This is a genomic window from Vreelandella olivaria (genome assembly GCF_023507745.1).
In the GTDB taxonomy this organism is placed as follows: Bacteria; Pseudomonadota; Gammaproteobacteria; order Pseudomonadales; family Halomonadaceae; genus Vreelandella; species Vreelandella olivaria_A.
On record NZ_JALPZO010000144.1, the window covers coordinates 57,672 to 171,733 of the forward strand.

Below are 114,062 nucleotides of genomic sequence, written 5' to 3' on the forward strand. Positions count from 1 at the left end.
CTTCCCTGCCTATCAGGTAGTACGTTACTCCATCGCCAATATTATGGCTGGCAACAGTGTGCTGTTGAAGCATGCCGAAAATGTAACCGGCAGCGGTCTTCTACTAGAGAAGATTTACCGTGAAGCGGGCCTGCCAGAAAATGTGTTCCGTACGCTGGTCATTTCCCACGATGTTTCTGATGAAGTGATTGCCCATAAGGCGGTACGCGGCGTAACGCTCACCGGTAGCGATGGCGCTGGACGCAAAGTGGCAGCCAAAGCGGCTGAACACCTCAAGAAAACCGTGCTGGAGCTTGGCTCAAATGATGCCTATCTGGTCCTGGATGATGCGGACCTGGACGTGGCTGTCGACACCTGTGTGCAGGGCCGGATATTCAACGGTGGACAAACCTGTGTTGCGGCCAAACGTTTTGTGGTTACCGACGCCAACTATGATGCCTTTAAAGAGCGCTTTGTAGAGAAGATGAAAGCATTGAAGGTAGGCGACCCCACCGCCAGCGACACCGACCTTGGCCCTATGGCACGTATTGACCTGCGCGATGACCTGCACGACCAGGTAGAAAAAAGCGTCAGCAAAGGTGCCACCATCCTGTGTGGAGGCAAAAAGCCCGAAGGTAAAGGCGCCTTTTATCCGGTCACCGTGCTGGATAATGTGACGCCAGGCCAGCCCGCCTATGATGATGAGCTGTTTGGCCCGGTAGCCGCCTTGATTCGTGCCAAGGATGATGAAGATGCCATGCGTATCGCTAACGACAGCCGTTACGGCCTGGGTGGCGGCATTATCTCCCAGGATGTAAAACGCGCCACCGAGCTTGCCAGCAAATATTTTGATACCGGCATGGTGTTTATCAATGGCTTCGGCGTTGCCACACCGGAGATGCCCTTTGGCGGTGTCAAAGATTCCGGCTACGGGCGCGAGCATGGCGGTTTCGGCATGCACGAGTTCGTCAATGCCAAATCGGTGATTGTTGTTCAGGAGTAAGGCAGCCCATCGCGCTGGTAGTTAGTAAAGCGCCACAAGCATTGCTTGTGGCGCTTTTTTATAACCATGAATGAGGTCAAACGGATGCTCGACGGCTCCAGAGGTTGATAACCACCACGATAACCAGCCAGGTCACCAGCGCAGCAACGACATCATCCAACACGATGCCCAGCCCACCGGGCACCGACTCCACCCACGGAATAGGCGGTGGTTTTAAACTGTCAAATAACCGGTATACACCAAACGCCAATGCCATTACCAAGGGATGGCGGGCAGCCTTAAGGCCTATCACCGCCAGCGGAAATGCCACGTACTCATCCGCGACAATGCTGCCGTGATCAGCCCCTCCAAACTGCAACGAAGCGTAGTGGCAAACCGGCACGGCAACGATCAGCAGTACGGCCATTATCGCGCCCTGCTGACCTAACGGCCGACCCAGCAGCCACCATGCCAGTGGTAAGCCCAATAACGAGCCAAAGGTGCCGGGTGCAACCGGCATTAGCCCCAAGCCAAAGCCAATTGCAACCCAGTAATTAACCGTCTCCAGCATTAACCCACCTGCTGCATCAGCGGGTGTATCATCTTGCTTGCGTTCATCCGTGTACTCCCTGGTAATAAATCGCGGCAAACACCGTCAGCAATAACGGTAATTGACATGATTGGGTACAGGCGCGGTCTGTCATAGCGATATAAACGCCCCTTTTACCGCTACCGAACTACCGTGACGACCGGTGTGCACCTCAATACGGACAGGCATTTGCTCTTTGAGCTCGCTGACATGGGAAATGATCCCGATCATACGCCCACCCATTTGCAGTTCGCTCAGCATGGCGATGGCTTGCTCCAACGCATCCTGATCCAGACTGCCAAAGCCTTCATCAATAAATAGCGTATCCAACTGAATACCGCCTGCGTAGGCTTGTACGACATCTGAAAGCCCCAGTGCCAGCGCCAGTGCTGCCATAAATGACTCGCCACCGGAAAGTGTGGCGACCGAACGGCTCTTGCCGGTGTAGGTATCCGCGACATCCAGTTCTAACCCGGAGGCTTTATTACCTTTTGAGGGATCCTCCCGGCGCACCAGTTGGTAGCGCCCCCGGCTCATGCGCACTAAACGTTCGGAGGCCTGAATCAATACGTCATCTAACAGCACCCCCAGAACAAACCGCTGCAAACTAATCCGGTTGCCCGTTCGCCCATTAGCCACCTCGCTCAGCGTTCCCCATAGCTTGTACTGCTCCTCCAGGGCTGCCTCTACGGTACGTGCATCCACCAAGCGCTGTTGCGTTGTCTTTAGCTGCTCGAAACGCGCCGCAAGGCGCTGGTACGTATGGCGACTCTCCTCCTCTTGCGCCTTGGCTGCTTCCACCTGATTGTTTAGCCTGGCAACATCGGGGGACGTTTTACCCGCCAGCAATGGTTCGCTGGCTTCGAGCTGCCCTTCCAGCTTTGCGAGTTCCCGCTGAAAGTGCGCGACGAGTTCGCTTAGACGCTGCTGCTCTGGTGCGTCGAGGCGGGCAGCGGCAAACGCCTTCTCATCGCTAAATGGGCTGATGTGTAGCGCTGCCTGCCACTCATTTTTAGCGGTTTCCAGGGCGCGCTCCGCATCTGCCTGGCGCTGAGTTGCCCCGGTTAGTGTGGTGTGCGCTTGGGTAAACGCCGTTTGGGCGGCCTGCGCCTGGGCCTGAGCGGTTTGCCACGCCTGCTCCCGGGTCTCTATCTCGCCTTTCACACTGGCAAGCGAGGCATTAAGTTCTTCCAGCGATGTGGACGCGCCTAGCTGCTGTCTCAGTTGCAGACACTGCTCACCCAGGTGGTTTGCCTGCTGCGCCAGCCGCTGGGCGTTCTGCTGTGCATTCACCCACGTTTGGCGGGCGCGATCATGGGCATCCCGCGCTTGCTGCACTTCCTCTTGAGTGACCAATGCCTGGGTGGGCACTGCAGGGGATGGGTGCTCGCTGCTGCCACATACCGGACAGGGATGGCCGCTCTCCAACCGCTGAGCGAGTAGGGCCGCCTGGCTTCGGTGCCAGCGCACTTCCTGCTCAATGGCGCGCTGTTCCCGCTGCATCGCGACTTGCTGCTGTTGTTCTACCGCGTCTAGCGCCTGGGCCACCTGCTGGGCAAGCGTGTGGTGCTGACTTGCCAACCTGGCAAGCTCCCGGCACCTGGCGGTGGAATGCTCCAGCGCATAGGCGTGACGCTGTAAAGTGGGTAGTTCAGCGTGCCGGACATTGGCCTCATCCAGCACTGACTGAGCCTGCTGATGAGCCACTTGCCGGGGTGCAATAGCCTGCTCAGCAACTCGGCGCTCGTGCTGGGCCGTACGGGCACTTTTCTGGGCGCTTTGCAGCGTATAGAACGGTGTTGCCAGAGGCTGGGTTTGTTCGTGCTGGCGAAGCCGCTCCTGAGCTTGATATACCGCTGACTGCTGCTCCAGCAGTGCGGCTTTTGCACTGACTAACGCGGCGTGCTGCTCAAACTGGCGAGCAAGCACTGCCCCCGCCTGGGCAGTGGCCACGGCCTGTTCCCGCTGTTCGCTAGCCGTGGCCAGGGCACGTTTGGCAGCTTGATAGTCGGGGGCTAACGCCGCCAGCGCGGTGTTCAGGGCAGCCTCACTCTCCACGTCACTGGCCGCCAGTATTCCCTGCACTCGCTGACGGTGGTCATTCACCTCGCGCACAATCTGTTTCGCCTGGTTGAGCAATTGCTCTTCAATACGCTGAAAAATTTGGGTTTGAAACAGCTGGGAAAAAATTTTCTCACGCTCTTTTGACTCAGCTAACAACAGTTCGCGAAACTTACCCTGGGGCAGCACCATTACCTGGCGAAATTGATTGGCATCCAGCCCGATCAGGGTTTGCAGTTCGGCAGTGGCATCGTTGACCTTGCGCGCCACCAGGCACTGTCCTTCCTCCCCTTCCGGGGTTAGCCGCCACACCTGTGCTTCAGCATTTTGGGTAGTCGTGCCTTCTCCCCGGGCTTTGGGACACTCCTGCTGGGGCACCCTACGCACACGGTAAACCACATCACGCAGGCGAAAATCGAGGATGACTTCGGTGAGCTGGCTCGCCTCTGACTGGTCGCAGCGCATTTGCCCGGCATCACGCTCGTTGCCTGTAGTCTGGCCGTAAAGGGCAAAACAGATAGCATCTAAAATAGAACTTTTACCTGCACCGGTGGGGCCGTTGATCAAAAACAGCGGGCTTTTCCCTAAAGCGGTAAAATCAATCGTTTCGCGTCCGGAGAAGGGGCCAAAAGCCTGCATGGTCAAGATGAGCGGTGTCATAACTGGTCTTGGTCCCGACTTGGTTGATCACGGCTGAGGCAAGTTATCAGCTCACGCATGGCCTGGATCTGCTCTTCGCTCATTTCCTCACCACTGGCCTGGGCATAAAAATCACTGAACATATCCAGGGCACTAAACTGTAGCCGTTCTCGATTGAGCCTCTGCTGACCGCGGGCTTCCAGCATGCCGGGCTTTTCCAGGTGCAGCACGTTGGAATACACCTCACGCAGTTTGCCCATTGGGTCAAGTATGGCGTGGCGATCAGTTAACCTCACCAACAGGTAGTCGTCCGCATTCGCGTCTATTCTGCCCTGGGTGATCAGTGCCTTCAGTTCCCCCTCTAACACCCGCACCTCACGGCTGGGTAGCAAAGGAATTTGCTCGATATGGGTGACACCACGTTCGTCTATATCAACGAGCGTGACGCTTTTACGCTGGCTGGCTTCTGAAAAGCTGTACTTGAGCAGTGAACCGCTGTAGCGAATATGCTGCCCCCCACGGTATTGCGGGCCATGCAGGTGACCAAGGGCGACATAATCGAAATGCTGCATTGGCTCCCAGGAGACACTTTCAACACCACCCAGGGTCAGCGGGCGCTCGGAATCCGAAGCGAGCCCCCCATCCACAAAACAGTGGCTCATCAACACCGTGGGGCGGCCAGCATGGCGCCGGGCAGTGATGCGCTCAACCAGATAGCGGTGAGCGCTATCAAAATCGCGCACGTCTACTGCAAACTGACTGCGAACGTGCTCAGGGTCGGCATAGGGAATGCCAAACACATCCAGCTCAACGCCGCCTATGGATAACGTGACAGCTTGGTCGCAGGCCGTCAGATCGGAAAGAATATGTAACCCCGCCTGGCGCAAATGGCGCGCGCCAAAACCCAGTCGTTCCGCACCATCATGGTTACCGGAAATCATGATCACCGGTAAGCCACGCTGTTCACACAGTTCGCCCAATACCTCATCCAGTAATGTTACCGCAGCGGCAGAAGGCACCGAACGGTCGTAGATGTCGCCCGCAACCAGTACCGCATCAACGGCCTCGGTATCGATAATCCTGATCAATTGATTAAGAGCATCGCGCTGGTCATCCAATAGCGACAGGTTATGAAACAGCCGCCCCAGATGCCAGTCGGCGGTATGCAATAAGCGCATAACAAGCTCGCAGCAGAATATGAAGCACCATCATAGCAAGCAGATGAGAGAAAAAACCCCCATCTTTCGATGAGGGCTGGTATAGCAGAGTTCGGTCTTATCAGTTCCTGAAAACGTCAGGATACGTTGTCAGATCGACACCCCATAACATCGGCAACAGGAAGTAGACGGCGGCTGAAATCAGGAACCAGGCAATCAGGTTCAGGCCAAAGCCGTTACGCACCATTTCCATAATAGTGATTTTTCCGGTCGCGAAGATAATGGCATTGGGCGGTGTGCCCACAGGCAGCATAAACGCACAGTTAGCTGCCATGGCGGCAGGTACCATCAGTACAAATGGATGAATATCCAACGCCAGCGCCAGCGAGGCCAGCACAGGCAGAATCATGGTCGCAGTAGCGGTATTGGAGGTGATTTCAGTCAGGAACAGCACCATGCCTGTTGCCAGCACCATGACCAGAATGAAGTTCACACCATCCAGGACCCGCATCTGCTCACCGATCCAGTTGGCAAGTCCGGAAGAACCAAAACCGGCAGCAATCGCCAGACCACCACCGAACAGCAGCAGAATACCCCACGGAACATCACGGGCGACTTTCCAGTCGAGCAAGCAGCCCCCCTTGCTGGGGGCAGGAATCAAAAACAGCAGGATCGCGGCCGTGATAGCAATCATGGTGTCATCGATACCACGGATATTAATAATCTGCCCCTGCCACAGGAATGTACGGGTAATCCAGAAGAAAGCCGCTAGCAGGAAGACCCATAAAACGGCCTTCTCTTCGAAGGAGATCTTACCTAGCGCCTCTTTCTCTTTGTTGATAAGCGCTTTACCACCAGGGAGCTTGCTGAACTTGATCGGGTAGATAAGTCGCGTCAGCATCAACCAGCCGATAAACAGCAGTACGATCACAACAGGGAAAGCAAACATCATCCAGCCAGCAAATGATATTTCGATTCCGAACAGCTCATTGACAATAGCCGCCAGGATAATGTTGGGAGGCGTACCAATCAGAGTGCCCAGCCCGCCGATTGTACCGCCGTAACCTACCCCAAAGATCAGCGCCTTACTGAACTTATCGATATCTGCACTGTGATCTTCCGTCCCTTTACTCAGCTCCTGAGTGACCTGATAAACGATTGCCGTGCCAATGGGCAGCATCATCATCACCGCGGCGGTGTTGGACACCCACATGGAGAGGAAACCGGTGGCCGCCATAAAGCCAAACACGATACTGTTAATACTGGTACCCAGTATCGCAATGATATTGAGCGCGATGCGTTTATGCAGATCCCATTTTTCCATGGCCAGGGCAATCATAAACCCACCCAGGAACAGGAAAATAATCGGGTTGCCATATGCAGCCGTTACTGCACTACCACTCATCGCCCCGGTAAGAGGCAGCAGTATGATAGGTAACAATGAGGCGGCCGGGATAGGAATCGCCTCGGTAATCCACCAAACCGCTACCCACAGCGTTGTGGCAAGGACCATACGGCCTTCAAAGCTCAAGTCAGCCGGATAGAAAAACAACACCACCAGTGCGAATAATAGCGGGCCTAATATCAAACCCACCTTTTGTGCGGTTGTATAAGCGGGTGGGCGGGGCGGCTCTTCGCCCGAGCTGCCCTGCTTTTTGGCAGCAGATTTTGATGGGGGAAGCGTTCCTCCCGTCGTGGGCAGCGCGCACATCAATAAATTTTTGACTTGATAGTGGGAAGCCCAAAGCTGATCCCACACAGTCATCATGGCAGTTCTGCGCATTGTAGAAACACCGCTCGCAGTCAGATGGACGGAAGACCACTCCACTTCACTATGGAGAGCCCTATCACTTGTTTAAACCAGCCTCACTGGTTTTTGTGGTGCCCTTTATTCACTGTAAGGCGTCATTAGTCCAGCGAATTGGCTATAATTACAACCAAAGTCTAACCACTTTGGTCTTAGTCATTAGCCATCACTAAACATGGCAACACATGCAAGCCCCCAAAGCGATGCCGGTGGGTTTCCCGATATCAGCCTGGATGTCGCTTTCCATGCTACTGTGGCACTGGTTTTTGCCCTGGCTAATGCCCAACAAAGTGCATTAACAGCAGAATTTCCTTTATCTGCCAGAAACCCTGTTTGCCGTGGCTTTTCTTTCGCACCACAACAACCACACGGATTTGGCGAAGCTACTGAACTCTGCGCAAGACAAAGAGAACTAGAACACGGTAGTGTGGCGGCCAAAACGGAATAGTATGCTAAGGATGATAAGACGTGGACTCCGACGCTCTGCTCAAGAAAAACCGCTTACTTGCCGCACTACCTGATGCGGTAAAGGGGCAACTCCTGCCGTTATTGGAGCCCTATTTTTTGCCGTTAGGTCACGTTCTATCCGAACCAGATACCTCCCCCACCTACGTTTTTTTTCCGGTTGATGCAATTATTTCACTGCTATATGTAACTGAAAACGGCTCATCAACGGAGATAGCGGTTGTAGGTAATGAGGGCCTGATAGGCATTGCTGTTTTTATGGGCGGCGAGAGCACAACCAATCGCGCCATCGTGCAAAGTGCCGGGCACGCACTACGCTTGCCAGCCGCCGCCTTAAGAGAGGAGTTCAAATCCCACGGCGAGCTATGCCACTTATTACTACGCTACACCCAGGCGCTGATTACACAGATGTCGCAAACCGCTGTTTGCAACCGCCACCACTCTATTGATCAGCAACTGTGCCGCTGGCTTCTTCTTTCACTGGATCGTTTACCCGGTAATCAACTGATCATGACGCAGGAGCTGATCGCCAATATGCTCGGCGTGCGTCGTGAAGGTGTTACGGAAGCGGCGGGAAAGCTGCACAAGCTGGGGGTTATTGAGTACCGCAGAGGCCATATTACCGTGCTCGATAGAGCGCAGCTGGAGCAACTGAGCTGCGAGTGTTATGCCGTGGTCAAAAAAGAGTGTGACCGTTTGCTGCCCTACCCCAGCCACTCCTCTGACTACAGGATCTAACATCACGCGTAGCTATTTATGCACGCAATGTGCGTTAGCGAACCGACAAAGACACTCATTGAGCACATCGTCCTGGCAGGCAGCATCGTTTTTGCAAATAGCTCTTTGCAGTTAAACCAGGATGGTCACCGTGACTCTTTTTTTCCAAACGCCCTTTTTCCATCGTGCGCGCCAGCACCATGCCTCTGTGGCGCTTTGGAACTCCACTGCACCCGTGCGAGAGGAGCTATTCAGTACAGAACGGCTTGAACAGCATGCGGGTAGTCTGGCACGGGCACAGACAGTCACCGAAACGCCTCCCAAAGTAGTGCCGCTAACCCAGCGACTTGACGAGAATGCCAATGTACTGCTTTCCGCTTACCAGGCCTGTGCCGCTACCCTGGCAGACGGACGGGATATCGTCCCTGCTGCTGCCTGGCTACTGGACAACTACCACCTTATCGAAGCGCAAATCCGTGAAATTCGTGGCAACTTACCTCCCGGCTATTATCGCCAGTTACCGAAACTGGCAGAGGGACCTTTTACGGGCTATCCACGCGTGTTTGGTATTGCCTGGGCTTTTGTCGCACATACCGACAGCCATCTTGAGCTTGACAATCTACGCACCTTTATTAGTGCCTATCAATGTGAACAACCACTGACGATTGGCGAATTGTGGGCCGTAGCGATTACGTTGCGTATCGTGCTTATCGAAAACCTGCGCCGCCTTGCTGACCAGATCATAGAGGAACAAACCTCACGAGATGAAGCAGATGCACTGGCCGCAAAGTGGATTGCACGTGAACGCCACTTTCCCGAACGCAGCGCCTTTAAAAACGGGTCTTACGAAAATTCAGTCCACCACAGCTCGGCGGAGGTTCATCAAGCTGTTGATGATTTCCCTTCTTTTACTTTTCAAAAAATTCCGCTTTCGACTTCCTTTACAGCGCAATTAGCCAAACGGTTACGCGGTGTTAACCCCCGCACAAGCCCACTGGCCTGCTGGCTTTATGAGCAGCTTAATAGCCAGGGCGAATCCATTGATGATGTCGTGCACAGCGCCCAACAGCGCCAAGGCGCAGCTAGCGTTACCATGCGTAATATCATCACCAGTATGCGCTTTATTTCCAGTACCGACTGGGCTGAACTGCTCGAAAGTGTCAGCCTGGTTGATGCCAAACTGAGCCAACATAGCGACTTTGCGCACTACGACTTTTCAACCCGAAACCAATACCGCAGCGCGGTGGAAGAGCTGGCCCGTGGCTCAACGTACACTGAACTGGACGTTACAGATCACGCACTGCAAGCCTGCAGAGAAGCGTTGATAACAGCCGACGATGCTGTGGAAGCAGCACGGGTTGGTGACCCAGGTTATTTCTTAATAGCGGATGGGCGGGCCACCCTGGAGAAGCGCCTCGGCTTTCACCCTCCCTTACGCCGACGGTTGCGGAAGCTTCTGCTACATAACGGTATCCCCGGTTATATCACCCTGCTGACAGTGACAACCATTTGCCTAATCGTCTTGGCAGGCTGGTTGCTGTGGCTATCCAGCACGTCGGCAACAGTCTCTCCTCTGTGGCTGCTGCTCTTGGCTGGCCTGAGCATATTGCCGCTGGTGGAAGTGGCGACCTTAATTGTTAACCGTATGGTCATTCATAGTATCGGTGCCCAACCACTGCCCAGCCTGGATCTTTCGGAAGGTATTCCCCCCTCACTACGCACGCTGGTGGCAATACCGACGCTATTGACCAGCAAGACCGATTTACAGGAACAGCTTGATCTCCTTGAGGTGCACTTTCTCAGTAGCGGTGACGGTGCCGTCAGTTATGCCCTGTTAACAGACGGCATTGATGCACCCCAGGCAGAAGTAGCAGAAGAGGCTGCGTTATTAAGCGCCGCTGAGACGCGTATCCAACAGTTAAACGAGCGCTATAGCACACCCGGTTACGAAAAACGTTTTTTTTGGCTGCATCGCAAACGCATATTTAATCAACGCGAGCAGTGCTGGATGGGGTGGGAGAGAAAACGTGGCAAGCTTCACGAACTCAACAGGCTGTTACGGGGCGCAACAGACACTACCTTTATAAATCCACCAGCACTGCCGAACGACGTGCGCTATGTGATCACGCTAGACGCCGACACACGTCTGCCGAGAGGTGCCGCCAGTAAGCTGGTGGGCAAACTCGCCCACCCATTAAATCAGCCGCGCCTGGATCCACTACAACGCCGCGTGGTGGAAGGCTATGCCATTCTCCAGCCTCGGGTTACTCCGTCGCTACCCATGGCTGGCAACGGCTCCACTTACCAGCGGCTGTGCTCTGCCCCAGGTGGTATTGAGTCCTATGCCGCCGCCATGTCAGACCTTTACCAGGATCTGGTCGGCGAAGGCTCGTACGCGGGCAAAGGTATTTACCATATCGATGCCTTTGAAGCATCACTTGCAGGCCGCATCCCCGACAACAGCATGCTTAGCCACGATATGTTTGAGGGTGTGTTTGCCCGCGCTGGTCTTGCCTCAGATATCGAGGTTATTGAGGACTTTCCCAACCGCTATGACGTGGTTGCCAAGCGGCAGCACCGCTGGGTTAGGGGCGACTGGCAGTTGCTCCCATGGCTGTTTAAAGCGCCCTTGCCGTTGGCAGGACGTTTGAAAATTCTCGGTAATCTGCGGCGTTCGCTGCTGCCACCGTTATTGCTGGCCTGCCTTGCGGTAAGCTGGCAGCTCCCCTTCATGATGGCCACCGTCAGTACACTGATGCTTATTCTGATCATAAGCGTCCCGGTACTGCTACCTCTTTGTACAACGTTGATACCGCTACGATCAGGCGTGAACCTACGCCACCATTTCCAACAGTGGCTGGAAGAACTACGGCTGGGAGGGAAGCAAACGCTGCTCCAGCTCATATTTCTTCCTGACGTGGCGTGGCGCATGCTAAATGCAATTGCCTGCACCCTCGTACGCGTTTACATAACGCGTCGTCACCTGCTGGAGTGGACCTCAGCAGCCCAGACAATGAAATACCCCCACCTGAGCGCCGCGGGGTTTTACCAACACATGGCACCCGGTACGGCTCTCGGATCAGCAGTGGCACTCAGTGCCTTGTGGTTTAACAGCAGCGTCTGGATCATCGTTTTACCTGTTGCGCTGCTTTGGCTAATAGCCCCAGGGCTAGCCTCCTGGCTAAGTAGTGCTAATAGCGCCGTTAACCAGCCGCAACCAGGCACAGATGTCGCACTTGAACTGCGGCTTATCGCACGTAGCACCTGGCGCTATTTCGAAACCTTTGTTAACACCGCTAATAACCAGCTCCCCCCCGACAATTTCCAGGAAGCCCCACAGCCGGTCACCGCCCAACGTACCTCCCCCACCAATATGGGACTTTATCTACTGGCAACAGTGGCCGCCCGTGACTTCGGCTGGATAGGCAACCAGGATGCCCTCAAGCGCTTAGAAGAAACACTGGCCGTTATGCAGTCGCTGCCACGTTACCGTGGCCACTTTTTCAACTGGTATGCAACCGCCGATCTGCGCCCGTTAGACCCCAGGTATGTATCCACGGTTGATAGCGGCAACCTGGCGGGGCATCTTATTACTATCGCCAATGCCTGTGAAACATGGCAGGAAACGGCGACGTTACCTACCCCTCATCAGGGGGTAGCAGATACCCTTGCCCTGGCTCACGAAGCACTGGCACGCAGCTCTTTTTCTACACCAGAATTTAGCCAACCGGACATTACTCAACTCAGAGAGCAGCTTGAAAAAATTGATGCCCTATTAAGCAACAATAAGACGACGCCTGTACGCCTTGATGCCCTACTCCCGCTGACGAAACAAGCGCAAGAGATCGCGTATGAGTTGCTCCAAGCCCATCACGATACTGATAGTGAGACACTGCTTTTTTGGGTAAACGCCGCACATAAAGCGGTATCCCAGCATAGCGAGGATCAGACTCAGGAAGCCATGGCAGCCAACACCCAATCGGATCGGCTGCAACAACTGGCCGATAAAGCCAGGCGCCTGGCGCTCAATATGGATTTCGCGTTTCTACTCAACCCTGAGCGGCAGTTGCTATCAATAGGTTATTCGTTGGATGACTATCAACTGGATAGCAGTTGCTATGACCTGCTGGCTTCAGAGGCACGGCTGGCCAGCCTATTCGCGATTGCCAAAGGCGATGTACCCACCCGCCACTGGTTTCGCCTCGGCCGTGCGGCAACACCGCTAACCCGTGGCGCGGCGTTGATCTCCTGGTCAGGCTCAATGTTTGAGTACCTGATGCCATCGCTGGTGATGCGAGCACCTGCTGGCAGCCTGCTTGAGCAAACCAACCGATTGGTCGTTAAACGCCAACAAGCGTATGCCGCGCAATTCTCGGCACCGTGGGGCATTTCAGAATCGGGGTACAACGCCCGCGACATTGAGCACACCTATCAATACTCTAATTTTGGCGTACCTGGGTTAGGCCTTAAACGCGGACTCTCAGCAGATTTGGTGGTGGCTCCTTATGCCACCGGGTTAGCGACGATGATTGACCCGGCAGGTGCCTGCAAAAATTATCGACGCCTGGCCGAAATGGGGGTTCTTGGACGCTATGGTTTTTATGAAGCACTCGACCTTACCCGCTCGCGGCTACCCGCAGGAGAAGAGGGTGTCGTCGTGCGCAGCTATATGGCGCATCACCAGGGCATGACGATTGTCGCCATTGCCAATACGCTGCACCGTGGACAAATGCGCGCGCGCTTTCACCGTGAACCCATGATTCAGGCTAGCGAGCTATTGCTGCAGGAGCGGATTCCCCGCGACGTGGCGATTGCTTACCCACGCGCTGAAGAGGTGAAATCAACCGCCAGCCAAATCACTAACGAAGCGCAGGCAGTACGCCGCGTTCCCACCGCTATCAGTGGACCGCCAGTCACTCACCTGCTCTCCAACGGCAACTACTCCGTCATGCTGACCGCAACCGGTGGTGGTTATAGCCAGTGGAATAATATTGCGCTGACCCGCTGGCAGCCTGATACAACCCGCAATCACTGGGGCAGTATTATCTTTCTTCGCGATACCCGGCACCCAGGCATCTGGACCGCGATGGGTCAAACAGCCGAACCCCACAACAGTGCTAACGATAAATCGAACCATGTGCTGTTTGCCGAAGATTATGCCCGTTACACTCATCGACACGATGATATTACCAGCCACCTGGACATACTGGTTTCTGGTGAGGACGACGGTGAGGTTCGTCTGCTATCACTGACCAACAGCGGACGGCATACCAGCGATATTGATGTGACCTCCTACGCAGAGCTAGTACTGACCACACCCGCCGCCGACAATGCGCACCCCTGCTTTGCCAAAATGTTCGTGGTGACCGAGTACCTTCCTGAGTTCAACGTTTTGGTAGCCACCCGCCGCCAGCGCGACCCCAGCGAGGCACCGGTGTGGGTCGCACACTTTGCCGTTGTGGAAGGGGAAACCGTAGGAGAGCAGCAGTACGAAACCGATCGTGAACAGTTTATCGGTCGGGGGCGCAGCATTTTTCAAGCAGCAGCGCTGGCCGAAGGCCACCGCTTAACCGGTGCTGTAGGCAGTGTCATTGATCCTGTTTTTGCGTTGCGTTGTTGCCTGCGGATAACGCCTGGTAGCGTTGCCCGTATCGCTTACTGGACCGTGGTTGCCGACTCACGCGAGGCGCTGATGGACTTGATCGATAAACATCACGACCACAGCGCCTTCGAACGCGCCAAAATGCTTGCATGGACCCAAGCTCAGGTACAACTGCGCCACTTGGGCACCCAGCCAGACGAAGCTGCTGACTTTCAGCGTCTGGCTGCCCCCCTGCTCTACCCGGACGCACGCTTTCAAGCCTCCCCAGCCGCCATTCAGCGTGGTGCAGGCCCCCAATCGCTGCTGTGGCAACACGGCATATCCGGCGACTTACCCATTGTATTGCTACGTATCGAGTCGATTGAGGACATAGCGCAGTTACAGCAACTACTGCGTGCGCATGAATATTGGCGCATGAAACGCCTGGAAGTGGATATCGTTGTTATTAATGAACGCTCCTCTTCCTATGTTCAGGATCTTCAACAGGCAATTGAGACCACAATACTCAGCAGCCAGGCCAGGCCTCGCCTCCATAATGGTCACAGCCAGGGAGCAGTGTTTGCCTTGCGTGCCGACCTGACAAGTGTAACGTCCCGGTCTCAGTTGCAATCAATCGCACGGATAACACTCATCGCACAACGTGGCGCGATTGCTGACCAATTGTCGATTACACTACCGGTCAAACAGGCCCCCGGCCCTATCTCATACACCAAGCGCTCACTGCCTAAACAGCCCATTGATGACAACGCCCTGCCCCCCTCTATCACGCCCTCAGCGCTTGAGTTTTATAACGGCCTGGGAGGATTTGCAAAGCAAGGGCGGGAGTATGTCACACTGCTTGATGCTCACCGGACAACCCCCGCTCCGTGGATCAATATCATTGCTAATCAACGCTTTGGCTGCCAGGTGTCCGCTGAAGGGGCAGGCTATATTTGGGCGGATAACAGTCGAGAAAATCAATTAACCCCGTGGTCTAATGACCCCGTGATAGACCCCAGTGGGGATGCGCTTTATATCCGCGATGAAGAGACGCTGGCACTTTACACGGCCACCGCCAGCCCGGTACGCGACGCAGGCGGCTATGTGGCCCGCCATGGGTTTGGCTACAGCCAGTTTGAACACAGCGTCGACGGCCTGGGTTTGGAGTTGCTGCATTTTGTTCCGCTGGACGCCCCACTACGCATCTCGCGCTTAAGGGTGACCAACCACTCCGGCCGGGCACGGAAGCTTTCCGTAACCGCCTATGCCGAGTGGGTACTTGGCACTTCGCGTAGTGCATCAGCCCCTTTCCTTATTTCCTCCCAGGATGCGGCCAGTGGCGCCCTACTGGTCAACAACCCATGGAATGCCGCTTTCCCAGGACAGGTGGCCTTTCTTGATATCGGCGAGTCCCCCGCCAACTGGACTGCCAACCGCAGTGAATTTATCGGCTACGGAAAAAGTCTGGCAGAACCAGCCGGGCTACGCAGTAAACACCCTCTTTCTGGTGCATTAGGAGCTGGACTGGACCCTTGCGCGGCACTACAACGCGGCCTCTTATTGGACAGCGGCGAAACAGCCGATATCGTCGTGCTGCTGGGGCAGGGCCACTCAGTGGATGAAGTACAAGAACTGATTGCACGCTTTCGTCACGTGGATATCGATACAGAGCTTGCCAGTCTTCATCAACACTGGGAAACCCAGCTCAATGCCATACAGGTCAACACGCCTGACCGTGCCATGAATATCATGCTGAACGGCTGGCTGCTGTACCAAACCATCGCCTGCCGTCTAACAGCACGCTCTGCCTTCTATCAAGCCAGCGGCGCTTATGGTTTCCGCGACCAGTTACAGGATGGCATGGCACTGACATTTAGCAGCCCCGAAACCACTCGCCGACATTTGCTGCGGGCGGCGTCACGCCAGTTCCCCGAAGGCGATGTACAACACTGGTGGTTACCTCACTCCGGGCAAGGTGTGCGATCACGTATTTCGGATGACCGGGTTTGGTTAGCCTATGCCTGCGCTCGATATATTGAAACAACCCTTGATAATAGCGTGCTTGACGAACAAGTGAGTTTTCTTAATGGCACAGCACTGTCCCCACATGAACATGAGCATTTTTTCCAGCCTACGGTTACCCAGGAAACCGCCTCGCTGTTTGAGCACTGTGCTCGCGCCCTGGATATCTCCCTGGCCCAGTTGGGCGAACATGGCTTACCACTGATGGGTAGCGGGGACTGGAATGATGGCATGAACCGCGTCGGAGCGGGAGGCAAAGGCGAGAGCGTGTGGCTAGGCTGGTTACTGGTGAAAACCCTGGAGCTCTTTACCCCTTTTGCAGCACAGCGCGAGGCGCAAACACCTCATTTACCCGAGCATGAACGCCGGGCCACCCGCTGGCATCACCAGGCTGACGCCCTGCGTACTGCCTTGGATCATAGCGCCTGGGATGGCCAGTGGTACCGCCGGGCCACCTATGACGATGGCACCTGGCTTGGCAGCCAGGACAGCGATGCCTGCCAGATTGACTCCATTGCCCAGTCTTGGGCGGTACTTTCCGGTGCAGGCGACCCTGAGCGTGCCACACTCGCGATGGCTTCCTTTGAGCGTGAGCTCGTTCGGCGCGAGCAGCAACTGGCACTGCTGTTCTGGCCCCCCTTTGACCACCCCGAACGTGACCCAGGCTATATCAGTGGCTACCCACCCGGCATGCGAGAAAACGGAGGCCAGTATAGCCATGCAGCAATGTGGGCGATGCTGGCGTTTGCAAAGCTTGGTGATGGTGATAAGGCGCACCAGCTCTTTGCCCTGCTTAATCCCATCAATCATGCACGCACAACAGAGGAAGCTGCCCGCTATCGTGTAGAACCCTACGTCGTGGCAGCCGACGTTTACTCTGTTGCTCCACACGCTGGCCGCGGGGGCTGGACATGGTATACCGGTGCCGCTGGCTGGATGTACCAGGCCGGTATGGAAGGAATACTTGGCATTCATCGCCAGGGCGACTGGCTGGTACTTGCTCCTTGCCTACCCACCGACTGGCCTGCATTTAGTGCCACCGTCACCCTGGCAAAAACGCGCTACCACATTAGGGTGGTCAACGCGCAAGCCCCCACGGCACCGCACACTGAGGGCGTTGTCGCAAAGCTTGATGGCGAATATCTCACCAGTACAAACACAAGTATGCCGCTTCGGGTACCGCTGGATAGCCAACACCACCAGCTCGATGTGTTTTTACCACAGCGACCCGTCGCTACCGCCCATTCATGACATCCCGGTTAACATTCTGTATAGCTTTTATGAATTTTTTTCATTCAGTTGGATGACACGTCAAGCGCTGGATCAACGATACATAAATAAGCATAAAGCAGCCGAATAATCGTTTTTCTGAGGGGAGCACCAGCGTGCTCCCTCAGTTCCAGGAGACACGATGATCCGGCAGCACCGCCGTACAGGCGACATACCAGAAGAACATAAAAAACCCATATATAACAATAAAGTATTATCCAAAAAAAACCGAACAATCTAAATTATTTATACTCGCACCGGTATCGCTCGTTATGTGTTGCCTAGCTACTCTTGCTTATCACACTACCTTTGCATGCCCACTTGATATTGCAGCCACCAGCAACAAAAACCCCTGCCCTTGAGCGGTTTTTTTCACCAAAAGTGAAATAAAACCAGCAGGTGAATTTACCATTGCTTCTCACAAAACCATGGTTTACTCTCTAATGGTACAAGACAGGTATAAATAAATTCGTCTTTATATATACTGGCATTCACAAGGAGTGATGGCATGCAACATAACCAACTGGCAGATATTTCCCAAGCGGGCCTCCAACTGGCTATCCAGGAAATCAAGGATGAAATGTTTGATACCCCAGAGTGTGATTACACCATTGCCAAACTGCTTAGCCATTGCGGCCAGTTCAGAGCAGCAGAGCGCCACATTGATGAAATGCTGCTGAAATGGGGCTCCTCCCCGGATGTGCTGGCATTAACCGAAAAAGGCTATGCTGACATTGCCATGCTGAGCACCACGGCTAACGCATCAGCTCTCCCGCGACAGCATGTTACCCCAGCAGCGGTTGCCTAAAGCATTAAAGAAACAAAACGTCTGTATGGCGCCCTGGGGGCGCCACTGCTGGCGTCACCCACCTGAAAACACCCATTAGCTTTTTGCCAGCTTGAACAGATCAGCCAGGCGCTGACGCTCATGCTCTTCATAAAAGCTTGGATCGGTGAAGAGATCCGGCTGGGTATCATCAAAGGCCATCTCCAGGACTTCTGAACTACTTTGAATCATCGGCTCAAAATGTGCCGTATGGGTACGCAGAGCTGTCACACGGCCTCGGCGATAAATAGCATACCCGCCCAGCAGCACAAAAACAGTCGCAATATACAACGGTAATCCATGCCCTCCCACCACGCTCATCAATGAACCGGCCAATACAGGGGCTATGGCGCAACCTGCTCCGTGCATCACCAATAAATCAGCCGAGCCTGACACAATTTCATCCGGATGCAGTTGGTCTACCAACTGCGCAACCGCCAACGGGTAGAGCGAGAAAGCCAACCCACCCCAGAGGAAGTACAACCCCAATAACACGTGCTGGTTGGGCGCCAACGGCTGGACGGCAGCACAAAGCGCCGCAAGCAGCACCACCCATGTCATAACTCTCGGACGATCATGTTGATCAGAAAAACGCCCTATCGGGATCTGCAATAAGGCGCCGCCAACAATCGCCACACTCATGACCAATCCCACACCGGCGGTGTCAAAACCGAGTTGGGTGGCATAAATCGGTGTCATCGACCAAAAAGCCCCCATGGCTAACCCCGACAACGCAGCAGATGCAACCGCCAGCGGAGCAAACCCCAATAGTGAGCGTAAACTGCTCTTTGGGCGGTCTGGCATTTTAGGCTGGGCACGCCGGGTCATCGTAATCGGTAACAATGCCCAACAGATAAGTATCGCGATTAACACAAAAAGCAGGTGCCCCTCAAGCGATGCAAGACGCAGCAATTGCTGTGCAGCGGCCAGCGCCCCCAGGTTAACAACCATATAAACCGCAAATATCCTGGCCCGCTCGTGGCTCGCAGCCTGGCTGTTCAACCAGCTTTCAATCACGGTCACCAGGGTAATAAAAGAGAGGCCGTACACAACTCTCAGTGGCAGCCATACCCAGGGGTTAATAAACACAAGATGTAAAAGCACGACCGATGCACAAATAGCACCACAAAACCCGAAGGTGCGGATATGGCCCATCCGCCTGATCAACCGCCTGCTCACCCAGGTGCCACAAATAAACCCAACGAAATACCCCGACATCACCATACCCAGGACGGCGCTGGAAAACCCTTCGCTTGTCCCTCGCAGGGTCAGCAATGTATTGAGTAATCCATTACCCAGCAGTAACAGCGCAACGCTCCAGAGTACTGAACGCACTGGTTTCAGCATCATCAGTGAATGCATTACCTCTCCTCGCGACAAAGTTCCATTGTGCTAACCACTAGGCAATGCATAAAGCGCGCCAAGAGTGGAGCCTTAAGCAAAGCAGTTGACAGGCTAACGTTCCTTATATAGAACGTTCTATATAAGGAACACTGAGACACCGTAATGGATGAGCTTTCACTCAATACCTTGGGCCAACATCTCCAAACGCTTCGCCAGGAGCGTGGCTGGTCACTTTCACAGCTGGCTAATGCAGCCGGTATTGCCAAATCCAACCTGTGCCGTCTTGAGCAAGGTAACGGCAACCCGACGCTGGATACCATTTGGCGGCTGGCAGTGCAGCTCAATGTACCTTTTGGCACCTTGGTGGCGCCGATTAGCGTGCCGCTGGGAGAAGACGGTGTACAGGTGCAATTGATCGACCAGGGCAAAGACACCCCACAGGTGGATGCCTATTGGATGCGTTGCGCACCGCATACCCTACGCCATGCCGAAGCTCATACACCGGGCACTCAGGAGTCGCTCACGCTCATCAGCGGATGGCTGGAGGCAGGCATAGAAGGCGCTACCACGCCACTTAAGCCCGGAGAGACCATTACGTTCCCTGCTGATAAGCCACACCTTTACCGAACCAGTGCACAAGAGGCCACCATGCTCTTGACCATTACCTATAATAAACAAGGCAATACGCCATGAGACAGCTTGCCAGCCACACCCCCATCCGAGCCACATTGAAAGGGGTTAAAGAGGCGATTCCGTTGCTGGGAGGGTATATCCCTGTTTCTCTCTCGTTTGGCCTGGTGGCCATGCAGGCGGGCTTTACCACCTGGGAGGCCACTGCTATTTCAGCGCTGGTTTATGCTGGCGCATCACAGTTTCTGTTTGTCGGTATGGTGGCTGCTGGCGCGCCTCTATGGCTAGTGGTGGTAATGACGCTGCTCATCAATGTTCGTCATGTTGTTTATGGCCCTAATTTAGCGGCTTTGCTACCACGCAGCCGTCATTGGCCCTGGCTAATGCATGGCTTGACCGACCAGGTGTTTGCCCTGGCACTTACCCGGCTGCCACAATTGACAGCACCTGAGCGGTTTGGCTGGTTTGTAGGGGCATCGCTACTGGCGTGGGGAGTGTGGGTAGCAGGTACCGTGGTTGGCGCAACGGCGGGTGAAGCATTCACCGCCCGCTGGCCGCTGCTCGGCGAGATCATGCCCTTCGCGTTGCCTGCACTGTTTCTTACCATGGTCGCACCACGCTTCACCGATAAACGCTGGTCGGCGGCTCTGGGTTGCACCATTATCTCTGCCTTACTGTTTACCCTATATGGCTGGAGCAACGTAGCCATTCCGCTGGGGGCCGCCTGTGGTGCGCTCTGCTTCTATATGGTGAAGTTTCAAGCTCAGGGGAGTCATGCATGAGCCATGCATTGTGGTTAGCCGTTGTAGCTTCTGCTCTGGGCACGCTGTTGATGCGTGTTGTGCCATTCCTATGGATGCAGCGCCGCCTTAATAGTGACACGGGGCTCAGCAACATGCCCCAATGGCTGGGGATTCTGGGCCCAATGATGATCGCCGCCGTACTGGGGGTATCGATTGTCCCCGTTAATCCAAACACTATCTCCTGGCTTGCAACGGCTATCGGGTTAGTCGTCACACTGCTGGTATGGTGGCGCGTGCGCTCACTAGGCTGGCCTGTGGCCGCAGGGGTTTGCATATATGGCGTGGTGCAGATCAGTGTGGCATTGCTGTAACAGACAGAGTGCCCGGTAATAATCACTGCACATTGATCATTACCGGGTACTTTCCTTACCTGCATTAAAAATGATAACGATTTGCATTACATATTTTGCCGTGTAATCATTCCCGCCTTTATTAAGTCTCAACTAGCCATACTCTGTTATAGGCAAACGCCTTTGCTCCCTGCTAAGTGAGTGCCCATGCCAAATGCTACTGCCTACGGTGGAAAGGTGCTGATCAGTGTGCTGTTAGGTACCTTTACCGTCAGCCTTAACAACAGCGCCCTCAACCTTGCCGTAGCCGAATTGATGGTAACGTTTAACGCCAGCGCCACCCACGTAAGTCTGGTGGTAACGATGTTTATGATTGCCATGGGGATGACCATGCCCCTGACCGGCTATTTGGCTGGTCGGTTTGGCCGCAAGCATATTTATCTGCTCGGACTATGGGGCTTTTTGGCAGGCTCTGGGCTGGGCGCCATGGCCCAGAGCCTCAATGGGATTATTTTCGCCCGGGGGCTTCAGGGTGTGGCGGCAGGATTGATGATCCCGCTATCGTTATCGCTGATTTTTTCTGCCTATCCCAGCGAACAACGGGGACGCGCCAGTGGCGTATGGGGCTTTGCCGTGATGATTGCGCCAGCAATCGGCCCCACCGTAGGAGGGCTACTGCTGGAAATTAGCCACTGGCGGGCACTGTTTTTAATGAATATGCCGTTTGCCCTGTTGGGCCTACTGTGCGGCTATCGTTATCTCTTGGCAGAATCCCACCACCCACAGCGTCCGTTTGATCTGGCTGGCTTTAGCCTTATCACCATTGGCATGGGTGCCGTGCTGTTTTCCCTCAGTTGGGTGGAATCACTCACCGACCTATTGCGTTATCAGGCCCTGGTGCCGCTTACCCTTGGAGTTCTGGCCCTGCTACTGTTTGTACGGGTTGAACGGCACCATGCCACACCCCTCCTCGACCTTTCTCTGTTTAGTCATGCCAGCTTTCGTCTCAGCGTCATACTGGCTTGCCTGCAATCTATTATCCTGTTCGGCTGTATCTTATTAGTACCGCTTTGGATGCAGAATACGCTGGGCTTCCGCCCTCTGACCACGGGCCTGGTTTTTCTCGCTACCGCCCTGGCCGCCGCCGCCTGCTCACCGATAGCAGGCCGCCTGATTGACCGCTATCCACCCCAGTGGTGTATCAGCGTAGGGCTTATCGCCACGGTTATCAGCTTAATTGGGCTGGGCACACTAACGGCGGCCACACCGGTCTGGATAATTGCCACCTGGATGGGACTACGCGGTATGGGTATGGGGTGCGCCTACCTGCCGTCAACCACGGTGGGTATGAAAGACCTTCCTGAACAGAGTGTTGCCCAGGCGTCAGCCATGAATAATATGTCCCGCCGACTGTTATCATCACTGGGTATCGTTGCACTCTCTATCTATTACGACATCACGGTAAACGCAGCGCTCAGCCAGGGAGTGTCTTATACAGAGGCCAGTGCCGCGACCCTTCACATGGCCTTTTTTGCCCTGGCTGCCATTGCCCTGCTCTGCCTTCCACTGGCATGGCAGCTTGGGCGCGCGGTTGAAAAACAGGATACCAGCTCATCAGGTACGACACATTCTGGGGTAGCCCAAACGCATTCGCTGCATACCGCGCCCGCAAGGAGAGCAGAATGAAGACTCGCACTCTGTTCTCAGGCATTAGCTGGCTCTCCCCCCTGCCCCAGCAATTAGTGGTGGCAGCCATCGCCTTCCTGGCAACAGGCTCATTCGGTCTGGCCCAGGGTGGAGCAACCACCACAGACGCGAACTCCACGCCACAACGTATTGTTACGCTTTACCAGGGGGCCACCGATAGTGCAGTTGCCCTTGGCCTTACCCCGGTAGGCGTGGTCGATTCATGGTTAGAGAAACCCATGTACCACTATTTGCGCGACGCCCTGACAGAGGTCGAGCACGTTGGACTGGAAACTCAACCCAACCTTGAGAAAATTGCCTGGCTTAGACCCAACCTGGTGGTGGCAACTGATTTCCGACATGAGCGTATACAGCCGTTATTGACGGCCATTGCACCGACCGTATCGGCCACTAACGTTTTCGACTTCAAACAGACGCTTTCCATGGTGGCCAATGCCACAGGCCAGGAGGAAGAAGCCACGGCGTTGCTGCAACGCTGGGATGCCCGAGTCGGCGATTTTCGGCAGCAAATAGCCCTTGAGCTAGGCGATGCCTGGCCGCAAAAAGTCGCCGTGATACGCTTTAAAAGCGATCATGTGCGCATCTATTCCGGTGGATTTTCAGGCTACATTCTGGATGAGCTGGGCTTTGAGCAGCCTGCCACACTGCAAACTCACGGCTGGGGAATGAAGCTAACCAGCACCGAAAATATTCCCATCCTGGATGCCGATGTGATTTTTGTGCTGCTTGAGCCAGACCCCGCGATTGTCGATAACTACCAGCGCTGGTCCTCTCATCCTTTGTGGCAGCAGTTGGAAGCTGTTAAGAGCCAGCGGGTTTTCGAGGTTAACCCCGTTAACTGGATGATGGGCGGCGGCATATTAGCGGCCAATGCAATGCTGGATGATCTCTATAACCACTATGGTCTCTATAACCACCATGGCCTCTATAACCACCAGCATAACGCCACGCCGCTTCTGGTAACCCATGAGACTTGCCTTCCCGGCCTTTCAGACAGCCGTGCAGACATCCAGGGGGAGCAAGCAGGATGCTAAACAGCAGCGCCACCAAAAGTATTGGGTTACTTATTGGGGCAGTGGCCATGCTGAGTGCGTTCTTAGTGAGCGTTATGTCAGGCACGTCTGACATTGCCTGGTCAACTTTATGGGCAGCACTGCACCGCTATGACCCCGGCAAAGTCGCCCATATCATTTTGTTTACGGAGCGCTTGCCCCGAGCAGTGGTTGCCGCCTTGGTGGGCGCCAGCCTGGCCATTGCGGGAGCGCTGATGCAAACCATTACGCGTAACCCGTTGGCCTCGCCAGGCATTTTAGGCATTAACGCAGGTGCGATGTTTTTTGTCGTGGTCGCCGTCTCTGTGTTGCCACTGCATACTCCCGCCCACTATGTATGGGCCGCACTGTTGGGCGCCTTAGTGGCCGCTCTGCTGGTGATGCTGCTCAGCAGAGGCCGACATGGGGAACTATCGCCTTTACGCGTTGTGCTGGCGGGCGTGGCGGTGACCGCCATGTTTGTTTCCTTCAGCCAGGGGCTGCTGATTATTGATCAGCCAAGTTTTGAAAGCGTTCTCTACTGGCTGGCGGGCTCGGTTTCCGGGCGAGACCTCTCCCTGGTCATGCCGTTACTGCCGCTGTTTGGCGGAGCACTGTTACTCTGCACCCTGCTGGTGCGCCATGCCAATGCCCTGTTGCTGGGCGACGATATGGCAACAGGGCTGGGGCTTTCGGCCACCACCATCAAACTACTGCTTGGGCTAACAGTGATTGTACTGGCAGGCAGCTCTGTGGCCCTGGCAGGCATGATCGGCTTTATAGGCCTTATCGTTCCCCATATGGCACGGGGGCTGTTTGGTATCGATCACCGTTGGCTGCTGCCTGCCTGTGCCCTACTGGGGGCCTGCCTGCTGTTACTGGCGGATATTGCATCGCGCTTTTTAATGCCCCCCCAGGAGATCCCGGTGGGGGTGATGACGGCTCTGATTGGCACGCCTTTCTTTATTTATCTGGCACGACGCAAAATGGCAGGCCAATGAAACAGCACGCGACACTCGCTCTCTCCCCTACCGCCAAGCCCCAGAGCGCCCACCTGCTGCCCAGGCTGATGGTATTGGGCCTGCTTCTCCTGGTGAGTGCTGGCCTGTCGCTTAGCCTGGGGAGTTTTCCCACCTCTCCCATGAATGTGGTGCATGCGCTTGTTGCACCGCGAAGTAGCGATATTGCGTTTATTATTTGGGAGCTTCGCCTGCCCCGTATTGTGCTGGCAATACTCGTTGGCGCTGCGCTGGCGATGGCAGGCGCCATTTTACAGGGCATTGTGCGCAACCCGCTGGCCTCTCCGGATGTGATCGGTATTACCAGCGGGGCAGCCCTGGCGGCAGTACTGTTTTTAGCACTGCTAAGCAGCACCTTGAGTCTCCACTGGCTGCCCTTCGCCGCCATGCTGGGGGCGCTGGTCTCCGCACTGCTGGTCTTCAGTCTGGCCTGGAAAAACGGACTCAATCCATCACGTATGGTGCTGGTGGGCATTGGTCTGGCAGCGGCCATGGGGGCAGGCACCACGCTATTGATTGTACTTAGCGACGACTCTGCTGCCATGTCGGCCTATGTATGGCTCACCGGTAGCCTCTATGCCGCTCAATGGGGCGATGTACGGGGGCTACTGCCGTGGCTGCTGGTAGCGTCCCCTGTTTGCCTGATCTTCGCCCGCCATGCGGATGTGATGTCGCTGGGCGACAACGTTGCTGAAGGACTGGGGGTGGCTATTATGCGTAGCCGAGTGAGCCTGCTGGCCTGTAGCGTGGCACTGGCAGGCGCTGCCGTGGCCTATGCGGGAGCACTCAGTTTTGTAGGCTTAATTGCCCCTCATCTGGCGGCCAAACTGGTAGGCCGCAATATGGCGCGGCTGGTTCCCGCGTCAGCGTTGGTGGGGGCATTGATTGTGCTGAATGCCGACCTGTTGGGTCGGGTGGCCTTTTTACCCAAAGACCTGCCCGCGGGTATTTTCGTGGCGGGGATAGGCGCACCGTTCTTTGTTTATCTGCTACACAGAACCCGCTACCAGCGCCCTTAGCTTTTAACCAGAGAAGCTCTCATTCGAATACCAGTGGAGGAACCCGGGAGGTCCATATGTTCCATATCCAACCACGCAAGGAAAGCATTACCCCCCAGCAACAGCAGCGGTTTGAACGGATTGCCACCTCGACCCTGGGACACTTTACCGATTTCGGCGCTATCTCTACCCTTATGCCTATCCAACGCCCTGTTCGGCTATTGGGCACTGCCTTAACAGTTAGCATTCCCCATGTGGATGGCAGCATTATCCGTGAGGCACTAAAAATGGCCTGCCCTGGCGATGTGCTGGTGATTGATGTCGGCGGTGATCACCAGCGTGCCTGCTGGGGGGAGTTCAGGGCCTATGCGGCCTTACGCAAACAGCTGGCGGGCGTTATCACCAATGGCGCCATCACCGACTGGGAACACCTGTCTCAGCTAAAGCTGCCGACGTTTGCCCGCGGCACTAGCCCGTTAACCACCAGGGCGCTGGAGCTGGAAGGCGAGATCAATATGCCAGTCACTATCGAGGGAAGTGTCATCACGCCAGGCGACCTGATCATAGGCGATGACGATGGGCTATTTGTGGTTCCCCCTCACCGTGCCGATGCCCTGGCCAATGCAGCGGAGACCAAACAAGCGCAGGAGGCGGAAAAACGCAATGCGCTAAGAACGGAGCATCCTGACTGGTTCTGCTGACCCCCCCGCTTGCCTAAAGCCGCCCGGCACTGGCGGGCGGCTTGCGCTTATCAGTTTGCCGTTAACGCCTCCCCTGCTGTGTCCTTCGCCAGAGCACTTACCCGCACGAAAGGATTACAGGTTGAACTGGTGCCGAATGGCATACTTCCTGGCCCACCCGCACGCTCGATAATCGGCGCAATCAGGCGTTTATAGGGCCATTGTTCCTGCTCAAACAGCTGCTTCATCAGCATGTCACGATCATGGTGATCGAACGGAACCACTTCTATTTGCGCTTTCAGGCGGGCGGCCAACTGCTGCCAAAGGCCATGAGCAGGCACCCCGAAGTGCTCTGCCAGAGTATCGATAATAGCCCGCAGGTTGACCTGTATGGCCAGGGTTTGCAGCCAGAACAGCAGTGCCTCAAGACTATCGTGGTACAGGGTATTGGAGTGGCCCTGCTTAATGCGGTAGCACGGGTCCTGCATACCATGCTGCTCCAGCCGTTCAACACAGATACGCAATGAATCATGATCCCGAAGCAGCAGCCCATGGCACTGGCCGGACTTAAAGACCAACACCGCATTCTGCCCATGCACCTCTGCCAGCATACCCAACCGGAACATACGCAGATTGATAGCAAAGAAGCAGTCGCACAGCTCACCAAACAGCGCCGTCACTGACGCAGGGCCAGCCGCCATACCACGCTGGGCTAACCAGTCATCGAAGACATGGTGCTCGCCCCCTGGCAGTGGCGTACCCAGCGTGGCCATAGGCACCAGGCGTACGGCGGCATCTTCCAGTAAGTCTGCGGGATAACTGCGCACCATTGCCGATAGATGGCGTGGCGCTTCATCAAACAGCGTCGCCCCTGCTGGCATATAGGCCCACCACTTGCCCTCGTCGCAAAGGTAGAGCCCTTCGGCAAGCCGGGCATCCAGCGCTTTGGCGTTATGCAGCAAACGGGCGCTGAGGTCGCCATTGATCATTTTGACGGCGGGCAGGTAGCGGGAGGCTCCCAGGGAATGAATCGCCATCGGCAGCTTCAGAAAGTGCGGACTTGCCACTGTAGGCGCCAGTGAGCGCAGCGAAGAAGTGGCAAGCCATGGCTCTGTGACCGCTGCCAGCGAGACACAATTACCTGCCTCAAAGGCCTCTTGTAACCAGTGAGGCAGCGCATGTTCATGCTGCCAGGGGTGAACGGGAATTGCCGTATGGGTACGTGCCAGCCCTCGCTCGTCCATCTCCTGTTCCAGGGCCTTGACGCTGGCCTCACTGGCAAGCCATCGCACCGGCATGGGCGTCTCTTCACCAACACCCGCGCCCGAGATCAGGCAGCTTGTATTGATCGCGACCCAATGCAGCACAATAGGCGCATTAAACTCCGCCATATAGGCATGGTACTCGGTCTCACTTAGCCCCTGCTTGGCTTTTGCAGTTGGGTGATAAGGTCGGTCGAGCAGTGATGCCCACTGCTCCATCACCGTGAAGTGCTCGGCAGTAGAACGCGTTAGCAATGCCTCTGTGTCAACCTGATGGGCGACAGAGCTGGCTGCCTGCCAGAGACTGTCTGAAAGCGCGTTAAGAAACACCTTTTGGCCCTGGGTAAGGGAAGATTCATCGCTGGTATTGCTAGAAGTACCCGCAGCAAAGAGGCGACGGGCGAAGTCCTCAGGCTCCAGGCTGTGCCACTGATCATCAGTGTGGTTGAACAACACCACTGGCGTTTTCGGCACTTTCTCCCACGCCTGGGTAATACCGGGCTGAAGCAATATGGCAATACTCCGGGCCTGCTCTTGGGGCCAATGCCATATACGCTTTGCAGAATCGTTGTAGTCACTATCAATGGGGAATAACCGAGCAAAGGGGAATAACCGAGTAAACCGGTCATCTGCTTCCGTGGTGGGTATCCACTCGGAGTCAAGATTATCCAACAGACCTTCAACCAGGCACCCATCTACCAAAGACTGCATGATCTGCTGTTGCGAATAAAGCTGGGCGTTAACAGGTTTCATGATCACAAACTCCAAAAAAGTATCAGGCACTTGTAAAAAACTTCATCAATGCGAACCAGCCCTGGCCTCATGAAGGCTCTTTTGCAGGGCGCGGAACGCAATCCCCCTCTCATCACCCAGCATGAAGGTATGCACACCGTGGGCCTGCCATCGCCCCTTGGCATCGGGTTGGCGTAGAAAGGCACAGTAGGGAATGCGGTGCTCACGGGTGGTGCGCTGAATATGCTCCAGCGCCTGAATAACGTCCGGGTGTGTGGTCTGCCAGGTAACGCCCAGGGATTGGGAGAGGTCTGCCGCCCCTTCCAACACCATATCGAGCCCAGGCACGCCACAAATCGCCTCTATCTGCTCGACACCCCGGCGGCTTTCAATCATGGCGACGACCATAACTTCTTTATTCGCCTGCACCACATACTCCGCCAATGAGGACTTGCCAAATCCGCCTGGGCGCCCGGCATTGACACTTCGCTGCCCCTCCGGCGCATATTTGCAGGCGGCAACAGCACTAGCCAGCGTATCCGGCACTTCCACATTGGGCAGGACGATGCCCTGAGCGCCGCCATCCAACAGCCGCAGCATGGCTTTGGGATCGGCATCCGCCACGCGTACCAGCGGTGTTAACGCGTAGCTCTCGGCGGTGCGAATCATGTGCTCAATGGTTTCAGGGTTGATCAGCACGTGTTCGGTATCGATAACCACAAAGTCAAAGCCAGCTTCTCCAATCAACTCAATCGAGGCTGCCGTGGGCATGGACGCCATCACGCCATAGACCTCCTTTCCTTCAACAAGCGCACGCTTTAACCGGTTGGGTCTTAACATACGGCTTCCCTCCTGAGTGCATAGACCGCCAGAGGGTTAGGCACTCTTTTGACCTGGGGTTGCTCATCCCCGAAGAGACGGCGACGGGTCAGTGCTTCCACCTCCCACTCCGGTGCAAATACATCGAAACAGCGATATCGCTCAGCATGCTGCGGGTTCGCCCGCTGGTACTGTGTAACCACCTCTGCCGTGATGGACCAGAAGCGCGACTCCTCCAGGCCAAAATGGCGGTGCAGAAAAATGGCTATTTCGCCTAACGCAATAAAGAAAAAGGCATCGCAGGAGTAATCGCGTACCGCTGCCAAATCGTCTGTAACGATAAAGGAGTTGCGATTGAGCGCCGCGTGGCGCGGTGGTACTGGTTCCAGTTGGGGTGCCAGCTCAGGACGTGCCAGATGAGAGGCGCTAAAGCGCACACCGTCATGAAAATCCTTTAGGGCCACACGGGTGGGCCAGCCATCACGATGAATAACCACAATGTTCTGGCCATGTGACTCCATTCCCACGCCTTCGGCAAACAGCATGTGGATAACTGGCAGCGTGGCCACGTGGATAAGTTGCTGAGTCCAGGCTTCCAGCCCATAGTGCTCTATCCAGGGGGTGATAAAGGGAGCCAAAGGCTCTCCCTGCGGGGTGCGGACAAACTGGCTTAACCCATTGAACGGTACGGCCTGTTCTCCATCGCGCAGGAAACCGCTGATATTTTGCCGCCAGATAGCGCCGACCTTGCCATATACGTCAGCATAGCGGGCGGCGGGAAAGGCACGCTCATCCAGGGCGACACCCGCCACTTCCCCCAGCAGTACAAAGCCTGCTGATAGTGCGGTTTCATCCGTGCTGACAAGCCGCTGAAGCCATTGGGTAATAATCGGCCCGTTGGTGACGGTGTGGCGAGCCAGAATGCGCGTGCTGGAGGTGTTGGTGATACTCATCGCCAACTTAAGGTAGGGTTTGTTGCTCTCTACAGGAGCAAGGGTGCGAATCGACTGCTGCGGGGTATAAACCGCCTCGCCCTCCCCCAGAAACGCAATCTCGCCACTGGCAAGTTCAGGATACAGCACATCAACCAGGGCATTTTCCCACTGCCATGGATGCACCGGCATCAGTACCACCTCATCACGCCTGCACTGCTGCTGCGCGAGATAGTCATCCAGGCGAGCCAATACCTTCGGCCCGGCATCCTTGACCGCCCTTTCGGCGCACGTTTCCCCTTCCACAGCACTGGCATGAGCCAACCGGCGAGGCACCGCCAACCACACGACCTGGAGAGGTTGGGCAAACTCCGGCCCGTAACGCTGATTATCCTGTAAAGAGAAGCCCAGCCGTGACTTATAACAGGGGTGATAGCTATGGGCATCGGTGAAGTAGTGCTCCAGCGCATCCGCCCCCAGCTTTTGAGGTGATGCGGAGTAACTGGCCGTATAAGTAGAAGATTGTGTGTCCTTGATCAGTGTCTGAACCAACTCATTGACAAAGCCGGGTTGAATCGCCACATCTCCCATCGCTTCTTTAAGATCGGTGATAAAACGTCGCAAACTCACTGGCTCAGGTGCACCCTGTGAACGGTTGACCTGCAAGGTGGAGTGATCAAGACGAATCAGTTGAAAACTGTGGCATAACCAGCCATCTACCTGATAACAGCGACTCCCCAGCGTTAAAGAAAAGCGCGATGCCCCGGCCAGCCAGGCCGTTGGGTCCGGCTCTACGGTATAGCGCAGCACATCCTCGTAAAGCAGCGTTTGCAGCAATTGGCCGACAACACGCTGCTCAATCCGGGCATGGTGGCGCCAACTATCAATCGACGCGAAAGGCGTAGGGCCAGTGTCGGAAGCCTCCTCCATAGTGGTCTGACCAACGAAGAGTTGTTTAGGCCGGGGGTGGCAGAGGAAGTCGGCATGGGAGATGTTGTAGCCATAGGCGCCCGCCAGCGGCAGCACCAGTAAATCCCCCACGGCCACACCGCGTAGCATCTGATGACGGCTCAACACATCCTTGGGTGTGCATAACTGCCCGACGACCGTCCAGGGCTGGCTCTCGCCTTTGCTCGCCCGCTGCGGATCTTGGGGTAAATGCATTACCGGGTGGTCATGCCCCTGGGCAGCAGGCAGGCGGAACTGGTGCGTTCCCCCTCGACAGACAAGAAACCCTTCCCCATGGCTAACCTTGGCATCAAGAACCTCGATGACGTAATAGCCACAAAAAGCCGAGAGATAACGCCCAATCTCAAAGCGCACCAGCGGTGGTTCAGGCATGGCATCCAGCTGCTGACCCAACGCCTGACAGAGGCGGGCCCAATCAAACTGTTGCCAGGGCTGAAGGTAATTCACACCAATCCCGCCCCCCACATTGAGCTGTGCAAGCTGTTCAGGATAACGGGCCAATGCGCGCCATTGGGGCCAGCGCTCCAGATAAAAGGCTAATAACTGCTGATGGCGCTGTTCGTTTTTTTGATGCGACATGGCATGAATATGGAAGCCAACCAATTTGAGGTTTGGCGCGTCATCGACCGCAGTAACAGCTGCTGCCAACCGCGCTTCATCAATACCAAACGGTGTTGCGGTACCCGCCATCCTCAAACGGCTGGAAAACGCTTCAGGCAGCATGGGATTAATGCGCAACAGTACGGGCTGGATATGACCTAACGCCGCCGCCACCGACTGCAAACGGGCAATTTCGCCCAGGCTTTCAACATGGAAAGCCTCCACGCCCTGAAGCATGGCGTGGCGCATATCTGAATCAAGCTTGCCAGGCCCGGAAAGTACCCAGGGCCGCGGTGTTGCGCTGTGACAGGCACGCTCAATTTCTCCACCGGAGGATAGCTCCAGGCCATCTACGATGGGTGCCAGCGTATCGACAATGGCGGCTTCACTGTTCGCCTTGATCGCGTAGAACAGCTCTACCCCTGGAGGTAGCGCTTCCTTCATCGCCCGGCCATGGGCCTCCAGGGCTGGTAGGTCATAGAAAAACGCCGCCATGGGATCGCTGCATTGCTGGCGATGCTGCTCAATCGCCGCAAGGATATGCTCAGGTAATGCGGTATGCTCAGCCATAGGCCACCTCCCGCCCCATGACGCGGGTGGCCTGCCAGGGGTTGGGCAATAGCACATACTGGGCCTGCCGGTCCGCCTGGGCCATCAGCCGCAACTTAAAGTTGGTCTTGCAGGGAAGATCACCGCCCTGCAGTAATTCATCCAGCTCTGGCGCTGGCACCGCCAGTAGAAGCCGTACCCGATGTAGCTCATCCAGCGTGTCTTGCCACAGCGCATCTGCCATGCCAGGACGCTGCCAACTCAATGCCAGAATCGCCTCAGCGATATGGTTGACGAACAGGCAATAAGCAATACGGTTCCAGCCTTGCTTGCGGCTATAAGTCATGGAAGCTTTCACGCGGGGGTGCAGTGTTTCGCCAGCCAACCACTCTATTCCCTTATCGCTGGTCAGCTTGACCCCTTCGAAGTCTCGCAGCAGCATCTGCCGGGGAGTGCCTTCGTCATGGATCAGGACACAATTCTGTAAATGCGGCTCCATCACGATGCCATGCCGGAAGAAAAGCCCCATAACCGGCGCCAGCAGTGTGCGCAGATACGCCTTAAACCACGCTCTGACCTTGCTCTGGGTAGGAAGGGTGTTGCGATCAGTTGAGCGATTACCTTCAATAAAAGCGAGCACCATCGGCGCCAGCGCTGCATCCCGGGCAAACAATGTCGCACTCAACAAACAGGCTTGTGGAGAAAAACGCTGACAGAAGTTTTCGCGCAGAATTACCCCTGTCTGCTCCCGGAACCAGCGTTGCTGTTCATCATTCCCATCCACGGGTGCCCAATGCACCGTGGCTGGCTCCTGGGCCACGCAGAAGGCATCCAGCACCAACTCCTTTGTGTGAAGCAGTTGATGCATGATGCGGTCAATCACCAGCGTACTTTCAAGCTCGTACCATGCGTTTTTACGCACACAGTTGGTGATGCGTACATTCAGCGACCCCTTAAGGAACCAGGGATGCCCCTCGATATACCAGGTACGCATGGAAGCCGTAGGTGCTGCCTGCCAACCGCTCTGCCCCAGATCTCCAATCACGCCGCCTCGTATTAGGGCGGCTACACAAGAGTCCTGCTTGAATAGGTCGGCCTGCACCGGATGCATACTGAGTACAATACGTTCATCATTTTCTGCACTGCGTTGATCCGCCACATGCGCCAGCACATCCTTCTCATCCAGCCGGTTAGCCTGGACCTTTAGCCCATCCACAGGGAAGGAAAACTGATATAAGGCGGTGGTAGCGCAAAATTCCGGCGCGTATGCGGGCTTATCCTGCAGCAGGTGGGCAGGCCACTGCCTGGCCTTTGGGGTGGGGTGATTGGGATGCCCGAACCATAACCCCTGCTCGCTACTGGGATAGTCTGTTAGCGGCTGAAGCCGGGGTAGCTCAGTAGCGTGGGCGACGATGGACGTCATCACTTCATGACTTTGTACTACCTGATCACGCAGTTCCTGATTAAGCGTACCCTCAAGCCACTCACAATGCTCCAATAAGGTGGTTATCAAGGAGGATAATTCGGGTACTTGCCAGCGGGAGCCCCCTGCCTCTCTTATATAGGTATCAGAGAGGTAGTAATAGTTTCCCAACGCCGATTGGCGGTCTACCATCACCAACAGGGAGAGTGACGTCGACCAGCTGATCTGTAGAGGCACCCCATTAAGGTGCTCCGGTAGCCCTTTTCGGCAGACCGGCCATCGGTGGGACATGGCCTCTTGGGGAATTGCCACTTCCTTGATGATGCAGTTCAGCAGCGCATGCATAGACGCATGTCGGCTGATCTCGCCAGGTAAACGAGAGTAGCGTGCGTAGCTCATATGGCCTCCGCAAAAATGTCGTCCATTTAAGTCCCACACGCCCAGTGGCATGTGAGTCCGTGCGTCCCTGGCTAGTCACTTTGCGAAGTTGTTATAAAAAGCTGTTATATGATGTTGTTATGAAATGGCGTGTTGGTCGTATTCGTTAAGCGGGTGAGAGCAACCGCTTCCAGCGGATGCTCTCGGTTGCCGCCTGTGATGGCGTGGATAAGCCGCGGCGGTTAGAAATCCAGACGATAACCCAGTGTTAAGGTACGGCCACGTCCGGCAAAGTAGCGCTCGTCATTCACCAGTGCGCTTTGCGAGTAGTAAGTAACGTACTGCTCGTCCAGCAGGTTGGATACCCCCACATTGACACGCCCCACAGGCAGTTGATAACCCACAGCAGCATCCATTAGCAGGTAGCCGTCAAACTCACGGTCTGCTTCATCGAAGGTTTCATCGAAGGCGTAATTAGCCTGGACAAAGGTGGAGAGGTTATCGGTCCAATTCGCTGACCAGCTAGCCGTTAGACGATCGGGCGATACATCCAGCCCTGAAAGCTTGGCATCCAAATTGCCATCATCGTTGCTATCGTAGCGGCCTTCCATGCGCGAGTAAGCTAAACGCCCTGAGTGCTGATCAGAAAACTGATAGTCTACTGATGCCTCGAAGCCTTTAATTTCAGTCTCCTGGCGCTGCATGTAGAACACATCATCCACCTCTGTCAGGCGACTGCCGAAATCAGAAGACGACACGTAATAGCTCAACTCAGCCGCGAGGCGGCCATTCTCAAAGCGTACGCCGGTCTCGATATTATCGGTAACAATTGGACTAAGGTTTTCGATATTATCAACCGACTGCCCTGGGGTATTGATCCCCCTTAACGCACGCCCCACATCAGGAATAGAAAAACCTTCAGCGTAATTGGCGAACAGGCTCCAGTGTTGGACTGGCTTCCACACCACCCCGAAGTTATAAAGCGTTTCATTGAAACTGGGATCACCACCTTCAACAGAAACGCCGTTATTAGCCGCAACAGTTTGATAGCTATCAATACTCAGCTTGGCGTACTCATAACGGGCACCGGCGGAAAGGAGCAGAGAATCCACTGGCCGCAAATCAACCTGTAAGAAAGGTGACAGATCGGTGTATTCGGTGGGCGGCACATAAGTACGGTCAGTTTGATAGAGATACTGCTCTGTTTCATCAAAAAGGGTATCGAAGCCCAAGGTCAGCTTCAAACGCTCATCCCAGAGGTCATCTTTCGTCAGCGAGACCTTGGTACCAAACTTGCTGGTAGCTGCCATGGTCTGGTCATAGAAAGTACCCACAGGTGCAATGGCAGGGTCCTGGAAAGTAGCGGAATTAGTAGCCCCGAACAGCGCTTCGTAGTCCTGGTAATACACCTGGGCACTCAGATGCATACCGGCAAGATCGTAGTGGTCGTAACTTAAGCCGGTTGTCCACACCCGATTATAGGGTGCATCCCCTTCCGGGGTGCCGCGTTCAGAAGTGGTCACCACGCCGTTGGCGCGATCCCCCGTTACGCTGACGTAGTTATTATGCCCCTCAATATTGTAATGGTTGAGGGTAAATTGCAGGCGCTGATTATCATCGAACCAATACGCCAGCTTACCGAGAATATCGAACGAGCGAGAATCCATCAGGTCGCCCTGGGTGTTATCCACTCCGACCGGGTCGCCATTGCCATCCAGGAATAACCCTTGATCCTCAAGGCTTGCTGAAAACAGATAATCGACGTTGCCGCTATTGCCACTTACCCCATAGTTGGTTCGGTAGCTGATCGTATCGCTATTCAGCTCACTGGTAGGAGTGGTGATCTGGGCTTCAACATATTGATTTAATGACCCAGGCTCTGGACGTTTAGTAATCAGGTTAATGACACCGCCCGCCGCCCCTACGCCATTAGTGGCGTTGGCCCCCTGGATAACTTCAATCTGTTCCACCATGGAAAAATCAATGACATGCGCTTCCCTGCCAGTAGGACGCAACGGGTTAGACTGGGGAATGCCATCAATCAATATCAGCGGTGTCCGTCCGCGCAGGGTTTCACCACTCCCGCTCATTTTCTGGCGGCTAGGGGAATAGGAAGGCAACAGATTACTTAATATTTGCGAAGAGTCGCTGGTCAACTGCAACTGTTGATTAATCTCTTCCTCGGTAATGATGCGCACTGTTTGAGGAGAGTCTTCCTTGGTGGTGTTGGTTCTTGATGCGGTGACCACCATGGTCTGCTCGGAATTTTCACGGTTATTCTGTGTCTCCTCGGACACTGCTTCCTGCCCATAAGCCTGGCTGGCAGCCACCAAACCGGCCAACGTCACTGTTGGCCAAAACACCTGGCGTTTCATAGAGCGCATCTTCTGTTTATCCCCTTCGTGCTGAGTGAGTGATCCCTTGAAAACGTAACGCATACACAAATGATAATGATTGCATTATGCATATAAGTTTCTTAAGGTCCACCATAAAGGAACGAACTGTTCGATATAATGAAATTGCTTAATCGTCCAAGCCCCCATGCCATCTGCTATCTGCCCCATCACTACACATTGAAAATGAGAATATTTTGGCTTAGGGTGCTGTCTGTTTATCCTCAGTGAGCCAGCCGATGCCACACACAACCGTTCAACCTCCCCGCCTTAAGGGTGAAGCATTACATGCTGGCTATGAGTCCCGGCTGGTGTTGGATGGCGTGGATATCGCGGTGGAGGAAGGCAAACTCACGGTGCTGTTGGGCCCAAACGGCAGCGGTAAATCGACGCTGCTGAAAACCCTTGCCCGCACACTGACACCGCACACAGGGCACGTTTACCTGGATGGCAAGGATATCCACCGCAGCAATACCCGAGAGGTGGCGCAGCGTTTGGGCATTCTTCCCCAGGGACCGGTGGCACCAGAAGGCTTGAGCGTAAAACAGCTGGTGAGCATGGGCCGCTTTCCCCATCAGCGGCTATGGCACAAGGATGCCAAGCGGGATGCAAACGCTATTCGTGAAGCAATGGCATACGCCAATGTCAGCGAGTTTGCTGAACGCAGTGTGGATGCACTCTCCGGCGGCCAGCGCCAGCGCTGTTGGATTGCCATGGTACTGGCCCAGCAAACCGATCTGATTCTACTGGATGAACCCACCACCTTTCTTGACCTTAAAGTACAGGTGGATTTACTGGAGCTGCTCTCCAACCTGGCCCACGAGCATGGCCGCACCCTGCTGCTGGTGCTGCATGACCTGAATCTGGCGGCCGCCTATGCAGACCATCTGGTAATGATGCGCGATGGACGTATTGTCACTGGCGGCACGCCCAAGGATGTCTTTACCGCTGATACGCTTAAGCGGGTTTTCAACCTGGATGCCCATGTGATTAATGACCCTATCAGCGGTAGCCCGGTGTGTGTACCGCTAAAAAGCACCACATCCAAGCATCAACCCACGGCTCCTTATAAAGCTCCCGTAGCGCTATGAACCACTCTTTCTGTGCTGATCTCAGCCTCGAACAGGATGATCCGCTGGCGGGCAGCGCCGCCCACCTCGAACGTAACCTGTTAATAAGCTGGCCCCGGGCCAAATGGCTACGCACCATGCGCCACGCTAGCGATATGAGCGATACGCTAAAACAAACCCTGGACAGCATTGCGGGCAACGGACGACGAATCAACCTGATTCACCGCCAGCAACAAGACGCCACGCAGCACCAGATATTTTTGATGCCGGAAAAGCGCTGCTTCAGCGTACCGCGCGAACAGTTAGTGGTCTTTCTCACCGCTTGGCAAAACGATAGCCCGCTAGACCGGTGGGAACAGAGCCTACTGGAGCATGATCTGGTGCTTTGCTGTACCCACGGCAAGAAAGATAAATGCTGCGCCAAATACGGTTATCAAACCTACAAGGCACTGACCAAAACCGTGGCGGAACACCAGCTACCCTTTGACGTTTGGGAAAGCAGCCACCTGGGCGGCTGCCGCCTCGCCGCCAGCCTGATTCTACTTCCCCATGTGCGCAAATATGGGCGCATCACCCCGGCGCAAGTGCTCCCCTTTCTACACAGTGAAGCCCGCAATGAGCGCTATCTACCCTGCTACCGGGGCGACTCACAGCTCACCCCCGCCCAACAGTGCAGCCAGTTAGCCGCCCTAAATCATCTAAGCAACAGTGGATACCAGCCCCAGCTAACATTGATTGAAGATAAAGGTAATGAGCAGGAACGCCTTATTCGCTGGCAGTGGCAACTTGGCCAGACCCATGGGCAACTAAACGTGCGCTGCCACGCCACCACTATCATGCGCGTGGATAGCTGTTCGGACCTTGAGCAAGGGCCTACAGAAAGTGTTGTTTGGAGGGTGAGGGAAATAAGCACATAACAGCTAGCGTTAGCATATTGTCTTATTGTACGTCCCATTTAGTAAGCTTTAGTAAGCATGTGTCTAATAATAACCAGAATACTCCGCTTTTACCGGGAGCGACCATACTCACCATTCTTACAGCGTTAACTATCAGACCCTGAACTGTTTGGCAATCCAATTAACAGCAACAAAACAAGCTATAAGTGGGTTGCTTAATTAACAAGAAACCTTGAGCGGCTTACACAAACCACCAGCGCCAACAAGCTGCACAGGCCATGCCAATTGCAATTGATGCCAGCGGGCTTCTCAAAACAATAGCTACTGTTCCAGCTGCAAACGCCGCGAGCCGTACACCACCATCACCATGCACAATGATAGGCACAATGACCGCAATAAGTACTGAGTTCGACATGGCATCAACAAACCGCCTGACTTGGGGCCCAAGCGGCACGCGTAACATTATTAACAGCCCTAGCACTCGCGACCCATAAGCAATCGCCGCCATTATGATGATGGCTAATAACGACTGCAACACTGGAGATGAGTTCATAAGACTCTCACCCTAAACCAACGCTCTGGCAACAATATGGCTACCATACCCCCCGTTACAGCGCCCACTATGACATGCAAATAAGGTGGCAACCACCAGTACGCCATTAGGGCACTGGTCGACGCAGCTAACCAAGGTAGAATCATAACTGCACGAGGATTTCCACTCACAACGATCATTAACAGAAAACACAGCATTATCACGTCAAGACCGAAGCGCCCAGGATCAGTAATACCTTCTCCAAATGCTAACCCTATAATGGTACCCACTACCCAGGCACTCCATAGCACAACTCCACCGCCAAGGAGAATACCTAAATTTCTCTCGCCACGTTGATACTCACCCAGTGCCATTGCCCAGTTAGAGTCAGTCAAAAAAACCACCATTGCGAGTTGCTGTCGTTTAGGTAATGGCTGTAACCAAGGATAAAGTGCGGCACTCATCAACATATGGCGAGTATGAATCGCCAGAGTGGTGACAGCCAGTGCAAATAGCGGTAAAGGGGAATGCCACATCTCAAGAGCAGCAAACTGCGATGGAGCAGCGAACACAAAGGAGCTCATTAGTATCGCTTCCCAGTCATTTACCCCCTGATGCACAGCGGCAACACCAAACGCCAAACCAAACGCTACGGTAAACGCTGCCAGAGGCAGCATCATTCGAATTCCTCTCCAAGTACCTCGGATAGTCAGTTGAGTTGGATTTTCCTTTGCTCTCATCAGATTGCATCTCCCAGTGCAGTATCTTAATAAAAAAACAAACAGACCTGCTTGTTTTTTTATTTACTAAAGTCTAGATTGAATCATGTGCACTCGCCATCCAGTGACGTGCCAACACTAGCGAAGCAAGACAATAGCAAAAAACAGCTGATTAAATCGGCCTGGGAAACTACATGAAACTCGCTCGTAATACACTAATACTAGCTGTGGCGGCTTCAGCATTGTCTGCTTTTGCCTCCTCGGCACAAGCCACAACATCATTTATTGCCAATTCGTTCTACGATCAACAGCACCCCCACTCCCGCTACGGTTACATAGAGTGGGCGGAAATAGTCAAAGAACTCTCGAATGGCGAACTACAGCCCGAAGTTTATACCGGAACTGTGCTGCTGGCACCACGCGCTAACCTGCAGGGCATTCAGGATAATATTGTGCAAGTTGCTCACCATGCGGCGATCTACACACCTTCGGAAATGCCGGTTGCAAATGCCGTTCAAGAGCTCGGCTTCAACTATGACGATCCATTGGTTGGAATACTGGCAGTGACAGATTTCAGCCTTAATAACCCGATCCAGCTTGCAGAGTGGGAAGAGCTAGATATTGTTTATCTTGGTGCTTACAACACGCCTTCGTATGTGTTGTTTTGCCGTGAACCTGTTCGCAATCTCCAAGAACTGCGTGGTAAGCGCATCCGCACCGCTGGATCTACTGTTTCCGCGTGGGTAGAGCAGGCTGGTGGTACACCGGTCAATGTTCCTTCGAGTGAGATGTATAGTGGTCTTGATCGTGGGTCGTTAGATTGTGCTTCTAATGCAGCAAACGACCTGATCGACCGCTCTTTATGGGAAGTCGCCGAGCACACCACACTTCTGCCAACCGGCATGTATTGGTCTGGTCCACAATGGGGCTTTAATTCTGATTTTTGGGCCAGCCTGAGCAGTGAACAGCGCGATGTCTTCAAGGAAGCGACTGCCAAAGCAATGACACGTATGATCGTTCAATTCCTTGGTGCATCTGAAGCCGCATTGGAAGAAGCAGCGTCTCACGGTAACAACATCTATGAGCCTGAAGAGGATTTAATGGCTTCTGTGGATGCTTTTCGTAACGCAGCCCTGGCTAATGTCTACGATAAAGCTCGCGATGAGTATGGCGTTGAAGATCCAGAAGCCCTGATTAACGATTTCATCGCAATATATGAAAAGTGGGAGACCTTAGTCAGTCAAGTTGACCGCGAAGATGAAGAGGCTTTAGCCAACATGGCGCTGGAAGAAATTTTTAATAAGCTTCCAGAAAATTACGGCATTTATTAACTCCGTAATACCTATGCCGCCTCAATGAGGCGGCAATGGCCAAAAATAGGGGTTCACTATAATGAAGCGACAAAACCAGGAAGAGCGCTCTCGTCAAACTCAGGCACGAGTAACTCAAGCGACTCTAGAATGTATTCTTGAAAAAGGGATTCGTGCCACCTCTACCGTGGACATTGCGCGTCAGGCCGGTGTTTCCCGGGGTGCATTGGTTCATCATTATCCCTCTAAGACACTATTGATGCAGGCAGCCCTTGAAGACTTGCTGAGCCGAGAAGTTGAAAGCGTAAGGCACATGGCCGCGCAAGTTAAAGCGGGTGAACTGAATTTTGACAGCTTATTAAAAGCACTGCATGAGCACTTCAAGGGTGACTTGTACATGGTGACGCTCGAATATCTCACTAATGCACGTACTGACCCTGACATAATGAAAGTACTGGTACCACTTGCAGCGAGGTTCAATGACTCGTTGGAGCAGATTTGGGAGCAGTTAGTCGCCAGTTCTGAGCACACTTCCCATCAGAATCGCGTCGCCTTAAATGCTACGTTATGCATGATGCGAGGCATGGGGGCGCAAAGCATCTGGCGTGACGACCCTGAACTATACCACGATATGCTGCTGTTCTGGAAAGAGACGCTTTTAAAGCTAGGTTTTCCTACCGCGGATTCGAAGAAAGGTGAGCTAGTATGATCACCGACAACCTCGAACCTCTGAGTCAATGGGTTGCCAAAATCACCCTAGTGCTTGCAACGTTATTTCTAGTGCTTATGGCACTGCATGTCACTCTCGATGTTGGGCTCCGTTACCTATTCGGGAAGTCGTTTACTGGCACTCTAGAGTTTGTTTCTTTTTACTATATGGTTGCTGTGGTCTTTCTGCCACTCGCCTATGTTGAGCTACAACATGAACATATCAGCGTGGATGTGCTGGTTGGAAGGCTTCCCTCTATTGCCCAGCTAATGCTTTATTTGTTCGCAGGAACACTCGGCCTCATTTATTTCGGCATGCTCGGCTACCAGAGTTATCTCGATGCAGTACGCGCCACGGTTCGAATGGAAACTGCCATGGCCAATTTCACCTTCTATTTGTGGCCCAGTCGCTGGGCGTTACCAGCTGGCTTTGCGGCTATGTGCATGGCTATCCTCGCCAACATGATTAAGGCGCTGCAACAACGCCAAGCCCTGTAGGAGCTTCCTAATGACTAATATCGAGATAGGCGTGGCAGGCATTGCCATCGCCTTGGCCCTGATTGCCCTGCGGGTGCCAATCGGCATTGCACTTGGTTTGGTGTCGATCATAGGTATAAGTGAGATGACAAGTATGCGTGTGGCCTGGGGGATGATTTCCGCGACTCCCTTTGACTTTGCAGGCACTTGGGAGCTGACGGCCGCACCTATGTTTCTGTTTATGGGCTATCTGTGTACCACCACCAATATGACCCAAGGCCTATTCCATGCTATGCGTCTTTACTTAGCCAGACTTCCGGGCGGCCTTGCTGTTTCCAGTGTCATGGCCTCGGCTTTCTTTGCTGCAGCCTCTGGCTCTAGTGTGGCCACATCGGCGGCTATGTCGCGAATCGCCGTCCCCGAAATGCTCAAGCACAACTACGACAAGGGATTGGCCACAGGTACTGTCGCAGCATCCGGCACACTGGGTTCACTGATTCCTCCTAGTGTGCTGCTGGTTCTCTATGGAGTGTACGCGCAGGTATCTGTGGGCCAGCTGTTCATGGCAGGATTCATTCCCGGCATGCTATCGGCGCTTCTTTACATCATTATGATTATGGTACGAACCAAGCTTAACCCTAGTCTAGCTGGCCATACCGAAGTACGTACCAGTTGGGACGAAAAGTGGGATGCACTTAAGAATATCTGGCCATTACCATTACTGATCGGCTCCGTGCTTGGCGGAATCTTTCTCGGTATTTTCTCGCCTACTGAAGCCGGGGCAGTAGGTACAACCATTGCGGCGCTGATCGCTTGTACCCGTCGTACACTGACCTTTTCCGCGCTTAGGGAAGCACTAATTCGCACTGCAGTGAGCACAGCTAGCATCTTTATTATTTTAATTGGTTCGTTATTCTTTACTCGCTTTTTAGCCATGAGTGGCGTGCCTGCCGCTTTTTCCGAGTTAATTCTCGGTGTTAGCACCGAGACATGGTGGATAATTCTCGCTGCAGCCCTGATTTATTTGGCATTGGGAATGTTCATCGACTCCATTGGTTTATTGCTACTAACACTGCCGTTAATTCTTCCATTAGTACATGGTGCAGACCTCAACTTAATATGGTTCGGCATTATCGTCGTTAAGCTACTTGAAGTGGGTTTGGTTACTCCACCGATTGGACTCAATGTATATGTCATAAAAGGCTCGCTTGGCAATAGCGTAACCCTGTCTGAGGTATTCAAGGGCGTAAGCTGGTTCATCGTCATGGATATTATTGCTCTGTTATTAATTGTGCTGATTCCAGCACTTTCACTATATCTTCCACAAAAAATGTTTTAACGCCATACTCACAAGGAATACTTATGTCAACGATACGCTTTATCAACGCCAACGTCATCGATACTCGAAACGGCAAGGTACTCGCTAATCAGCAGGTTCGTATTCAAGATGCTCGTATTATTGCTATTAGCGACTCTCCACTAGGAGGAAGTGACGATCAAGTTATTGATATAAAAAACCACTTTCTAATGCCTGGTTTGGTTGATTCACATGTCCACGTTACGGCAATTACACCAAATTTTGCACTGCTCGAAACACTTTCTCCTTTTTATGTCGGTGCTAAATCTAGCGAGCTCCTTGAAGCCATGTTAATGCGGGGATTTACTACCGTACGCGATGCCGGTGGCGCAGATTATGGCCTTGCCAGGGCAGTGGATGAAGGAGCCTTGATTGGGCCGCGTATTATGTACGCAGGGAATGCGCTATCCCAGACAGGTGGACATGCCGATATGCGTGGACCTGGACAGCAAACTTTTGAAGGTTGCTTCTGTTGTGCTGGATTGGGACGTGTTTGCGATGGTGTTAGCGAAGTGCGCCGAGCAGCGCGAGACGAAATTAGAAAGGGAGCTACGCAGATCAAGATTATGGCATCAGGGGGCGTTTCCTCACCTACTGATCGCATAGATAGTACCCAGTTCTCTATTGAAGAAATTGATGCCATTGTAGAAGAAGCCACCGCTGCCAATATTCATACTATGGCACATGCCTATACAGCACGCGCTATCAACCGGCTACTCCCTAGAGGAGTAAAGACCATTGAGCATGGAAATTTAATGGATGATGAAAGTTGCCGGCTGTTCCTTAAACATGACGCCTACCTTACCCCTACCCTGTGTACCTATGATGCCTTGGCGAAGGAGGGTGTAGAAGCCGGAATGGCGGAGCACCTGCAACGCAAAGTTTATGATGTACTTGATGCTGGTGGTAAAGCGTTAGAAATGGCTCAACGTCACGGGGTCAAAATGCTATATGGCTCCGACTTACTTGGACGAATGCAACGTCATCAGCTTAACGAATTTCATCTACGCAAAGATGTGGTGCCGACTGACGAACTAATTCGTTCAGCGACTAGCCATGCCGCTGATGCTTATGGGCATACAGGTGACTTTGGTGAGATTATTCCAGGCGCTAGGGGGGATGTTATTGTGCTCAAAGACAATCCTTTAGATAACATCAACGCACTTACTCAACCTGATGAACAACTTATGCTTATAATGAAAGGAGGAGTTTTTTACAAAAATATTTTATAGGAATCCCAACTAGCAGCCTCCTTTCAATGAAACTAGAATGCCTAGCCCATATACATATAGTGGCTAGGCACTTGACTCAAAGCCTCTATTCACAACACCGAACTTTAGCTAGTTAGAAACCCTCTACTACCGACATTTTAAAACACTACCACAACACATGGTTTATATGAGAATTAATTGAGTCAAGGTGGTTTTTCTACCTCCTTTCTATCACCAGCATCAACGAAGTAATACAATATATGCTTATATAACTAAGCTGCCCTTTGATGTTTGGGAAAGCAGCTACCGGTGCAACTCACCGCCCAGCAGTGCGGTCAGTTAGCCGCCCTCAATCATCTAGGCAACAATGGATACCAGCCCCAGCTAACATTGCTGGAAGATAAGGGTAATGAGCAGGAGCGCCTTATTCGCTGGCAGTGGCAACTTGGCCAGCCCCACGGACAGCTAGTCGCTGGTGTAAGCTAATGAACACTATCCCCTCTTGCAGATGACAGTTAAAGTAAGTGTTAAGGTTACTCTTTCAGGTTGAGGCAAAAAGATATGCTAATCGGTGAACTGGCTGATCGTACCGGCCTCGCTCCTTCACGTATTCGTTTCTACGAACGCATCGGTCTGCTGAAAACAGTGAAGCGCCAACCCAACGGCTATCGCCACTATCCACCCGAAGCGCTTATGGTACTAAACCTGATCACCACTGCTCAGCAGGCTGGTTTCAGCCTTGATGAGCTTCGCACACTCTTACCTGCTGATTTGGCTGATTGGGATCATGGCTCGTTGCTAAAGGTGCTTCAGCAAAAGATCTTCGATATTGAAGAAATGCAGGAAAAACTTGCCCAAAGCAAAGCACAGCTACAGCAAGTGCTAACAGAGATAGAGGCAAAACCTGGCGATATGGACTGCGCAACCAACGCTAAACGCGTCTTATCGCAATTTGGATTAGAAAAAGGCTAACGTTCACCGTTTCGAATTATCTAAACCCTGTTAGCATGCAACCGCACTATGAAGCAACACGCGTGCTATAGGGGGCACCTTTTAGGCTTACAACAAAGCCACTATTTTCCTCGCCGCCAAGGAGCCCTACCACTCCCCAGTGTCAGCGCCAGAGCAAAGTTCGCAAACTTACCAAAAGGGGCACGCAGCAGGCTTATCAGACTCCAACGCCGCTGTACAAACACCCCTTTAGCGTGACTCAAGGCACGGAAGCCCTCAATACCATGATAGGCCCCCATCCCGCTGGGCCCTACTCCCCCAAACGGCAAGTCCTAATGTCGATCGCTGATGATGGACGTGTAGTCCTGGCTGGTCGGCCCCTGGGGATAAAAGCGGGATACCGACGCGGAGTACTCAGCAATAAACCTCTCCAGATCATCCTCGTGAACCAACACATAGTCCGGTGCTACACAGGTCTGCCCGCTATTCGACAGTTTACCGAACACGATACTATCCATATTTCGCGGGGTTATATCTGGCCCTGGCCGATAATCACAGGGCTCTTACCACCCAATTCGAGCGTTACTGGTACCAGATTCTCGCTAGCCGCCTTCATGACCTTGCGGCCTACCTGTGTGCTTCCGGTAAAGAAAAGGTGATCGAACGGCAGGCGACTAAACGCAGCCCCCACCTCCGGCCCCCAAGCACTACCGAGACTACGTCTCTCGGGAACGTTTTAGCCATCATCCGACTTATCACATCGCTGGTTTTAAGCGTCAACTCGGAGGGCTTGAGCATGGCACGATAGCCAGCCGCTTATGGACAGCTCGCCACCTATGTAGTAACATACCTATATAGATAATTCATGTAGGAGGTGTCGCCATGACCATCACGACCCTATCCAGTCGAGAGCTTAACCAGGACGTTACCCGGGCAAAGAAGGCGGCCAAGAGTGGCCCGGTGTTCATCACGGATCGCGGCAAGCCTGCTCATGTGCTGTTGAGCATCAAGGAGTACCAGCGGCTTACAAAGCAACGTCGCAACATTGCTGATTCTCTGGCTATGCCGGACATTGCGGACATCGAGTTTGAACCGCCGCGTGTGACCATCGGCACTCAGCCGGCTGATTTCTCATGATGTTCGTTCTCGACACCAACGTAGTGTCCGAACTGCGAAAGGTTCGAGCTGGCAAAGCTGATCCAAACGTTGCGGCATGGACTGAAAACGTTGATGCCACCGAGCTTTTTGTGTCCGCCATCACCATCATGGAGCTGGAACTTGGCGTGTTGTCGATTGAGCGCAAGGACGCCACCCAAGGGGCCGTGCTGCGCTCGTGGCTGGAGCAACACGTACTGCCGGAGTTCTCAGGGCGAACATTGCCAGTTGATACAGCCGTGGCGCAACGCTGCGCCCGGCTGCACGTCCCCGACAAGCGGGGCGAGCGTGACGCGCTCATCGCGGCAACAGCCCTTATGCATGGCATGACGGTAGTTACTCGCAATGTGGCCGATTTCGAGCCTACAGGAGTGACTATCCTCAATCCGTGGGAGGCGTAGACGTGTCGAGCAAGTTCCTTCCGTCGGTTGATAACCCAACCAAAGTATCGATGGCGGTGTGTAAGCGCGCGCAGTTTTTGCGCGAAAACGGCATCAATACTTACCCGGGCGCGGTCAGCAATGTTCTTTTCGAAGCTCGGCGTAAGGCACAGTCATGTTTAACACCGAAGATAGTTGATAGCTGCAGCCGGTTCGACAGGAATGAGGTAAAATCATGGTGACAACGAGCGCGCTTGAGTGTCACCATTTCTTTTATGTGCGATTGGTGACTCGGTGCAGCTGGCCAGGTCGCCATAGGTTCAGTACAGTTCCAGTGTTTCTGGCTGTATCTTTGGGACAATTTCGCGGTAGATGGTGGGCCCAGTAGGACTTGAACCTACGACCAAGGGATTATGAGTCCCCTGCTCTAACCAACTGAGCTATAGGCCCGAAAAGCGTGCATATAATAGCGAATGTGTCGCTGCTAGGCTACCCCCATGCACGCTATCTTAGTATCGTTACGGCACTTTTTTCACTCTTCAGGGTCTGGTGGTGAGTCCTTTATGCGGAGACGCACTGTGAAAGCATTCATTGCTCTTTTCCCACTGTTATTGGTAGTGCCGGTGGCACACGCGGACTGGCAGCTAGACCCAAGCCAGTCGCTGGTACGTGCGTCGATTACCCAACTGGATGGTGCAACACCGCAAACCCATCACCACCAGGTGAGTAACCTACAGGGTGATATTTCGCCTGATGGCACGCTGCGCTTGCCGTTGCGCTTAAGCCAAACAGACCTACTAGACCGTTTTAGCGAACTGCCGCCTTGGGTAGGGCTGCTGACGAATACCACTCTGGTGACATTGGTGGCACAAATGCCGCCAGAGCGTTTGGATGGCCTTGATATAGGTGAATCCATAGTGGAGACGCTGACTTTCCGGGTGCAAACTGATGCCATTAACCAGCAGGAGACAGTGCCACTGCGCTTCACCCGCGAGGGCCTAAACGAAGTGCGTGTTACCCATGCAGAGCCCATGGCACTGGATGGCAAGGCGCTAATGCAGAACAGCACGGTGCGTACCGTGCTGTCGATGCTGGGCTATCAAGAGATTGACGAACATGTACCCGTCACTCTCAATGCTCTATTGGTTAACCGTTAGCGCTACCTTGGCCGCTAGCACCTCTTAACGAGTCAGGACTTCCACATCCCCAGCCTGGGCTTCGCCGGTTTGTACCCGCCATTGGGCTGCATAATGTCCGTTGGCGGCCAGCAAGCACTGGGTAAGTCCAGTACGCCATAGACACCGATGTTCAAGGTGCTGCCCTCATGCCGCCTACAGTAAAGGTGGCTAAACAGCCCGTCAGAATGGCCATTCGAATCACCGGTAGAAACGCCGAGCTTACTTTGTAGCCCTTGGCATAAGCAGCCTTACCAGGGCATGAAAACTGTGTGTCGAAAAAGCCACATTGGTTCCTTAAAGGATTGTCAGGGAGTGTCCAATCTCACGATTATGGCGGGTACGCAGCAGGTTACGCCTCACGCGGGCTGGGCTGCACGCCGAACATTGGCAAGCAACGGGCTGCCGGTATCGGGGTCGGTCAGCAGTGTGCACTCGACCTGATAGAGTTCACGCACCAGATCAGGCGTAACCACCTGAGCAGGAGCCCCCTCGGCAATGATCTGGCCTTCACGCATCGCAATCAAGTGATCTGCGTAGCGGCAGGCACTGGCAAGGTCATGCAGCACCATCACCACCGTACGGCCATAAGCAGCCAGATGGCGCACCAGTTCAAAGACTTCTATTTGATGCCCTAAATCCAGCGCTGAGGTGGGTTCATCCAACAGCAGAAGCGGTGTTTCCTGGGCGATGGTCATGGCAATCCAGGCCCGTTGGCGCTGCCCACCGGAAAGGGCATCCAGCGGGCGATCCGCCAGAGTTTCCAGCCCGGCGGCTGCCAGTGCATGCTGCACTACTTTTTGATCTTCCGCTGACCACTGCCGTAACCACCCCTGATGTGGCTGGCGGCCAAAACGGATCAGCTCTGTCACGGTCAACCCTTCCGGGGCAACCGCTTCCTGTGGCAATAGCGCCAACTGGGTTGCCAGCTTGCGCGAGGGTAAGCGCTGGATATCCTCGCCGCTAAGTAAAACGGCGCCACTCTCCGGCTTATGCAAACGGGCCAGCCCGGACAACAGTGTAGACTTGCCACAGCCATTGGGCCCCACAATGGCAGTCACCTGCCCACTGGGTAAAACGATATCAAGCGCTTCGATAACCCGCCGTGTCCCGTAGCTCATCCCCAGGCTTTGCGTTTCCAGGGTGGGTGAGAACATAGTCTGAGTCATGCGAGGCTCCGTTGTGGGCGCATTAAAATCCAGAGTAGCCAGGGGCCACCCACGACTGCGGTGACGATTCCCACCGGAATTTCGATGGGGGCGAGTAGTGTACGACCAGCCAAATCCGCTAATACCATCACCAGAGCACCTGCCAGTGTTGCAGCCACGATGGGGATATGGCGTGAAGTCGATAGCGCTCTGGCAATTTCAGGGCCAATCAACCCCACCATGCCCACCGGGCCTGCGACCGCCACTGCCAGGGCAGTCAAGGTGACCGACAATAACAGCACCTGGAAACGGCGTGACTTAACACTCACCCCCAGGCCTGCTGCCGTAGCATCTTTAAAGCGCAGTACAGCCAGAGAGCGGGCAAATGCCAAGGCAGCCAGAAACCCCATGACCAGCCCGATACCCAATATCTGTACTGCCCCGGAAGGACGGGCATTGAGCGACCCCACTGTCCAGGGATAGGCCGCATTGGCGGTATCAATAGGTACCCGCGCCAGCATCAATTGTGTCATAGCACCGAAAACAGCGCCCACACCAATCCCTGCAATGATAAAGCGATACCCCTGCGTGCCACTTCCGGCAGCAAGTCCAAACGTCAGCACCGCCGCGGTTATACCGCCACTGAGCGCCATCACAGGTGGCGCCAGCGAGAACCCCACACCGATAACCGAGGCCACAGCGAAAGCCGTTGCCCCATTGTCGATGCCGATAATCCCTGGCGTTGCCAGCCGGTTACGCGCCAGGGTTTGCATCAGAATTCCTGCCAGAGCAAACGCAGCCCCCGTAAAGCAGGCAGCTGCCAGCCTGGGCAGCCTTAACTCCTGCACCATAAAAGAGGTCATCATATCGCCGTTCCCCAGCATGGCCTGGATAACATCCAGGGGGGACAGGGTCACACTGCCAAAACTGAGATAAGCAAGGCAGGCGAAACAGAGCACCAATCCTAACCCCATATTAACAGTCAGCGCACGGCGCTCCACCAGTATGCTGTATGGCTGCCCGGACCACTGCCAGGCAAAGCGCCAATAGCCTGTTGGAGCTTCCACCGGCACCGCCCCTGCTGAAGAGGCCTGGCGTATGCTGCGTTCACTCATCAGTGTCACAGGAAAAAATCTCATGGGATTGAACTTCATTGCATACTCACAACATGGGCAGCCTGCGTGCACGCACCACGGCAATCAGCACCGGCGCACCACATAAAGCCGTTAATACGCCAAGCGGTAATTCAGACGGAGCAACCACAACACGGGAGACGATATCGGCGGCCAGCACAATCAATGGGCCGATAGGCAGGCAAAACAGCAAGGTACGGCGAATGTCAGAACCAGCAAAAGCACGCGCAACAAACGGAACCACCAGGCCTACAAAAGCGATGGGGCCGGCAATGGCCGTGGCAGCCCCTACCAACATGGCGACACACAGCACGACCAGTGCCCGGATCAACTGGGGATGATGCCCCAACCCTGTAGCCATCCGCTCCCCCAACGCCAGCGCGGCAAGAGGCCGGGCAATCAGTGCCACCAATAGCCCAGACACCACAAGGCTTGGCAACACGGAAAGCAGGTCATCCAACCGTCTTCCCGCCAGGCTTCCTACCACCCAGAAGCGAATCTCATCAGCAGCGCGCTGATCGTAGAGCAGAATCAGTGATGTCATTGAGCCAAGCAGACCGGAAAAAGCAGCCCCCGCCAGCACTAAGCGAACCGGATCATTGCCCACACCGCGCAAACGGGCAACGCTTAACACACACAGGCAACCTACCAGTGCTCCTACCTGGGCAACCGAAATACGCAAGGTTGCGGCGCTTCCCCCCAGCACCAATGCCAGGGCGATGGCAAAGGCCGCACCAGCGCTAACCCCCAGCAATCCCGGTTCGGCAAGGGGGTTACGTGCCACAGCCTGTAGCAGTGCGCCCGCCACCCCCAATGCCAACCCAACGGCAATACCAATCAAGGTACGCGGGGCACGCAGCTCCCAAACAACAAAACGGGCATCACTATCACCCGTCCCACTCAATACTTCCAGCGCGCGTAATGGCCCAACGCTGCCAGCGCCTATCAATAAACTAACGAGACTCACCGCCACAAGGGCGGTGAGCAATAATATTAAGGCTGTTCTTTGATCCAGCCGTTGGGCCAGTTTGAGAACCTTCACGGCAACAGCGCTTCCTCGATATCGTCCAGAATCGCCTGGGCTGCCAGTGGCCCATTAGCGCTGGACCATAACTGACCATCCACGGGCACAACCTGATCATTCTGAACCACATTCAATCGGGCGAAGGCGTTACTCTGTCTGGCGGCATCCAATGCTGCCTGCCCATCTTCATTAAGCGTGGCCAGGAATAGCCAGTCGGCATCCACCAGGGAAAGGTTCTCCAGGCTAAGTACATCACTGTGCCCGGCATCCTCCGGCACAAGACCATCATCCTGAATATCCAGGCCAACCTGGGCAAGCATACCGGTTGAGAACAGCTTCTCTGACATGACCATCGGCCCTGCTGGCATCCAGCGCACCAGGAAGGCAGAACCACCTACGCCAGCCTCTTCCAAGGTCTGTGCCAGTTCAGAAGCACGCTGCTCTACCGCGGTAATAGCATCATCCACTTCCACCTCGCGGTTCAACGCCTGACCAAATAGCCGTGCTTCATCTTTCCAGTTGTCAGGCGCCATGCCCTGTACTGACGGCGCCACCGTGGGAGCAATGCGCGATAACAGTTGGTACTGCTCGGCAGTCAGATTTGGTGCCGCCAGAATCAAGTCAGGCTGCAAACGCAGGACGGCTTCAATATTGATTTCCCGTACGACACCCACAATCTCCAGTGAGGAGGTGTCCGTATGCTCACCGATATAAGTAGCCACACCGGAACCGCCACGGGTTGTCACTGCGCCAAGCGGGGTAATGCCCGCAGCAAGAGAAGCGTCCAGTGCACCTTCGTAAAGCGTCACCACGCGTGTAGGGGTACCTTCAACCTCCACCTCACCGAAGGCCGTCTCCAGTACACGGGCCTGGGCCTGATTGATCATCAAACCACCCAGTAGCACCCCAGCCAGACCAAACCGCCGTATGCTTCTTAACATTGAGAGACCCTTTGAAATTACAATTGACATAATAGTAACGATTCTCAAAAGCAAACGCACATGCATTCCACAGAATCTTACGTTCGATCATCTGCAACCTTATGAAAAATTGCAGGTTGTCAAAATCGCAACACCATGTTCCGTAGTAACGGCTCGCACTTGTGAACTTTTCTCAATAAAATCCATCGCCGACATGATAATCAATATCATTAGAAAATAGCTATCGTCATCAAGGGGATCTCCATGCCGCGTTTCAGTCGCCACGCCTTAGCCAGCGCCATCACACTTGCTGTTGCTTCCACCGGAGTTCAGGCCCAGGAGAGCAGCGCTCTTAGTGATCTGGTCGTGACGGCTTCAGGCTATGAGCAATCACTCAGAAATGCTCCCGCCAGCATCTCCGTTATTACCCGTGAGGAGTTGGAGCAGAAACAGTTCACCAATGTCGCTGAAGCGATTTCCGACGTACCTGGCGTCGATGTTCGCTCTGGGACAGGTAAAACCGGCGGGCTGAATATCTCAATTCGAGGTATGCCCAGCAGCTATACCCTGATTCTAATTGATGGGCGGCGCCAAAACACATCCGGTGACGTCACCCCTAATGGCTTTGGTGAAACATCCACCAGTTTTATGCCACCTCTTTCAGCCATTGAGCGCATCGAAGTTATCCGAGGCCCCATGTCAACACTATATGGCTCAGATGCCATGGGCGGGGTAATCAACATTATTACCCGCCGTGTAGGCGACGAGTGGGCGGGTTCCGTTACGGTTGAAAATTCGTTCCACCAGAATCGGGATGAGGGTAACACCTCCGCCATCAACCTTTATACGTCGGGCCCTCTGGTCGAAGACACCATTGGCCTACAGCTACGTGGCCGCCTGTTTGACCGCGATAATTCCGAACGCATGATCGAGAATAGCTCTGGGCGCGACCCGCGCCCTACTGAGGCACGCATTTACTCCATTGGCGGACGCCTGAACGTAACGCCAGATGCAACCAACGAATTCTGGCTGGATATGGAGCGTTCACGCCAAACTTACGATAACAGCGATGGGCGCCTCGGTAATCTGGACGGCTCAAATCCAAATAATCCAGATCAAGTTTACGGCTACGAAGACGAGTTACGCTTCAACCGCGATCAGATTGCCATTGGCCACACTGGGCGCTTTGAAGCCGGCACATGGGAAAGCAGTATCAGCCACAATGAGACAGAAACCCTGGGACGCACCCTTCCTGCTGGCGACGCCCCTGACTATGGTTATGTAGCAGAAGGTGGCGAACCACGCCTTCTTGAAAACCGTGACATTGTTGTCGACAGTAAGTTTGTCGCCCCTATTGGAGATCATATGGTCACCATCGGCGGCCAATATATCGATGCCAGACTGGAAGATGGTACCGCGGGTAACGAAAGCTTTGAGCAGAATAGTTGGGCAGCTTTCGTTGAAGATGAATGGTTGCTGCGTGATGACCTAGCGCTGACACTGGGCGGCCGTTATGAGAACCACGACGCCTTTGGGGGCCACTTCAGCCCTCGCGGCTATCTGGTGTGGAACACAAACGACAGCTGGACACTGAAAGGTGGTATTAGCCAGGGTTATAAAACACCAACACTGAATCAGTTGCACGATGGTATTAATGGCTTCGGTGCCCAGGGCGCGACCGTTAACATCGGTACTCCCGACCTGGAGCCAGAAAAAAGCACCAACTACGAAATTGGCGCGATCTATGACAATCTGGACGGCTTCTCTGCCGGTGCCACCGTCTTCTTCACGCAGTTCCGTGACCGTATTGCTGATGCCGATGATATCCCCAACTGTCAATTTATCGACAGTGATGGCAATACTCCCAATGCAGGGCTTGCCAACTGCCTAAGCGTGGGTAACTTTACCCAGCAGGAAAGTTTTGGTCAGTTAACCAATATTGATCGTGCTGAGACGCGCGGCATAGAGCTGACAGCCAATTACCAAATCGCACCAGCATGGCATATCAGTGGCGGTTACACCTTTACTGACTCTGAAATTACGTCTGGTGACAACGAGGGGATGATTCTAACCAACACCCCGAAACATAAGCTCACCGCCGACCTGACCTGGGCCATTAATGATCGCTGGAGCACCACGCTGGAAGGTGAGTACTACTCTTCCCGTGAACGCTTCTCTGCTGGGCTGCCCACCACTGGCGAAACACTCTCACTGTATGAGCAGTTGGGTAACAAGCTGGATAGTTATGAGCTATTCAACCTGCGTAGCACCTACCGCTTCTCTGATAGTGTTCGCTTAACGGGCACCATCTATAACCTGCTGGACAAGGACTTCACCGCCTACGATACCTTCGAACATAATGGAGATACGTACGCAGCCTACCGCTATACCCAAACCGGCCGTTCGACTGAAGGTGTTGCACTCGACGGGCGCAGTTTCTGGTTATCAGCCACCTATGAGTTTTAACCAGCTCTCGCTATAAGGTTCTTTTTACTGTTTCAATGCTGACTTATTGCCCCGGCAACGCCGGGGCTTTTTTATAGATACTTGACGAGCATCACTCCGCTGGCGTGCAAGCATGTCACAATACACCCATCAACCTGGAAGTGTGGCTGCACACGGTACCCAGAGAAAGACGATAGAGCGCTGCCTTACACGTAACACAAATGCCTATTATTTTCATTAGCGCATAATAGATGGCACAATATAGCCACCACCTTTGCCCAATGGGCCCACACCATGTATGATTTTGATGAACTTGCAGCGTTTGCCGATGTAATGGCAACTGGCAGCCTAACCCGTAGTGCACAAAAGCTGGGGCTTGCAAAATCGACGCTTAGCCGACGTATCAGCCAGCTTGAGGCAAGGCTGGAGCAGCCGTTACTGAGACGCCAGGCAAACCGTCTGATACCCACGGAAGCGGGTTTACTGTTTCATACCTACTGCACCGAACTGCTGGCGATGGCCGCCCATAGCCAAGAGGCACTGGCTGAGTTGCAGCAGGAAATCAGTGGGAAAGTCACCCTTGAAGTGCATGGGGCACTTGCCCGGGGCTGGATGGCAAGCGTGGTGGACGCATTTTTAAACCGCCACCCCAAGATTGAGCTAACGCTGTATACCCGAGAAACACCACCCACAAAAATGCATAGTAATAGTGTGCATATATGGCTTGGCGCCACCCATGAGTGTGGTTTGAATCAAGAACGACTGGGGCACTTAACACGGGGCCTCTATGCCAGTCCACACTATTTATCAAAAGCAGGTCCTCTGGATCACCCCAGCCAGTTGCACCAGCACGCCTGGATTGATCTGCTGGATACGGCATCATCAGGCCTGCCACTACGCCATCCAAAGCATGAGGAGTATGTCTTTAGCCCGCCCCACTCAAGGCTCAGAGTCGATTTAACTCTACTCCATATTGATGCCATCGCTTATGGTCAGGGTATCGGCCTACTCCCCCACTGGCTGGTAGAAAGACGCGAGCACCACCACCCTGGTGAACTGATTAACTGTTTACCCGGCTGGGAGCCAGCGCCCCTTCCTATCACCATGCTCTATGCCTATGGTCATCAGTCGCGCAGGGTGAACGCACTGCTGAATTTTTTGCGTGAACAGGTACCTTCACAATGGCAAGGCGTTGCCACACTGGTATAACCCCCTCGCAAACCCCATCGCCGATTCACCTTGCCAGTTAACCGCTGCATTACCGACAATAGGCAGCTTGAGATTGCCAAGGAACAAGAATGCTTGCCGAACTGTTTGCCGTGATGGCCCCTGTTCTCGCCGGTGCAGGGCTGGGCTTTCTATGGGTTCGATTAGGGCACCCCTACCCTGTCGATTTTGTTACCCGTCTGGTTTTTAACATTGGAACTCCGTCGCTGGTACTGGCGTCTTTATCGGGCGCTGATATCGATGCCTCTACCTTCGGCCGCACCATGCTGGCTACTTCTCTGGTTATTCTCACCATGGGAGCCACCACATTTATTGTTGCCAGGCTGTTGCGTCGCCCCTGGCGGGTGCTTCTGGCTCCAATGATGTATCCCAATACCGGCAATATGGGCCTGCCGGTAGTGCTTTACGCCTTTGGCAGTGCCGGTTTTGCCTATGGGATTACTATAATGGTCACCGTTTCACTGTTTCAGTTCACGCTGGGTGCAGCACTTAGCAGTAAAGGTAACCCTCTTATAACACTGGTAAAAACCCCCACAGTGTATGCCATTCTCATTGCTATGGGGCTACTGCTAACCAATACTTCCCTCCCGCCCTGGCTGGCCAATACAGTGGACCTCATGTCCGGCTTTACCGTACCGCTAATGCTGATCACACTCGGGGTTTCTCTGGCCAGTATCCAGGTAACGAGCCTGCGTTCAGGGTTGGGCTTCAGCCTTGTGCGCATACCACTTGCAGCGGCCACTGCCTGGTTGATTGCCGAGTGGATAGGATTACCCCCCTTGGCCCAAAGCATTCTGGTCGTTCAAATGTGTATGCCCGTGGCGGTAATCAACTATTTATTTGCCCAGCGGGCCCAGCGCGACCCAGGCTATGTTGCCAGCCTGGTGTTTTGCTCTACCTTGCTTGCGCTCTTTTACCTGCCCGTGCTTTTAGCAATGCTAATATAACCTTAGCAAGGGAACCCCTACCGAGGAGCAGAGTCACTGCTAGACTAATGACGATCTTACCGTGGGCAACAACGACAACAGGAGGGAACACTATGCAGGCTGTACACCAGGAGGCCTTAATCACTCACTGGTACGCCCCAGCTGTTAGTGGTCTGCTGCTGGCAGGCTCTATCAACATAGCGCAGGCCGAAGTGACTCACGAGTCGATTGCCACCGAGCATTTTAATATCTCTATTGAGCGTGTGGCTGATGGGTTTCAGCACCCCTGGGCGGTGGCAGTACTCCCTGATGGCCGCTATTTGGTTAGCGAGCGCAATGGACAATTAAACCTGGTTGCCCCTGATAGCGGCCAGACCCAGGTGCTGGAAGGGATGCCCTCGGTTAACCACCACGGGCAGGGGGGGCTGCTCGATGTAGTGCTGCATCCATCCTTTGGTGATGAAGCGCATAACTGGATCTACTTCACCTGGAGTAAGCCTGACGGTAACAACAGCCGCTCTGCTCTCTCCCGCGTTAAGTGGCAAAACGACCAGCTAGGCGAGGTAGAACACTTATTTGAGCAGGATCGCGCCTCCTCCCCTGGCCGCCACTATGGATCGCGCCTGGCCTGGTTGGAAGATGGCACGCTGTTAATGAGTATCGGTGACCGTGGGGTTGATCCATCCAGAGCCCAGGCCAGTGATGATCATGCGGGTACGACACTCCGTCTCACTGACACCGGAGGAGTACCCGATGACAACCCTTATGTCGATGACAACAGCACGCTGGATGAAATCTACACCACCGGTAACCGCAATATTCAGGGCATGGTAGTGCTGAGCGACGGAGAGCCCTGGGCGTCCGAGCATGGTCCCCGCACTGGTGATGAGCTGAACCATATCAATCCAGGTAATAATTATGGCTGGCCCGACGTTAGCCTGGGCAACGATTACGCCACCAACGAACCCATCGGTGAAGACACCCTACCCGGTATGGTTGACCCGGCCTATGTCTTTGAAGGCCGTTTTGCCCCCTCTGGCCTGGCAGAAGTGACAAGTGATGCCTTTGGCCCTTGGCAGGGCCACCTGTTGGCAGGCGGCTTAGGTAGTGAAAAGCTACTGCGTCTTTCACTTGAAGGTGATCAAATTATCAATGAAGAGCTTATTCTTGAAGGCCAGATCGGTAGAATTCGGGATGTTCGCCAGGGGCCAGACGCCATCTACCTGCTAACGGATAGCAACCAAGGCGGCCTTTATCGGCTGCGAGTCGTCGACTAACGGCTAACTACCACCATGGATGTGCGATGCGACTACGTAATTTAATTATTTTAACGGTAATTGTGCCGCTCTTTATTGTGTTGGTGGTATTTAGCCTTGTCGCTATTAAATCATTGGAAGACAACGTTCGTTCCAAGCTGCAAACGGAAGTCGAAATTATCACCAGGGCGCTAAGCACCTCCTTGAGCTATGCCGTCGCCCGGGATAGCGCTACCCCCCTTGAGGAATCGCTACAATCCGCCTTCTCTTTCCACCGAATTTACGGTGCCTATGTATTCGATACACAGGGCCGGGAGGTGTATGGACTTGGGCTAGGTAAAGACCTGTTTACCCCGGAAGAGATACAACAGGTAATCGAACGTGATGATCTGTATAGCAACTATCGCCAGCATGAAGGCTGGACCTACTATTCAGCCCTCACGCCGCTACGCACTCAGGATGGCACAGTACATGGGGTACTCCAGGTAAACCGGCTGAATACCGGTATCGAAAACTATACGGGCTTTATCAGTATCGTGGCGGTGCTGGTCTTTGTTATCGGCGCAGCGGGCATTGTGTTCAGCATCTGGTGGGGGTTCCGCCACTACATTGAGCGCCCCCTGAACCGTCTGTTGCGCGTCATGTTGCTCGTGGAAGACGGCGATCGCAGCCAGCGGGCCAGCGTGGAAGGCCCTACCGAGTACCGTCGACTGGCCTCAGGGCTAAACGGTATGCTGGATGCCATGGCTGAGAAAGATCGCGATATCGATGCGCGCCAGCGGCGGGAGATTGAACTAGAAAAGCGCCTGAGAAAATCCAAGAAGCTCGCCGAGCTTGGCGTGCTGGCAGCAGGTGTCGCCCATGAAATTGGTGCTCCGCTGACCGTCATTAATGGTCAGGCCCAGCGTCTGGCCCGACGGGATGTCATTGGCGACCCGGAACGCGCCCAACTTGGCCGTATCCGTGGCGAAGTAGAACGCATTGTCGAAATTGTGCGCCAGCTGATGGAGCTAGGCCGACAACATAACGTAGAGAAAGGTAACCAGGCCCTTGATCAGCTTATCCTGAATGCCAGTGAACTGGTGGAAGAGGAACTGGAGCCACGAAATATTCGTCTAGATGTTGATCTTCCCTCACCTGCCCCCAATTTACTGGTTAATGGACAGCAAATTGTGCAAGTGCTTACCAACCTATTACGCAATGCAGCGCAAGCACCTAACGTCAGCCTGATCCGCGTACGTGCAAAGCGACACAATGATGAGCTAACGCTTTGGGTGGAAGATAACGGGCCAGGCATTCCCTCATCGCACCATCATCAAGTGTTTGACCCTTTCTTTACCACCAAGCCTGTAGGCCAAGGCAGTGGTCTGGGGCTTTCCATGGTGCATCGCATTATTAACGACCACGGCGGGACGATTGGCGTATTTGACAGCGACCTTGGCGGTGCTGGCTTTGAAATTACGCTGCCCCTTAGTGAAACCGCATCCGCTTGAGGACAACGTTTGTGACCCATCAGGAACACCTTTTACCGTTATTGGTGGTGGAAGATGACGCCGCTATACGCGAGTTATTGGAAGAAGAGCTCAACGACGCGGGCTACGACACACTGGGCGTTCCCAGCGCAGAAGAAGCAATTGCGCTGTTAAGCCATACGCCCGTTGCAATGATGATTACCGATGTCAGGCTGCCGGGGATGACCGGCATTCAATTACTGCAACAGTTGCGCCAGAGCGGCAGTGAGCTCGGGATTATTGTGATTACCGCCTTCGGTACGATCGATCAGGCGGTAGAAGCGCTTAAGCTTGGTGCCGATGATTTTCTTACCAAGCCGCTTGATTTGGATGCTATCCGCGAAGCCGTATTTCGCGTACTGGAGCGTCAGCGGTTGTCGCTTTCCCACGATACCGTGCTGAATCACTTCCATGGCATTGTCGGTAAAAGCAACGCCATGCAAGCGCTATTTCACAACGCTTCGCGTCTGGCCAAAAGTGATGCGCCTATTCTGATTCTGGGCGAAAGCGGTACAGGTAAAGAGCTGCTTGCCCGAGCCATCCACCAGGAAAGCCCACGCCATGATGCGCCATTTGTTCCCGTCAACTGCGCCAGTATTCCCGCAGATTTGATGGAGAGTGAGTTTTTTGGCCATGTGAAAGGTGCCTTTACCGGTGCCAATGAAGCACGCAAGGGGCTTTTTCATAGCGCCCAGGGTGGCAGCCTGTTTTTGGATGAAATCGGTGAAATGCCGATTAATCTGCAAGCCAAGCTCTTACGCGCTTTACAGGAAAAGACTGTCCGCCCGGTTGGTGGAGAACGGGAAGAACCTGTGGACGTGCGTATTATTGCAGCGACTCACCGTAACCTGGAAAAAGAGATTGAGCAGGAGAACTTCCGCAGCGACTTATTTTATCGACTGGAAACCTTCTCACTGCGCATTCCTCCACTAAGAGAGCGTGGCACCGATATTGAGCATCTGATTTTTGCGCTGATTGATAAGCATGCAGAAGCTCAGGGTAAGCAGATTGAGCAGATTGAACCGGAAGCCTTGCACAGCCTCCTGAACTACACCTACCCCGGTAACGTACGGGAGCTTGAAAACGCTATTATGCGTGCGGTTACGCTAAGCGAGGAAGGTGTGCTCCACCATCAGGATTTACCCGAACGGCTACGCGAACAGGCTAGCCAGGAATCAGGCAGCGAGATCACCCCCACACTCAGCGGGGAAGTACTGCCTGGCACCCAGGTACCTGCACCAGCGCCCGCTCGGTGGCCCAGTCTGGAAGAAGTGGAAAAACGCTATATCCGTAAAGTACTTGAAGCCACTGGTGGCAATAAGCGCAGAACGGCTGAAGTACTTGGCATTGCCCGACGCACTCTTTATCGTCGTCTGGAAGACGACACCGAATAACCTCCAGCCTGCAACTCTCCTGCACCATGGGCTAACATCATGCCAAGGCGGGGCTATATGTACCTAGCCTTGGCATCAGCCTTATCAGTTACAGCTCATCGCTGGGCGCCTCACCGGCGTCCTCATTCGACATGGGGCCTTGGCTCATTGGCTGTTCAGGTTCAGGCTCTGCTTCCTCATTAGGCGGCGAGCTATCACCACACCCAGCCAACGCCAACGTACCAAGGACCAACATGCCACTTAGCAGTAATACGCCCAAACGGCTATTGCGGATTGATGACATCATGTCGTACTCCTTCCTTTAAGTGATATGCCTGTGCGATAACCACCTCTTCAACGTAGCGGCTTGGCCCTGATTTTTCCAAATTCATCACTTTGTTCTGGCACGGTGTTAGGGCGTTCAGTCCAGTGATTCGATACAACTTTTGCTGAGCAGAAATGAACAAAAAAACCCCCGCGGGCGCGGGGGGAAAGGATGATAAACCGTGTGGAGCAGCCGCAGGGAACAGACAGCTGGGTCGGCTTACCATCGTAGGGAGCGGTGGGCAGTTACTAGCCGCCAGTCATCTCGTCGTCATCTTCATCAGCACCGGGCATTGGGTCAGTGCCTTCACCAAAACCAGGCTCCTCTTCCAGATCCGCATCCATCTCCGGCTCTTCACCTGGCATTGGCTCTTGGGTACCTACAGCATCATCATCAAGCCCCGGGTCACCATTCATCGCTGGTTCCTGGGGCGCTGCTGCTGAGTCACCCATAGTAGTCTCGTCATCCATCGCAGGCGCTTCACCAGTAGAAGTGGTGGCATCCTGCTCTAATGTCTCGGGTTGCTGAGCAGGTGGCATTTCATCTTCACCATTACCACAACCTGCTAATGTCAATGTGCTTACGGTAGCCGCCAACATGCACAGCGTTAATACGCGCGGACGCTTAATGGCCTGTTTCGCTTGCTTATCCATAAGACTTGCCTCCGTTGAAACTCACTAATATCGCTTGTGCAGTCACTGCCCTGGCTTGACCAACACATGAAGTGCAGGTAGACAGTACATTACATGACGTTAAATCATCTTTATCTTCAACCTACTCTATTCACTTAGTATGCCAAAGCCAACAAATTATAAATTATAAACTATAAATCAATAACTTAAAAAATAAAAACAAGCTCCTGTAATACGCTAATCCAATCACTTACATGGGTGCAAAATGGCACATGTGGCGTTTATTGTCCGCATAATCGAGGCGTTGTGACACATAGCTAACACTTATGTATAATAATTAGTAATAAATTTTTGAACATAACCTCAATTTCTACTTATGAACCGTTCTGTGTCGCTGTTTTCAATCAAGCAACGACACAAGGCTGCTCATCTCAATATATAAGGCACCGCTATATATGGACGAGACACGCTCTGTCAAAATTCAGGTACGCGGCTTAAGCAAGGTGTTTGGCAAGCAGCCTAAAAAAGCCCTTGAGCTGCGCGACCAGGGCCTTAAACGCCCGGAAATACTTGAGAAAACCGGCCAGACGCTGGGCCTCTCGAATATCTCTTTCGATGTTTACGAAGGCGAACTGTTAGTCATTATGGGCCTTTCAGGCTCAGGTAAATCCACCCTGATTCGCTGCCTGAACCGCCTGATTGATACGACAGAAGGCGACATCATCATTGATGGTGAAAATATTCCCACGCTGGGAGAGAAAGCGCTTCTTGAGTGTCGGCGGCGCCACTTTTCGATGGTTTTTCAAAACTTTGCGCTCTTCCCTCACCGTACCGTTCAGCAGAACGCCGAGTTCGGGCTTGAAATTCGTGGCATTGATAAGGTGGAGCGTAGAGACATTGCTCACACTGCACTTAAACAGGTGGGCTTAGAAGGCTGGGAAGACGCTTATCCCAACCAACTTTCCGGCGGCATGCAGCAGCGTGTGGGGCTAGCGCGCGCCCTGGCAAACGATGCCAGCGTATTGTTGATGGATGAAGCATTTTCCGCTCTTGATCCGCTGATCCGGAAGGATATGCAGCAAGAGCTTTTACAACTGCAATCAAAAATGCAGAAAACCACCGTATTCATTACCCACGACCTGGATGAAGCGCTCAATATTGGCGACCGCATCGTGCTGCTGAAAGATGGCGAGATCGTACAGATAGGTACCCCTGAAGAGATTCTTACCCAACCAGCAGATGACTACGTGCGCCGCTTTATCGAGGGTGTGGATCGCTCCCGAGTGCTGACAGCCGAAAGCGCCATGCGGCCAGTAAGAACAACGGCCCGTAGCAGTGACGGCCCACGCACGGCGCTGCATCGCATGCGCGACCATAGTATTGATTCGATCTACGTTACTGACCGCGACCGCCACCTGCTCGGTTTGCTCGAAGCCGAGACCGCAAGCCGTGCCATTGAAGCCAAGGCCGAGACAATTACCGATTATCTCACTCAGGACTTCCGTAAAGTGCCGCCTGAAGAGCCACTCCAGAACCTGTTTGCCATGTTTAGTGAAAAGAGCTTTCCTATCGCCGTTGTTGATAAGCAGCAGCGCCTGCTGGGTGTGGTGGTAAAAGGCGCCGTATTGGATGAACTGGCACGAGCAGGAGAGCAATAATGGACATTCCCCGTATCCCCCTGGGCAACTGGATTGAAGGCGGCCTTAACTGGCTAACCAGTGAGTACTCACTGGTAACCCGCGGCATTTCACGCTTCACGCAGACCGGCATCAATAGTTTGAATGACAGCCTAATGTGGCTGCCAGAGTGGGCGCTGCTGGCAATTATTGCACTGCTGTGCTGGAAAATCGCCAGTATCCGTTTGGCCATTGGTGCCGCTGCGGGCTTGGCATTAATCTGGAATCTGGGGCTCTGGAACCCCATGATCGAAACGCTTACGCTTGTGGTTATCGCCACCTTTGTGGCTGTGGTCATTGCATTGCCAGTGGGCATTGCCGCCGCCCTTTCTGAGCGACTATACCGGCTCATCATGCCCGCGCTCGACTTTATGCAGACCATGCCTGCATTCGTCTATTTGATACCCGCCATTCCATTTTTCGGTATCGGTTCTGTATCGGCTATTTTTGCCACCGTCATTTTTTCAATGCCACCAGCGATACGTTTCACCACACTGGGTATTCGTCAGGTTCCCGTTGAGCTTATCGAAGCTGCCGATGCCTACGGTGCCACCCGGGGCCAGAAACTTGTCAAAGTGCAGTTGCCACTGTCCCTGCCAACAATAATGGCCGGGATTAATCAAACCATTATGCTGGCGCTTTCAATGGTGGTAATCGCTGCGATGATCGGTGCAGATGGGCTGGGCAGTGAAGTCTGGCGTGCCATTCAGCGCCTGCGTCCTGGTGATGGCTTTGAAGCCGGCATTGCCGTTGTTATTTTGGCCATGCTACTGGATCGCTTGACCCAGTCCCTGCGTAAATCGCGCCAGTAATCTCATTGTCAGGCGTGCTGCGTTGACTGACAAGCTTGATCAGCACTCCATCAATGACCATGCTGAACAGCATGCTCTTCATTTTTATTAAGGCTTGTCATATACGACGTTTATAAAGTGCATCGGGTTATACAACCCCATTGTTTAAACACCAGGGAGCAAGTGAATGAAAACTCGCACGTTGAATCACCGCATCCGTTTCGCTTCACTAGCCGTTGTCGCAGGTACCGGCCTTACTGTTGGGAGCCTTGCCCACGCCCAGGGCACGGTCAACCTCGGCTATGTTGAGTGGTCTTCTGAAGTCGCCTCCACCAATGTCATTGCCGCAGTACTTGAGCAGGCTGGCTTTGACGTAGAGCTGACCTCCCTTTCCGCGGCGGCCATGTTTCAGGCACTTTCGACAGGTGATACCGATGCTATTGTAGCGGCTTGGCTACCCACCACTCACGCAGAATACATGGAGCGGATTGGTGATCAGGTGGAAGACCTGGGCGTCAATCTGGACGGAACCAAGCTCGGCTTAGTCGTCCCTGAATACACCGATATCGACTCGATTGCCGACCTCAACGACAACACCGACCGTTTCAACAATGAGATCATCGGCATAGATCCAGGCGCTGGCTTAATGGGCCTGACGGAAGAGGTGGTCGATACCTACGGCCTTGAGCTAAGCCTGCGCAGTGGTAGCGATGCCACCATGGTGGCGGCACTCAGCAATGCCATTAACAACGAAGAAGACATCGTTGTGACCAGTTGGACACCCCATTGGATGTTCGCTCGCTGGGACCTCAAATACCTTGAAGATCCAGAATCCATTTACGGTGGCGCGGAACAGATACATACCATTGTACGTCAAGGCCTGGAAGATGACATGCCAGAAGCCTACGCTATTCTGGAGGCGTTTGAGTGGACACCAGAACAGATGGGGGAAGTGATGCTCATGAACCAGGAGGATGGTAGCGACCCCTACGAAAACGCCAAACAGTGGGTTGAAGAGAATCAGGATGTGGTAGAGCAGTGGCTAAATAGTTAAGCGCTCCTCACCATGACCACACAACAGAGGGTTACGGCCCTCTGTTGTCGTTGTAAGCATCGCCATTTTTATGCAGATATGCGCATTCGCTTAACAAACATTAAGCAACGTTTGCTACTGTTAGCTATGTAACGCGTGCCAACCCGTGCATCATATACTCGACGTGACGCTTTGGCCGTCATGCAGTGGATATGGGCCGGGTGGTTTTTGTTCGACATGGAGAGGCTCCCGTGGATAACCCTGATTCTAAACGCCCCACCGAAGAGCCGGTATCCGAGGGCATACCCGCCCCTGATGGCCCGGCAAACCTTATCGATACTGATTATGTTATTGGTCAGGACAACATCACCACCAACACCATGGGGTTTAACCTTGACCTGCACGGCAAGGTATTCACCATTTCAGCGTTGGTGGTGCTGCTGTTTGTCATATTGACGCTTGCGCTTCAAGACACTATCGCCCCCCTTTATGATGCCATCTTCAGCTTTCTGACGGGCAATTTGGCGTGGTTCTTCATTCTTGCTGCGAACATATTCGTCATACTTTGCCTGGGTTTGATTGTATCGCCTCTCGGTAAAATCCGTATTGGGGGAGCAGATGCCAAGCCGGACTTCACCTACACAGGCTGGTTCTCCATGCTGTTTGCCGCGGGTATGGGCATTGGGCTGATGTTCTTTGGCGTGAATGAACCCCTTACCCACTTTGGCACCTCCCTTGATGGCGGCAATTGGGCCCCCCTGGCTGGCGCTGAAGGCGATGCCGCCGGTGCGGCTGCACTGGGCATGGCGGCTACGATCTTTCACTGGGGCCTGCACCCCTGGGCGATTTACGCAGTGGTGGCTCTGTCCCTGGCGCTGTTCTCGTTTAACAAGGGTCTGCCACTCTCCATGCGGTCAGTGTTCTACCCGCTGTTGGGCGAACGGGTATGGGGCTGGCCAGGCCATGTGATTGATATTCTGGCGGTATTTGCCACGCTATTTGGTCTGGCTACCTCTCTAGGGTTGGGTGCCACTCAGGCCGCAGCCGGGCTAAGCCACCTGTTTGGCGCCCCCGAAAGCGATGTCACGATGATTCTACTGATCATCGGCATTACCATGATCGCCATTGGCTCTATTGTTGCCGGGGTGGATAAAGGTGTGCAGCTGCTTTCAAAAATTAACATTGCCATGGCAGCTGCGCTGCTGTTCTTTGTGATTGCCGTTGGCCCAACTCTGCTCATTGCCACCGGTTTCTTTGAAAATCTGGTGAGCTATATTGTGCATCTGCCTGCGCTGTCGAACCCGTTCGGACGTGAAGATGTCAACTTTACCCAGGGCTGGACTGCGTTCTACTGGGCGTGGTGGATCTCATGGTCTCCCTACGTAGGTATGTTTATTGCGCGGGTTTCCCGTGGCCGTACTGTACGTGAGTTCCTGATTTCAGTATTGATCGTACCTTCTGTGGTATCGGTACTATGGATGACCACCTTTGGTGGTACCGCCATTGACCAGTACGTAAGCCAGGGGATTGAAGCCGTGCGTGAGGCAGGCGTTGACCTTCAGCTATTTATCATGCTGGAGCAGTTGCCGTTATCACAAATCACCTCGTTTATTGCCATTTTATTGGTCATTATCTTCTTTGTGACGTCGTCTGACTCAGGCTCTCTGGTTATTGACTCTATTACCGCAGGTGGCAAGGTTGATGCACCAAAGCCACAACGTGTTTTCTGGGCGATTATTGAAGGGGCCATCGCCATTGCACTGCTGTTAGGGGGAGGCTTGACCGCCCTGCAAACAATGGCAGTCTCTACCGGCTTCCCGTTCACCATCATTTTGCTAGTGGCCTGCTACGCCATTATCAAAGGCCTGATGAGCGAACCCAAGGCGGTATAACCACGCACATCCTTATTGTGTGCCAGCAGCAGATAAACGGGCAGCCATAGAGCTGCCCGTTTATATTTTCTGCGGTCATATCAGATAGCATCAACACCATAATGATTTTAACGGCGTATCGGGTGTGTAGCGATGAGCAATCTGCGCCTGAAGCAACTCTGCCGTTGCCAAGGCATCCACCAGCGCATGGTGCCCCTGATAAGCAGGCAAACCATAACGATCACGGCTGGCATGCAGACGAATGGAGACTGGCGGCCTGCCCAGCCAGCGACGGAAACGGGCCCATAGCGTTTGGCGGTGTAAACGGGCCTCTAACGACATGGTATCGATCATCGGAAACATCACCCCTTCGCCACGCCGCTCTTTCACTGCCGTATCAAGAAACGGACGCTCGATATTGCGAAAGTGAACGACCACCAGCCGCCCTTCCAGAGCACCTAACAGCTCATCAAGGATATCCTCAAGGTCGGGGGCCTCAGCAATTTCAGAATGGGTAATATGATGATAGGCAATGGAAGCCTCATCCAGCGGCCTGGGGGGCTTCACCACCCAGTAACGACGTTCGGACAGCTTGATGCGATCCAACGTAAAAGGCACAACACCGATACTGACAATCCCATGGTGCCGTTCATCCAGCCCGGTGGTTTCCATATCAAGCGCCACCAAGGGTACCTGCGATATCGGCGTCTCGGGATCAGGCAGTGGCGCTGCAAAAAACTGCTTCAGTGCACCATCCTGAGCGCGTTGGGCGCGCGCAGCAAAGTAGTCGGCCCAATTAGACTGGGTAACTCGCTGGCGTGGACGTATTCCCTTCATACTTAACGCCCCTGCCGCTGGGCAGGCACCGGATAGCGGAATGTTAAGAATTTTTGCGCATTGCTTAACACCTGAAAGGCATCTTTAAGGGTATGTCGTTCGCTATCTGCCACATTTTCCGGCTCTATATTGTTATCGGGCGTACGCTCTTCCTGCAGGTCGATCATTTGATGACGTAAACGCGACATGCACAAAAACTCAAAAGCATAACTAAGCTTATCACTTACCCCTGTTGCCAGGAGCTGTGTTTGGCTAATGTCGTTTAACCGCTGAAACGAATTTTGCGCTTTTGAACCGCACGCCAGGGCATGAACCCGGATCAAATCCACCATGGGTGCCGTACCACGCCGTTTCAAGTTAATCGAGTTATTATGCTTGCCGTCCTTTTCCATAACGAAGGTACGAAAAAACCCCAGCGGTGGCGTACGGTTAAGCGCATTACGCGCCATGGCAGCCAGAAACAGGGGGGATGTGGGGGCTGTCCGGGCAATCAAATCCTGTAATGCTTCAACATAATGATCCTCCCCATAGATACTGTCCAAATCGAAGAAAATCGAGCTGTGCAGCAGTTTCTCTGGGGTCGGATTTGCCATCCAGTCTTGGAAATAGCTTTTCCACACCCGCAAGGGCTGTCGCCACTGGCGGTTGGTCGCCATCACGTCTCCCTTGCAGTAGGTGTAACCACACGCATCCAGGCCATTGCTTACATACGTCGCCAGCGCTTGAAAGTACTCGTCATGTTGATCGGGCTGGAAATCATCCGATAAAATGAGGGCATTATCCTGGTCTGTCACAATACCCTGTTCGTTACGGGCCATCGAACCGTTCACCATAAAGCAGTAAGGCACAGGGGGCGGTCCCAGCTTCTCTTCAGCCAGCTCTAAAAGCCGCCGGGTAAAGCTGCGCCCGATGGTGGACAGTGCGCTACCTATCATCTGCGAGTTAGCACCTTCCTGCACCATCCTTACAAAGGCTGCCCGCACATCAGCCGCCAGTTTGGCGAGTCCCTGGGCGCTGGATTGGTTAAAGATATTACTCACCAGATAGAGCCCGCTATGGGTCTCATAGCGAATAATATCGGAAAGATGCACCACGCCAACGGGGCGCTGACGGTACAGCACCGGTAAATGGTGAACATTACTACGCAACATGGTCAGCATGGCTTCATATATTGACGCATCTGATTGAATCGTAATCAGGCGTTCAGAAATCACGTCACCAATAGGCGTTTGCGGCGAAAGCCCTTCTGCGACAACTCGGGTACGGAAGTCGCTATCGGTAAGAATGCCGCACATCTGCCAGGTCTTACCTTCGCTATCCTGAAAGCTATAGCGAGGGTTGCTGTTGCCGTCATCAATCACCAACACAGCCGATGCCTGCGCGTCGCTGATCTGTTTCGCAGCATCCTGAACAGTGGTGGTGGACTCCACCATCACCGGATAGCTCGTCACAAGCCTGCGAATCCGCGTCACCATCATGTCGTTTGATTTTTTTTGCTGCTCTGCAACGGTTTCCAAACGCGGGCGCTCAAGTTCGACAAAATCCGCGAAATCATCATCCTCTTCGCAGAGGCGCTGAAAGATCGAATCCGGGATAAAATAGATCAGCGTATCTTCAATCGCAGTAGCGGGAAAACGCACCTTATGATTACGTAGTAAACTGAAATGACCGAATATATCGCCTTCCACCAGGCGGTTATAAAGCTCCCCCTTCCGGCGATACACTTCCACCGCACCACTACGGATATAGCACAGCTCGTTGAGCACCTCATTAAGCACGAGAATATCGCTGCCGGTTTTGAAGTAGCGAACCTCCACCTGCCCCGCAATGGCATCAAGAAGTTCATCGGATAAGCCATCAAAAGGGGGAAACTGCCCCATGTGTTGGCGTATTTCCAGCAGTTCAACATCCATGCAACCTCCTGCAACCGGCACGATAGCCATAACCAGCGCTTAAGTTTGGCTTGGATAAGCAGCACCGTAAACCCTGTCCACCATAAAAAAGCCCGGCGCTAGGCACCGGGCTTTTGGGAACTGACGGGAACAGGTTAAGGAAAATCTGTCACCATTCGCCAGCGTAACACTTACGCTTAGCGATTAGGATTGACCAGCCATTTCCTGTACGCGCTGCATCATTTCCGGATCTTGCTGGATTGATTGGCCAATGGCATTGAAGGTATCAACATCCAGACCGCTATCTTCAACCACTTCAATCATGCGGTCGTTGGCTTCGGCGCGAACTTCCTGTTGTGCAGCTTCGTCTTCTGCTTCCTGCAGACGCTGTGTGTACTCTTGCGAGATCACGGCGATTTCTTGAGAAGCATCGGCGAACTGCTGTAGCTGCTGATCAGAGAAATCCTGAGCGGGCGCTTGCTGTGTAGCCATCGGATCCTGTGCCGGGTCTTGGGCCTGGGCATACGCAGTGCCCGCCATCAAACCAGTGGCGAGAAGAGCAGCAGAGAACAAAGCAGTCATACGTTGCATAGTAAGAAACCTCATTGGCGCGTTATGAATGTGAGGAGTGTGACGCGCTGTTTGGACACAGGTTCAACTTTTAATGTAAAAGTTAGTAACAAAAAGAACCAAACGTAACAAAAGAGAGCATTTAACCTTCCACCAGTGGCTGGGTTTAATGCTGAGGCTTATGGTTTACAGACGTTCCAGGTATCCGACCCCACCCAGGTTACGCATTTGTTGACGAATCCATTGGCTGCGACGCTCAACCTGAGCATCTGGCCGGGAGGCACTTCGAGTTCGCGGGCTGGGCAGGATGGCGGCCAACAGGCTTGCCTGACGTTCAGTAAGGGCGCTGCCTGAGGCACCAAAATAGTGTTGGGCTGCTGCCTCAAGGCCAAAAACCCCGGTATCCCACTCGGCAACGTTCAGATACACCTCCAGGATTCGCTGCTTACTCCACAGCGTTTCTATCAGCAGTGTAAACCATGCTTCCAACCCTTTGCGGGTCCAGCTACGCCCGCTCCATAAAAATACATTCTTGGCGGTTTGCTGGCTTAATGTGCTGGCACCGCGCAGTCGTGCGCCGTCCCGGCTGGCCTCCCAGGCACGGCGCAGCTCAACAATGTCAAAGCCCCGGTGGATAGGAAAGCGCTGGTCCTCAGCGGCAATCACTGCAAGTTTGGCATTGCTGGATAAATGATCCCAACTTCGCCATTGGCGGCTTATATCGATGGGTTCGCTATTGATCCAGCTTTGCACTTTGCGCTCCACCATCACCATGGAGCCGGGTGGCGGCACAAAGCGAAACAGCAGAACCAGTGCCACCGAGAGCACCACAAATGCCAGCACGCCACGCCACACAAGACGCCATAATTGACGAAGAAAACGGCGCAACGCGCGATTTAGCATTTCGGTATCCTTAACGCTTCATGAGGTGTTCTGCATGATAGCGCAAATGATCCTCAATAAATGAGGCAATAAAGAAGTAGCTATGATCGTACCCTGGCTGACGGCGTAGCGTTAGCGGATGATTATGCTCTTCACACACGGCCTCTAAACGTTCGGGCTGCAACTGCTCTTCCAGGAATTGGTCAGCCTCCCCCTGATCGATAAACAACCGCTGGCGGGACGCGCCATTGGCTACCAGTTCACAGGCATCGTATTGGCGCCAGCGAGATTGATCCTCCCCCAGGTAACTGGTGAAGGCCTTCTCCCCCCAGGGGCAGTTCATGGGATTGACGATGGGTGCAAAGGCAGACACCGACCGGAAGCGGCCGGGGTGGCGCAGCGCCAGGATCAGCGCACCATGACCACCCATGGAGTGACCACTAATGGATTCGCGCCCATTGACGGGAAAGTGCTGCCTAACGACGGATGGCAGCTCTTCAATCACGTAGTCGTACATACGGTAGTTGGTTTTCCAGGGCGCCTGGGTGGCATTGACATAGAAGCCCGCGCCGGAACCCAGGTCATAGCTATCATGCTCGCCGGGCAAATCGGTTCCCCGGGGACTGGTATCCGGGCAGACAATGGCTACGCCCAACTCCGCAGCGATACGGTGAGCTCCCGCCTTCTGCATAAAATTTTCATCGTTGCAGGTCAGCCCCGACAGCCACCACAGCAACGGCACCCGATCGTTCTCAGCCTGGGGCGGCAGATAAACGGCAAATACCATGTCGCAATCCAGCGCCCGGGAGTAGTGGCGGTAGCGCTTGTGCCAACCACCAAAGCTACGGTTGGCTGACACCAGTTCTAAAGTTTCACTCATGCTCATGGGCAGGCTCCTGGAGAAGATGAAAACGCGGCAGGGTGCCCCCACCGCGTTCTTAGATCATGAAACTAATGATACTCAGTAATGCAGTACGGTACGAATACTCTTGCCAGCATGAAGCAGATCAAAGGCTTCGTTGATCTTCTCGAAAGGCATGTCATGAGTAATAAAGTCATCGATGTTGAGTTCACCGTTCATATAGCGCTCAACGTAGCCTGGCAGTTCACTACGGCCTTTCACACCGCCAAAGGCAGAGCCTTTCCAGACCCGGCCGGTAACCAATTGAAACGGGCGCGTGGAAATCTCTTCGCCCGCACCAGCCACACCAATGATAATCGACTCGCCCCAGCCTTTATGGCAGCACTCCAGCGCCGAGCGCATGACATTGACGTTGCCAATACATTCAAAGGAGTAATCAACACCGCCATCGGTCATATCGACAATCACCTGCTGAACCGGGTCACTGTACTCTTTCGGGTTAACAAAGTCGGTGGCACCAAACTGTTTCGCCAGCTCGAACTTATCGGGATTAACATCGATGGCAATAATCTTCGCGGCCTTGGCCATTACCGCACCCTGAATAACCGCCAGACCAATCGCCCCCAAGCCAAACACTGCGACAGTAGAACCGGGCTCTACTTTTGCCGTGTTAAGTACCGCGCCAATCCCCGTGGTGACGCCACAACCCAGCAGACAGATTTTATCCATCGGCGCCTCTTTGGAAACGACCGCGAGCGACACTTCCGGCAGCACGGTGTACTCGCTGAAGGTCGAGGTGCCCATGTAATGATGGAGCATTTTACCGTCCAGCGAGAAGCGCGAGGTACCATCCGGCATGACACCTTTACCCTGTGTGGCACGCACGCTGCCACACAGGTTGGTTTTACCCGACAGGCAGAACTTACACTTACCACATTCGGCGGTGTAAAGCGGAATAACGTGGTCACCGGGCTTGACGCTGGTGACTCCCTCACCCACTTCCTGCACCACACCCGCCCCTTCGTGGCCGAGTACCGCAGGGAAGTTACCTTCTGGGTCCGCGCCAGAAAGCGTGTAGGCGTCCGTATGGCAAACGCTGGTAGCCGCCATTTTGACCAGCACTTCACCCGCCTTGGGGCCTTCAACATCGATCTCAACCAGTTCAAGTGGCTTACCTGACGCTAGTGCTACAGCTGCACGTGACTTCATTGCTTTATCTCCTGGGTAGTATCAACAGAAAGCTGAAGACCTGTTGGGTCTTAAGACGGCAGTGGTTGCAGTGTAGGTCAGCTGGGCTTCGTTGATAAACCGGGATACACTCACAAGATTATTGCCACTGAGCAACAATCAACTTTATACCGGGGAGTGAGTGCCCTTGCAGCGCTGGGATCGTATTGAAGCCTTTGTTGAGGTGGTAAGGTTGGGAACCTTCTCTGCTGCCGCACGACATTTAAAAGTATCCACATCACATATCAGCCGCCTGGTGAGCCAGCTTGAAAACCAACTGGGTGTTCAACTGCTATACCGCACTACACGCCAAATTCGCCTTACGGATGCAGGTGCTATTTACGTTGAGCACTGCCGTCACCTGTTCGATGGGCTACGCGATGCGGAACAGGCCATCAGTGAACTCCAGGCCAAGCCCCATGGCCTGCTAAAACTGACCTCTGCCACTACCTTTGGTGAGCGCTATATCGCGCCACTAGTCAACGACTTCCAGTGCCAGCATCCACAGCTTGAGGTGCATATGCACTTTACCAACCGCCCTGTGGAGCTGATCGAAGAGGGCTACGATATTGCTATCCGAATGGGAGTTCTGAAAGATTCAAGCCTCATTGCTCGCAGGCTTTGCGAGCGCCGCGAGTTTATTGTGGGATCAAAGGCTTATTTTCGTCAGGCGCCGCGACCACATACACTGTCTGAACTGAGCCAGCACCGCTGCTTGATTGGCTCTCGCCCCAGCTGGCTGTTCGAGGTTAACGGCCAGCGACGGGAAGTACGTGTAGAAGGCTGTTGGAGCGGTAATTCCGGGCCGGCGCTATTGGATGCCGCCCTCAAAGGGCTTGGGCTGGCTCAACTACCGGATTATTATGTAGCGCCCTATCTCGCCAGCGGGGAACTGGTGTCCGTGTTGGAGCCATTCCAGCATCATGATACAGCGGTGTGGGCAGTGTATCCCCGTCACCGCCATCTCTCACCCAAAATCCGCCAGCTGGTTGATTACCTGGTTGCCAATATTACCAGCGCGCTACCTGGCAACACGCTATCCCCCTAACATTCGATGGCGTTAACCGCCAGCCCGCCTTTTGAGGTCTCTTTATATTTATCCTGCATATCGCGGCCGGTATCCCGCATAGTGCGAATCACCTTATCCAATGAGACAAAATGATCACCGTCACCGTGGAGTGCCATGCGCGCGGCATTAATCGCTTTCACCGATGCAATGGCGTTACGCTCAATACACGGCACCTGCACCAGCCCCGCTACCGGGTCACAGGTTAAGCCCAGGTTATGCTCCAGGCCAATTTCAGCGGCATTCTCCACCTGTTTGGCGGTGCCCCCCAACACCTCAGCAAGCCCTGCTGCAGCCATGGCACAGGCAGAACCCACTTCTCCCTGGCAGCCTACTTCGGCGCCGGAAATAGAGGCATTTTTCTTACAGAGGATACCAATTGCCCCTGCCGCCAGTAGAAAGTCCACCACATCGTCATCACACGCATCCGGCTCAAACTTCAGGTAATAAGCCAGTACCGCTGGCACAATCCCCGCCGCGCCATTAGTGGGTGCCGTCACCATACGCTGGCCCGCTGCGTTCTCTTCGTTCACGGCCAAGGCAAACAGATTGACCCAGTCCATCACCGTAAAACTTGACACAATCAGCCGCTGATTGGTTGGGGGCGACAGCAACTGCTGATGTAGCGACTGCGCACGGCGTCTTACGTTAAGGCCGCCCGGTAATCGCCCTGTTGCCTGCAGGCCGTTCTCTATACTGACGCGCATAGCGTGCCAGATCGTAAGAAGCTCTCTGCGAATGGCATCTTCGCCACGCCATGCCTTCTCGTTCTCAAGCATCAACTGGCTTATGCGCAGTTGATGGGTTTCGCAGAGTTCCAGCAATTCGCTGCCGGTCTCGAAGGGGTAAGGTAACAACGTTGTATCCTCTTCGATTCCCCCCTTGTCGGCACACGCCTGATCAATATAGAAACCACCACCGAGGGAGTAGTAGGTGTTCGTTGCGACGACAACCTCATCCTGGTACGCCGTGATAACCAGAGCGTTAGGATGAAACGGTAAACAACGCTCATCCCACTCGATATCACGCTGTTGATCAAAGGGACAGCTCTGTCCACCGGGTAGCGTTAGCGGCGTCGCATTACCCAGCGCCTCCAGCCGGGGCTCAATGCTATCCGGATCAATAGTGTCCGGTGACTCTCCCATCAGTCCCATAATGACCGCTCGATCCGTGCCATGCCCAACCCCCGTAGACGCCAGAGAGCCATGCAGCTTTACCACAATACGATTCAGCGGCTGCTTCTCAAGTGACCACACAAAATGAGAGGCAGCTCGCATCGGCCCAACGGTATGGGAGCTGGAAGGTCCAATGCCAATTCTAAACAGGTCGAATACGCTAATTGCCATGCTATCCCCTCGCCTTTCAGCGATTGTAATGACTACACCACAGATACTTTGCAGTCTTTATGACTAGTCTTCCAGCCTTTCCCAGTAGCATCTGCGTGCGAGCATGGAAAAGTGACGATATAATGAACATTCACTACTGCATGTTTATTTGCTGGCTACTCTCCTTGCCCTCTGAGGAAATTAAATGTCACTCCCCCCTCCTGCCTGGCCGATCAGTTTCCGCACAACACTGCTGCGCGCAACACTCTATGTGCTGTTTATCGGCGCGATAGCACAGGGCGCTTACCTGGAAGCCATCTATCTTCCATCAGTTCGCTACACAGAGTTTGGGTTCACTGAGGTTACCCAAACCATTATCTTGGCAACCTGCTGTGGCATGCTTTTATATATACGCCATGTTCTTAACGTGTGGCCCACGGTGACGTTGCTGCTGTTTGCGTTTATTGCCGCTTCTCTGGTACGTGAACAAGACTATCTTTTAGATGAGTTTGTTGCGCCTCATACCTGGAAAATAGTGGTTTCTCTGTTTGTTATCCCATCCATCACCTGGGTGGTGATTCAGCGACACCGCTTTCTGGAAGAGTTTCGTTACTACAGCAACACCTTTGCTTTTGGTCTGTTCGCGGGTGGCGTGCTGGTTACCTACGTGTTTTCCCGTTTGTACGGCAGGCAAATTTTTTGGCGTGCAGTGCTTGAGGATAATTATGTACGCATTTTTAAAGATGTGGCTGAAGAAGTGGTGGAACTGCTTGGCTACAGTTTAATTCTATTTGCGACACTGGAGCTTCTGTTACTCGCTTTACGCATCCGCGCATCGAGGCGTCTGTCATCAGCCCCTTTGTCGTAACGCTGATTTGGTGGCGTAGTAACCAAGCGGCTTAGCCGTAAAAAAGCCCGCCGTTCTTTGAATGGCGGGCTTTCGGCCTTGGCAGCTACTCACTGCTTATACTTACCACTTACTCGTCAAGGAAAGAGCGTAACGGCTCCGAACGGCTGGGATGACGCAACTTACGCAGTGCCTTCGCTTCAATCTGACGAATCCGCTCACGGGTCACGTCAAACTGCTTACCTACTTCTTCAAGCGTATGGTCGGTATTCATATCGATACCGAAACGCATGCGAAGCACCTTCGCTTCACGAGCGGTTAAACCGCCCAGGACATTACGGGTCGCTTCAATGAGGCCTTCACCAGTCGCCATATCGATGGGCAGCAGCATCGTGCCATCTTCGATAAAGTCGCCCAGGTGGGAGTCATCATCATCACCAATCGGCGTCTCCATTGAGATCGGCTCTTTGGCGATTTTCAGCACCTTGCGTACCTTGTCTTCCGGCATTTCAAGACGCTCACCCAGCTCTTCCGGTGTTGGTTCGCGGCCCATCTCCTGAAGCATCTGACGGGACACGCGATTAAGCTTGTTGATCGTCTCAATCATATGCACCGGAATACGGATGGTACGCGCCTGATCAGCAATAGAGCGGGTAATCGCCTGACGAATCCACCATGTGGCATAGGTCGAGAACTTATAACCACGGCGATATTCGAACTTGTCCACCGCCTTCATCAAGCCGATGTTGCCTTCCTGAATCAAATCCAGGAACTGCAAACCACGGTTGGTGTACTTTTTGGCAATCGAGATAACCAGGCGCAGGTTAGCCTCAACCATCTCTTTCTTGGCACGGCGGGCTTTCGCCTCACCAATCGACAGCTTGCGATTCACCTCCTTGAGGTCGGCCACGGTAAGCTGCACCATGTCCTCTTCGAAAGCGATCTTACGCTGTGAACGGGCAATATCCGCACGCAGTGGCTCCAGTCGATCCGCATACTTGGGCTGCGCTTCCTGGAAAGCATCCAGCCATTTCGAATCAGACTCGTGACCAGGGAACGACTTGATAAACGTCTTACGCGGTACCTTGGCTTTCTTGACGCATAGCTGCATCACCGCTTTTTCCTGGGCACGTACCTGCTCAACGCTGATACGCACCTGACCTACCAAGCGCTCGAAATGCTTTGGCACCAGCTTGATGGGTGAAAATAGCTCAGCCAGGCGTTCCTGTTCCGCTTTCAGCGCAGCGCTACCACGACCATGCTCAGCCAACGCAGCTTCCACGGCGGCATTCTGCTCACGGATCTGCTCGAAACGTGCCTTCGCTTCTTCAGGATCCGGGCCACCTTCGCTCGCTGTCGTATCGTCATCTTCGTCGTCATCGCTATCGATATCATCGTCATCGCTTAGCTCAGTATCGACTTCCGGCTCCGGAACTTCGGCCTCGGCCACCCCCGGAATCCCCTCGTCGGGATCAATAAATCCCGAGAACAGATCAGACAAACGCCCAGGGGCTTCTTCATCCTGCGTGGCATCGTAAGCTTCGAGGATTGAGGCAACCGCGCCCGGCAAGTAAGCCAGCGCTGACATTACTTCACGGGTACCCTCTTCGATCCGTTTGGCGATTTCAATTTCGCCTTCACGGGTCAAAAGCTCAACCGTTCCCATCTCACGCATGTACATGCGCACAGGATCGGTAGTGCGACCAACGTCGCTTTCCACGGCGGCGAGCGCCGCTACGGCCTCTTCCGCAGCGGACTCGTCCGTGGAGTGATCCGACATCATCAAAGTGTCTTCATCTGGCGCTTCTTCAACGACACTGATACCCATGTCGTTGATCATGCCAATGATGTCTTCCACTTGATCCGGGTCGGCGATATCCTCGGGTAGATGGTCGTTGACCTCGGCATAGGTCAGGTAGCCCTGTTCCTTGCCGCGCGCGATCAACTCCTTCAGACGTGACTGCTGCTGCGCATTTCCAGCCATAGAAACCCTATCTCGACGAAGAAGAATGAAACACCTGGGCGCTGAATCGATTAAATTCAACAAGCCGAACAGTATAGCGTAAATAGCTGGTTTTTTTCCAGCGAAACGTATTTGCGCGGTCATTCAGGTGTGTTAGGTTGTTCGGTTAGGCCAGCGCCTGGCGACTGGCCCTGTATGTGGTGTCAAAACAGCGAAATTCAACCCCGCTGCTTCAAACACCGCCCTAATGGCAGGCAAGTTCCCTTACCAAACTGGCTAAGCGTTGTTGCTGCGCCTGATCCAGCTTTTGCCCTGAGCGCACTATACTCAGCAACGCTTCGTACTCTTCCCGGGGCGAGCGCTTACGCTGCACATCAAGCAAATGCTCAACCAGCCCTTCCAACTCAGCCTCCCGGGCTGCTTTCGGTATCAACAACTCCCGCTTGGCCAGCGTTGCCAATACCTGCCCTTCCTGGCTACCCTGAAAATGCGCCAATACCACTTGCGGACTGCGATAGCGGCCTGCACGCAGTAAGGCGATCAGCTCGCGGCAAAGCGGCGTATCCTCCTCCTCGGGCAGCCATTCCAGGGTCTCAGGAAGCGTCGACACCAGACGAGGTTCGTGTAACAACAGCTGCACAATGCGGTCAACGATGGAAAGCGCCTGGGAGATCTTACGGTGCGACCGCGTTACCGGACGCTCCCCGGGAAGCGGCACCAGCATCGGCTCATCCACTGGCTCCCAGTGTGCCGGTTCTTTTTGCGCACTGGACGCCACCCGCTTTTCCAGCAGCACCTGCAACTGCGTTTTGGCTAATCCACTGCGCTTGGCCAGCGCTTCCAGGAGCAGCGATTTGAGCATGCCATCAGGCACTTTTTGCAATGCCTCAAGCACCTGGCTGGCAAATCGCTCACGCCCCTCCACCGTATTAAGGTCGCGCCCCTGGGCAGCCTGCTCGAACAGAAACTCCGAGAGTGGCATTGCACAGGTGACACGATCCTGAAATGCCTCGGCGCCTTCGCGGCGAACCAGGGTATCGGGATCATCCCCTTCCGGTAGAAACAGAAAGCGTGCCTCGCGACCATCAATCATCATCGGCAGCGCCGTTTCAAGGGCCCGGCTAGCCGCCTGACGCCCGGCCCGGTCCCCGTCGAAGCAAAAGACCACGCGGCTCACCAGCCGAAACAGGCGACTTAGATGATCTTCGGTCGTCGCAGTCCCCAGCGTTGCCACGGCGTTATGAATACCGTACTGAGCCAAGGCCACCACATCCATATAACCTTCCACCATCACCAACTGCTCAAGCCTGGCGGTAGCTTGGCGCGCCTCGTACAAACCGTACAGTTCACGGCCTTTATGAAAAACGGGGGTTTCCGGCGAATTGAGATATTTGGGCTGCTCATCTCCCATAACACGGCCGCCAAAGGCAATGGTGCGCCCCCGCAGGTCGCGAATGGGAAACATCACCCGATCCCGGAAACGGTCATAGGTTCTCCCCGTGTCTTCGCGATGAATCAGCAACCCATACTCCACCTGCACAGGTTCACCAATACCTCGCTCGCTCAGGTGATGCTTAAGTGCCTCCCAACCTCCAGGGGCATAACCAATGCCATAGGTATTGATCACCTCTGGCGACAATCCCCGGCTCTGCAGGTAGCGCTGCGCGCTTTGGCCTTCCTGCATTTTTAACCGCTCACGATAGAAGCTGGCGGCAAGCTCCAGAAGATTAACTCCTTCTTTGCGCTTTTTTTCCCGCTGATGGGCACGAGGGTCATCCCCCCCCTCCCTGGGAACATCCAATCCCAAACGCCCGGCCAGTTGCTCAACCGCCTCGGGAAATGGCAGCTTGTCGTACTCCATCAAAAAGCGCAGCGCATTACCGTGGGCGCCACAACCAAAGCAGTGATAAAACTGCTTGTCGGCACTGACGGTAAATGAAGGCGTTTTTTCTTGATGGAAAGGGCATAAGCCGGAGTAGTTGCGGCCAGCTTTTTTAAGCTGCACACGCTCCCCCACCACTTCGACCACATCAACGCGGCCAAGCAAGTCGTCTATAAAACGCTGTGGGATCTGGCCTGCCATGAACTGCGGGCTTCCTCGCGCTGGGCGCAATCAGGCGTATTTAACATCACCAGACATCACGTCTGATCACCTTAAACGACGCAAAAAACCATGATACAAAATGAAAAACAAACGGCCACCTGGTGGCGGCCGCTTGGCATCCCTCTTGAGACAACCAGCAAACTGCACTGGCTCTCCCCAGGTACGGATCAATAGAGCCGTTCGAAACGCTTACGCTCACGCTGCAATTTCTTGGCGTGACGTTTTACGGCAGCTGCCGCTTTGCGCTTACGCTCAGCAGTCGGCTTCTCATAGTGCTCGCGACGACGTACTTCAGACAGAACGCCAGCTTTTTCGCAAGAACGCTTGAAGCGACGCAGGGCGACGTCAAACGGCTCGTTATCACGTACTTTTACAGAAGGCATTAAGCACTCACCTACCTTAAGGAGTCTTGAGTTCGGATAGTACGCACACTGCAAACACAGTGTACGACCCAGTTTTTACAGCGCACAGTAGTCTAGTCGTGGTTGACGATCTTTGCAAATGCTAGACTAGCCCGTTTAGCAATTACTTCGCTTTCTCCGCTTATTTTCAACGGGTTCTTTTGTTATGCGCGTACTGGGCATTGAAACGTCTTGCGACGAAACGGGCGTCGCGCTTTACGACACCTCACAGACGGGTGGCAGCGGCCTTTTGGCCGACGCGCTATACAGCCAAATCGCCATGCATGCTGAATATGGCGGCGTGGTACCCGAACTCGCTTCCCGGGATCATACCCGCAAACTGCTGCCCCTCATTGAGCAGGTGCTGGCCGATGCCAAACTTACCCGGCACGACCTTGACGGCATTGCCTACACCGCAGGCCCCGGCCTGGTGGGCGCACTGATGGTGGGTGCCAGTACAGCCCATGGCATGGCCCGCGCGCTGGGCATCCCCGTACTGGGCGTGCATCATATGGAGGGCCACCTGCTGGCTCCAATGCTGGAAGATGACGCACCGGAATTCCCGTTTGTGGCCTTACTGGTCTCCGGCGGCCACACCCAACTGGTGGAGGTTCAGGGGCTTGGCCACTACCGGCTGCTTGGCGAATCAGTGGATGATGCGGCAGGTGAAGCATTTGATAAAGCGGCCAAAATGCTGGGACTGGCCTATCCCGGTGGGCCGCAGGTAGCCAAACTTGCCGAACAGGGTGACCCACAGAGATTCCGCTTTCCGCGCCCCATGACCGACCGCCCCGGTCTGGACTTCAGCTTTTCAGGTTTAAAAACCCACACACTCACCGCAATCCGCCAGTTGGATACGGCAGGGGAACTGGATCATCAGGCCAGGGCGGATGTGGCCCGCGCGTTCGAAGAGGCGGTTGTGGACACCTTGGTCATCAAGTGTCGCCGAGCTCTGGACCAAACAGGGCTGAAGCGTCTTGTCGTAGCCGGAGGTGTGAGTGCGAATTTGCGTCTACGTGAACGCCTGAGCGTTGAAACCCAGAAGCGCCAGGCTCACGCTTATTATCCACGCGGGCGTTTCTGCACGGATAACGGCGCCATGATCGCCTATGTGGGTGCCCAACGGCTGGCAGCAGGGGAACAGGATGAGGGCGGTATCATGAAGGCCACGCCACGCTGGCCACTGAATACCTTGGAGCCACCCGAGGCCCGCTAAGCCCTCCCTCCCCGATCGCCCGACTTGCGAAGGAGCGGCTCCTCACCACGGCGAATACGGCGAATATTGAGCCAGTGGCGGGCCAGCACCAAGGCGCTTAGCCCGCCCACCACACCCACATAGCCAGGCGCTAACCACACGCAGGCCAGCGGCGCCATCAACGCAGTCACTAACGATGCAGCCGCCGCTGTGCGTAGCCGCCAGGCCAACAACGCCCAGCACACCGCACTAAATAGTGCCACACCGGGCACCAGTATCAGCAGCACACCAAAAGCACTCGCGACGGCTTTTCCGCCACGGAACCCGTACCATATCGGATAACTGTGACCTAACAACACCGCCAGGCCTACAGCACCCTGCAACCAGACAGGCAACGCCAGCAGCTTGGCTGCCAACACAGCGGGCACCGCCTTTAGCGCGTCAAGGAGCAGGGTGGCAGCCGCTAAACGGGGGCCATAAAGCCGCAAGACGTTTGAAAATCCGGGATTGCATGAACCATGAAACCTCGGATCTGCCACCCCGGCCAGACGGCAAACCGTTAGCGCCGCCAGCCAGCTACCGCTCAGGTAGCCCACTACTATCCAAAACATGGCATGCTCACTCTGGTTCTGGCCACTTCTCCATCGCCTTACTGTCGTTTAGCGCCGACCTCAAGTACAATCGCCCGCTTGTTGCAGCAGAGGGAAGGCTTATGGATCGCATTTTGATCGAAGCGTTAGCCGTGGACACCGTGATTGGCGTATATGACTGGGAACGCACTATTGTTCAATCGTTAAGCCTGGACTTATCCCTTGCGACGGATATCCGCCCTGCCGCCGCAACGGACGATTTGAACCTTACCCTGGATTATGCCGCTATTTGCCAGCGAATCCAGCGATTCGCTGACGATCATCAGTTTGCGTTAGTGGAAACATTTGCCGAACGCCTTGCTGAATGTTTACGCAGCGAGTTTCCAATTACATGGCTACGCCTGACCGTACGCAAGCCAGGTGCCGTTCCCCAGGCGGCCAGCGTTGGTCTGGAAATTACCCGGGGTACACTACCGCAGGCCATTGAGGCAACGCACCCATGAGCTTGGTGACCGTTAGTTTGGGTAGCAACATTAATCCCGAGAAGCATATCCGCTTATGCCTGGATGCCCTTGAAGATACCTTTGGTTCTCTGCAAATCTCCCGCGTCTTTGAAAGTGAACCAGTAGGATTTAAGGACAGCCGCAACTTTTACAATCTGGTTGTGGCCTTCCATAGCGGCTGGTCCGCTGGAGAACTACAGGCGTGGGCCAAGCAGCTTGAAATAGCCCATGGCCGTACACCGGAGATGACAAAGTGCAGCCCCAGGGCGCTGGACATTGACTTATTAACGGTCGGCAGTGTCTGCGGGGTCGTGGATGGCATCGTTCTGCCCAGGGCAGAAATTATCCATAACGCGTTTGTGCTTCAACCATTAGCGGAATTGTTGCCTGGCGTGTGCCACCCTGACTGCCACACGCCTTACGCATCACTATGGCAGCAATTCACGCTGGGCAGTCAACGATTGTGGGCAGTGGATTTTTATTGGCGTGGCCGCTGGGTGTCGCAAGCAGAGCCTCAGCCCCGAGCAGCCCTGGCGCGATAGGTTTACTAATGCAACGCCTGTGCTACAGCCATTTGTCGCCGTTGACGCAGAGCTTCTCCCAGAGCTGCACCATGCAACCCCTCACTTAACAGCGCCTGGGGGTTCACATCTCTGGCTGCCTGCCAGGCACTACGCAATGGCGCCTGGTACTCGCCACACACGCCCTGGATGAAGTGCAACTGAGCCACTACCTGCTCCGGCTTACGCCACCCATCCAGCCTTTCCAGCCAGTACAGCACACGCTCATCGCTTAACGGAGCCGCCAACAACCGGCAACTCAGCGCTACATGGCGTGCTAATTGGGCTACCGCATTAGGTAAGCGCAACCGTTTTACCAGAGCGTCCCGCTGGTCGTCGGACAGCCCCGAAACCAACAACGCATAGCGCCAGCGAGCCAGTGGCAAGGACGTACCTTCGGGTGCCTTTGCCAATAACGACAGTGCTTCTGAAAGACTGCCCTCCAGCTCAGGCCACCAGACTGGCAGAGCGCCACATTCCTGTAGCGTGTTGAAATAGGCAGCCGGGGTGGGCTCTCCCAGCGCTTTTTCCGTTTCCACCCATACTCGCTCTGCCGCCAGGTGCTCAAGCTCGCCACTGTGGCTGACCTGACGCATCAGGGCCAGCGTTTCTGGTGCAATCGAAAACCCCAGATTAGCATAGCGCGCCAGGAAACGGGCCGTTCGCAGTACCCGCAAGGGGTCCTCACTAAAGGCAGGGGAAACGTGGCGTAATATACGCTGCTCAATATCCTGCTGGCCATGAAAGGGATCAGTTAGCTCGCCATCAGCCCGCTGGGCAATGGCATTAATGGTTAAATCCCGGCGTAGTAAATCCTCCTCCAACGTGACCTCCGGGCTTGCATGTACCTCGAAGCCATTATAACCACGCCCAGACTTGCGTTCTGTGCGTGCTAGCGCATACTCCTCAGCCGTATCCGGATGAAGAAAGACTGGGAAATCGCGCCCCACCGATTTAAAGCCACGCTGCCGCATTGCTTCAGCGGTTGCGCCCACCACGACCCAATCATTGTCGTAAACCGGCCAACCCAGCAGCTCATCACGCACAGCCCCTCCCACCCGGTATACCTCAAGCCCTTTGATTCTCGCATCCTCCCTGAACACGCTACCGTCCCCCTGCCTGCTGGCTTGGCACACTGGTTCGTTCACCTGTCTCCAGGTTGAGCGCCGTTAATGAACCACCCCATACACAGCCGGTGTCGATTGCACTGACATTGACTTGAGCCCCCGGTGTTTGTCCCTCCAGTGCCGCCCAGTGGCCAAACAGCAGCTTTAGATCATCGTTTCGTGGGTACTGGAACCAGGGATAGAACCCTTTTGGCGCACTATCCAGCCCCTCTTTAGCGGCAAAATCCAGCCGCCCCTGCGCATCAATAAAACGCATGCGGGTTAATACATTGACAATACAGCGCAGGCGGTCAATGCCCTCCAGATCATCTACAAAACGATCTGGATGGTTGCCAAACAGCTGGGTGAGGAAAGCCCCCGAATGCTCGCTTGACAGGGCTACCTGCACCTCTTGGCTAAGCGATACTGTCTGCTGGGCACTCCAGAAGGGCAACACACCTGCATGGGCCATCAGGGCATCGTCCTGGTAAACAGCCAGCGGTTGGCTTTGTAACCAATCCAGCAGCCCTTCACGGTCAGGCGCCGCGAGAATATCATCCAGTGTGTCATATTTTTTTAGCTGCCCGCCGCCTCTCGCCACCACCAGTAAATGGAAATCGTGGTTACCCAACACACAGCGCACGCTATTGCCCAACGCTTTCACTTCACGGAGACAGTCCAGGGAGCCTGGACCGCGATTGATTAAGTCCCCCACCAGCCACAGCGTATCCTGGGCAGGGTCAAAGTTGAGTTGCTCAAGAAGTGCTATAAATTCGACATAACAGCCGTGTAAATCACCAATGGCGTAAGTGCTCATACGCTAGGCCCTTCCAGTAATAACAGTGAAACAGGGCGAAATAGCCTTAACCGGACGACCAGCATCGCCGCTGGCAGGCATTCGTAAAACAACCTGGTTAGATTGTGAAAGATAAACCACTATAACGAAGGAGGCCTCGATATAAGAGAGTTTCCGTACCCTGGCTAAGGTTACAGCGCTGATGGCCGGTTACTTGCCACTCAAGGCAACCTAACAGGCAGTGCCCCCTTACAAAAGAGGCATCATAATGCTGAGAGTTAGTGCAGTTGCTTGGCCACGGCGAGTCGGAAGGGTGCCACAGGTACATCGAATGCCCGCTGCGTATAGGTATTTAACAGCGTATAAGCCCCCTCCATCACCCCCACAGGGGTTTGCAGAATCGCCCGACTGGTATAGCGAAAGCGCTGACCGGGGCCAATCAACGGCTGTTGCCCAACAACCCCCTTCCCACGAATTTCCTGGCTATCACCATTGCCCTGGGTGATTTTCCAGTAACGGGCCATTAGCTGAACGCTGTGGGGGCTTTGATTGTGAAGTGTCACGGTATAGCTAAAAACGTAGCGCGACTCGGCATCATTGGACTCTGAGGGGCGATACTCAGGCGTAACACTCACAGCAATGGATAGCCTGCTCACTCCTCACCGCCTAACGCTTCATCCGCTGCCACCTGGTTGGCAATTGCCACATACTCCGCCACGTTTAGAGTTTGAGGGCGACGTACCGGGTCAATACCCAACGCCTCCAGGGTTTCACTGCTTACGCGACCTTTTAAATTATTGCGCAACGTTTTACGCCTCTGTCCGAAGGCCAGCTTCACCAGTTCAAACAGCAGCGCAGGGTCATCGGCGGTATGCGGTAACTCCGCGTGGGGGGTTAGCCGGACGATCGCGGAGTCTACCTTTGGGCGGGGTACAAATGCTTCCGGGGGCACAATAAACAGCTGATCCACCTGGCAATAGTACTGCGCCATGACCGACAGACGCCCCCAATCAGCTCCCCCCGGCTGCGCCGCCAAACGCTCTACCACCTCCTTTTGCAGCATAAAGTGCATGTCAGCAATCGCATTGCCCATCGTCAGTAGATGGACAATAAGCGGGGTGGAGATGTTGTAAGGCAAATTGCCCACCACACGCAGTGCAGGCCCATCCCCCTTAAGCGCTGCAAAATCAAATTTCAACGCGTCACCCTCATGGATGACAAAGTCCGGGTAGTTGAAGAACTGTACACGCAGGCCGGGGATAAGGTCACGGTCCAGCTCAATCACCTCCAACCGCCCTGTTGCCTCTAGCAGCGGAGCAGTCAGCGCCCCCTGACCTGGGCCAATTTCGACGAGACGATCGCCTTCACGTGGTCCAATGGAGCGGACGATACGCGAGATGATGCCGAGATCGCGAAGAAAGTTCTGACCGAAGCGTTTGCGAGCACGGTGCTGCTGGGGCACTTGAGACATCTAACAGTGATCCTTGGAAATAAGATTCGTGAAGCCAGGTGCATTAGTTTGCAGGCTGCGTCCGCCGGTCGGCCAGACGTCGCGCCAGATTAATCGCAACTGCGAGGCTGTTGGGGTCGGCAATGCCACGTCCTGCCAGATCAAGCGCAGTGCCATGGTCAACGGATGTGCGCACCAATGGCAGGCCAAGCGTGATATTGGCCGCTTGCCCAAAGCCAGCGTACTTTAACACTGCAAGCCCCTGGTCATGGTACATCGCCAGAACGGCATCAACGCCCGCCAAGTGACGCGGGGTAAACAGTGTGTCAGCAGGCACAGGGCCATGAATATCCAGGCCTTCTCCGCGCAACGCCTCAAGCGCCGGGGAAATAATATCCAGCTCTTCACGGCCCAGGTGGCCATCTTCACCGGCATGGGGGTTTAAACCGCACACGGCAATGCGGGGAGCCGCGATACCAAACTGACGTTTTAAATCCGCAACCAGCAGGCGGATAATACGCATTACCCGCTCGTAGGTAATCGCATCTGCCACGTGGCGCAACGGCAGGTGGGTGGTCACCAGGGCTACGCGTAGATCAGCTCCTCCTGCCCAACCGGGCACCTGTGCATGCAGTGCGGCCTCGGTCGCCAGCATCATCACGACCTCCTCCACGCCGCAGGCATCCCGTAGCCACTCGGTATGGCCGGTAAAGCCGGTAAACCCACCATCAATAATGACCCCTTTATGCAGTGGCGCCGTTACCATGGCAGCCGCCTGCCCCGCCTGACAGGCATCCACCGCTGTTTGCAGGGTGTTTATGACGTAGCGGGCATTAGCCGCATCCAGTCTTCCAGGGATGGCCGGGGCTTTCAGTTGGACAGGACACACAGCCAGCCTACCTGATGATGATGCTACGCCCTGCCCTGGTGCCGTTTCCACAACGTCTACATGCAGGCCCAACTGTACTGCCCGCTGGCGCAGCATATTCGGGTCACCCACTGCCAGGGTATTCTCAGGCAGCCTGCCTTGGGCGGCCAGCATCAGTGTCAGCTCCGGGCCAATGCCTGCGGGCTCACCTGTGGTAATGAGTACCGGGGAGCGGGTCTGGCTACTCATTACAGGCGAATATCCACAAAGGCCTGTTCACGAATTTCACGCTGCCAGGTTTGCAGCTCTTCATTTGCACGGCGCTGGAAAATCGCCTGGCGTACCTGCTCACGTCGGCTCTCTTCGGTGACATCCTGACGACGGCGCTCTAAAACCTCAATCACATGGTAACCAAACTGGGAGCGCACCGGCTCAGATAACTGATTAGGGCTCAGCGACGTCATGGCTTCTTCAAACGCCGGTACCGTTTGCCCTGGGCGTACCCAGCCGAGTTCTCCACCGTTCATTGCGCTACCACGGTCGTCACTGAACTCACGGGCCACCGCTGCAAAGTCCTCTCCTTGCTGTAGGCGCTGACGTGCCTGCTCCGCTCTGGAACGGGCCTGGTTTTCATCTCGCGTGGGGGTAAGCTCCACCAGTACGTGACGGGCACGGGTTTCCTCAATAAAGGATTGCCCTTGCTGAGACGGCTGCTGACTCAAGAAGCGTTCTACATCACGCTCACTGACTGAAACGCGCTGACTGATCTGACGCTGTTGCACCTGACGCATCAGCATTTCACGACGAATCTCTTCACGGACACTTGCCAGGCTCATGCCATCCGCTTCTATGGCATCGGCAAATTGATCCAGAGTCATGCCATTCGATTCGGCAATAGTACGCAGTTGGCGGTTGAGTTCTGTATCATCAACGCTCAGGTTGGCTTCGCGGGCCATTTGCAACTGGATTTCATCCATCACCATGCGCTCAAGCACCTGCTCAGCCAGTTGGGAACGGGGTGGTAAATTGCCTCCCTGGGCCTGTGCCTGCTGCTCAATCTGGGCGATACGCTCATTAAGCTCGCTACGCATAATAACGTCGTCGTTGACCACCGCCACAACGTTATCCAGCATTTGGCGCTGAGTGGACTCAAAGTTCTGTGCGTGTAGCGTGAGCGGCGCAAGCGCAACGCTGGCTCCAACGCAAAGTGCCATCATGCTACCCGCAGAAAGCAGTTTTGCTCGGCTCTTCAAAACACGGGTTAGCAGGGTCTTTCTGATCTTCATAAAAAGTCTCTTTCAGTCGCCATTTAAGGAGGTCGTTAAAGGGGTGTTGGGCGATAGCCAGGAATCGCCTGCTCAAAGTAGCTGTCAGCTTGCTGCCCAATGCCGCCCAGGCCACGGAATACAAAGCGCAAAAACAGCCCGCGATCATTGAAATCATCGCCTATCTGAGCAGTGTCGTTATCATCTACCCACTCACGCCAAACCAGCTGCACACCATAACAGCAGTCGTTCCACTGCAGACCGGCAAGTTGCTCCAATGCACGGTCATTGGTTTGATCGTGAAGGTAACGGCCAATCAAATCAATCCGGGAACTGGCCTTCCAGGCAAATGAGAGGTCCCACTCTTCGCGGTTATAATCCCGAAAGCCGTCATCCTCAGGCACTACACCGGGATCGAACCCTTCGATCTCCCAACGGTAGCCAAGGTTCACTACATGCCCTTCCGGGTGGCGATAACGCAGATCGACACTAGAGCGTTCGGTTCGTTCACGCTGGTCATCGTAGAGCCATTCGTAGCCGGTACTCCAACGATCATTGATCTGCCAGTCCAGCCGGGTCACTAGCGGCGAGCGGTCTCGGGTGGCCTGGTAACGGCTTTCAGGGTTCACGCTAGGGTCATCTTCCGGCCTTGGTGGCAAGGTATCGGGATCACCCTCGCTATCAATACGACGATCGGAGAAATAGAAGCTTTGCCCGACACCAAAGGTCAGCCGGTCCCGACCTGCGCTGTCTTCGATTAGGCGTGACTGTACACCCGCAGAGACACGATTGAGATCGCCCACGCGATCAGCGCCGGAAAAGCGGTGCGGCGACCATAGCTGATCCCATGAGAACGCCCGCTCCCGGCTGTCGAAGTCAGGCAACTGGGTTTGGTCGATACGTGGCACGTAAGCATAATTGAGACGCGGCTCCAGCGTTTGACGATAGTCACGTCCACCTAGCTCAAGCTCACGCTCAAATACCAACCCACTGTCAATTGACGAAATAGCAACACTGCGGGTAGGTGTGGTATCCCGGTCGGTGACGCGATCACCGTAGTCAAGATCATAGGCGGTTTGCCATAGCTCGGTACGTGGCTCGATATAGCCCCATGGCTGCTCCAGGCGCCAGCCCACCGCAGGTGTCAGGTGTAGCCGCGACCCAATAGCCGCCTCGCGTTCAGGCACCGTGCGCTCATTCACATCCCGCCAGAAGTAGGTGGCGTTGGAACGCCACTGACTGTAGAGGCCATTGCCCAGTTGCCACTCCGCATTGGCGGTTAAGCTGGGCAGTCGATAAAAGGGTTTATCGGTATCGTTCAACGGGTCTTCCAACCGCTGAAAACCTTGGGCACGGGCATCCAGTTGCCAGCGATCACCACGGTAATCGACCTGTGCAAGGCGCTCCATACTGACCCGTTCACTATTACCAAACTCCCCACCAAAGTCGTCAAAATAACGGCCATCGCTGGCAGCGCCATAGCGCAGATTGTAGTCACTGCGCTCATTGACCCGCCCGGTATGATAGGCGTCAATGTACCAGCGGTCTTCGCCCTCAAAACGGTTATCCCCGGCGCTGCTGCCGCCATCACTGCTTAAATAACCGCCCTCAATAGTGCCCTGACTCTCAGCAAACAGGTAGCGATATTCACCATTCATCAACAAGCCATGATCAGACATCCAACGCGGTGTAATCGTGGCATCATGGTTGGGCGCAATATTCCAGTAAAACGGCTGGGCATAGTCAACCCCTTCACTGGAAAAGCCAATCGTGGGCCATAACAATCCCGTATGGCGGCGGTCATCGATTGGAAAGCGTAGCCATGGCCAATAAAAAACCGGCACATCTTTAACCTCCAGACGAGCATGGCGCGCCGTACCAAAGCCTTCGGCTTGATCCAGACTGATATCACTCCCCACCAGTTGCCAGCTATTGGCACCTGGGTCGCAGGAGGTAAAGGTAGCATCACGCAGGCGATACATATCCTCACCGGTCTGCTCAAGCTGGCTGGCCTGCCCCCGCAAATGCTGCTCATAAAGCACGTAGTGGCTGTTGCTTAACCTTGCACGCTCCTCGTTAAGCATCAAGGTGGCGTCGTCGCCACGCAGCAGCGCCTGACCATCACGAAGTACCAGGTTCCCCTCGGCATCCACCTGCTCCCGATTGGCAGGCAGAAAGACACGCTCGGCTTCCAGTTCGGCATTGCCCCGACGCAACACCACATCACCCCGTAGCAGCGCTTCACCATCTGCTGCGTAATCCACTTCTTGGGTTTCAACTGAAAGCGTTTCGGGGTTTTGTTCTGCTGGCAAGCGGTAGCCGGGCATCACATAGCGTCCCCGACACAGTTGATTTGACGCTTCATCCTGCCCCCAAGGCTGCCAGTCAAGCGCTTCAGCAGGTAACGACTGGCCCTGGGCCACTGCTGAAAACGAGGCACCAGCGAGCAAACTGCCCAACAGCGTGCGCGCGACCGGTACGGTGCGAGAAAATCGCTTGCCCATGTTCGTTATCCTTGGCATACAGAATCGGTATTATACAGGCCGCATGATGCCCGACCAGCAAGGAGCTTGCATGTCATCTTCCAGGATTGACGCCCTCACCCGATGGGTAGCTGAACAATACGGCCTTAACCGCGCCAATATTACCCTAACCCCCGCTGGTGGTGACGCCAGTTTCAGGCGCTACTTCAGGCTGATGCTGCCCTGCGGCACCTCCCGAATTGTAATGGACGCCCCCCCGGAACAAGAGGATTCCACTCCCTTTGTCGCCATCGGCAGGCGTTGGCATGCAGCAGGACTTCCAGTACCTAACATCCACGCCTGCGACTTGACCGCCGGTTTTTTACTGCTGGACGATTTAGGCGATACGCCGCTACAGGCTTATTTCACTGATGAGCCAAGCATCCAGCAATACCACCACCAGGCGCTGGCTTTGATCGCACAGTTGCAAAACCGCGCCAACCCCAATGCGCTGCCCGCTTACGATGCGGCGCTACTTGGGCGTGAACTCGATCTCTTTCCAGAGTGGTGCCTTCAACAGTGGCTTTCTCTACCCACGCCGGAAAGTTGGCCAGCACTGCGTACGCAGTTGATGGACCAGGCCCTGGAGCAGCCCATTGTGAGTGTTCACCGGGATTTTGATGCGATGAATATTATGGTGCTGGATCAGCGCCTTTATATAATCGACTTTCAGGACGCAGTGGCCGGCCCGATCAGCTACGATGTCATATCCCTGCTGCGAGGCCGCTATTGGCGCTTTTCACAGGAGCAGTTTAACCAGCTTGCACATGCGTTTTATCAGCAGGCACGCCAGGATGGCCGCTTAACTCATCAAACCAGCGAAACCGCCTTCATCCGCCAGTGCCATGCTATGGCGGCACAGCGTGCACTGAAAGTGCTCGGCATTTTCTGCCGCCTTACATTACGTGACCACAAACCTGGCTATCTAGCCCGCTTGCCGCACTTTATGGATCACCTGGAAGATAGCCTTGGCGCACTTCCTCAGCACAGTGACTTTAGCCGCTGGGTACGTGACACACTGCGCCCCGCCATTACTCACCGGCTAACGGACGCCACCTTATGAAAGCGATGATTTTAGCAGCCGGACTTGGCAAACGGATGCGGCCACTAACAGACAACTGCCCCAAACCGTTACTGCCCGTCGCGGGCAAGCCACTGATCGTCCACCACCTTGAACGCTTGCAGCGTGCGGGTGTAGAAGAAGTTGTGATCAATGTCAGCTACCGCGCCGAGCAGATTATCGCGGCTCTTGGCGACGGGACAGCCTACCAGTTGCGCATCCACTGGAGCCATGAGGCAGCACCTTTGGAAACCGGTGGTGGTATTTATAGGGCCTTGCCGCTGCTAGGTGCCGCCCCCTTTTTACTGGTAAACGGTGACGTTTGGTGTGATTACCTGCCCACCAGTACCATGCTGCAAAAAAACGACCTGGCCCACCTGATCCTGGTCGATAATCCGGAACACCACCCTAACGGTGATTTTAGTCTGATGGACAACCGGGTAACGGCTCACGGTCCACAGTTGCTTACCTTTGCGGGCATTAGCCTTCTGCACCCCGAGTTGCTGGCTGGTAGCTCCCCCGGTGCTTTTGCATTAGCACCGCTGCTGAAACAGGCCATGGCAGAAGACCGTGTCAGCGGCGAATATTTTTCAGGCCAGTGGGTGGATGTCGGCACACCTGAGCGTTTGGCTGCCCTTGAACGCCATTTACTTAAACACAGGTAACCTATGACGTTAGCCGCCGATATTGCAATGTCGCCGCTGGTCGCTGTGTATGGAACACTTAAACGGGGGCTTAATAACGCTCACTGGCTTAGTGATGCCGAGTGGGTGGGCCATGAGGTCTCCAGCGCGCTTACCCTTTACGACATTGGCCCCTACCCTGGAGCCAAGCAGCAGAGATCCCAGGGTATAGCGCTTGAAGTGTATCGTGTGACTGAAGCACAACTGACTGATTTGGATACACTTGAAGACCACCGCCCCCATGCACCCAACGAGGGCGAATACCAACGCGTGCTGATGCCAACGCGATTTGGCCAGGCCTGGATTTACCTTTACAACCCCGATACCAAAGGGCTAACCGCCATTACCCAGGGTGGCTGGTCACCACCCTGACAAAAGGCAAGAACAGCACCTTGTACGATGAATGACGTGATGAGGCAGTGCGCCACCGACTAGAAATGTTATGCTGCGCGACTTACCTTTCGTCGCTGAGATGAGGAGAGCAACGTGAAAGCACGGGTAAAATGGACAGATGGTCGCCAGTTTGTGGCGGAATCAGGTAGCGGGCATAGCGTTGTGATTGATGGTCCACCCGATCACGGCGGCCGCAACACCGGACCACGCCCCATGGAAATGCTACTCATGGGCATGGGCAGCTGTACCGCGTTTGATATTCTTAACATCCTCGATAAAGCGCGTGCCAATGTGACCGACTGCGTGGCGGAACTGGACGCAGAGCGTGCCAACGAAGTGCCCTCGGTGTTCACCAAAATTCATGTCCACTTTGTTGTGACCGGCAGGGGCCTGAAAGAGAAGCAGGTGCAGCGTGCCGTTGAACTCTCAGCGGAAAAGTACTGTAGCGCCTCTATTATGTTGACAAAGGGTGGTGTTGAAATAACTCACTCATTTGAGATTGTTGACGCTTGAACTGCCATAGGGCTTTATCAGACCGCTTCACCCATACAGCCACTCTTATTGACAGCTCATCGGGCTCCCTTCCCGTTAACATGAGCATAAAAAAAATAGCATGGCTGGATGCATACCACGCCATGGGCGGGCATAATACGCCCGCTTGTTTTTATCCTTTTGTAGCACATGATGGCGAAGGTTATACAGCAAGCATAGTGACAACTATTTATCGGTTCCGGCGCTGGCTCGTCGGGGTGTCTTCATCTGCCATAGGGAGGTTCGGACGTGTCAGATAATCTCCGACTCCACGGGTTCAACAACCTGACCAGCTCGTTGAGCTTCAACATTTACGACATCTGTTACGCCAAAACCGAGGAGCAGCGTGCGGCTTATATCGACTATATCGATGAGCTTTACAACGCCGAACGTTTGACGCAGATTCTGAAAGACGTCACTAATATTATCGGTGCTCATGTGCTGAATATTGCGCGTCAAGATTATGAACCCCACGGGGCGAGCGTAACCATCCTGATTGCTGAGCATGAACTGGATGAGCCCAACCTCGAACAAACCGAACCAGGCCCTGGTCCGTTACCCGAAACGGTTGTGGCTCATCTTGATAAAAGCCATGTAACCGTTCACAGCTATCCTGAGTCACACCCTGACAACGGCATTAGCACCTTTCGCCTGGATATCGATGTATCAACCTGTGGTCACATCAGCCCGCTTAAGGCACTGAACTACCTGATCCACAGCTTCGACTCTGACATTGTGACCATGGACTACCGTGTGCGCGGCTTCACCCGTGACGTGGATGGCAAGAAGCTGTTTATTGATCATGATATTACGTCGATCCAGGATTACCTGGCAGAAGATACCAAGCAGGCTTATCAGATGATCGATGTGAACGTGTATCAAGAGAACATGTTTCACACCAAAATGCTGCTGAAGGATTTTGAGCTGGATAATTACCTGTTCGGTACCAAACGGCGGGATATTACCTTTGAAGAAGCGCGGGATATTGAAAGCCGCCTGCGCAAAGAGATGCTAGAGATTTTTTACTCGCGTAACCTCGATTAAACATCGCCCTCCCCCAGGCATCGCAAAGCCGTCCTGTAAGACCAACAGGACGGCTTTTTTATGATCTCAGTAGAAGCTGGCTTCCCCTTCCGGGCGCGTTTTAAAACGCCGGTGGAGCCACAAATACTGCTCGGGGTGTTTACGGATAGCACGCTCAATAAACTGATTGACCCGGGTGGCATCAGCCTCTTCATCACCACTTGGGAAGTTTTCAAACGCTGGCAAACACTCAATCGTATAAGTGCGGTTATCCGGGTTACGGTGAAACATAAGCGGCACGACAGGCGCTCCGGTCATACGCGCAATTTTGGCGGTCAGGCGGATGGTCGCTGCCTGTTGACCAAAGAGCGGTGCAAAGACGCTGACATCGCGCCCAAAATCCTGATCCGGCGAATACCACACAATGTGCCCGGCTTTAATCCGTCGCACCACTCCCCGCAGGTCATGGCGGTCAATCGCCTGACCAAAGATACGTGAGCGGGCACGGGTCATAAAGCGTTCAAACAGCGGATTGTTATGGGGGCGATACACCACATCAGCAGGAAAGAATAGCGAGTGCAGTGCACCACCCAGGTCCAGTGTCGAGAAATGAATACCCACCACCAGCACACCTCTACCCTGGGCCTTGGCGTTCGCCAGATGCTCCTGGCCATGGTAGGCCACCCGATGGCGTAAACCCTCGGCATTGCGACACCACCCCGTGGCCGTTTCCACCAGGCCAATACCGTTGGCGATAAAGGTATCCTTCACCAGTTTGCGCTGCTCATCGGCGCTTTTTTCTGGAAAACAGAGGGCAATATTGGTCGCTGTAATCTGCCGACGGCGCTTGATAAAGCGCCAGGCAAGCAGGCCAATGGCTTTCCCCACCCATAGCTTAAGCCGCCAGGGCAGCCAGGCGGCAACATACATGGCACCAATGGCCAACCAGGTTGGCCAGTAGCGTGGGTGAGCAAATGAGCGAGGGTACGACGTTTTTGACATACTAATTAACCGTTTAAGCAAGGGCCCCATGATAGCGCCGAGGAACTCTTGGCAATACCCCCGTTAGCAAGGTATAGCTGATTGTATCGCAATAGCGGGCGACTTCATCGATCGGCAGCACGCTACCATCGCTGCTACCCCCCCACAGCACTACTTCACTGCCAATGGCCGCATCAGGTAGATCCGTCACATCAACAGTGAGCATATCCATGGAGACTTTACCGGCGATTTGGCACCGTTTGCCATTCACCAGCACAGGGGTGCCATCCACCGCATGGCGGTCATAGCCATCGCCATAACCGGCCGCCACCACCGCTATCCGGGAACGCCGCTTGGCGCGCCAGCGCCCCCCATACCCCACGGGTTCACCTACCTCCAGCTCACGCAGCGCGATAATCTCCGAACGCAGGCTCATCACTGGCCGCAATTGCTGGGTTGTCTCGTTAGCCACTTCCAAAGGATCACTTCCATACAGCATTATGCCAGGGCGGTTCCAGTCGCCATGAGCGGCAGGCCATGCCAAAGTGGCTGGTGAGTTCGCTAGGCACAGCGGGGCATCAAGCCGTTTTGCCAAGGATTTTAACCTTGCCATCTGCTGGTTAAAGTAACTCCCCTCACGGGCATCTGCCGTGGCAAAGTGGCTCATCAGATGTAATGCCGTGACCTGTGGCGCACTGACCAAACGCTGCCAAACGGCGGGAGCGTCTTCGGGTGAGAACCCTAACCGGTGCATTCCGGAATCAACCTTTAGCCATACCGGAATGGGTTGGCGAGGTGAAAAGGCCAATAAGGCAGCTACCTGCCACTCACTATGAATGCTGATCCAGAACCCATGGAGATCTACCAGCGACAACTCATCCGCGTTAAAGATACCTTCCAAAAGGATAATCGGCTTTTGGATACCGCCTTCCCGAAGTTGGATGGCTTCTTCAATGCAGGCAACCGCGAACGCGGGTACATCGGCCTCCAAGGCACGTGCACACTCAACGGCACCATGACCATAAGCATCTGCTTTAATGACCGCTACCGAGCGGCTCTGGGGTGCGCAGCGGCACGCCAACTGATAATTGTGACGCAAGGCGTCCAAGTCAATATGAGCCTCCAGCGGGCGCATTATTTTTTCTCGCTTAGCGTGAATGATGCAACATGAATAAAAGAGCCAAACCTAAAAACAGCGCACCGAGTGGTCAACCCGGTGCGCTATTCTGAACATGGACCAACCAGGCCCAATAGCATTAGCTCTCGAAAATGGATTCCAGGGATAAGCCCTGTTTCTCCAGTGAACGCCGGAGCTTCTTTAGTGCCTCAACTTGAATCTGACGCACCCGCTCGCGGGTTAGCCCAATTTCAGCCCCCACTTCCTCAAGGGTCGCCGCTTCATGACCACGCAGGCCAAAACGACGTACCACGACTTCCCGCTGCTTTTCGCTCAGGTCATCAAGCCAATGGTCAACGTGCTCACGCACGTCTCCATCCACCAGACACGCCTCGGGGCCTAACACCTCATCATCTGTCAGTGTGTCAATCAGCGGCTTGTCGCTTTCGCCTCCCATTGGGTAATCCACCGAGGAGACGCGTTCATTGAGCCCCAACATTTTCTTAACCGTTTCGACCGGCTTGTCGAGGTGTTCGGCGATCTCTTCCGCCGTCGCTTCATGATCCAGCTTTTGGGTCAGTTCACGGGCCGCCCGCAGATAGATATTCAGCTCTTTAACCACATGGATCGGCAAACGAATGGTCCGCGTCTGGTTCATCAGCGCACGCTCTATGGTTTGACGAATCCACCAGGTGGCGTAAGTTGAGAATCGAAAGCCACGCTCAGGATCAAATTTTTCCACCGCACGAATCAACCCCAGGTTACCCTCTTCAATCAAATCAAGAAGCGTCAAACCCCGGTTAAGGTAGCGCCTGGCAATCTTAACCACCAGACGCAGATTGGATTCAATCATCCGGGAGCGCCCTAACGGGTCACCTTTACGCGCCAGCCGACCGTAATACACCTCTTCCTCTGGCGTTAACAGCGGTGAAAAACCGATTTCATTGAGGTAAATTTGTGTTGCATCCAGGCTTTGAGTCGATTGACGCTCCTCCCTGCCCAGCGCTTTTTCAAAGGCCGCTTCTTCTGCTGTGATATCATCATCAGTGTCATCCAGAGCCTCTTCTACAGCGCCCAGGTCAATCTCCTGCAGATCCTTCTCCAGCATACTCATGGTCTTACCCCCGTTATTACACCTACCCGCCATTTAGAAAAATCAAGGTGGCCGCACTCCTTGTGCGCATTCACCATTATTTATTGTTATATGAAGCCCTTAATTCAGCTACCCGGGTGATACAGAGAAACGCGACCGGTCACGTTCACCTGTAAGTCGTTAACGAGACGGCAGATAGTTCAAAGGATCCTGAGGCTGCCCATCACGGCGAACCTCAAAGTGCAGTTTGACGCTATCTGTATCGCTATCACCCATCGTGGCAATAACTTCACCTGCCTCAACGACATCGTTTTCTTTAACATTTAAACTATCATTATGTGCATAAGCACTCAGATACTGATCGTTATGCTTAAGTAAGATTAAGTTACCATATCCGCGGACGCCACTACCTGCATAAACGACGATACCAGGACCAGCCGCTCTAACAGGTTGCCCCTTTTGTCCGGCGATATCAATCCCGGCAGTAATCGACCCGCCTTGCTCAAACTCCCCGGTCACCTGGCCTTCTGTAGGCCAGCGCCAGTTGACCTCATCCACCGGTGTAAAGGTACGGGAGGAACGGTCAGGCGCCGACTGGCTGGGTTGTGCAGCAGGCTCTGGCTCAGTGGCTGGAGCGGGCGCTGGTTCTGGTTCCGGCTCAGGGGCCGGGGTTGGTTCAGGCTCCGGTGTGGATGACGAAGAGGGCTCGGCAACGGCTACCGTCTCACCTGAAGGCGTACTGCGGCTGGGTTCACTACCAGCGCCTTCTGCGACCTGCTCGGCGGCTTCCAGCGCGGAACGCTCCGCCGTTAAGCGCTGGTTACGCTCAATTGCACTTTCATCAGGCAATAGCCAGTCCAACTCCTGGTCATCGCTTGCCACAGCGGTCGCTTGGGGCCTGAGGCCCGTTGCCACCGCACCCGATGGGCGGCTCACGGTACCACTGGAAGGCTGGGTTCCTGTGGCCCCTTCACGCAGCGCAATGACCTGACCTGGGTATATCTGGTAAGGTGCATCAATATTGTTAATCACCGCTAATTGGCGATAATCAAGATTATGTTGCCACGCAATACCGTACAGAGTATCGCCTGCTTTAACCGTATATTGCGGCGAGCTTTCCACCGCGCGGCGCGCCTCGCTTAAGTCACGTATTTGTGGGGTACCTTGTTGCTGGTTGGCACAGCCGCTAATCGCCAGTGCCAACACAGACATCATGAAAACCTTACGCATGCAAACCCTACTCCTTTTCAACGCCGCGCGCGTCATCTGTTAAACGGTGATCGGCATACAACACTGCACGACGGTTAAGCAATACTACCAATAGTGCACCTGCGGCCATTAACGCCACCACACCGGCCACTTGCGCCGACGCCCCCGTCAATACGGCATAATCACTCGGTAATAGATAACGGTAAGCCAACGGTATCATCTGCCCATCTGGGCCAATTTGATAGCGTAACAGCTCGCGCCAGGGCCAAAGAACCGGCAATGAACCGATAATAAACCCCAACAGAAGCTGTAGTGTAGAATCGTGGTGGCGACGCAGCAGCCATGAAAGTAGTCGGGAAAAGAGCGCCAAACCAACGATACACCCCATGCCAAACAGTATAATAATACCGATATCTAAACTACGGATAGCCCCCATAATGGTGCCGTAGAGTCCCATTGCGAGCAATAAGAAGCTGCCAGAAACTCCTGGCAGTAGCATGGCACTAATGGCAATGGCACCGGCCACCATAATGACCAGGACTTCGTTACCCAGCATCAGTACCAACGGCATCATGCCCGGCAGGGCTTTCGCTAATAACAGGCCCACCAAAAGGGGGATCAGATACCACACTTTCCAACCACGCCCAGCGTTGACAACCACCAAGGCAGACGCTGCCACCAAGCCAAAAAAGAACCCTTCAAGCAGTAATGGATACTTTTCCATTAGCCAGAGCGCCAAGTGAGCAACGCTGAACAGACTCAACGCGACACCAGACAGCAGAGGAATCAAAAACGCCAGGTTTAAATATTGATATAAGCCTGCCATACCTCCTCGACGCCATACCACCAGCGCATCGGGGCCAAACTGCTTGATGGTATTAATCAGCTCCTCATATATGCCCGTTATAAAGGCAATGGTGCCTCCCGACACACCGGGTATCGCATCGGCTGCGCCCATCCCGGCGCCTTTTAAAAACAATTCCAGGAATCGATGCTTCAATCCACCACTCCTTGCAATAAGGGTACAAAACGCACTGGCTCAAGACGACGTTTTTCAAACGCCCCTCCAATCCGCTTTATTTGGGTAAGCCACTGACTGCCATCAGGTTCTTCAAGAGGCGCAATTAACACGCCATCGCGACTAAGTTGCTCAAGCAGTGCTTCTGGCAACATTTGCGCACAGGCTGTTAATAAAATCACGTCAAAGGGTGCAGCTTCTGGCCATCCTTCGCCACCATCTGCCACCGCCAGTGTTGCTGGCGCCTCCAGACGCCATAACCGTTCAGCGGCGCGCTCATGCAGTGTATATATACGCTCTACGGAGTAAAGGGATGTAACCAATCGTGATAAAATAAGGGTTTGGTAGCCGGAGCCAGTACCAATTTCAAGCACTCGACGAGGTTCTGCACGTAGTACCAGTTCCGTCATGCGCGCCACGGTGAGTGGCTGAGAAAGCGTCTGGCCAAAACCAATTGGCAAAGCGGTATCTTCATAAGCGCGGTGGGCAAGTGCTTCGTCAACAAATAAATGCCGGGGCTCGTTGGCCATTACGTCAAGCACCCGGGTATCACGAATACCCTGCTGTACCAGCCGTTCAACCATACGATCCCGCGTGCGCTGGGAGGTCATTCCCCGCCCACGACGCTCGCCAGGGGATAACTCAGGCAAAAGCATCCAACCAGTCCTGCACATCACTACGCGCGGGGTGGCGCGTCAAATCGGTTTGCAGTGGGGTAATGGAGACATACCCTGCGTCAATGGCCGCAAAATCCGTGTCTTCCCCGTCATCGGCATTATCCGCGACAGGGGCAATCCAGTAGCGCGTGCGTCCACGTGGGTCCTGTACCGCCAACGGCTTTTCCGCTGGCCCCCGGTAGCCCAGACGGGTCACTTTGACACCTTTTATTTCCTCCCAGGGCACATCAGGTACATTCACATTCAGCAGCGTACGCGGCGGTAGCGATAACTGGTCAGCGGCGCCAATTAAACTGGCGGCCACTTTGGCAGCCGTACCGAAATGGCGTTCTCCACACAGCGACATGGCAATGGCGGTCATACCCAGGTTGCGTCCCTCCATCGCAGCGGCCACTGTCCCGGAATAAAGTACATCATCGCCCAGGTTACTACCGTGATTGATGCCGGAAATAACCAGATCAGGCCGTTCATTCCATACGCCGTTTACACCCAGATAGACACAGTCTGCGGGTGTGCCGTCAACGCTATAGAAACCATTATCAAGTGCGGTTAACGCAAGTGGGCGGGCTAATGTGAGTGAGTTGCTGGCACCACTGCGGTCACGGTCAGGGGCAACAACACGCAGGTTCGCATGGGCAGCCAGTGCATCATGTAATGCCCGCAAGCCAGGCGCGTGGACACCATCATCATTGGAAAGCAGCAGTCGCCGCATCAGCCTCTCCTTGAAAATGTGTTAAACAAAATCGGAATGATGAATCAGCTCACTGACCACCGCAGTGGCAAAGCTGCCACGGGGCAGCGCAAACGACAGTTGCACAGCCGCAGACTCCCAGCGAAGCTCTGGCTCCACCAGTCGAACGCGAAGCGCCCGTTGGGCACGCTTTACACCACTCTTTTCCAATCCCTCACAGAGGGCGGGGTACTGCTGCACTAAATCTGCCTCGTAAGCCGCTATCGCGTTTTCCGTGTTTCCCTGTATTATCTTTTTTTGCGCAACGCCCCAGAGTATGCCGGTAGGGTGAATATCCAGCTCAGCCGCACGGTTAATTAAGCTGTCATCCACGTTTTCGATGCCAAATACGCTTTGGGTGCCATCCAGCATCAGGGTATCTCCTGGTAAGGGCTGACACCAGGTACCATCGCCCAAACGGGCGCTTAACAGTTCATTAAACAAAAAGCTGCGCGCGGTGGAAAGCAACATGCCCTGGCGGTCATCGCGCTTACGCCAGCCTTTGGCGAATGCCGCCTCTGCACGCTGCAGGTTACGCCCACCGGGGCCAAAACGTTGAGGGCCGAAGTAGTTTGGCACCCCTTCCTTACAAAGCGCTTCCCAGCGCTGTACAAAATCATCAGCCTGCACCGCATCGCCACTCAGTTTCAGGCAAAAATGGTTCGTGCGGTGCACACCTCTTTTCAGCTTTCGAGGATGGCGGGCCTGCTCTAACACGGTGATGCCTAATGCCTCTAACGATGTCCCCAAGTCGGCAGGTGCTTCCCTGCCGGGAAGGTGCACACTCAACCATTGTCGGGTAACCGCAACCCGATCTTTCATACCCGAATAACCAACGTCTCTGGGCGTTACCTTGCATAGCCGACTTAAGATTTTAACCACATCTAACGTGGTTTGGTTGCGCTTTTCAAGCCGCAACCACACATGCTCCCCATGCGCTTCGGGTGTAAAGTCGAGTTGCTCATCAACAATGAAATCCTCTGGCTGGGCGCGATACTGTCCGAGTTTTGGTTCCCCAAACCGGGCATCCAAATAACGCCGCCACTGGGGAAGTTTAAGCATTTAAGGTCTCTTGCCACTCAACCAGAACAACCGCTTCAGCAGCAATTCCTTCCCCACGCCCGGTAAAGCCCAGTCGCTCCGTGGTGGTGGCTTTTACATTTACCTGACTTATTTCAATCCCCAAATCTTCAGCAATCACCTTTCGCATCGCTTCAATATGCGGTGCCATTTTGGGCGCCTGGGCCATTAACGTGGCATCCAGGTTAACCACACCAACGCCTTGCTCACGTACCAGCATAACAACATGGCGCAATAGTTCACGGCTATCTGCACCTTTCCAGGCCGGGTCTGTATCCGGGAAGTGTCGGCCTATATCCCCCAGTGCGCAGGCACCTAACAGCGCATCACTGATCGCATGCAACAGCACATCGCCATCAGAGTGCGCTACAAAGCCGTGTTCAAAAGGCAGCTTTACCCCACCGATCATTAAATGGTCACCTGGCCCAAAGCGGTGCACATCAAAACCATGGCCAATACGCATCAGGCACTCCTTTCAGAGGATTGAGCCGCTTGTGACGCCATAATGGCGGCGGCAAGAGCGAGATCATCAGGGTGGGTCACTTTCAGGTTATCGCGCCGCCCGCTCACTAGTTTGGGGGCTTTTCCAAGCGCCTCAACAGCGGAGGCTTCATCCGTTACCACACGGTTAGCATGCACCGCCTGCTCAAGGGCACACCGCAACAGCGCGTAGTGAAAACCTTGTGGGGTTAGGGCATGCCATAACCCCGCCCGTGGTTCGGTTACCATACTGTGCTGCTCGGCGTTGGCACGCTTCATGGTATCCGCTACGGGCATTGCCAGCAGGGCACCTTCTGGATGCTCACTGGCAGCGCGGTAGAGCGCATGCAGATCCGCCGGGGTAATGCAGGGTCGCGCTACATCGTGAACCATCACCACATCATTGTCATTCGCGGGAATTGCCAGAAGAGCGTTAAGTACGCTTTCCATGCGCTCTTGCCCCCCCTTCACTCTCTGCCAGTGGCGAAACGGCACCCATTCGGATCGGAACCACTGATCATCTCTATCCAAACATAACACCAGATGAGCATCTGGAAAGGCGGCATGTAGACGCTGTAGGGTGTGCTTCAGAATAGGCTGTTCAGCAATGTTAAGATATTGCTTGGGCTTATCAGCCCCCATACGTTTTCCCTGGCCCGCGGCCGGCACAATAAGCCACAGCGTATCACTCACTGCCTCGCTCCTTCGCCGGAACGACCCGATTGGGTAACCAGACCTGCGTTAAGACCTATCAGCTCAGTTTCAATCGCCACGCCGGGCACCCAGAAAAACTGCTCATCGCTGCGCACCATTCCCATGTCGCTGCGGGCGCGCTCTTCAATGGCATCCAGGCCGGTTTTAAGGTCGGTAACTTCTGCCGCTAGCCGTGAATTTCGCTCACGCAACGGCACGTTGGCTGCCTCTTGAACGGCAACACGCTCCTCCACCCGTTGAAGATCCTGCCAACCGCCGTTGCCCAGCCACAGCTGGTATTGGAGAAGGCCCAACACGGCAAGCAGTGCCCCTACTAGCCATTTATGCATCACCAAGTTCCTTATGCTGGCGTGAACGGCGCGCATTATGCCATTAAGGGACCATGCCCAGCGAGTCACACCGGTATGTTAACAAGTGGTTACTTATAACCCATGCGCCTTAAATGGCAACGCCTCTTTGGCAGCCTGACGATAGGCGTTGACATGCACAGCTTCCTGCTGGCAAAACTGGGCCACACCCGCAGCCAACCCAGGGTGCATAAGGTAGTGCAGTGAGCGTACCCGCTGAGGGGAAAATCCCCGCACCAGCTTATGCTCTCCCTGCGTACCAGGGTCAAACAGCGTTAACCCCTTAGCCAGACAATATTCAATGCCCTGGTAATAACAGGCTTCAAAGTGCAGGCAGTCAGCCACTATCTCGCTGCCCCAATAGCGACCATAAAGTGTGGAGTCGCCACGCAGGTAGAGTGCAGCCGCCACGGGTTGGCCATTGAGCAAGGTCTGCACCAGTACCAGCGATTCAGGCATTGAGTATCGTAAATGTTCAAAAAACGCCTGATTAAGATACGGTGGTCGACCACGCTCATGATACGTGATGGTATAGCAGCGATAAAAATGCGCCATTGCTGCTTCGGAAATTTCACTGCCTTCCAGGCGCTTCAGGGTAAGCCCCTGCTCAGCTACCCGACGGCGCTCTCGCTTAATCATTTTGCGCCGTTTGGAGGTCAGGCTGGCCAGAAACCCAGCGAAATCGTTAAACCCACGGTCACGCCACTGAAATTGCACGCCTTCCCTAGCAATGAGGGTGGGACACTGGCGCTGCCAGGCGCTCACTTCCGACTCTTCTGCAAATAGCAGGTGCCAGCCAGATAGCAGTTGATGCTCACACTGCGTTTGCCAGGCCGATGCTAACAGGGCACGCACCTCGTCCGCGTTTACATCCACCGCCATCAGTGTACGTGCACCCGGTACAGGAGTGAATGGAATGGCGCTCAGCGCCTTTGGATAATAGTGCCCTCCGGCTCTTTCGAATGCCTCTGCCCAGCCCCAGTCGAACACATACTCGCCGTAGGAGTGGTACTTGCGATACATGGGCATTGCGCCCACCAGCCGGTCGTTTTGCCAAACGCATAAATGACAGGGTTCCCACCCCGTGTTGCTACTGACAGAGCCACTAACCTCCAGCGCCAGTAAAAACGCGTGGCGCAGAAAGGGCTGATCATTACTCACCAGCGCGTCCCACTGACTTTCCGCGATGGCCTTAATGGCAGGTAGAATAGAGAGTGATAGCGGCGGTGAAAGCATAGCGTCTCTCAAAGGCGTAAGCTAAAACAAACGGTAGTTAATGATGCACTCTATCATTAACCCAGGCAGAAACCGCCCTGTTTCAACACTCGCTCAATGATGGTGCCTGCGCCGTCGTTGATATATGCAAAAGGCGTACTGACCGCCATGCGTTAATCAAGGAGAGGCCATGAATCGCAACCTAACGGATGTCTTCCACGCTCAACAGCAGGCCGTTGAGCGGGCGCCCTTCCCTCCATTAAGCACCCGACGCGAGCGTCTGACCCGCCTGGCTCGTATGACCAAGCGTCATCAGCATGACATCGTACGCGCCATTCAGGCTGATTTTGGCCAACGCAGCGAAGTGGAAATTCACCTGGCCGAAATCAGTGCGGTAACTCAGGCCATTGGTTATACACGCCATCGCTTAAGGAGCTGGATGCGCCCTAAACGGGCGGGAGTACCCTGGCGCCTGCTGCCTGCGCGAGCCAGGGTGGAGCCACAGCCGTTAGGTGTTGTTGGCATAGTATCGCCTTGGAATTACCCCTGGAGTCTGGCACTGATGCCCGCTATAGATGCCTTTGCGGCGGGCAACGTAGTGATGCTCAAGCCAAGTGAGCGCACCGCTCATACCAGTGCATTACTAGCCAAGCTGATACCGCAATACTTTACGCAGGACGAATTCAGTGTGGTGGAAGGCGGAGAAGAAGTGGCAGAGGCTTTCTGCTCACTGCCCTTTGATCACTTGGTGTTTACCGGTTCCTTCCAGGTAGGGAAACGGGTCGCGCTGGCGGCGGCAGCCAACCTAACGCCGGTTACCCTTGAGCTAGGCGGAAAGTCTCCTGCCATTGTGGCAGGGGATGCCGACCTGGACCGTGCGGCGGCGGCCATTATCTTCGGGAAAGGCCTTAACGCTGGGCAAACGTGTATTGCGCCTGACTATGTTTTAGTGGAAAGCCGCCGACTAGAGGACATGATACAGGCCTTAACCCAGGCCATCGCACACCAGCGGCCTTCGGATAAAGAGGCGACCTCCGCTATTAGTGAACACCATCAGCAGCGCATGGATTGGTTGATAGAGGAAGCACGGGATCACGGCTGCCGCATCATCGACTCTGGCAGCCATGCACCAGCACTGATTATCGATCCAACACAAACACTAGCGGTCATGCGTGAAGAGATATTCGGACGCTGCCTCCCTGTCATTGGGGTTAAAGATACCCATGCTGCCATCGATTATGTCAACGCACGCCCCCATCCGCTGGCGCTCTACGCCTTTACAGATAATAAAGCGCTCCAATTGACCCTGCGCCAACACACCCGTTCGGGGGCGCTGGTGTTTAACGAAACGCTGCTTCATCACGCGGTTCCCTCACTCCCGTTCGGTGGTGTGGGTAATAGTGGCATAGGCGCTTATCACGGGCGCTGTGGATTCGAGCGTTTTAGTCATCTACGCAGTACTTTCTATCAGGCAAAACAGCCTGCCAGCCGCTTGATCAGGCCTCCTTACCGACGCTGGCTGATGAAGTTACTACGGCTTGGCTAAAGCTGGCGCGGTAATATCCGATAATTATCAGGTAGACGATGGCCTAATTCTTTTTTTGGAACTTCTATGCAAGCCGCAGACCTACCTGATAATGAAGCACAGCGCCTGATGGCATTGCATGCGCTCCAGGTGCTTGATACACCTATTGATGATGCGTTTGAACGTATTACACAGCTTGCACAGGCTCTTTTTGACGTACCTATTGCACTGGTATCGCTGGTTGACCATGAGCGCCAATGGTTTAAGTCTCACAGCGGACTAGAGATATGTGAAACCAGTCGCGAAGTCTCTTTTTGCGCCCATGCTATCGCTCATGATGCTCCCCTGATCATTGAAAACACGTTAAACGACGAACGGTTTGCGGATAACCCATTGGTTACCAGCCCACCTCATATTCGCTTTTATGCAGGCTATCCACTGCGCCCCGCTGATGACCTGCCAGTGGGTACGTTAAGCCTGATCGATAGTCAGCCACGTCATTTTAGCCAGCGCGAACGCCACCTGTTACAAACACTGGCCAATCAAGTCGAAGAGTTATTGCGCCAGCACCAAATGCGCCAGCTATTAGCCCAAACCACACGGCGCTATGAGGCGCTATTAAATGAAAGCGCTACAGGCATCATCCGCATTGATTGCACGGGGCAAGTGCTGGGCATCAATCACTTTGCGCAGACGATGCTGGGTTATAGCGACCATGAAGTCGTGGGGCAGAATGTATCCATATTGACCCCGGCAGCCATTAGCAGCCGGCATAATAGCTTTATTAGCAATTACCTGGAGGGTGGCGAACCCAAAGTGATTGGTCGGGGCCGGGAAGTCGAAGCGCGTCATAAAGCCGGCCACATGATTCCCGTGCACCTGGCGATTAACGCCATCCATAACGAACAGGGAGAGGTTGTTGAGTTCCTGGGGATTCTAACCAACTTGACCGAGGTTTATGCAGCCACTGAGCGGATGCATAAAGAGCAGAGCCTGCTCAAGGTGCTGCACCAGGGCATTACCGATTATCAGGCATTGATGTCCGGTGAGCAGTTATGGACCTTCCTGATGGAAGCGCTACGCGAACTGACCGACAGCGACTACACGCTGATTGGCGAGGTACTACCCACCGATACCACCAACGCACTCAAAATCCATGCTATCACCGACCTTTCCTGGAGCGACGAGTCACGCCACTTAATGGAGCAGTTACGCAGTGGAAATATGGTGCTGACCAACCCCAACTCCCTGTTAGGTCGCGTTTACGCCTATGGGGATGTCATCATCACCGACAATGTTTCCCAGCACTCTAAACGCGGAGGCTTCCCGCCAGGCCACCCAAAACTGGATAATTACCTGGGCGTACCGATTTTCAGTGGCAACAACCTGATTGGTATGTATGCCATTGCTAACAGCAAACAGCCCTTGAACCAGGCACTACTGGACTGGCTCCAGCCGTTTACCGATACCTGTGCGCTACTGATTAACCTTTACCGCCAGATGGCCGAGCGTGAACAGGTGACACGGGATCTGGCCGCTGCCCGCGACCAGGCCGAAACAGCCAATAAGGCCAAGAGTGAGTTTCTATCCTCCATGAGCCATGAGCTGCGCACGCCGCTCAATGCCATTATTGGTTTCGCTCAACTATTGGCAAAAGGCCGCCGTGACCCATTGAGCAGCAAGCAGCAACGCCAGGTGGGCCAGATCGAGAAAAGCGGCCAACACCTTTTGAGCCTGATCAATGAAGTACTCGATTTAGCCAGGATCGAGGCGGGGCATATGACGCTCTCCATGGAACCAATTTTAATTGAGAATGTGCTTGATGATGCCTGCAGTACCCTGGAGGCCAATATAGATGCGGCGGGCATTACACTTACTCGCGCGCACCTCTCCTCACCTTGGCAGGTAATTGCCGATTACACACGGACCAAGCAGGTCTTACTTAACCTGCTTTCCAACGCGATTAAGTACAATCGGGAACATGGCACGATTCATATTGGCATAGAGCAGCTTGGCGATGAGCTACGCATCGGAATTACGGACTCCGGATGCGGCATTGCGCCAGCGCGACATCACGAACTCTTTGAACCTTTCAATCGACTGGATGCCGAGTATGGCACCATTGAAGGTACTGGTATTGGCCTGGCCATCACCCGAGAACTCGTTGAGCGCATGCAGGGGCGTATTGGCGTTGAGAGCCAACCCGGTCAGGGGGCAACCTTCTGGTTTACGCTACCCATTACCGAACAAGCGATTGCGCCAGGACAACTCTCCTCCGAACCAGGTAACAGTGATTCCGAAAGTGGTCAGGTCAGCTACCAGTTACTCTACATTGAAGATAACCCGACCAACCAGCGTCTGATGGAAGATATAATAGATGACTTCGACAAGGTGCAACTGCAAACCGTTGCCAGTGCCGAACTGGGGCTTGACATCATGCGCCACTCCCCACCAGACCTCGTACTAATGGATATTCACTTACCTGGGATGAGCGGTTACCAGGCGTTAGACGCCGTGCAGCAGGACCCTAAGCTGCAGCACCTCAAGGTCATTGCGTTATCTGCCAATGCGATGAAGCGTGACCAGCAATATGGTTTAGCCGCCGGTTTTGCTGACTACCTCACCAAACCGATCGATATCGAAAAATTAACGGCGACGCTCAACCGCTTCCTCAAGCTGGCACCCGGGGAAGAGTCATGAACCTTAATCACAAACACTTACTCGTGGTGGATGACAACAGCATTAATATTGAGCTGTTGCTCGACCTGCTGGATGATCACGGCTTTGACAATATCCATGGTATTAACGACTCCCGCGAGGTGATTTCCCACTGTCAGCAAACACTGCCAGACCTGATACTGCTGGATATTCGCATGCCTTACCTGGACGGTTATGCGGTCATTGGTCAGTTGCAAGAACAGTTTGCGGGCCATACACCGCCGATTATCGTGCTTACCGCTCAAATCGATGATGAAACGCGCCACCGTGCCCTTAGCTTAGGCGTGAGAGACTTTATCACCAAGCCATTCAAACACGATGAGGTACTCCAGCGCATTCGCAATACCTTAAGCATTGAACACCGCTATCAGGTGCGTGATCAACAGGCTGAGACTCTGGAACTCATGGTCGCCAAGCGCACCAGGGAATTAGACCGCCAGTCCCGAACCGACCCCATTACCCAGCTTGCCAACCGGCGGGCATTGAACCAAATGCTGCAGGCAGCAGCGCTGAGCGGCGCGGGTGCCGGTCTGCTGTTCATTGCCCTGGATGACTTGGATAATGTCGTGAGGCTACACGGCTACGGTATTGCCGACCGCTTGATGGTGCATATCACTCACCAGCTTTCTGCTCAGTTGGATCACCAGTGCGAGCTGGGACTGTGGGGCGGAAGCGAGCTATTGGTCATCGCCGCCAATACTGAGCGTGAAGAACTTACGCTGATGGCTCAAAAGCTATTACGCTGCTTCGACCATGACCAAGCGCTGGGTGACCTTCTGTTACCGCTGAATGCCCGTATTGGTATCAGTTGGTCACACACTCACTTCGACACCGAGCGCCTTGTACACATGGCGGCATTAGCACTACCGCAAAGCGGTTCGCTGCGAATTCAAAGCTATGACGAAACTCTGGAGGCGCAACAGCGCCATCGCCTGCATCTTCAGCAAGCCATTCGCGGAGCGTCAGCGCGTGGCGAGATGTCGCTTGCGTTTCAGCCAAAACTCTCATTAATCACTCAGCGTATCATCGGTGCTGAAGCCCTTCTGCGCTGGCACCACCCTGAGCTGGGCCATGTCTCACCAGCGGACTTTATCCCCCTGGCAGAAGCCAGTGGAGAAATTCTCTCAATTGGTGAATGGGTGCTGGAGGAAGCGATGAGGCACATCGTCGCATGGCGCGCCCAGGGATTGCTAAATGATGAGTTTCATATCGCGGTGAACGTGGCGGCACGCCAATTGGCACGCAAAGACTTTGCCGAAAAACTGCTCGAACGGCTTAATGCACACAACATCCCCGAACGTTTTTTTGCGCTGGAAGTGACCGAATCGGGTTTAATGAGCGACATGCAAAATGCCCGTGTACAGCTTGCCCAGCTTGCTGATGTCAATATTGCCGTGGCAATTGACGACTTCGGTACCGGCCACTCCTCGCTGGCTTATGTGAAAACACTCCCGTTCACAACGTTAAAAATTGATCGCGCCTTCGTTATGGATCTAGAAGAAGACGCAGTAGATCGCCATCTGGCACTGACCATTACGCAGCTTGCCCATGCGGTGGGCTGTGACGTGGTGGCTGAAGGCATTGAGACCTCTGCCCAGGTAGACTACTTACGTTCTATTGGTTGCGAAGCAGCACAAGGGTATTACTATGCACGCCCTTTACCTGCCGATGAGTTTTTCGCATGGTGTAAGAAATGGGCATCCAACCAACACTCGCCCCCTGCCACGGAGTCTGTTAATGGCGCATGATCTGCTTGACCGCTTACGCGAACGTCTGGAAGAGTTGAACCGCTCAGAGCGCAAAGTCGCCAACGTGATATTGGAAGACCCCGCCGCCGCCACCAGCCTGAGCATTGCCAGCCTAGCCCAGGCGGCCAGCGTCAGCGAACCGACAGTCAACCGGTTCTGCCGCAACTTCGGCGCCAAAGGGTATCCTGACTTTAAAATCAAGCTCGCCCAAAGCCTTGCTGGCGGAACCCCCTATGTCACCAGGGCAGTGGAGCCCGGTGACAACGCCACGCAATATACCCATAAAATCTTTGGTGCAACGATTGCCGCGCTGGATGAAGCCCAGCGTGAAGTGGATATGGCGGCCATCGAGCGTATGGTCGACTACCTCACCCAGGCCAAACAGATTCATTTCTTCGGACTTGGCGCGTCAGGGGCCGTCGCCCAGGATGCCCAGCACAAGTTTTTCCGCTTTAACCTGCCCGTAATGGCCTATGTTGATGTGCTCATGCAACGGATGGTGGCAGCTGCCTGCCATACCGGGGATGTGGTGGTGATTATTTCTTACACGGGACGCACCAGGGAGCTGGTGGATATCGCTAAAATAGCGCGTGAAGCGGGAGCCGTCGTGCTTGGTATTACGGCGCCTGACTCCCCCCTTTCACAGGAGTGCACCGCGACTCTTGACGTGTCGACCCCCGAAGACACCGACCATTACATGCCAATGACCTCACGGGTTATTCAGCTTACGTTGATTGATGCGCTTGCCACAGGTGTCACGCTGCGGCGTGGCGAAGACTTCCTGCCACACCTGAAAAAAATCAAAGACAGCCTACGCGACACCCGCTTTCCTGTTGAAAAATCAGGCAAGTAGCGCATAGTCCGAGGTTACCGTTAGCCTAGATACCATCTCTCCTAACCAGTCACAAACAACCCATTAGGTGGTTTGCGACCGATATTCGGTTTGGGTCTTGAGGATGCCATAGGCGATGTGGATTAGCTTCCGCATCGCCGCCCCCAAGGCC

The 114,062-nt window shown here is 54.3% G+C and carries 98 protein-coding genes and 1 tRNA gene (1 of these 99 only partly in view); 48 read left to right on the forward strand and 51 right to left on the reverse strand.

The genetic code is table 11. The features are described 5' to 3' along the window. A protein-coding gene (locus HP566_RS17565; protein WP_249978612.1) for an NAD-dependent succinate-semialdehyde dehydrogenase crosses the window boundary here: on the forward strand, positions 1–982 show its 3' portion. It extends 401 nt beyond the left edge of the window; the window shows 982 of its 1,383 coding nt (coding positions 402–1,383); the start codon falls outside the window, past its left edge; it ends in the stop codon at positions 980–982. 76 nt (positions 983–1,058) lie between these two features. On the opposite strand, the gene HP566_RS17570 is transcribed toward HP566_RS17565, so the two are convergent. The 4 genes from HP566_RS17570 to HP566_RS17585 all read right to left on the reverse strand — a co-directional run bounded on the left by HP566_RS17570 (position 1,059) and on the right by HP566_RS17585 (position 7,172). Then, positions 1,059–1,532: a phosphatidylglycerophosphatase A family protein gene (locus HP566_RS17570; protein WP_249978613.1), complete on the reverse strand. Its 474-nt coding sequence runs from the start codon at positions 1,530–1,532 to the stop codon at positions 1,059–1,061. A gap of 129 nt (positions 1,533–1,661) precedes the next feature. Further along, entirely contained in the window at positions 1,662–4,271 is a 2,610-nt protein-coding gene (locus HP566_RS17575; RefSeq protein WP_249978614.1) for an AAA family ATPase, read from the reverse strand. Next, positions 4,268–5,428, reverse strand: coding sequence for an exonuclease SbcCD subunit D (locus HP566_RS17580; RefSeq protein ID WP_249978615.1), 1,161 nt, complete (start codon positions 5,426–5,428; stop codon positions 4,268–4,270). The genes HP566_RS17575 and HP566_RS17580 overlap by 4 nt, the downstream gene beginning before the upstream one ends. A 100-nt stretch (positions 5,429–5,528) precedes the next feature. Next, positions 5,529–7,172: a DASS family sodium-coupled anion symporter gene (locus HP566_RS17585; protein WP_340163089.1), complete on the reverse strand. Its 1,644-nt coding sequence runs from the start codon at positions 7,170–7,172 to the stop codon at positions 5,529–5,531. A gap of 510 nt (positions 7,173–7,682) precedes the next feature. On the opposite strand from HP566_RS17585, the gene HP566_RS17590 reads away from it, so the two are divergent. From HP566_RS17590 to HP566_RS17600, 3 genes are all read left to right on the forward strand, one after another. Beyond that, the gene (locus tag HP566_RS17590) at positions 7,683–8,417 is read left to right on the forward strand and encodes a Crp/Fnr family transcriptional regulator (protein WP_249978617.1); all 735 of its coding nucleotides are present in this window, start codon (positions 7,683–7,685) and stop codon (positions 8,415–8,417) included. A 130-nt stretch (positions 8,418–8,547) separates the two neighbouring features. Beyond that, on the forward strand, positions 8,548–17,250 hold the full coding sequence (locus tag HP566_RS21790) for a GH36-type glycosyl hydrolase domain-containing protein (RefSeq protein WP_249978618.1): 8,703 nt from the start codon (positions 8,548–8,550) through the stop codon (positions 17,248–17,250). A gap of 526 nt (positions 17,251–17,776) precedes the next feature. Further along, positions 17,777–18,076, forward strand: coding sequence for a hypothetical protein (locus HP566_RS17600; RefSeq protein ID WP_249978619.1), 300 nt, complete (start codon positions 17,777–17,779; stop codon positions 18,074–18,076). 75 nt (positions 18,077–18,151) lie between these two features. Here the strand turns inward: HP566_RS17600 and HP566_RS17605 are convergent, their stop codons facing one another. Then, a complete protein-coding gene (locus HP566_RS17605; RefSeq protein ID WP_249978620.1) occupies positions 18,152–19,456 on the reverse strand; it encodes an MFS transporter in 1,305 nt (434 codons plus the stop codon). 144 nt (positions 19,457–19,600) lie between these two features. Here HP566_RS17605 and HP566_RS17610 point away from each other — a divergent pair, with 144 nt between their 5' ends. The 8 genes from HP566_RS17610 to HP566_RS17645 all read left to right on the forward strand — a co-directional run bounded on the left by HP566_RS17610 (position 19,601) and on the right by HP566_RS17645 (position 26,617). Then, positions 19,601–20,131 (forward strand): helix-turn-helix domain-containing protein, encoded by a 531-nt coding sequence (locus tag HP566_RS17610; RefSeq protein ID WP_249978621.1) that lies wholly within the window; start codon positions 19,601–19,603, stop codon positions 20,129–20,131. Then, complete coding sequence (locus HP566_RS17615; protein WP_249978622.1) at positions 20,128–20,850, forward strand: AzlC family ABC transporter permease; 723 nt, start codon at positions 20,128–20,130, stop codon at positions 20,848–20,850. Before HP566_RS17610 ends, HP566_RS17615 begins: the two co-directional genes overlap by 4 nt. Continuing rightward, entirely contained in the window at positions 20,847–21,182 is a 336-nt protein-coding gene (locus HP566_RS17620; RefSeq protein WP_249978623.1) for an AzlD domain-containing protein, read from the forward strand. The genes HP566_RS17615 and HP566_RS17620 overlap by 4 nt, the downstream gene beginning before the upstream one ends. A gap of 186 nt (positions 21,183–21,368) precedes the next feature. Continuing rightward, positions 21,369–22,847 carry a DHA2 family efflux MFS transporter permease subunit gene (locus tag HP566_RS17625; RefSeq protein WP_249978624.1) on the forward strand — a complete coding sequence of 493 codons (1,479 nt, stop codon included), beginning with the start codon at positions 21,369–21,371 and terminating at the stop codon, positions 22,845–22,847. Next, positions 22,844–23,902 carry an ABC transporter substrate-binding protein gene (locus HP566_RS17630; RefSeq protein ID WP_249978625.1) on the forward strand — a complete coding sequence of 353 codons (1,059 nt, stop codon included), beginning with the start codon at positions 22,844–22,846 and terminating at the stop codon, positions 23,900–23,902. Before HP566_RS17625 ends, HP566_RS17630 begins: the two co-directional genes overlap by 4 nt. Next, positions 23,896–24,900 (forward strand): FecCD family ABC transporter permease, encoded by a 1,005-nt coding sequence (locus HP566_RS17635; protein ID WP_249978626.1) that lies wholly within the window; start codon positions 23,896–23,898, stop codon positions 24,898–24,900. The genes HP566_RS17630 and HP566_RS17635 overlap by 7 nt, the downstream gene beginning before the upstream one ends. Further along, on the forward strand, positions 24,897–25,937 hold the full coding sequence (locus tag HP566_RS17640; RefSeq protein WP_249978627.1) for a FecCD family ABC transporter permease: 1,041 nt from the start codon (positions 24,897–24,899) through the stop codon (positions 25,935–25,937). The genes HP566_RS17635 and HP566_RS17640 overlap by 4 nt, the downstream gene beginning before the upstream one ends. Before the next feature lie 56 nt (positions 25,938–25,993). Next, positions 25,994–26,617 carry an RraA family protein gene (locus HP566_RS17645; protein ID WP_249978628.1) on the forward strand — a complete coding sequence of 208 codons (624 nt, stop codon included), beginning with the start codon at positions 25,994–25,996 and terminating at the stop codon, positions 26,615–26,617. 50 nt (positions 26,618–26,667) lie between these two features. On the opposite strand, the gene HP566_RS17650 is transcribed toward HP566_RS17645, so the two are convergent. From HP566_RS17650 to HP566_RS17670, 5 genes are all read right to left on the reverse strand, one after another. Continuing rightward, complete coding sequence (locus tag HP566_RS17650; protein ID WP_249978629.1) at positions 26,668–28,611, reverse strand: IucA/IucC family protein; 1,944 nt, start codon at positions 28,609–28,611, stop codon at positions 26,668–26,670. Between the two features lie 45 nt (positions 28,612–28,656). Next, the gene (locus HP566_RS17655; RefSeq protein ID WP_249978630.1) at positions 28,657–29,430 is read right to left on the reverse strand and encodes an HpcH/HpaI aldolase family protein; all 774 of its coding nucleotides are present in this window, start codon (positions 29,428–29,430) and stop codon (positions 28,657–28,659) included. Continuing rightward, a complete protein-coding gene (locus HP566_RS17660; protein ID WP_249978631.1) occupies positions 29,424–32,480 on the reverse strand; it encodes an IucA/IucC family protein in 3,057 nt (1,018 codons plus the stop codon). The genes HP566_RS17655 and HP566_RS17660 overlap by 7 nt, the downstream gene beginning before the upstream one ends. After that, complete coding sequence (locus tag HP566_RS17665) at positions 32,473–34,281, reverse strand: IucA/IucC family protein (protein WP_249978632.1); 1,809 nt, start codon at positions 34,279–34,281, stop codon at positions 32,473–32,475. The genes HP566_RS17660 and HP566_RS17665 overlap by 8 nt, the downstream gene beginning before the upstream one ends. 221 nt (positions 34,282–34,502) lie before the next feature. After that, complete coding sequence (locus HP566_RS17670) at positions 34,503–36,644, reverse strand: TonB-dependent receptor (protein ID WP_284041544.1); 2,142 nt, start codon at positions 36,642–36,644, stop codon at positions 34,503–34,505. Positions 36,645–36,892: 248 nt separating this feature from the next. On the opposite strand from HP566_RS17670, the gene HP566_RS17675 reads away from it, so the two are divergent. Both HP566_RS17675 and HP566_RS17680 read left to right on the forward strand, forming a co-directional pair. Then, complete coding sequence (locus HP566_RS17675) at positions 36,893–37,744, forward strand: ABC transporter ATP-binding protein (protein WP_249978633.1); 852 nt, start codon at positions 36,893–36,895, stop codon at positions 37,742–37,744. After that, the gene (locus HP566_RS17680; RefSeq protein WP_249978634.1) at positions 37,741–38,640 is read left to right on the forward strand and encodes a sucrase ferredoxin; all 900 of its coding nucleotides are present in this window, start codon (positions 37,741–37,743) and stop codon (positions 38,638–38,640) included. Before HP566_RS17675 ends, HP566_RS17680 begins: the two co-directional genes overlap by 4 nt. A 220-nt stretch (positions 38,641–38,860) precedes the next feature. On the opposite strand, the gene HP566_RS17685 is transcribed toward HP566_RS17680, so the two are convergent. Both HP566_RS17685 and HP566_RS17690 read right to left on the reverse strand, forming a co-directional pair. Continuing rightward, the gene (locus HP566_RS17685) at positions 38,861–39,172 is read right to left on the reverse strand and encodes an AzlD family protein (RefSeq protein ID WP_249978635.1); all 312 of its coding nucleotides are present in this window, start codon (positions 39,170–39,172) and stop codon (positions 38,861–38,863) included. After that, positions 39,169–39,831 (reverse strand): AzlC family ABC transporter permease, encoded by a 663-nt coding sequence (locus HP566_RS17690; RefSeq protein WP_249978636.1) that lies wholly within the window; start codon positions 39,829–39,831, stop codon positions 39,169–39,171. The genes HP566_RS17685 and HP566_RS17690 overlap by 4 nt, the downstream gene beginning before the upstream one ends. 233 nt (positions 39,832–40,064) lie before the next feature. On the opposite strand from HP566_RS17690, the gene HP566_RS17695 reads away from it, so the two are divergent. The 7 genes from HP566_RS17695 (at position 40,065) to HP566_RS17725 (ending at position 45,905) form a co-directional block, all read left to right on the forward strand. Beyond that, positions 40,065–41,201: a C4-dicarboxylate TRAP transporter substrate-binding protein gene (locus tag HP566_RS17695; protein ID WP_249978637.1), complete on the forward strand. Its 1,137-nt coding sequence runs from the start codon at positions 40,065–40,067 to the stop codon at positions 41,199–41,201. A 61-nt stretch (positions 41,202–41,262) separates the two neighbouring features. Further along, a complete protein-coding gene (locus HP566_RS17700; RefSeq protein WP_249978638.1) occupies positions 41,263–41,889 on the forward strand; it encodes a TetR/AcrR family transcriptional regulator in 627 nt (208 codons plus the stop codon). After that, complete coding sequence (locus tag HP566_RS17705) at positions 41,886–42,386, forward strand: TRAP transporter small permease (RefSeq protein ID WP_249978639.1); 501 nt, start codon at positions 41,886–41,888, stop codon at positions 42,384–42,386. The genes HP566_RS17700 and HP566_RS17705 overlap by 4 nt, the downstream gene beginning before the upstream one ends. Positions 42,387–42,396: 10 nt before the next feature. After that, positions 42,397–43,704, forward strand: a complete 1,308-nt coding sequence (locus tag HP566_RS17710) for a TRAP transporter large permease subunit (protein WP_284041545.1) — start codon at positions 42,397–42,399, stop codon at positions 43,702–43,704. Positions 43,705–43,727: 23 nt separating this feature from the next. Next, the gene (locus tag HP566_RS17715) at positions 43,728–44,954 is read left to right on the forward strand and encodes a metal-dependent hydrolase family protein (RefSeq protein ID WP_249978641.1); all 1,227 of its coding nucleotides are present in this window, start codon (positions 43,728–43,730) and stop codon (positions 44,952–44,954) included. A 288-nt stretch (positions 44,955–45,242) separates the two neighbouring features. Then, positions 45,243–45,419, forward strand: coding sequence for a hypothetical protein (locus HP566_RS17720; RefSeq protein WP_249978642.1), 177 nt, complete (start codon positions 45,243–45,245; stop codon positions 45,417–45,419). Between the two features lie 75 nt (positions 45,420–45,494). Beyond that, positions 45,495–45,905 (forward strand): MerR family transcriptional regulator, encoded by a 411-nt coding sequence (locus HP566_RS17725; protein ID WP_249978643.1) that lies wholly within the window; start codon positions 45,495–45,497, stop codon positions 45,903–45,905. Between the two features lie 311 nt (positions 45,906–46,216). Here the strand turns inward: HP566_RS17725 and HP566_RS21675 are convergent, their stop codons facing one another. Then, a complete protein-coding gene (locus tag HP566_RS21675; RefSeq protein WP_284041546.1) occupies positions 46,217–46,402 on the reverse strand; it encodes an aldehyde dehydrogenase family protein in 186 nt (61 codons plus the stop codon). An 11-nt stretch (positions 46,403–46,413) separates the two neighbouring features. Next, complete coding sequence (locus tag HP566_RS21915; protein ID WP_425348213.1) at positions 46,414–46,575, reverse strand: aldehyde dehydrogenase family protein; 162 nt, start codon at positions 46,573–46,575, stop codon at positions 46,414–46,416. Between the two features lie 191 nt (positions 46,576–46,766). Here HP566_RS21915 and HP566_RS17735 point away from each other — a divergent pair, with 191 nt between their 5' ends. Both HP566_RS17735 and HP566_RS17740 read left to right on the forward strand, forming a co-directional pair. Continuing rightward, positions 46,767–47,021: a type II toxin-antitoxin system Phd/YefM family antitoxin gene (locus tag HP566_RS17735; protein WP_249978644.1), complete on the forward strand. Its 255-nt coding sequence runs from the start codon at positions 46,767–46,769 to the stop codon at positions 47,019–47,021. Continuing rightward, positions 47,018–47,440 carry a type II toxin-antitoxin system VapC family toxin gene (locus HP566_RS17740; protein ID WP_249978645.1) on the forward strand — a complete coding sequence of 141 codons (423 nt, stop codon included), beginning with the start codon at positions 47,018–47,020 and terminating at the stop codon, positions 47,438–47,440. Before HP566_RS17735 ends, HP566_RS17740 begins: the two co-directional genes overlap by 4 nt. A gap of 352 nt (positions 47,441–47,792) precedes the next feature. On the opposite strand, the gene HP566_RS17745 is transcribed toward HP566_RS17740, so the two are convergent. Beyond that, positions 47,793–47,869, reverse strand: a tRNA-Ile gene (locus HP566_RS17745). Between the two features lie 128 nt (positions 47,870–47,997). On the opposite strand from HP566_RS17745, the gene HP566_RS17750 reads away from it, so the two are divergent. Then, positions 47,998–48,576, forward strand: a complete 579-nt coding sequence (locus HP566_RS17750; RefSeq protein ID WP_249978646.1) for a hypothetical protein — start codon at positions 47,998–48,000, stop codon at positions 48,574–48,576. 377 nt (positions 48,577–48,953) lie between these two features. On the opposite strand, the gene HP566_RS17755 is transcribed toward HP566_RS17750, so the two are convergent. The 4 genes from HP566_RS17755 to HP566_RS17770 are packed head-to-tail and all read right to left on the reverse strand — an operon-like array spanning position 48,954 to position 52,840. After that, positions 48,954–49,763: an ABC transporter ATP-binding protein gene (locus HP566_RS17755; protein ID WP_249978647.1), complete on the reverse strand. Its 810-nt coding sequence runs from the start codon at positions 49,761–49,763 to the stop codon at positions 48,954–48,956. Beyond that, entirely contained in the window at positions 49,760–50,857 is a 1,098-nt protein-coding gene (locus HP566_RS17760) for a FecCD family ABC transporter permease (protein WP_249978705.1), read from the reverse strand. Before HP566_RS17760 ends, HP566_RS17755 begins: the two co-directional genes overlap by 4 nt. A gap of 46 nt (positions 50,858–50,903) precedes the next feature. Next, positions 50,904–51,917 (reverse strand): FecCD family ABC transporter permease, encoded by a 1,014-nt coding sequence (locus HP566_RS17765; protein WP_249978648.1) that lies wholly within the window; start codon positions 51,915–51,917, stop codon positions 50,904–50,906. Beyond that, complete coding sequence (locus HP566_RS17770; RefSeq protein WP_249978649.1) at positions 51,914–52,840, reverse strand: iron-siderophore ABC transporter substrate-binding protein; 927 nt, start codon at positions 52,838–52,840, stop codon at positions 51,914–51,916. Before HP566_RS17770 ends, HP566_RS17765 begins: the two co-directional genes overlap by 4 nt. Positions 52,841–53,083: 243 nt before the next feature. Between HP566_RS17770 and HP566_RS17775 the strand changes: the two genes are divergently transcribed. The 6 genes from HP566_RS17775 (at position 53,084) to HP566_RS17800 (ending at position 61,578) form a co-directional block, all read left to right on the forward strand. Continuing rightward, positions 53,084–55,285 (forward strand): TonB-dependent receptor domain-containing protein, encoded by a 2,202-nt coding sequence (locus HP566_RS17775; protein WP_249978650.1) that lies wholly within the window; start codon positions 53,084–53,086, stop codon positions 55,283–55,285. 273 nt (positions 55,286–55,558) lie between these two features. Beyond that, a complete protein-coding gene (locus tag HP566_RS17780) occupies positions 55,559–56,473 on the forward strand; it encodes a LysR family transcriptional regulator (protein WP_249978651.1) in 915 nt (304 codons plus the stop codon). 89 nt (positions 56,474–56,562) lie between these two features. Beyond that, complete coding sequence (locus HP566_RS17785; protein WP_249978652.1) at positions 56,563–57,438, forward strand: AEC family transporter; 876 nt, start codon at positions 56,563–56,565, stop codon at positions 57,436–57,438. Between the two features lie 92 nt (positions 57,439–57,530). Beyond that, complete coding sequence (locus HP566_RS17790) at positions 57,531–58,694, forward strand: PQQ-dependent sugar dehydrogenase (protein ID WP_249978653.1); 1,164 nt, start codon at positions 57,531–57,533, stop codon at positions 58,692–58,694. Positions 58,695–58,720: 26 nt separating this feature from the next. Then, positions 58,721–60,166, forward strand: a complete 1,446-nt coding sequence (locus HP566_RS17795) for a sensor histidine kinase (protein ID WP_249978654.1) — start codon at positions 58,721–58,723, stop codon at positions 60,164–60,166. An 11-nt stretch (positions 60,167–60,177) separates the two neighbouring features. Next, positions 60,178–61,578 (forward strand): sigma-54-dependent transcriptional regulator, encoded by a 1,401-nt coding sequence (locus tag HP566_RS17800; RefSeq protein ID WP_249978655.1) that lies wholly within the window; start codon positions 60,178–60,180, stop codon positions 61,576–61,578. Positions 61,579–61,666: 88 nt separating this feature from the next. Here the strand turns inward: HP566_RS17800 and HP566_RS17805 are convergent, their stop codons facing one another. Continuing rightward, positions 61,667–61,864 carry a hypothetical protein gene (locus HP566_RS17805; RefSeq protein WP_249978656.1) on the reverse strand — a complete coding sequence of 66 codons (198 nt, stop codon included), beginning with the start codon at positions 61,862–61,864 and terminating at the stop codon, positions 61,667–61,669. A gap of 266 nt (positions 61,865–62,130) precedes the next feature. Beyond that, complete coding sequence (locus HP566_RS17810; RefSeq protein ID WP_249978657.1) at positions 62,131–62,535, reverse strand: hypothetical protein; 405 nt, start codon at positions 62,533–62,535, stop codon at positions 62,131–62,133. Positions 62,536–62,969: 434 nt separating this feature from the next. On the opposite strand from HP566_RS17810, the gene HP566_RS17815 reads away from it, so the two are divergent. The 4 genes from HP566_RS17815 (at position 62,970) to HP566_RS17830 (ending at position 67,906) form a co-directional block, all read left to right on the forward strand. Next, positions 62,970–64,172, forward strand: coding sequence for a quaternary amine ABC transporter ATP-binding protein (locus HP566_RS17815; RefSeq protein WP_249978658.1), 1,203 nt, complete (start codon positions 62,970–62,972; stop codon positions 64,170–64,172). Next, positions 64,172–65,002: an ABC transporter permease gene (locus HP566_RS17820; RefSeq protein ID WP_249978659.1), complete on the forward strand. Its 831-nt coding sequence runs from the start codon at positions 64,172–64,174 to the stop codon at positions 65,000–65,002. Before HP566_RS17815 ends, HP566_RS17820 begins: the two co-directional genes overlap by 1 nt. Positions 65,003–65,168: 166 nt before the next feature. Next, complete coding sequence (locus tag HP566_RS17825; protein WP_249978660.1) at positions 65,169–66,035, forward strand: glycine betaine ABC transporter substrate-binding protein; 867 nt, start codon at positions 65,169–65,171, stop codon at positions 66,033–66,035. A gap of 230 nt (positions 66,036–66,265) precedes the next feature. Continuing rightward, positions 66,266–67,906 (forward strand): BCCT family transporter, encoded by a 1,641-nt coding sequence (locus HP566_RS17830; RefSeq protein ID WP_249978661.1) that lies wholly within the window; start codon positions 66,266–66,268, stop codon positions 67,904–67,906. A gap of 90 nt (positions 67,907–67,996) precedes the next feature. Here HP566_RS17830 and HP566_RS17835 read toward each other — a convergent pair whose 3' ends face one another. The 6 genes from HP566_RS17835 to HP566_RS17860 all read right to left on the reverse strand — a co-directional run bounded on the left by HP566_RS17835 (position 67,997) and on the right by HP566_RS17860 (position 74,137). Then, positions 67,997–68,722 carry a 3'-5' exonuclease gene (locus HP566_RS17835; protein ID WP_249978662.1) on the reverse strand — a complete coding sequence of 242 codons (726 nt, stop codon included), beginning with the start codon at positions 68,720–68,722 and terminating at the stop codon, positions 67,997–67,999. 2 nt (positions 68,723–68,724) lie between these two features. After that, positions 68,725–70,635: a DUF294 nucleotidyltransferase-like domain-containing protein gene (locus HP566_RS17840; RefSeq protein WP_249978663.1), complete on the reverse strand. Its 1,911-nt coding sequence runs from the start codon at positions 70,633–70,635 to the stop codon at positions 68,725–68,727. A gap of 183 nt (positions 70,636–70,818) precedes the next feature. Beyond that, a complete protein-coding gene (locus HP566_RS17845) occupies positions 70,819–71,205 on the reverse strand; it encodes a DUF4168 domain-containing protein (protein WP_249978664.1) in 387 nt (128 codons plus the stop codon). 165 nt (positions 71,206–71,370) lie between these two features. After that, positions 71,371–72,087, reverse strand: coding sequence for a monofunctional biosynthetic peptidoglycan transglycosylase (gene mtgA / locus HP566_RS17850; protein WP_249978665.1), 717 nt, complete (start codon positions 72,085–72,087; stop codon positions 71,371–71,373). A 10-nt stretch (positions 72,088–72,097) separates the two neighbouring features. Continuing rightward, a complete protein-coding gene (gene fghA, locus HP566_RS17855) occupies positions 72,098–72,952 on the reverse strand; it encodes an S-formylglutathione hydrolase (protein ID WP_249978666.1) in 855 nt (284 codons plus the stop codon). 75 nt (positions 72,953–73,027) lie between these two features. Then, the gene (locus tag HP566_RS17860; protein WP_249978667.1) at positions 73,028–74,137 is read right to left on the reverse strand and encodes an S-(hydroxymethyl)glutathione dehydrogenase/class III alcohol dehydrogenase; all 1,110 of its coding nucleotides are present in this window, start codon (positions 74,135–74,137) and stop codon (positions 73,028–73,030) included. A 166-nt stretch (positions 74,138–74,303) separates the two neighbouring features. On the opposite strand from HP566_RS17860, the gene HP566_RS17865 reads away from it, so the two are divergent. Continuing rightward, positions 74,304–75,203 carry a LysR family transcriptional regulator gene (locus HP566_RS17865; RefSeq protein WP_249978668.1) on the forward strand — a complete coding sequence of 300 codons (900 nt, stop codon included), beginning with the start codon at positions 74,304–74,306 and terminating at the stop codon, positions 75,201–75,203. On the opposite strand, the gene HP566_RS17870 is transcribed toward HP566_RS17865, so the two are convergent. Continuing rightward, positions 75,200–76,567, reverse strand: a complete 1,368-nt coding sequence (locus tag HP566_RS17870) for an L-serine ammonia-lyase (RefSeq protein WP_249978669.1) — start codon at positions 76,565–76,567, stop codon at positions 75,200–75,202. The two genes, HP566_RS17865 and HP566_RS17870, sit on opposite strands and share 4 nt — an antisense overlap. 184 nt (positions 76,568–76,751) lie before the next feature. Between HP566_RS17870 and HP566_RS17875 the strand changes: the two genes are divergently transcribed. Continuing rightward, positions 76,752–77,414, forward strand: a complete 663-nt coding sequence (locus HP566_RS17875; RefSeq protein ID WP_249978670.1) for a hypothetical protein — start codon at positions 76,752–76,754, stop codon at positions 77,412–77,414. Positions 77,415–77,523: 109 nt separating this feature from the next. Here the strand turns inward: HP566_RS17875 and rpoD are convergent, their stop codons facing one another. The 3 genes from rpoD to rpsU form a co-directional block, all read right to left on the reverse strand. After that, positions 77,524–79,377: an RNA polymerase sigma factor RpoD gene (rpoD, locus tag HP566_RS17880; RefSeq protein ID WP_249978671.1), complete on the reverse strand. Its 1,854-nt coding sequence runs from the start codon at positions 79,375–79,377 to the stop codon at positions 77,524–77,526. A 223-nt stretch (positions 79,378–79,600) separates the two neighbouring features. Continuing rightward, entirely contained in the window at positions 79,601–81,439 is a 1,839-nt protein-coding gene (dnaG, locus tag HP566_RS17885) for a DNA primase (RefSeq protein WP_249978672.1), read from the reverse strand. 188 nt (positions 81,440–81,627) lie between these two features. Further along, positions 81,628–81,843, reverse strand: a complete 216-nt coding sequence (rpsU, locus tag HP566_RS17890; RefSeq protein ID WP_016416934.1) for a 30S ribosomal protein S21 — start codon at positions 81,841–81,843, stop codon at positions 81,628–81,630. Positions 81,844–82,027: 184 nt separating this feature from the next. Between rpsU and tsaD the strand changes: the two genes are divergently transcribed. Beyond that, complete coding sequence (gene tsaD / locus HP566_RS17895; RefSeq protein WP_249978673.1) at positions 82,028–83,077, forward strand: tRNA (adenosine(37)-N6)-threonylcarbamoyltransferase complex transferase subunit TsaD; 1,050 nt, start codon at positions 82,028–82,030, stop codon at positions 83,075–83,077. On the opposite strand, the gene HP566_RS17900 is transcribed toward tsaD, so the two are convergent. After that, positions 83,074–83,667 (reverse strand): glycerol-3-phosphate acyltransferase, encoded by a 594-nt coding sequence (locus HP566_RS17900; RefSeq protein ID WP_249978674.1) that lies wholly within the window; start codon positions 83,665–83,667, stop codon positions 83,074–83,076. The two genes, tsaD and HP566_RS17900, sit on opposite strands and share 4 nt — an antisense overlap. A gap of 101 nt (positions 83,668–83,768) precedes the next feature. On the opposite strand from HP566_RS17900, the gene folB reads away from it, so the two are divergent. Then, positions 83,769–84,149 (forward strand): dihydroneopterin aldolase, encoded by a 381-nt coding sequence (gene folB / locus HP566_RS17905; RefSeq protein ID WP_249978675.1) that lies wholly within the window; start codon positions 83,769–83,771, stop codon positions 84,147–84,149. Further along, positions 84,146–84,691 carry a 2-amino-4-hydroxy-6-hydroxymethyldihydropteridine diphosphokinase gene (gene folK / locus HP566_RS17910; RefSeq protein ID WP_249978676.1) on the forward strand — a complete coding sequence of 182 codons (546 nt, stop codon included), beginning with the start codon at positions 84,146–84,148 and terminating at the stop codon, positions 84,689–84,691. Before folB ends, folK begins: the two co-directional genes overlap by 4 nt. Before the next feature lie 5 nt (positions 84,692–84,696). On the opposite strand, the gene HP566_RS17915 is transcribed toward folK, so the two are convergent. The 7 genes from HP566_RS17915 to HP566_RS17945 form a co-directional block, all read right to left on the reverse strand. After that, a complete protein-coding gene (locus tag HP566_RS17915) occupies positions 84,697–85,812 on the reverse strand; it encodes a polynucleotide adenylyltransferase (RefSeq protein ID WP_249978706.1) in 1,116 nt (371 codons plus the stop codon). Position 85,813: 1 nt separating this feature from the next. After that, entirely contained in the window at positions 85,814–86,632 is an 819-nt protein-coding gene (locus tag HP566_RS17920; RefSeq protein WP_249978677.1) for a symmetrical bis(5'-nucleosyl)-tetraphosphatase, read from the reverse strand. Between the two features lie 257 nt (positions 86,633–86,889). After that, positions 86,890–87,267, reverse strand: coding sequence for a Co2+/Mg2+ efflux protein ApaG (gene apaG / locus HP566_RS17925; RefSeq protein WP_249978678.1), 378 nt, complete (start codon positions 87,265–87,267; stop codon positions 86,890–86,892). Continuing rightward, a complete protein-coding gene (gene rsmA / locus HP566_RS17930) occupies positions 87,264–88,082 on the reverse strand; it encodes a 16S rRNA (adenine(1518)-N(6)/adenine(1519)-N(6))-dimethyltransferase RsmA (protein WP_249978679.1) in 819 nt (272 codons plus the stop codon). The genes apaG and rsmA overlap by 4 nt, the downstream gene beginning before the upstream one ends. A 43-nt stretch (positions 88,083–88,125) precedes the next feature. Then, positions 88,126–89,178, reverse strand: a complete 1,053-nt coding sequence (gene pdxA, locus HP566_RS17935; protein WP_249978680.1) for a 4-hydroxythreonine-4-phosphate dehydrogenase PdxA — start codon at positions 89,176–89,178, stop codon at positions 88,126–88,128. After that, on the reverse strand, positions 89,178–90,215 hold the full coding sequence (locus HP566_RS17940; RefSeq protein WP_249978681.1) for a peptidylprolyl isomerase: 1,038 nt from the start codon (positions 90,213–90,215) through the stop codon (positions 89,178–89,180). Before HP566_RS17940 ends, pdxA begins: the two co-directional genes overlap by 1 nt. Positions 90,216–90,250: 35 nt before the next feature. Then, on the reverse strand, positions 90,251–92,698 hold the full coding sequence (locus HP566_RS17945; protein ID WP_249978682.1) for an LPS-assembly protein LptD: 2,448 nt from the start codon (positions 92,696–92,698) through the stop codon (positions 90,251–90,253). Between the two features lie 70 nt (positions 92,699–92,768). Between HP566_RS17945 and HP566_RS17950 the strand changes: the two genes are divergently transcribed. The 5 genes from HP566_RS17950 to speD all read left to right on the forward strand — a co-directional run bounded on the left by HP566_RS17950 (position 92,769) and on the right by speD (position 96,427). After that, positions 92,769–93,779 (forward strand): aminoglycoside phosphotransferase family protein, encoded by a 1,011-nt coding sequence (locus HP566_RS17950; protein ID WP_249978683.1) that lies wholly within the window; start codon positions 92,769–92,771, stop codon positions 93,777–93,779. Further along, positions 93,776–94,441 (forward strand): N-acetylmuramate alpha-1-phosphate uridylyltransferase MurU, encoded by a 666-nt coding sequence (murU, locus tag HP566_RS17955; protein ID WP_249978684.1) that lies wholly within the window; start codon positions 93,776–93,778, stop codon positions 94,439–94,441. The genes HP566_RS17950 and murU overlap by 4 nt, the downstream gene beginning before the upstream one ends. A gap of 3 nt (positions 94,442–94,444) precedes the next feature. Continuing rightward, complete coding sequence (locus HP566_RS17960; RefSeq protein WP_249978685.1) at positions 94,445–94,831, forward strand: gamma-glutamylcyclotransferase family protein; 387 nt, start codon at positions 94,445–94,447, stop codon at positions 94,829–94,831. Between the two features lie 114 nt (positions 94,832–94,945). Continuing rightward, positions 94,946–95,365 (forward strand): OsmC family protein, encoded by a 420-nt coding sequence (locus tag HP566_RS17965; protein ID WP_249978686.1) that lies wholly within the window; start codon positions 94,946–94,948, stop codon positions 95,363–95,365. 267 nt (positions 95,366–95,632) lie between these two features. Next, on the forward strand, positions 95,633–96,427 hold the full coding sequence (gene speD, locus HP566_RS17970; protein WP_249978687.1) for an adenosylmethionine decarboxylase: 795 nt from the start codon (positions 95,633–95,635) through the stop codon (positions 96,425–96,427). A gap of 66 nt (positions 96,428–96,493) precedes the next feature. Here the strand turns inward: speD and lpxL are convergent, their stop codons facing one another. From lpxL to HP566_RS18030, 12 genes are all read right to left on the reverse strand, one after another. After that, entirely contained in the window at positions 96,494–97,408 is a 915-nt protein-coding gene (gene lpxL, locus HP566_RS17975; protein WP_249978688.1) for an LpxL/LpxP family Kdo(2)-lipid IV(A) lauroyl/palmitoleoyl acyltransferase, read from the reverse strand. A gap of 13 nt (positions 97,409–97,421) precedes the next feature. Continuing rightward, on the reverse strand, positions 97,422–98,522 hold the full coding sequence (gene alr / locus HP566_RS17980) for an alanine racemase (RefSeq protein WP_249978689.1): 1,101 nt from the start codon (positions 98,520–98,522) through the stop codon (positions 97,422–97,424). Between the two features lie 121 nt (positions 98,523–98,643). Continuing rightward, entirely contained in the window at positions 98,644–99,618 is a 975-nt protein-coding gene (rpoS, locus tag HP566_RS17985; protein ID WP_249978690.1) for an RNA polymerase sigma factor RpoS, read from the reverse strand. Positions 99,619–99,777: 159 nt separating this feature from the next. After that, positions 99,778–100,827, reverse strand: coding sequence for a peptidoglycan DD-metalloendopeptidase family protein (locus tag HP566_RS17990; RefSeq protein WP_249978691.1), 1,050 nt, complete (start codon positions 100,825–100,827; stop codon positions 99,778–99,780). Positions 100,828–100,834: 7 nt separating this feature from the next. Next, complete coding sequence (locus HP566_RS17995; protein ID WP_249978692.1) at positions 100,835–101,806, reverse strand: DUF368 domain-containing protein; 972 nt, start codon at positions 101,804–101,806, stop codon at positions 100,835–100,837. Beyond that, entirely contained in the window at positions 101,803–102,480 is a 678-nt protein-coding gene (locus HP566_RS18000; protein ID WP_249978693.1) for a protein-L-isoaspartate(D-aspartate) O-methyltransferase, read from the reverse strand. The genes HP566_RS17995 and HP566_RS18000 overlap by 4 nt, the downstream gene beginning before the upstream one ends. Next, a complete protein-coding gene (gene surE / locus HP566_RS18005; RefSeq protein ID WP_249978694.1) occupies positions 102,467–103,213 on the reverse strand; it encodes a 5'/3'-nucleotidase SurE in 747 nt (248 codons plus the stop codon). The genes HP566_RS18000 and surE overlap by 14 nt, the downstream gene beginning before the upstream one ends. A gap of 21 nt (positions 103,214–103,234) precedes the next feature. Continuing rightward, positions 103,235–104,293, reverse strand: coding sequence for a tRNA pseudouridine(13) synthase TruD (gene truD, locus HP566_RS18010; protein WP_249978695.1), 1,059 nt, complete (start codon positions 104,291–104,293; stop codon positions 103,235–103,237). Further along, a complete protein-coding gene (gene ispF, locus HP566_RS18015; protein ID WP_284041550.1) occupies positions 104,286–104,774 on the reverse strand; it encodes a 2-C-methyl-D-erythritol 2,4-cyclodiphosphate synthase in 489 nt (162 codons plus the stop codon). The genes truD and ispF overlap by 8 nt, the downstream gene beginning before the upstream one ends. Beyond that, positions 104,774–105,484: a 2-C-methyl-D-erythritol 4-phosphate cytidylyltransferase gene (gene ispD / locus HP566_RS18020; protein WP_249978696.1), complete on the reverse strand. Its 711-nt coding sequence runs from the start codon at positions 105,482–105,484 to the stop codon at positions 104,774–104,776. The genes ispF and ispD overlap by 1 nt, the downstream gene beginning before the upstream one ends. Next, positions 105,481–105,834: a cell division protein FtsB gene (ftsB, locus tag HP566_RS18025; protein ID WP_249978697.1), complete on the reverse strand. Its 354-nt coding sequence runs from the start codon at positions 105,832–105,834 to the stop codon at positions 105,481–105,483. Before ftsB ends, ispD begins: the two co-directional genes overlap by 4 nt. Before the next feature lie 93 nt (positions 105,835–105,927). After that, positions 105,928–107,088, reverse strand: a complete 1,161-nt coding sequence (locus HP566_RS18030) for a GNAT family N-acetyltransferase (RefSeq protein WP_249978698.1) — start codon at positions 107,086–107,088, stop codon at positions 105,928–105,930. Between the two features lie 169 nt (positions 107,089–107,257). Here HP566_RS18030 and HP566_RS18035 point away from each other — a divergent pair, with 169 nt between their 5' ends. The 4 genes from HP566_RS18035 to HP566_RS18050 all read left to right on the forward strand — a co-directional run bounded on the left by HP566_RS18035 (position 107,258) and on the right by HP566_RS18050 (position 113,911). After that, positions 107,258–108,613, forward strand: a complete 1,356-nt coding sequence (locus tag HP566_RS18035; protein WP_249978699.1) for an aldehyde dehydrogenase family protein — start codon at positions 107,258–107,260, stop codon at positions 108,611–108,613. Between the two features lie 66 nt (positions 108,614–108,679). Then, entirely contained in the window at positions 108,680–111,292 is a 2,613-nt protein-coding gene (locus tag HP566_RS18040; RefSeq protein WP_249978700.1) for an ATP-binding protein, read from the forward strand. After that, a complete protein-coding gene (locus HP566_RS18045) occupies positions 111,289–113,058 on the forward strand; it encodes an EAL domain-containing response regulator (protein WP_249978701.1) in 1,770 nt (589 codons plus the stop codon). The genes HP566_RS18040 and HP566_RS18045 overlap by 4 nt, the downstream gene beginning before the upstream one ends. Then, on the forward strand, positions 113,048–113,911 hold the full coding sequence (locus HP566_RS18050; RefSeq protein WP_249978702.1) for a MurR/RpiR family transcriptional regulator: 864 nt from the start codon (positions 113,048–113,050) through the stop codon (positions 113,909–113,911). Before HP566_RS18045 ends, HP566_RS18050 begins: the two co-directional genes overlap by 11 nt. Positions 113,912–114,062: the final 151 nt, after the last annotated feature.

Coding starts and splice junctions, on each gene's coding strand:
- HP566_RS17580 (WP_249978615.1), bottom strand. CDS start 5,428: ATGCGCTTATTGCATACCGCCGACTGGCATCTGGGGCGGCTGTTTCAT.
- HP566_RS17810 (WP_249978657.1), bottom strand. CDS start 62,535: ATGGATAAGCAAGCGAAACAGGCCATTAAGCGTCCGCGCGTATTAACG.
- HP566_RS18050 (WP_249978702.1), top strand. CDS start 113,048: ATGGCGCATGATCTGCTTGACCGCTTACGCGAACGTCTGGAAGAGTTG.
- HP566_RS17920 (WP_249978677.1), bottom strand. CDS start 86,632: ATGAGCACTTACGCCATTGGTGATTTACACGGCTGTTATGTCGAATTT.
- HP566_RS17600 (WP_249978619.1), top strand. CDS start 17,777: ATGCAACATAACCAACTGGCAGATATTTCCCAAGCGGGCCTCCAACTG.
- HP566_RS17645 (WP_249978628.1), top strand. CDS start 25,994: ATGTTCCATATCCAACCACGCAAGGAAAGCATTACCCCCCAGCAACAG.
- HP566_RS17660 (WP_249978631.1), bottom strand. CDS start 32,480: ATGGCTGAGCATACCGCATTACCTGAGCATATCCTTGCGGCGATTGAG.
- HP566_RS18040 (WP_249978700.1), top strand. CDS start 108,680: ATGCAAGCCGCAGACCTACCTGATAATGAAGCACAGCGCCTGATGGCA.
- HP566_RS17755 (WP_249978647.1), bottom strand. CDS start 49,763: ATGACTCAGACTATGTTCTCACCCACCCTGGAAACGCAAAGCCTGGGG.
- HP566_RS17700 (WP_249978638.1), top strand. CDS start 41,263: ATGAAGCGACAAAACCAGGAAGAGCGCTCTCGTCAAACTCAGGCACGA.
- HP566_RS17875 (WP_249978670.1), top strand. CDS start 76,752: ATGTCACTCCCCCCTCCTGCCTGGCCGATCAGTTTCCGCACAACACTG.
- HP566_RS17835 (WP_249978662.1), bottom strand. CDS start 68,722: ATGAAGGGAATACGTCCACGCCAGCGAGTTACCCAGTCTAATTGGGCC.
- HP566_RS17685 (WP_249978635.1), bottom strand. CDS start 39,172: ATGAACTCATCTCCAGTGTTGCAGTCGTTATTAGCCATCATCATAATG.
- HP566_RS17840 (WP_249978663.1), bottom strand. CDS start 70,635: ATGGATGTTGAACTGCTGGAAATACGCCAACACATGGGGCAGTTTCCC.
- HP566_RS17725 (WP_249978643.1), top strand. CDS start 45,495: ATGCTAATCGGTGAACTGGCTGATCGTACCGGCCTCGCTCCTTCACGT.
- HP566_RS17655 (WP_249978630.1), bottom strand. CDS start 29,430: ATGTTAAGACCCAACCGGTTAAAGCGTGCGCTTGTTGAAGGAAAGGAG.
- HP566_RS17615 (WP_249978622.1), top strand. CDS start 20,128: ATGAGACAGCTTGCCAGCCACACCCCCATCCGAGCCACATTGAAAGGG.
- HP566_RS17785 (WP_249978652.1), top strand. CDS start 56,563: ATGCTTGCCGAACTGTTTGCCGTGATGGCCCCTGTTCTCGCCGGTGCA.
- rpoS (WP_249978690.1), bottom strand. CDS start 99,618: ATGAGTATGCTGGAGAAGGATCTGCAGGAGATTGACCTGGGCGCTGTA.
- HP566_RS17610 (WP_249978621.1), top strand. CDS start 19,601: ATGGATGAGCTTTCACTCAATACCTTGGGCCAACATCTCCAAACGCTT.
- murU (WP_249978684.1), top strand. CDS start 93,776: ATGAAAGCGATGATTTTAGCAGCCGGACTTGGCAAACGGATGCGGCCA.
- HP566_RS17900 (WP_249978674.1), bottom strand. CDS start 83,667: ATGTTTTGGATAGTAGTGGGCTACCTGAGCGGTAGCTGGCTGGCGGCG.
- HP566_RS17690 (WP_249978636.1), bottom strand. CDS start 39,831: ATGATGCTGCCTCTGGCAGCGTTTACCGTAGCGTTTGGTTTGGCGTTT.
- mtgA (WP_249978665.1), bottom strand. CDS start 72,087: ATGCTAAATCGCGCGTTGCGCCGTTTTCTTCGTCAATTATGGCGTCTT.
- HP566_RS17940 (WP_249978681.1), bottom strand. CDS start 90,215: ATGAAGATCAGAAAGACCCTGCTAACCCGTGTTTTGAAGAGCCGAGCA.
- HP566_RS17860 (WP_249978667.1), bottom strand. CDS start 74,137: ATGAAGTCACGTGCAGCTGTAGCACTAGCGTCAGGTAAGCCACTTGAA.
- ftsB (WP_249978697.1), bottom strand. CDS start 105,834: ATGCATAAATGGCTAGTAGGGGCACTGCTTGCCGTGTTGGGCCTTCTC.
- HP566_RS17740 (WP_249978645.1), top strand. CDS start 47,018: ATGATGTTCGTTCTCGACACCAACGTAGTGTCCGAACTGCGAAAGGTT.
- HP566_RS18045 (WP_249978701.1), top strand. CDS start 111,289: ATGAACCTTAATCACAAACACTTACTCGTGGTGGATGACAACAGCATT.
- HP566_RS17780 (WP_249978651.1), top strand. CDS start 55,559: ATGTATGATTTTGATGAACTTGCAGCGTTTGCCGATGTAATGGCAACT.
- HP566_RS17960 (WP_249978685.1), top strand. CDS start 94,445: ATGACGTTAGCCGCCGATATTGCAATGTCGCCGCTGGTCGCTGTGTAT.
- HP566_RS17640 (WP_249978627.1), top strand. CDS start 24,897: ATGAAACAGCACGCGACACTCGCTCTCTCCCCTACCGCCAAGCCCCAG.
- HP566_RS17650 (WP_249978629.1), bottom strand. CDS start 28,611: ATGAAACCTGTTAACGCCCAGCTTTATTCGCAACAGCAGATCATGCAG.
- HP566_RS17585 (WP_340163089.1), bottom strand. CDS start 7,172: ATGACTGTGTGGGATCAGCTTTGGGCTTCCCACTATCAAGTCAAAAAT.
- HP566_RS17820 (WP_249978659.1), top strand. CDS start 64,172: ATGGACATTCCCCGTATCCCCCTGGGCAACTGGATTGAAGGCGGCCTT.
- HP566_RS17825 (WP_249978660.1), top strand. CDS start 65,169: ATGAAAACTCGCACGTTGAATCACCGCATCCGTTTCGCTTCACTAGCC.
- tsaD (WP_249978673.1), top strand. CDS start 82,028: ATGCGCGTACTGGGCATTGAAACGTCTTGCGACGAAACGGGCGTCGCG.
- HP566_RS17815 (WP_249978658.1), top strand. CDS start 62,970: ATGGACGAGACACGCTCTGTCAAAATTCAGGTACGCGGCTTAAGCAAG.
- HP566_RS17715 (WP_249978641.1), top strand. CDS start 43,728: ATGTCAACGATACGCTTTATCAACGCCAACGTCATCGATACTCGAAAC.
- HP566_RS17870 (WP_249978669.1), bottom strand. CDS start 76,567: ATGGCAATTAGCGTATTCGACCTGTTTAGAATTGGCATTGGACCTTCC.
- HP566_RS17790 (WP_249978653.1), top strand. CDS start 57,531: ATGCAGGCTGTACACCAGGAGGCCTTAATCACTCACTGGTACGCCCCA.
- HP566_RS17605 (WP_249978620.1), bottom strand. CDS start 19,456: ATGCATTCACTGATGATGCTGAAACCAGTGCGTTCAGTACTCTGGAGC.
- dnaG (WP_249978672.1), bottom strand. CDS start 81,439: ATGGCAGGCCAGATCCCACAGCGTTTTATAGACGACTTGCTTGGCCGC.
- HP566_RS17735 (WP_249978644.1), top strand. CDS start 46,767: ATGACCATCACGACCCTATCCAGTCGAGAGCTTAACCAGGACGTTACC.
- HP566_RS18035 (WP_249978699.1), top strand. CDS start 107,258: ATGAATCGCAACCTAACGGATGTCTTCCACGCTCAACAGCAGGCCGTT.
- rsmA (WP_249978679.1), bottom strand. CDS start 88,082: ATGTCTCAAGTGCCCCAGCAGCACCGTGCTCGCAAACGCTTCGGTCAG.
- folB (WP_249978675.1), top strand. CDS start 83,769: ATGGATCGCATTTTGATCGAAGCGTTAGCCGTGGACACCGTGATTGGC.
- rpsU (WP_016416934.1), bottom strand. CDS start 81,843: ATGCCTTCTGTAAAAGTACGTGATAACGAGCCGTTTGACGTCGCCCTG.
- HP566_RS17695 (WP_249978637.1), top strand. CDS start 40,065: ATGAAACTCGCTCGTAATACACTAATACTAGCTGTGGCGGCTTCAGCA.
- HP566_RS17665 (WP_249978632.1), bottom strand. CDS start 34,281: ATGAGCTACGCACGCTACTCTCGTTTACCTGGCGAGATCAGCCGACAT.
- HP566_RS17570 (WP_249978613.1), bottom strand. CDS start 1,532: ATGCTGGAGACGGTTAATTACTGGGTTGCAATTGGCTTTGGCTTGGGG.
- ispF (WP_284041550.1), bottom strand. CDS start 104,774: ATGCGTATTGGCCATGGTTTTGATGTGCACCGCTTTGGGCCAGGTGAC.
- fghA (WP_249978666.1), bottom strand. CDS start 72,952: ATGAGCATGAGTGAAACTTTAGAACTGGTGTCAGCCAACCGTAGCTTT.
- HP566_RS17620 (WP_249978623.1), top strand. CDS start 20,847: ATGAGCCATGCATTGTGGTTAGCCGTTGTAGCTTCTGCTCTGGGCACG.
- HP566_RS17705 (WP_249978639.1), top strand. CDS start 41,886: ATGATCACCGACAACCTCGAACCTCTGAGTCAATGGGTTGCCAAAATC.
- HP566_RS17675 (WP_249978633.1), top strand. CDS start 36,893: ATGCCACACACAACCGTTCAACCTCCCCGCCTTAAGGGTGAAGCATTA.
- HP566_RS17625 (WP_249978624.1), top strand. CDS start 21,369: ATGCCAAATGCTACTGCCTACGGTGGAAAGGTGCTGATCAGTGTGCTG.
- lpxL (WP_249978688.1), bottom strand. CDS start 97,408: ATGTCAAAAACGTCGTACCCTCGCTCATTTGCTCACCCACGCTACTGG.
- HP566_RS17635 (WP_249978626.1), top strand. CDS start 23,896: ATGCTAAACAGCAGCGCCACCAAAAGTATTGGGTTACTTATTGGGGCA.
- HP566_RS17575 (WP_249978614.1), bottom strand. CDS start 4,271: ATGACACCGCTCATCTTGACCATGCAGGCTTTTGGCCCCTTCTCCGGA.
- HP566_RS17770 (WP_249978649.1), bottom strand. CDS start 52,840: ATGTTAAGAAGCATACGGCGGTTTGGTCTGGCTGGGGTGCTACTGGGT.
- HP566_RS17710 (WP_284041545.1), top strand. CDS start 42,397: ATGACTAATATCGAGATAGGCGTGGCAGGCATTGCCATCGCCTTGGCC.
- HP566_RS17845 (WP_249978664.1), bottom strand. CDS start 71,205: ATGCAACGTATGACTGCTTTGTTCTCTGCTGCTCTTCTCGCCACTGGT.
- HP566_RS17680 (WP_249978634.1), top strand. CDS start 37,741: ATGAACCACTCTTTCTGTGCTGATCTCAGCCTCGAACAGGATGATCCG.
- HP566_RS17805 (WP_249978656.1), bottom strand. CDS start 61,864: ATGATGTCATCAATCCGCAATAGCCGTTTGGGCGTATTACTGCTAAGT.
- HP566_RS17760 (WP_249978705.1), bottom strand. CDS start 50,857: ATGAGTGAACGCAGCATACGCCAGGCCTCTTCAGCAGGGGCGGTGCCG.
- HP566_RS17670 (WP_284041544.1), bottom strand. CDS start 36,644: ATGCGCTCTATGAAACGCCAGGTGTTTTGGCCAACAGTGACGTTGGCC.
- surE (WP_249978694.1), bottom strand. CDS start 103,213: ATGCGGCGACTGCTGCTTTCCAATGATGATGGTGTCCACGCGCCTGGC.
- HP566_RS17630 (WP_249978625.1), top strand. CDS start 22,844: ATGAAGACTCGCACTCTGTTCTCAGGCATTAGCTGGCTCTCCCCCCTG.
- truD (WP_249978695.1), bottom strand. CDS start 104,293: ATGCTTAAACTTCCCCAGTGGCGGCGTTATTTGGATGCCCGGTTTGGG.
- HP566_RS18030 (WP_249978698.1), bottom strand. CDS start 107,088: ATGCTTTCACCGCCGCTATCACTCTCTATTCTACCTGCCATTAAGGCC.
- folK (WP_249978676.1), top strand. CDS start 84,146: ATGAGCTTGGTGACCGTTAGTTTGGGTAGCAACATTAATCCCGAGAAG.
- HP566_RS17945 (WP_249978682.1), bottom strand. CDS start 92,698: ATGGGCAAGCGATTTTCTCGCACCGTACCGGTCGCGCGCACGCTGTTG.
- HP566_RS17950 (WP_249978683.1), top strand. CDS start 92,769: ATGTCATCTTCCAGGATTGACGCCCTCACCCGATGGGTAGCTGAACAA.
- alr (WP_249978689.1), bottom strand. CDS start 98,522: ATGCGCCCGCTGGAGGCTCATATTGACTTGGACGCCTTGCGTCACAAT.
- HP566_RS21675 (WP_284041546.1), bottom strand. CDS start 46,402: ATGGATAGTATCGTGTTCGGTAAACTGTCGAATAGCGGGCAGACCTGT.
- HP566_RS17795 (WP_249978654.1), top strand. CDS start 58,721: ATGCGACTACGTAATTTAATTATTTTAACGGTAATTGTGCCGCTCTTT.
- rpoD (WP_249978671.1), bottom strand. CDS start 79,377: ATGGCTGGAAATGCGCAGCAGCAGTCACGTCTGAAGGAGTTGATCGCG.
- HP566_RS17990 (WP_249978691.1), bottom strand. CDS start 100,827: ATGCGTAAGGTTTTCATGATGTCTGTGTTGGCACTGGCGATTAGCGGC.
- pdxA (WP_249978680.1), bottom strand. CDS start 89,178: ATGAGTAGCCAGACCCGCTCCCCGGTACTCATTACCACAGGTGAGCCC.
- HP566_RS17775 (WP_249978650.1), top strand. CDS start 53,084: ATGCCGCGTTTCAGTCGCCACGCCTTAGCCAGCGCCATCACACTTGCT.
- HP566_RS18000 (WP_249978693.1), bottom strand. CDS start 102,480: ATGCTTTTGCCTGAGTTATCCCCTGGCGAGCGTCGTGGGCGGGGAATG.